99 protein-coding genes and 1 riboswitch are annotated in these 108,567 nt (G+C 71.9%); of the genes, 83 read left to right on the top strand and 16 right to left on the bottom strand.

Annotated features, from left to right (window positions below; translation table 11 throughout):
* Positions 1–291 precede the first annotated feature (291 nt).
* The 8 genes from ruvC to ACFYP0_RS17310 all read left to right on the top strand — a co-directional run bounded on the left by ruvC (position 292) and on the right by ACFYP0_RS17310 (position 9,738).
* Positions 292–819 carry a crossover junction endodeoxyribonuclease RuvC gene (gene ruvC, locus ACFYP0_RS17345; RefSeq protein ID WP_112584546.1) on the top strand — a complete coding sequence of 176 codons (528 nt, stop codon included), beginning with the start codon at positions 292–294 and terminating at the stop codon, positions 817–819.
* On the top strand, positions 816–1,418 hold the full coding sequence (ruvA, locus tag ACFYP0_RS17340; RefSeq protein WP_091401818.1) for a Holliday junction branch migration protein RuvA: 603 nt from the start codon (positions 816–818) through the stop codon (positions 1,416–1,418). Before ruvC ends, ruvA begins: the two co-directional genes overlap by 4 nt.
* A 16-nt stretch (positions 1,419–1,434) precedes the next feature.
* On the top strand, positions 1,435–2,502 hold the full coding sequence (gene ruvB, locus ACFYP0_RS17335; RefSeq protein WP_357010082.1) for a Holliday junction branch migration DNA helicase RuvB: 1,068 nt from the start codon (positions 1,435–1,437) through the stop codon (positions 2,500–2,502).
* A gap of 122 nt (positions 2,503–2,624) precedes the next feature.
* Entirely contained in the window at positions 2,625–2,981 is a 357-nt protein-coding gene (gene yajC, locus ACFYP0_RS17330; RefSeq protein WP_124861893.1) for a preprotein translocase subunit YajC, read from the top strand.
* Positions 2,982–3,259: 278 nt separating this feature from the next.
* Positions 3,260–5,173, top strand: coding sequence for a protein translocase subunit SecD (secD, locus tag ACFYP0_RS17325; protein WP_355500146.1), 1,914 nt, complete (start codon positions 3,260–3,262; stop codon positions 5,171–5,173).
* Position 5,174: 1 nt separating this feature from the next.
* Positions 5,175–6,374, top strand: coding sequence for a protein translocase subunit SecF (gene secF / locus ACFYP0_RS17320; protein WP_355500143.1), 1,200 nt, complete (start codon positions 5,175–5,177; stop codon positions 6,372–6,374).
* Positions 6,375–6,451: 77 nt separating this feature from the next.
* Complete coding sequence (locus tag ACFYP0_RS17315) at positions 6,452–7,018, top strand: adenine phosphoribosyltransferase (protein WP_355500142.1); 567 nt, start codon at positions 6,452–6,454, stop codon at positions 7,016–7,018.
* 197 nt (positions 7,019–7,215) lie between these two features.
* Positions 7,216–9,738, top strand: a complete 2,523-nt coding sequence (locus tag ACFYP0_RS17310; RefSeq protein WP_355500140.1) for a RelA/SpoT family protein — start codon at positions 7,216–7,218, stop codon at positions 9,736–9,738.
* A 71-nt stretch (positions 9,739–9,809) separates the two neighbouring features.
* On the opposite strand, the gene ACFYP0_RS17305 is transcribed toward ACFYP0_RS17310, so the two are convergent.
* Together ACFYP0_RS17305 and ACFYP0_RS17300 are read right to left on the bottom strand one after the other, a co-directional pair.
* A complete protein-coding gene (locus ACFYP0_RS17305; RefSeq protein WP_355500137.1) occupies positions 9,810–10,652 on the bottom strand; it encodes a peptidylprolyl isomerase in 843 nt (280 codons plus the stop codon).
* Between the two features lie 59 nt (positions 10,653–10,711).
* The gene (locus tag ACFYP0_RS17300) at positions 10,712–11,596 is read right to left on the bottom strand and encodes a peptidylprolyl isomerase (RefSeq protein WP_124861908.1); all 885 of its coding nucleotides are present in this window, start codon (positions 11,594–11,596) and stop codon (positions 10,712–10,714) included.
* Between the two features lie 270 nt (positions 11,597–11,866).
* Between ACFYP0_RS17300 and ACFYP0_RS17295 the strand changes: the two genes are divergently transcribed.
* The 3 genes from ACFYP0_RS17295 (at position 11,867) to ACFYP0_RS17285 (ending at position 14,992) form a co-directional block, all read left to right on the top strand.
* Positions 11,867–12,577, top strand: a complete 711-nt coding sequence (locus ACFYP0_RS17295; RefSeq protein ID WP_124861911.1) for an MBL fold metallo-hydrolase — start codon at positions 11,867–11,869, stop codon at positions 12,575–12,577.
* Positions 12,578–12,650: 73 nt separating this feature from the next.
* A complete protein-coding gene (gene hisS / locus ACFYP0_RS17290; RefSeq protein WP_355500134.1) occupies positions 12,651–13,979 on the top strand; it encodes a histidine--tRNA ligase in 1,329 nt (442 codons plus the stop codon).
* A gap of 71 nt (positions 13,980–14,050) precedes the next feature.
* Positions 14,051–14,992, top strand: a complete 942-nt coding sequence (locus ACFYP0_RS17285; protein ID WP_181518646.1) for an acyl-ACP desaturase — start codon at positions 14,051–14,053, stop codon at positions 14,990–14,992.
* Positions 14,993–15,113: 121 nt separating this feature from the next.
* Here ACFYP0_RS17285 and ACFYP0_RS17280 read toward each other — a convergent pair whose 3' ends face one another.
* Complete coding sequence (locus tag ACFYP0_RS17280; protein WP_386996709.1) at positions 15,114–15,623, bottom strand: PaaI family thioesterase; 510 nt, start codon at positions 15,621–15,623, stop codon at positions 15,114–15,116.
* A gap of 55 nt (positions 15,624–15,678) precedes the next feature.
* On the opposite strand from ACFYP0_RS17280, the gene ACFYP0_RS17275 reads away from it, so the two are divergent.
* Positions 15,679–16,155, top strand: coding sequence for a winged helix-turn-helix transcriptional regulator (locus ACFYP0_RS17275; RefSeq protein WP_124853359.1), 477 nt, complete (start codon positions 15,679–15,681; stop codon positions 16,153–16,155).
* Between the two features lie 406 nt (positions 16,156–16,561).
* Entirely contained in the window at positions 16,562–17,608 is a 1,047-nt protein-coding gene (locus ACFYP0_RS17270; RefSeq protein WP_124853358.1) for a S1 family peptidase, read from the top strand.
* A 96-nt stretch (positions 17,609–17,704) separates the two neighbouring features.
* Here the strand turns inward: ACFYP0_RS17270 and ACFYP0_RS17265 are convergent, their stop codons facing one another.
* The 3 genes from ACFYP0_RS17265 to ACFYP0_RS17255 all read right to left on the bottom strand — a co-directional run bounded on the left by ACFYP0_RS17265 (position 17,705) and on the right by ACFYP0_RS17255 (position 19,994).
* Positions 17,705–18,340 carry a DUF998 domain-containing protein gene (locus ACFYP0_RS17265; protein ID WP_158629532.1) on the bottom strand — a complete coding sequence of 212 codons (636 nt, stop codon included), beginning with the start codon at positions 18,338–18,340 and terminating at the stop codon, positions 17,705–17,707.
* Positions 18,341–18,534: 194 nt separating this feature from the next.
* On the bottom strand, positions 18,535–19,257 hold the full coding sequence (locus ACFYP0_RS17260; protein WP_124853356.1) for a DUF998 domain-containing protein: 723 nt from the start codon (positions 19,255–19,257) through the stop codon (positions 18,535–18,537).
* A 50-nt stretch (positions 19,258–19,307) separates the two neighbouring features.
* Entirely contained in the window at positions 19,308–19,994 is a 687-nt protein-coding gene (locus tag ACFYP0_RS17255; protein WP_124853355.1) for a hypothetical protein, read from the bottom strand.
* 175 nt (positions 19,995–20,169) lie between these two features.
* Between ACFYP0_RS17255 and ACFYP0_RS17250 the strand changes: the two genes are divergently transcribed.
* The 5 genes from ACFYP0_RS17250 (at position 20,170) to ACFYP0_RS17230 (ending at position 25,840) form a co-directional block, all read left to right on the top strand.
* Positions 20,170–21,033, top strand: a complete 864-nt coding sequence (locus tag ACFYP0_RS17250) for a hypothetical protein (RefSeq protein WP_386996704.1) — start codon at positions 20,170–20,172, stop codon at positions 21,031–21,033.
* A gap of 134 nt (positions 21,034–21,167) precedes the next feature.
* On the top strand, positions 21,168–22,973 hold the full coding sequence (gene aspS / locus ACFYP0_RS17245) for an aspartate--tRNA ligase (RefSeq protein WP_124855025.1): 1,806 nt from the start codon (positions 21,168–21,170) through the stop codon (positions 22,971–22,973).
* 103 nt (positions 22,974–23,076) lie between these two features.
* Positions 23,077–23,886: an SDR family oxidoreductase gene (locus tag ACFYP0_RS17240; RefSeq protein ID WP_124855023.1), complete on the top strand. Its 810-nt coding sequence runs from the start codon at positions 23,077–23,079 to the stop codon at positions 23,884–23,886.
* A 62-nt stretch (positions 23,887–23,948) separates the two neighbouring features.
* Positions 23,949–24,557: an ArsR/SmtB family transcription factor gene (locus tag ACFYP0_RS17235; protein ID WP_124855021.1), complete on the top strand. Its 609-nt coding sequence runs from the start codon at positions 23,949–23,951 to the stop codon at positions 24,555–24,557.
* Positions 24,554–25,840, top strand: a complete 1,287-nt coding sequence (locus tag ACFYP0_RS17230) for an MFS transporter (protein WP_124855019.1) — start codon at positions 24,554–24,556, stop codon at positions 25,838–25,840. The genes ACFYP0_RS17235 and ACFYP0_RS17230 overlap by 4 nt, the downstream gene beginning before the upstream one ends.
* Positions 25,841–25,875: 35 nt before the next feature.
* On the opposite strand, the gene ACFYP0_RS17225 is transcribed toward ACFYP0_RS17230, so the two are convergent.
* Positions 25,876–26,616: a GNAT family N-acetyltransferase gene (locus ACFYP0_RS17225; RefSeq protein WP_124855017.1), complete on the bottom strand. Its 741-nt coding sequence runs from the start codon at positions 26,614–26,616 to the stop codon at positions 25,876–25,878.
* A 147-nt stretch (positions 26,617–26,763) separates the two neighbouring features.
* Between ACFYP0_RS17225 and ACFYP0_RS17220 the strand changes: the two genes are divergently transcribed.
* From ACFYP0_RS17220 to ACFYP0_RS17115, 22 genes are all read left to right on the top strand, one after another.
* Complete coding sequence (locus ACFYP0_RS17220; protein WP_124855015.1) at positions 26,764–26,976, top strand: hypothetical protein; 213 nt, start codon at positions 26,764–26,766, stop codon at positions 26,974–26,976.
* 74 nt (positions 26,977–27,050) lie between these two features.
* Entirely contained in the window at positions 27,051–28,589 is a 1,539-nt protein-coding gene (locus ACFYP0_RS17215) for a replication-associated recombination protein A (RefSeq protein WP_386996697.1), read from the top strand.
* 2,471 nt (positions 28,590–31,060) lie between these two features.
* The gene (locus ACFYP0_RS17210; protein ID WP_124857588.1) at positions 31,061–31,756 is read left to right on the top strand and encodes a hypothetical protein; all 696 of its coding nucleotides are present in this window, start codon (positions 31,061–31,063) and stop codon (positions 31,754–31,756) included.
* A gap of 149 nt (positions 31,757–31,905) precedes the next feature.
* Positions 31,906–32,370 (top strand): DUF948 domain-containing protein, encoded by a 465-nt coding sequence (locus tag ACFYP0_RS17205; RefSeq protein WP_124857571.1) that lies wholly within the window; start codon positions 31,906–31,908, stop codon positions 32,368–32,370.
* Between the two features lie 30 nt (positions 32,371–32,400).
* On the top strand, positions 32,401–32,706 hold the full coding sequence (locus ACFYP0_RS17200; RefSeq protein ID WP_386996693.1) for a hypothetical protein: 306 nt from the start codon (positions 32,401–32,403) through the stop codon (positions 32,704–32,706).
* On the top strand, positions 32,703–35,381 hold the full coding sequence (gene alaS, locus ACFYP0_RS17195) for an alanine--tRNA ligase (protein WP_386996690.1): 2,679 nt from the start codon (positions 32,703–32,705) through the stop codon (positions 35,379–35,381). Before ACFYP0_RS17200 ends, alaS begins: the two co-directional genes overlap by 4 nt.
* Positions 35,382–35,453: 72 nt before the next feature.
* Positions 35,454–35,912, top strand: coding sequence for a Holliday junction resolvase RuvX (gene ruvX, locus ACFYP0_RS17190; protein ID WP_386996688.1), 459 nt, complete (start codon positions 35,454–35,456; stop codon positions 35,910–35,912).
* A complete protein-coding gene (gene mltG, locus ACFYP0_RS17185; RefSeq protein ID WP_124857578.1) occupies positions 35,912–37,108 on the top strand; it encodes an endolytic transglycosylase MltG in 1,197 nt (398 codons plus the stop codon). Before ruvX ends, mltG begins: the two co-directional genes overlap by 1 nt.
* A 278-nt stretch (positions 37,109–37,386) precedes the next feature.
* Positions 37,387–38,217, top strand: a complete 831-nt coding sequence (locus ACFYP0_RS17180; protein WP_386996686.1) for a shikimate dehydrogenase — start codon at positions 37,387–37,389, stop codon at positions 38,215–38,217.
* A 269-nt stretch (positions 38,218–38,486) separates the two neighbouring features.
* Positions 38,487–40,193 (top strand): glycosyl hydrolase, encoded by a 1,707-nt coding sequence (locus ACFYP0_RS17175; RefSeq protein WP_386996683.1) that lies wholly within the window; start codon positions 38,487–38,489, stop codon positions 40,191–40,193.
* 221 nt (positions 40,194–40,414) lie between these two features.
* On the top strand, positions 40,415–42,352 hold the full coding sequence (locus tag ACFYP0_RS17170; RefSeq protein ID WP_386996681.1) for a hypothetical protein: 1,938 nt from the start codon (positions 40,415–40,417) through the stop codon (positions 42,350–42,352).
* Between the two features lie 95 nt (positions 42,353–42,447).
* Positions 42,448–42,999: an acyltransferase gene (locus ACFYP0_RS17165; RefSeq protein WP_124857590.1), complete on the top strand. Its 552-nt coding sequence runs from the start codon at positions 42,448–42,450 to the stop codon at positions 42,997–42,999.
* Positions 42,992–44,590, top strand: coding sequence for a lipopolysaccharide biosynthesis protein (locus ACFYP0_RS17160; RefSeq protein WP_386996678.1), 1,599 nt, complete (start codon positions 42,992–42,994; stop codon positions 44,588–44,590). The genes ACFYP0_RS17165 and ACFYP0_RS17160 overlap by 8 nt, the downstream gene beginning before the upstream one ends.
* A 68-nt stretch (positions 44,591–44,658) precedes the next feature.
* Positions 44,659–45,948, top strand: coding sequence for an O-antigen ligase family protein (locus ACFYP0_RS17155; protein WP_386996675.1), 1,290 nt, complete (start codon positions 44,659–44,661; stop codon positions 45,946–45,948).
* A complete protein-coding gene (locus tag ACFYP0_RS17150; protein ID WP_386996672.1) occupies positions 45,945–47,582 on the top strand; it encodes a lipopolysaccharide biosynthesis protein in 1,638 nt (545 codons plus the stop codon). The genes ACFYP0_RS17155 and ACFYP0_RS17150 overlap by 4 nt, the downstream gene beginning before the upstream one ends.
* Positions 47,583–47,590: 8 nt before the next feature.
* Entirely contained in the window at positions 47,591–48,493 is a 903-nt protein-coding gene (locus ACFYP0_RS17145) for a sulfotransferase domain-containing protein (RefSeq protein ID WP_112668645.1), read from the top strand.
* On the top strand, positions 48,490–49,752 hold the full coding sequence (locus ACFYP0_RS17140) for a hypothetical protein (protein ID WP_386996670.1): 1,263 nt from the start codon (positions 48,490–48,492) through the stop codon (positions 49,750–49,752). The genes ACFYP0_RS17145 and ACFYP0_RS17140 overlap by 4 nt, the downstream gene beginning before the upstream one ends.
* A gap of 214 nt (positions 49,753–49,966) precedes the next feature.
* Positions 49,967–50,446, top strand: a complete 480-nt coding sequence (locus ACFYP0_RS17135) for a UDP-N-acetylglucosamine--LPS N-acetylglucosamine transferase (protein ID WP_091401878.1) — start codon at positions 49,967–49,969, stop codon at positions 50,444–50,446.
* Entirely contained in the window at positions 50,443–51,117 is a 675-nt protein-coding gene (locus ACFYP0_RS17130; RefSeq protein ID WP_124859581.1) for a glycosyltransferase, read from the top strand. Before ACFYP0_RS17135 ends, ACFYP0_RS17130 begins: the two co-directional genes overlap by 4 nt.
* Complete coding sequence (locus ACFYP0_RS17125; RefSeq protein WP_386996667.1) at positions 51,114–52,037, top strand: glycosyltransferase family 2 protein; 924 nt, start codon at positions 51,114–51,116, stop codon at positions 52,035–52,037. Before ACFYP0_RS17130 ends, ACFYP0_RS17125 begins: the two co-directional genes overlap by 4 nt.
* A 94-nt stretch (positions 52,038–52,131) precedes the next feature.
* Complete coding sequence (aroC, locus tag ACFYP0_RS17120) at positions 52,132–53,310, top strand: chorismate synthase (RefSeq protein WP_091401884.1); 1,179 nt, start codon at positions 52,132–52,134, stop codon at positions 53,308–53,310.
* A complete protein-coding gene (locus ACFYP0_RS17115) occupies positions 53,310–53,813 on the top strand; it encodes a shikimate kinase (protein ID WP_210787518.1) in 504 nt (167 codons plus the stop codon). The genes aroC and ACFYP0_RS17115 overlap by 1 nt, the downstream gene beginning before the upstream one ends.
* 164 nt (positions 53,814–53,977) lie before the next feature.
* Here the strand turns inward: ACFYP0_RS17115 and ACFYP0_RS17110 are convergent, their stop codons facing one another.
* Positions 53,978–54,706 (bottom strand): alpha/beta fold hydrolase, encoded by a 729-nt coding sequence (locus ACFYP0_RS17110; protein WP_124853881.1) that lies wholly within the window; start codon positions 54,704–54,706, stop codon positions 53,978–53,980.
* Between the two features lie 79 nt (positions 54,707–54,785).
* Here ACFYP0_RS17110 and ACFYP0_RS17105 point away from each other — a divergent pair, with 79 nt between their 5' ends.
* From ACFYP0_RS17105 to nusB, 5 genes are all read left to right on the top strand, one after another.
* Positions 54,786–55,784 carry a helix-turn-helix transcriptional regulator gene (locus ACFYP0_RS17105; protein WP_124853880.1) on the top strand — a complete coding sequence of 333 codons (999 nt, stop codon included), beginning with the start codon at positions 54,786–54,788 and terminating at the stop codon, positions 55,782–55,784.
* A gap of 10 nt (positions 55,785–55,794) precedes the next feature.
* A complete protein-coding gene (gene aroB / locus ACFYP0_RS17100) occupies positions 55,795–56,874 on the top strand; it encodes a 3-dehydroquinate synthase (RefSeq protein WP_386996661.1) in 1,080 nt (359 codons plus the stop codon).
* A gap of 58 nt (positions 56,875–56,932) precedes the next feature.
* On the top strand, positions 56,933–57,358 hold the full coding sequence (gene aroQ, locus ACFYP0_RS17095) for a type II 3-dehydroquinate dehydratase (RefSeq protein ID WP_091401894.1): 426 nt from the start codon (positions 56,933–56,935) through the stop codon (positions 57,356–57,358).
* An 86-nt stretch (positions 57,359–57,444) separates the two neighbouring features.
* Positions 57,445–58,002 (top strand): elongation factor P, encoded by a 558-nt coding sequence (gene efp, locus ACFYP0_RS17090; RefSeq protein WP_007458344.1) that lies wholly within the window; start codon positions 57,445–57,447, stop codon positions 58,000–58,002.
* Positions 58,003–58,025: 23 nt separating this feature from the next.
* On the top strand, positions 58,026–58,436 hold the full coding sequence (gene nusB / locus ACFYP0_RS17085) for a transcription antitermination factor NusB (RefSeq protein WP_184188983.1): 411 nt from the start codon (positions 58,026–58,028) through the stop codon (positions 58,434–58,436).
* A 176-nt stretch (positions 58,437–58,612) separates the two neighbouring features.
* On the opposite strand, the gene bldD is transcribed toward nusB, so the two are convergent.
* Positions 58,613–59,101, bottom strand: coding sequence for a transcriptional regulator BldD (bldD, locus tag ACFYP0_RS17080; RefSeq protein WP_007458348.1), 489 nt, complete (start codon positions 59,099–59,101; stop codon positions 58,613–58,615).
* 288 nt (positions 59,102–59,389) lie between these two features.
* On the opposite strand from bldD, the gene pyrR reads away from it, so the two are divergent.
* From pyrR to ACFYP0_RS17005, 15 genes are all read left to right on the top strand, one after another.
* Positions 59,390–59,974 carry a bifunctional pyr operon transcriptional regulator/uracil phosphoribosyltransferase PyrR gene (gene pyrR, locus ACFYP0_RS17075; RefSeq protein WP_091401898.1) on the top strand — a complete coding sequence of 195 codons (585 nt, stop codon included), beginning with the start codon at positions 59,390–59,392 and terminating at the stop codon, positions 59,972–59,974.
* Positions 59,971–60,897 (top strand): aspartate carbamoyltransferase catalytic subunit, encoded by a 927-nt coding sequence (locus tag ACFYP0_RS17070; protein ID WP_124853878.1) that lies wholly within the window; start codon positions 59,971–59,973, stop codon positions 60,895–60,897. Before pyrR ends, ACFYP0_RS17070 begins: the two co-directional genes overlap by 4 nt.
* Complete coding sequence (locus ACFYP0_RS17065; protein WP_386996656.1) at positions 60,894–62,171, top strand: dihydroorotase; 1,278 nt, start codon at positions 60,894–60,896, stop codon at positions 62,169–62,171. The genes ACFYP0_RS17070 and ACFYP0_RS17065 overlap by 4 nt, the downstream gene beginning before the upstream one ends.
* A gap of 58 nt (positions 62,172–62,229) precedes the next feature.
* Positions 62,230–63,423, top strand: a complete 1,194-nt coding sequence (gene carA, locus ACFYP0_RS17060; protein ID WP_386996653.1) for a glutamine-hydrolyzing carbamoyl-phosphate synthase small subunit — start codon at positions 62,230–62,232, stop codon at positions 63,421–63,423.
* Complete coding sequence (gene carB / locus ACFYP0_RS17055) at positions 63,416–66,763, top strand: carbamoyl-phosphate synthase large subunit (protein ID WP_124853875.1); 3,348 nt, start codon at positions 63,416–63,418, stop codon at positions 66,761–66,763. Before carA ends, carB begins: the two co-directional genes overlap by 8 nt.
* A complete protein-coding gene (locus ACFYP0_RS17050) occupies positions 66,760–67,806 on the top strand; it encodes a quinone-dependent dihydroorotate dehydrogenase (RefSeq protein ID WP_124853874.1) in 1,047 nt (348 codons plus the stop codon). Before carB ends, ACFYP0_RS17050 begins: the two co-directional genes overlap by 4 nt.
* A gap of 271 nt (positions 67,807–68,077) precedes the next feature.
* Positions 68,078–69,352 (top strand): adenosylmethionine--8-amino-7-oxononanoate transaminase, encoded by a 1,275-nt coding sequence (locus ACFYP0_RS17045; RefSeq protein ID WP_124853873.1) that lies wholly within the window; start codon positions 68,078–68,080, stop codon positions 69,350–69,352.
* Positions 69,353–69,425: 73 nt separating this feature from the next.
* Positions 69,426–70,262: an orotidine-5'-phosphate decarboxylase gene (gene pyrF / locus ACFYP0_RS17040; protein WP_124853872.1), complete on the top strand. Its 837-nt coding sequence runs from the start codon at positions 69,426–69,428 to the stop codon at positions 70,260–70,262.
* A 178-nt stretch (positions 70,263–70,440) separates the two neighbouring features.
* The gene (mihF, locus tag ACFYP0_RS17035) at positions 70,441–70,758 is read left to right on the top strand and encodes an integration host factor, actinobacterial type (protein WP_030335662.1); all 318 of its coding nucleotides are present in this window, start codon (positions 70,441–70,443) and stop codon (positions 70,756–70,758) included.
* A 25-nt stretch (positions 70,759–70,783) separates the two neighbouring features.
* The gene (locus ACFYP0_RS17030; RefSeq protein ID WP_124853871.1) at positions 70,784–71,317 is read left to right on the top strand and encodes a guanylate kinase; all 534 of its coding nucleotides are present in this window, start codon (positions 70,784–70,786) and stop codon (positions 71,315–71,317) included.
* A gap of 64 nt (positions 71,318–71,381) precedes the next feature.
* Positions 71,382–71,645 carry a DNA-directed RNA polymerase subunit omega gene (rpoZ, locus tag ACFYP0_RS17025; RefSeq protein ID WP_030335666.1) on the top strand — a complete coding sequence of 88 codons (264 nt, stop codon included), beginning with the start codon at positions 71,382–71,384 and terminating at the stop codon, positions 71,643–71,645.
* Positions 71,646–71,659: 14 nt separating this feature from the next.
* The gene (coaBC, locus tag ACFYP0_RS17020) at positions 71,660–72,868 is read left to right on the top strand and encodes a bifunctional phosphopantothenoylcysteine decarboxylase/phosphopantothenate--cysteine ligase CoaBC (protein WP_124853870.1); all 1,209 of its coding nucleotides are present in this window, start codon (positions 71,660–71,662) and stop codon (positions 72,866–72,868) included.
* An 87-nt stretch (positions 72,869–72,955) separates the two neighbouring features.
* Positions 72,956–74,149, top strand: coding sequence for a methionine adenosyltransferase (metK, locus tag ACFYP0_RS17015; protein ID WP_091401916.1), 1,194 nt, complete (start codon positions 72,956–72,958; stop codon positions 74,147–74,149).
* Positions 74,146–76,119 (top strand): primosomal protein N', encoded by a 1,974-nt coding sequence (locus ACFYP0_RS17010; protein WP_425795020.1) that lies wholly within the window; start codon positions 74,146–74,148, stop codon positions 76,117–76,119. Before metK ends, ACFYP0_RS17010 begins: the two co-directional genes overlap by 4 nt.
* 257 nt (positions 76,120–76,376) lie before the next feature.
* Positions 76,377–77,360 (top strand): AAA family ATPase, encoded by a 984-nt coding sequence (locus ACFYP0_RS17005; protein ID WP_124856504.1) that lies wholly within the window; start codon positions 76,377–76,379, stop codon positions 77,358–77,360.
* Between the two features lie 74 nt (positions 77,361–77,434).
* Here ACFYP0_RS17005 and ACFYP0_RS17000 read toward each other — a convergent pair whose 3' ends face one another.
* Complete coding sequence (locus ACFYP0_RS17000) at positions 77,435–78,715, bottom strand: hypothetical protein (RefSeq protein ID WP_124856506.1); 1,281 nt, start codon at positions 78,713–78,715, stop codon at positions 77,435–77,437.
* A gap of 238 nt (positions 78,716–78,953) precedes the next feature.
* On the opposite strand from ACFYP0_RS17000, the gene ACFYP0_RS16995 reads away from it, so the two are divergent.
* The 5 genes from ACFYP0_RS16995 (at position 78,954) to ACFYP0_RS16975 (ending at position 85,816) form a co-directional block, all read left to right on the top strand.
* Positions 78,954–81,437, top strand: a complete 2,484-nt coding sequence (locus ACFYP0_RS16995) for an ATP-binding protein (RefSeq protein ID WP_124856508.1) — start codon at positions 78,954–78,956, stop codon at positions 81,435–81,437.
* Between the two features lie 142 nt (positions 81,438–81,579).
* Entirely contained in the window at positions 81,580–82,848 is a 1,269-nt protein-coding gene (locus ACFYP0_RS16990; RefSeq protein WP_124856510.1) for a cytochrome P450, read from the top strand.
* 45 nt (positions 82,849–82,893) lie between these two features.
* Positions 82,894–83,451: a peptide deformylase gene (def, locus tag ACFYP0_RS16985; protein ID WP_124856512.1), complete on the top strand. Its 558-nt coding sequence runs from the start codon at positions 82,894–82,896 to the stop codon at positions 83,449–83,451.
* Positions 83,452–83,456: 5 nt separating this feature from the next.
* Positions 83,457–84,383: a methionyl-tRNA formyltransferase gene (gene fmt, locus ACFYP0_RS16980; protein ID WP_112639917.1), complete on the top strand. Its 927-nt coding sequence runs from the start codon at positions 83,457–83,459 to the stop codon at positions 84,381–84,383.
* A complete protein-coding gene (locus ACFYP0_RS16975; RefSeq protein WP_112622036.1) occupies positions 84,338–85,816 on the top strand; it encodes an RsmB/NOP family class I SAM-dependent RNA methyltransferase in 1,479 nt (492 codons plus the stop codon). The genes fmt and ACFYP0_RS16975 overlap by 46 nt, the downstream gene beginning before the upstream one ends.
* Positions 85,817–85,867: 51 nt before the next feature.
* Here ACFYP0_RS16975 and ACFYP0_RS16970 read toward each other — a convergent pair whose 3' ends face one another.
* Both ACFYP0_RS16970 and ACFYP0_RS16965 read right to left on the bottom strand, forming a co-directional pair.
* Entirely contained in the window at positions 85,868–86,758 is an 891-nt protein-coding gene (locus ACFYP0_RS16970; protein ID WP_124856580.1) for a septum formation family protein, read from the bottom strand.
* A gap of 82 nt (positions 86,759–86,840) precedes the next feature.
* Positions 86,841–87,731: a septum formation family protein gene (locus ACFYP0_RS16965; protein WP_124856514.1), complete on the bottom strand. Its 891-nt coding sequence runs from the start codon at positions 87,729–87,731 to the stop codon at positions 86,841–86,843.
* Positions 87,732–87,985: 254 nt separating this feature from the next.
* On the opposite strand from ACFYP0_RS16965, the gene rpe reads away from it, so the two are divergent.
* The 7 genes from rpe to ribH all read left to right on the top strand — a co-directional run bounded on the left by rpe (position 87,986) and on the right by ribH (position 94,201).
* Positions 87,986–88,666: a ribulose-phosphate 3-epimerase gene (rpe, locus tag ACFYP0_RS16960; protein ID WP_124856516.1), complete on the top strand. Its 681-nt coding sequence runs from the start codon at positions 87,986–87,988 to the stop codon at positions 88,664–88,666.
* Between the two features lies 1 nt (position 88,667).
* Positions 88,668–89,624, top strand: coding sequence for a response regulator (locus ACFYP0_RS16955; protein WP_124856518.1), 957 nt, complete (start codon positions 88,668–88,670; stop codon positions 89,622–89,624).
* Between the two features lie 78 nt (positions 89,625–89,702).
* Positions 89,703–89,873: riboswitch (FMN riboswitch) on the top strand.
* A gap of 166 nt (positions 89,874–90,039) precedes the next feature.
* The gene (ribD, locus tag ACFYP0_RS16950; protein ID WP_124856520.1) at positions 90,040–91,101 is read left to right on the top strand and encodes a bifunctional diaminohydroxyphosphoribosylaminopyrimidine deaminase/5-amino-6-(5-phosphoribosylamino)uracil reductase RibD; all 1,062 of its coding nucleotides are present in this window, start codon (positions 90,040–90,042) and stop codon (positions 91,099–91,101) included.
* Between the two features lies 1 nt (position 91,102).
* A complete protein-coding gene (locus tag ACFYP0_RS16945) occupies positions 91,103–91,747 on the top strand; it encodes a riboflavin synthase (RefSeq protein ID WP_386996642.1) in 645 nt (214 codons plus the stop codon).
* A complete protein-coding gene (gene pnuC, locus ACFYP0_RS16940) occupies positions 91,747–92,436 on the top strand; it encodes a nicotinamide riboside transporter PnuC (protein WP_355581199.1) in 690 nt (229 codons plus the stop codon). The genes ACFYP0_RS16945 and pnuC overlap by 1 nt, the downstream gene beginning before the upstream one ends.
* Positions 92,433–93,698 carry a bifunctional 3,4-dihydroxy-2-butanone-4-phosphate synthase/GTP cyclohydrolase II gene (locus ACFYP0_RS16935; RefSeq protein WP_112584600.1) on the top strand — a complete coding sequence of 422 codons (1,266 nt, stop codon included), beginning with the start codon at positions 92,433–92,435 and terminating at the stop codon, positions 93,696–93,698. The genes pnuC and ACFYP0_RS16935 overlap by 4 nt, the downstream gene beginning before the upstream one ends.
* Positions 93,699–93,700: 2 nt before the next feature.
* Positions 93,701–94,201, top strand: coding sequence for a 6,7-dimethyl-8-ribityllumazine synthase (gene ribH / locus ACFYP0_RS16930; protein ID WP_386996888.1), 501 nt, complete (start codon positions 93,701–93,703; stop codon positions 94,199–94,201).
* A gap of 37 nt (positions 94,202–94,238) precedes the next feature.
* Here ribH and ACFYP0_RS16925 read toward each other — a convergent pair whose 3' ends face one another.
* From ACFYP0_RS16925 to ACFYP0_RS16915, 3 genes are read right to left on the bottom strand one after another with little or no spacing between them, the layout of a single operon-like run.
* Complete coding sequence (locus ACFYP0_RS16925) at positions 94,239–94,982, bottom strand: amino acid ABC transporter ATP-binding protein (protein WP_112584601.1); 744 nt, start codon at positions 94,980–94,982, stop codon at positions 94,239–94,241.
* Between the two features lie 3 nt (positions 94,983–94,985).
* Entirely contained in the window at positions 94,986–95,831 is an 846-nt protein-coding gene (locus tag ACFYP0_RS16920) for an amino acid ABC transporter permease (protein ID WP_386996639.1), read from the bottom strand.
* The gene (locus ACFYP0_RS16915) at positions 95,828–96,691 is read right to left on the bottom strand and encodes an ABC transporter substrate-binding protein (protein WP_356978631.1); all 864 of its coding nucleotides are present in this window, start codon (positions 96,689–96,691) and stop codon (positions 95,828–95,830) included. The genes ACFYP0_RS16920 and ACFYP0_RS16915 overlap by 4 nt, the downstream gene beginning before the upstream one ends.
* 133 nt (positions 96,692–96,824) lie before the next feature.
* Between ACFYP0_RS16915 and ACFYP0_RS16910 the strand changes: the two genes are divergently transcribed.
* From ACFYP0_RS16910 to pheT, 9 genes are all read left to right on the top strand, one after another.
* On the top strand, positions 96,825–97,088 hold the full coding sequence (locus ACFYP0_RS16910) for a phosphoribosyl-ATP diphosphatase (protein WP_030335709.1): 264 nt from the start codon (positions 96,825–96,827) through the stop codon (positions 97,086–97,088).
* 49 nt (positions 97,089–97,137) lie between these two features.
* Positions 97,138–97,983, top strand: a complete 846-nt coding sequence (gene hisG / locus ACFYP0_RS16905; protein WP_356978629.1) for an ATP phosphoribosyltransferase — start codon at positions 97,138–97,140, stop codon at positions 97,981–97,983.
* A 212-nt stretch (positions 97,984–98,195) separates the two neighbouring features.
* A complete protein-coding gene (locus ACFYP0_RS16900; RefSeq protein ID WP_366633446.1) occupies positions 98,196–98,669 on the top strand; it encodes a PH domain-containing protein in 474 nt (157 codons plus the stop codon).
* Between the two features lie 394 nt (positions 98,670–99,063).
* Positions 99,064–99,714 carry a translation initiation factor IF-3 gene (infC, locus tag ACFYP0_RS16895; protein WP_355500056.1) on the top strand — a complete coding sequence of 217 codons (651 nt, stop codon included), beginning with the start codon at positions 99,064–99,066 and terminating at the stop codon, positions 99,712–99,714.
* Positions 99,715–99,734: 20 nt separating this feature from the next.
* Positions 99,735–99,929: a 50S ribosomal protein L35 gene (rpmI, locus tag ACFYP0_RS16890; protein WP_007458415.1), complete on the top strand. Its 195-nt coding sequence runs from the start codon at positions 99,735–99,737 to the stop codon at positions 99,927–99,929.
* Positions 99,930–99,961: 32 nt separating this feature from the next.
* Entirely contained in the window at positions 99,962–100,354 is a 393-nt protein-coding gene (gene rplT, locus ACFYP0_RS16885; RefSeq protein ID WP_030488429.1) for a 50S ribosomal protein L20, read from the top strand.
* 83 nt (positions 100,355–100,437) lie between these two features.
* Positions 100,438–101,235 carry a TrmH family RNA methyltransferase gene (locus ACFYP0_RS16880; protein WP_124856529.1) on the top strand — a complete coding sequence of 266 codons (798 nt, stop codon included), beginning with the start codon at positions 100,438–100,440 and terminating at the stop codon, positions 101,233–101,235.
* 219 nt (positions 101,236–101,454) lie between these two features.
* Entirely contained in the window at positions 101,455–102,522 is a 1,068-nt protein-coding gene (gene pheS / locus ACFYP0_RS16875; RefSeq protein ID WP_355500052.1) for a phenylalanine--tRNA ligase subunit alpha, read from the top strand.
* Between the two features lie 40 nt (positions 102,523–102,562).
* On the top strand, positions 102,563–105,109 hold the full coding sequence (gene pheT / locus ACFYP0_RS16870) for a phenylalanine--tRNA ligase subunit beta (RefSeq protein ID WP_386996631.1): 2,547 nt from the start codon (positions 102,563–102,565) through the stop codon (positions 105,107–105,109).
* A gap of 43 nt (positions 105,110–105,152) precedes the next feature.
* Here the strand turns inward: pheT and ACFYP0_RS16865 are convergent, their stop codons facing one another.
* The gene (locus ACFYP0_RS16865; protein WP_386996628.1) at positions 105,153–106,040 is read right to left on the bottom strand and encodes a Crp/Fnr family transcriptional regulator; all 888 of its coding nucleotides are present in this window, start codon (positions 106,038–106,040) and stop codon (positions 105,153–105,155) included.
* 215 nt (positions 106,041–106,255) lie between these two features.
* On the opposite strand from ACFYP0_RS16865, the gene ACFYP0_RS16860 reads away from it, so the two are divergent.
* Together ACFYP0_RS16860 and ACFYP0_RS16855 are read left to right on the top strand one after the other, a co-directional pair.
* Complete coding sequence (locus tag ACFYP0_RS16860; protein ID WP_386996886.1) at positions 106,256–107,032, top strand: hypothetical protein; 777 nt, start codon at positions 106,256–106,258, stop codon at positions 107,030–107,032.
* The gene (locus ACFYP0_RS16855) at positions 107,029–108,507 is read left to right on the top strand and encodes a hypothetical protein (protein WP_386996625.1); all 1,479 of its coding nucleotides are present in this window, start codon (positions 107,029–107,031) and stop codon (positions 108,505–108,507) included. Before ACFYP0_RS16860 ends, ACFYP0_RS16855 begins: the two co-directional genes overlap by 4 nt.
* The last annotated feature ends 60 nt before the right edge of the window (positions 108,508–108,567 follow it).

Below are 108,567 nucleotides of genomic sequence, written 5' to 3'. Positions count from 1 at the left end.
GGGCCGCCCTCGCCCCGCGCCGCGCCGCGCCGCGCCTCGAAGATCGCGCAACATCCTGGATGTAGTGGCATCCCGGCTCGCCGTGGCCACTACATCCAGGATCGAGCGTGACCTTGACGGCCGAGGCGTGAGGCCGCGGCCCGCGGGCGTGAGGCATGGGCGTGAGTCCGCAGGGCGCGGGCGACGGCGGGGCGGGGTGGGGTACGGAGGGCGTGTCCCGTGGGGCTGGTGGGAAGGGCGCCGGTTAGGGTGTCGAACACACGTACTGCTGACGACTGGGGAGGGGGCGGCGTGCGCGTACTCGGTGTGGACCCGGGGTTGACCCGGTGTGGGGTGGGCGTGGTCGAGGGTGTGCCCGGCCGGCCCTGCACCCTGGTCGCCTACTACGTGGTCTACACCGACCCGGCCGACGATCTGGCGTTGCGCCTGTTGCACCTGGACCGGTCGCTGAACAAGCTGGTCGCCGAGCATCAGCCGGAGAGCGTTGCTGTCGAGCGGGTGTTCAGCCAGCACAACGTTCGTACCGTGATGGGCACCGCGCAGGCCAGTGGCATCGCCGTGTTGGCCGGGGCGCGGGCCGGGCTGCCGGTGCAGACGTACACCCCGAGCGAGGTGAAGGCCGCCGTGACCGGGTCCGGTCAGGCCGACAAGGCGCAGATGACCGCCATGGTGACCCGGCTGTTGCGGCTGGCCGAGCCGCCGAAGCCGGCGGACGCCGCCGACGCGCTGGCCCTGGCCATCTGCCACGTGTGGCGCGGCGGGACCCGCTCCAAGCTGGCCGCCGCGGCCGATCGGGCACGACGAGGAGGAGCACGATGATCGCCAGCGTGCGCGGCACGGTGACCGCGACGGGTCCGGACCAGGCCGTGATCGAGGTCGGCGGGGTCGGGCTCGCCGTGCACTGCGCCCCGGGGACCCTCGCGGAGCTGCGGGTCGGCCAGGTCGCACGGCTCGCCACCAGCTTGATCGTGCGGGAAGACTCGCTGACTCTCTACGGCTTCGCCGACGATGACGCCAAGTCCCTGTTCGAGCTGCTCCAGACCGCCAGTGGGGTCGGCCCGCGACTGGCTCAGGCGGTGCTGGCGGTGCACACCCCGGACGCGGTTCGCAAGGCGATCGCCAACGCCGACACGGCCGCCCTGACCCGCGTACCCGGGATTGGCAAGAAGGGCGCGGAACGTCTGGTGCTGGAGCTACGTGACCGGATCGGCCCGGTGCCGATCGGCGCCGACGGGGTGGCCGGGGTGACCCGCGGCAGCTGGCCCGACCAGGTCCGCCAGGCGTTGGTGGGGCTGGGTTGGACGGCCGGTCAGGCCGACCAGGCGGTGGCCGCGGTGGCGGAGTCGATCGAGGGTGAGACCCCGCCGGTGCCGGTCCTGCTCAAGCAGGCCATCCGACTGCTGGGCCGCACCCGATGACCGCGCGGGCGGCACGATGAGTGAGACCGAGGGGCTCGTCTCGGCGTACGTCAGCGACGCCGATCGGGACGCGGAGGCCACGGTACGGCCGAGGCGGCTGGCCGAGTTCATCGCACAGGACCGGGTACGCGACCAGCTCGACCTGTTGTTGCAGGGCGCCATGCGGCGGGGGTCGCCGCCGGATCACATCCTGCTCTCCGGCCCACCCGGGTTGGGTAAGACGAGTCTGGCCAACATCGTCGCCGCCGAGCTGGGCGCGGGTATCCGGGTGACCAGCGGCCCGGCGATCGAGCGTTCCGGTGATCTGGCGGCGATCCTGACCAGCCTCGCCGAGGGCGACGTGCTCTTCATCGACGAGATCCATCGGATCGCGCGTCCGGCCGAGGAGCTGCTCTACAGCGCGATGGAGGACTTCCGGGTCGACGTGGTGGTGGGCAAGGGGCCGGGGGCGACGGCGATCCCGTTGGACGTCGAGCCGTTCACCCTGGTTGGCGCGACGACCCGCTCGGGCTTGTTGACCGGGCCGATGCGGGACCGGTTCGGCTTCGTCGCGCACCTCGACTTCTACGCCCCGGCGGATCTGGAGACATTGCTGCACCGTTCGGCGCGGATTCTGGGGGTGCCGATCACGCCGGAGGGCGCGACCGAGATCGCCGGTCGGTCCCGGGGCACGCCGCGGATCGCCAACCGGCTGCTGCGCCGGGTCCGCGACTATGCCGAGGTCCGGGCGGACGGGGTGGTCGATCTCGACACCGCCCGTGCGGCCCTGATCGTGTACGACGTGGACGCGCTCGGCCTGGACCGGCTGGACCGTGCGGTGTTGACCGCGTTGGTCGACTCGTTCCGGGGCGGCCCGGTCGGGTTGTCCACCCTCGCCGTGGCGGTGGGGGAGCAGCCGGACACGGTCGAGGAGGTCTGCGAGCCGTTCCTGGTGCGGGCTGGGCTGTTGGCCCGTACGCCCAGGGGGCGGGTGGCGACCGAGGCCGCCTGGCGGCATCTGGGGCGCACACCGCCGAATGGTACATTTGGTGCGGATAGTCCACCTGTGCCCAACTTGTTCTCCTTGGATGTCGATCAGCCGTGATGTGAACGTGATCTGTGCCGCATTCGGCGTTCTCAGGTGCAGGGTTTAGACTTCGCCGCGGTCTGTACAGGACGTGAGAATCCGCCTCCGCTCCGGCACCCACGGTGCCGGGGAGGTGGCCAATGGGAAGGTCAGTAACCGTGCATTTGGCAGCACCGGGTGGCGGGGCCGGCAGTTTCACGCCGATCCTGATGATCGCCCTGCTCTTTGGCGTCATGTACTTCATGATGATCCGGCCCCAGCAGAAGCGCCGCAAAGAGGCGGAGGCGATGCAGTCCAACCTCGGCCCCGGCGACGAGGTCGTGACCATCGGTGGGCTTTACGGCACGGTCACCGGCATCGAGGACGACACTGTCCTGATCGAGGTCGCACCGGGCGTGCAGACCCGCTACGCCCGCCCGGCCATCGCGCGGGTGGTCACTCGCGCGGAGCTGCCGAGTGAGCCGGTCACCGAGGACGCGGACACCGTCAAGGACTGACCCCTCCCCTCGGGAGCGGCGATTGCGGCGTACGGCCGGTCGGCCGGCTTCCGGGTCGTCGCGCCCGAACGGGGCAGCGGGCGAGACGTGAAAACTGGATAGTTGGGTCGACGCCGGGCGTCGGCACGTTCCCGTGATCGTCGGCGTTCCGCGCCGGGGGTGCCCGGTCCTCGTGTCGGCACTCCGTCGGCTCAAGGCAGACCCGTCGGGCGGGACCCCCGGCCCGACACCGCCGCCGCTGCGACAGCGGCGCGACCGTACAGGGAGACAGGACAGCCGTGGCACCACCTCAGGGACAGATGCGCCCCGGGCGGCAGCTCGCCGTGCTCGGGTTCATCTTCGTGGTCCTCTATCTTTTGGTGTTCTTCGCTGGCGCCAGCGGCAGCTGGAAGGACCGGCTCGAGCCCAAGCTCGGCCTGGACCTCATCGGCGGCACGCGGGTGACACTGGAGGCGACCAACAGCGTCGACGGCAAGCCCCCGACGGCGGAGAACCTCGAGGAGGCCCGGGAAATCATCGAGAGCCGGGTCAACGCGTTCGGCGTGGCCGAGGCCGAGGTGGTCACCGAGGGCAATCGCAACATCGTCATCTCCCTGCCCGGTGAGAACCGGGACCTTACCGACGTGGGCAGCGCGGCCGAGCTGCGCTTCCGCAAGGTGCTCAAGGCCGCCTCCGGCAGCGGGGTGGCCGAGGCCCCACCCGCCGCCACGCCAGTTCCGTCCGGCAGCGCTGCTCCGACGGGCGCCGCGACCCCGACCGGCGCCGCGACCCCGACCGGCAGCGCCTCGCCGAAGGTGACCTCGTCGCCCAGCGGCGGTCAGGGCGGCATGGCCCCGGCGTCGCCCAGCGCCACGCCGACCCCCTCCGCGTCCGCCACAGCCTCGCCGAGCGCTGCCGCGCCCAGCGCCAGCGCCGAGCCGGTGCCGGCCAGCATCGAGGAGCAGCGCAAGGTCGTCGAGCAGAAGGTCGGCGCCGCCGCGTGGCAGGCCGCCAACGGGTTGCAGGCCCCGGCCGATCTGACCGCCGACCCGTCGCTGGCCGAGAAGCTCAAGCCGTTCGGCACGCTGTCTCCGCAGGAGGTCGCGGTGCTGCCGGCGCAGATGCAGTTCAACGTGCCGACTATCGGCTGCGTGCAGCTCGACCAGCGCCCTCCGGCGTCGATCTCCGATGCGAAGCAGCAGGTGGTCTCCTGCGAGGACGGCGCGTCGAAGTACCTGCTCGACCAGGCAAAGGTGCTGGGCACCGACGTGTCCGACGCCGACGCGGTGCTCGACCAGACCAACTCCTGGGTGGTCAGCCTGGACTTCACCAAGGACGGCCAGGGCAAGTGGACCTCGCTGACCCGTGAGGCGTTCCAGAACGAGGGTCAGGCCTGCGACGCGACCGCGCTGGGCCAGGACGGCAAGTGCCGGGTGGCAGTCGTGCTGGACAACGAGATCGTCTCCTCCCCGGAGATCCAGGGCGTGCTCACCGGCAACTCCCAGATCACCGGCACCTTCACCCAGAAGGACGCCAGCACCCTCGCCGGTCAGCTCCGCTACGGCGCGCTGCCGGTGACCTTCGAGCAGCAGGAGGCGCAGAACGTCACCGCCACGCTGGGCGCCAGCCACCTGCGCGCCGGTCTGCTCGCGGCCGGTATCGGCATGCTGCTGGTCATCGTCTACGCGTTCTTCTACTACCGGCTGCTCGGCTCGGTGATCTTCCTGAGCCTCATCCTCTCCGCGCTGCTGGTCTTCGGTGCGCTGGTGGTGCTCGGCCGGCAGATCGGCTTCACGCTCACCCTCGCCGGCATCGCCGGAATGATCGTCTCGCTCGGTGTGGCGGCGGACTCGTTCGTCATCTACTTCGAACGACTGAAAGACGAGATCCGGGAGGGTCGCAGCCCTCGTAGCGCCGTGCCCCGGGCCTGGATCCGGGCCCGCCGGACGATCATCTCGGCCAACGCGATCACCCTGCTCTCCGCTGTGGTGCTCTACGTGGTCTCGGTCGGCACGGTCAAGGGCTTCGCCTTCGCCCTCGGTCTGGCCACCGTGCTGGACCTGGTGGTGGTCTTCCTCTTCCGGCACCCGATCATGACGATGTTCGCCCGGACCCGGGCGTTCCTGTCCCCGCGGGTCAGCGGTCTGGGTCGGGCACTCCCGGCCCGCAACCAGCCGACTCAGCCCCGCAACCCGCGCGCCAAGGAGGCCTGAGATGGCTGAAAACGGTCTGGCGAGCCGCCTCTACAACGGCGAGGCCGGTCTCAACATCGTCGGCCGGCGCAAGCTCTGGTTCGGCGTCGCCGGGGTCCTGGTCCTGATCGCGATCCTCAGTTTCTCGATCCGTGGGTTCAGCCTGGGCATCGAGTTCGCCGGCGGTAACTCGTTCCAGGTGCCGGCCAGCGTCGGCACCCTGGACGACGCCGAGCGGGAGGTCAACTCGGCCCTCGCCGCCGAGAACACCGGCGTCACGGTGGCCACCACGCAGAAGGTGGGCGGCACGGGCGGCGACTCCTACGAGCTGCGCACGCCGCAGCTCACCGTGGAGCAGGCCAACTCGGTCAAGGCCCAGATCGCCGAGGACCTCGGCATCAGCGCCGACCAGATCAGCAGCAACCAGGTCAGTGAGGCCTGGGGCAGCCAGGTGACCGAGCGGGCCGTGCTCGGTCTGGTCATCTTCATCGCGCTGGTGATGGTCTACCTGATCCTGCGCTTCGAGTGGCGGATGGCCGTGGCCGCGGTCGCCTCGCTGATCACGAACCTGATCCTCACCGCCGGCATCTACTCGCTGGTCGGCTTCGAGGTCACCCCGTCGACGATCATCGGCTTCCTCACCATTCTGGGCTTCGCGCTCTACGACGTGGTGGTGGTCTTCGACAAGGTCCAGGAGAACACCCGGGGCATCACCGCCAACAACAACCAGACGTACGCTGAGGCGTCCAACCTGGCCGTCAACCAGAGCCTGATGCGGTCGTTGAACACCTCGGTGGTCGCCCTGCTGCCGGTCGGCGGTCTGCTCTTCATCGGTGCCGGCCTGCTCGGTGCCGGCACGCTGAAGGACCTCGGTCTGGTGCTGTTCGTCGGTATGGCGGTGGCGTTCCTGACCTCCATCCTGGTGGCCACCCCGCTGCTGGCGCTTTTGAAGAACTACGACCCGCGGATCCAGGCGCACAACAAGCGCGTCCTGACCCGGCGGGGCGCTATCGCCCGTGGCGAGGTCACCGGTAGGGGTGCTGCCGCGAGCCCGGCGGCCCAGGCCGACGCGACCGACGAGCCGGTCGACCAGGACGCCGCCGCGCTGGCCGGTGCCGCCCCCAAGGTGGGCGTTCGGCCGGCGGGCAAGCGGCCCACCGGTGCCCGGGGCGGTCGCCCGGGTGGTGGCGGCAACCGACCGGGTGGCGCCAAGCGGCGCTGACCCGACAGGAAACACCCGAACGGCGTCCGGCATGCTGTTGCCGGACGCCGTTCGTCGTCGAAGGAGAGCAAACAGCCGTGACGGAGACCCACAGCACCGCAGTGCGCGGGGACAGTGGCCCGGAGGTCGCCCGACTGGTCGCCAGTCGGGTGCTGGACGTGCCCGACTTCCCCAAGCCCGGCGTCATGTTCAAGGACCTGATGCCACTGTTCGCCGACGGCAAGGTCTTCCGTGAGGTGATCGACGGGATCGTCGCGTACCACGGGCGGGACTCCTTCGACGTGGTGGTCGGCATCGAGGCGCGCGGGTTCGTCGTCGCGGCGGCCATCGCGTACGCGACCGGGGTGGGCGTGGTGCCGGTGCGCAAGGCCGGCAAGCTGCCCCGCCCGGCGCACTCGGTCTCCTACGAGTTGGAGTACGGCGAGGCCACCCTCGAAGTGCACGAGGACGCCTTCACCGCCGGGCACCGGGTGCTGGTGGTCGACGACGTGCTGGCCACCGGTGGCACCGCCGAGGCGACGCTGGACCTGGTCGAGCGGGCCGGCGGCACCGTCACCGGCTTCACCGTGCTGCTGGAGCTCGGCTTCCTGGGTGGGCGTGAGCGACTGACGCCGCGTCCCGTCCACGCCCTGTTGACTGTTTGAACCGGTCGGTGCTCCGCTGACCGTTTGATCCCGGACCCGTCGGATGGACCTGGCGCCGACCGTCCGGCGGAGCGGCAGGGGACCGTCCGTGCGGGTAGCATTGCCCTTTGCTGACGCCGGCGGTATCCCGTCCGGCGAGCGAGACCAGGTCGGCCGATCTTCGGCCGGCGTGTTTCCGGCGAGCGGTGAGGAGGCCGGTGTCCCACGATGTCGTCCCTCCGGCGGAGGGCACGGTGCACCCGACAGGCGACGCTGACGGCTCGGTGACCGACCGGACGGGCGACGCGCCGGCCCGGGTGACGGGCACCGGCAACGGCTCCGGCCGGGCTCCCGGCGAGAGCGCGGTGCGTCCGACCAGCGGCCCGCCGAGCGTCGAGGCGTCCCCCGGCGCCGATGGCGTCGTGGTGCCGTTCCCGACCGACGCCGGCATCGACCCGTCGCCCAGCGGTGGCTTCGGGCTGTCCAACGCGCCCACCGGTCGGCGGGTCCGGGCCCGGTTGGCCCGGTTCAACGCGCCCTGGCAGACCTCCCAGGTCAGCGAGGTGCTGGAGCCGCTCATCGCCAGCCACCGGGACAACCACCCCAAGGCGGACGCCCGGCTGCTCCAGCGCGCCTTCGACACGGCCGCGCGGTGGCACTCCGGTCAGTACCGCAAGTCCGGTGATCCCTACATCACCCACCCGCTCGCGGTGGCGACGATCCTCGGCAACCTGGGGATGGACACCACCACGCTGGTCGCCGCGCTGCTGCACGACACCATCGAGGACACCGAGTACACCCTCGACCAGATGCGCGCCGACTTCGGTGGCGAGGTCGCCCTCCTGGTCGACGGCGTCACCAAGCTCGACAAGGTCAAGCTGGGCGACGCGGCCAAGGCCGAGACGATCCGCAAGATGGTCGTGGCCATGGCCAAGGACCCGCGGGTGCTCGTGATCAAGCTGGCCGACCGGCTGCACAACATGCGCACCCTGACCTTCCTGCCCCGCCCCAAGCAGGAGCAGAAGGCCAAGGAGACGCTGGAGATCCTGGCGCCGCTGGCGCACCGGCTCGGTATGAACACGATCAAGTGGGAGCTGGAGGATCTGTCCTTCGGCACGCTGTTCCCGAAGCGCTACGAGGAGATCAACCGGCTGATCGGGGAGCACCAGCCGCAGCGCGAGGCGCTGCTGCGGCAGGTGACGCAGAAGGTGCAGACCGACCTGAAGGCCGCCAAGATCAAGGCGGAGACCACCGGGCGGCCGAAGCACCTCTACTCGATCTACCAGAAGATGATCGTGCGGGGTCGCGACTTCAACGACATCTACGACCTGGTCGGTGTACGGATCCTGGTCGACACGGTTCGCGACTGCTACGCGGCGTTGGGTGTGATCCACGCCAACTGGCAGCCGGTGCCGGGTCGGTTCAAGGACTACATCGCGATGCCCAAGTTCAACATGTACCAGTCGTTGCACACGACGGTCATCGGGCCTACCGGCAAGCCGGTGGAGATGCAGATCCGCACGTACGCGATGCACCGCACCGCGGAGTTCGGCATCGCCGCGCACTGGAAGTACAAGGAGCACAAGGGCACTCAGATCGTCGGTCCGCCCGCGCACATCGACGAGATGACCTGGCTGCGGCAGCTGCTCGACTGGCAGCGTGAGGCGGCCGACCCGAGCGAGTTCCTGGACGCGCTGCGCTTCGACCTGTCCAGCCAGGAGGTGTACGTCTTCACCCCGAAGGGTGACGTCATCCCGCTGCCGACCGGGTCGACACCTGTGGACTTCGCGTACGCGGTGCACACCGAGGTGGGGCACAAGTGCATCGGGGCGCGGGTCAACGGCAAGCTGGTGCCCCTCGAGTCGACGCTGTCCAACGGCGACGTGATCGAGATCTTCACGTCGAAGTCCGAGACGGCCGGCCCGACGCAGGACTGGCTGGGCTTCGTCAAGAGCCCGCGCGCCCGGACGAAGATCCGGCAGTACTTCAACAAGGAGCGCCGCGAGGAGGCGATCGAGGCCGGCAAGGACGCGATCGTCAAGGCGATGCGCAAGCAGGGCATGCCCCTGCAGCGGATGCTCACCTCCGACGCGCTCATGTCGATCGCCCGGGACCTGCACCTGGCCGACGTGGCCTCGCTCTACGCGGCGGTCGGCGACAGCCAGGTCTCCGCGCAGTCGGTGGTGCAGAAGCTGATGGCCGCGTACGGCGGCGAGGAGGGCGCGGCGGAGGACATCGCCGAGACCGCCGTCGCCACCCGGCCGCCGCGCAGCCGGCAGAGCAGCAGCGACCCGGGCGTGGTGGTCCGGGGCGTCAGCGACGTCTGGATCAAGCTGGCCCGCTGCTGCACACCGGTCCCACCGGACTCGGTGTTCGGCTTCGTCACCCGCTCCGGCGGGGTGAGCGTGCACCGCGACGACTGCGCCAACGCCGAGGACCTGCGCGCGCAGAGCGAGCGGGTCGTCGAGGTGAGCTGGAAGCTCACCTCCGCGTCGACGTTCCTGGTCGCCATCCAGGTCGAGGCTCTGGACCGGCACAAGCTGCTGGCCGACGTCACCCGGGTGCTCTCCGAAGAGCGGGTCAACATCCTCTCCGCGACCGTCACCACCACCCGCGACCGGGTGGCGGTGAGCCGGTTCAGCTTCGAGATGGCCGACCCGAAGCACCTGGGCCACCTGCTGGCCACGGTCCGCAAGGTCGACGGCGTCTTCGACGCCTACCGGGTAACCTCCGGCGCCTGAACGCCCGTACCCCGAGAACACGACAGCGCCCACCGGCTCAGCCGGCGGGCGCTTCGTCGTGCGCGCGGGGGTCAGCCCTGCGGGTTGCTCATCGTGAGGTCCTTGATGATGACCTCCTTCTTCGGGTGGCCGCCGCCAGCCTGCTGGCCGAACGCACCGTCGTCGCCGGCCTTGGCCACGTCCTTGACCAGGTCCATGCCGCCGGTGATGGTGCCCAGCACGGTGTACGCCGGGTCCAGCGGAGAGTCGCCGAAGACGATGAAGAACTGGCTGCCGGTGCTCCCCGGATCCTGGGATTTGGCCATCGCGATGACGCCCTCCGGGTACGGCGGGCGCTTGTCGGTGGGCAGGTTCTCCTCGGCCATGCGGTAGCTCGGGCCGCCCTGGCCGTCGGTGTCCCGCCAGCCGTTGCCGGTGGCGCTGGGGTCACCGCACTGCAACACCTTGATGCCCTCGGTCACCAGGCGGTGGCACTTGGTGTTGTCGAAGAAGTTCTTCTCCGCGAGGTAGGTGAAGCTGCCCGCCGTGCACGGCACCAGCGACCGGTCGACCTTGGCGGTGATCGGGCCGAGGTTGGTGTCGATCGTCATGGTCTGGATGCCCTTGGCGGACTGCTCGTTGCTCGGCACCCCCACGTCCTTGATCTGCGGGGGGCGCTGCTCGGTGGGCAGCGCGGTGTACGCGCACTCGGCCGCGCCCGCCGCCGGCGCGGCGGTGTCGCTCTTGCTGTCGTCGTCGCCGCCGAGGCTCACCGCCAGCCAGACGGTGCCGGCGACCACGAGCACCAGCGCGGCAGCCGCGCTGACGATCGCCGTCGTCTGCCGGCGCTTGCGGGCCTTGGCCGCGCGCTCGGCCATCTCCTTCTCGAGCCGGGCGCGTGCCGCCGCGCGCTGCCGCTCTCTGGTGGACGTCACGCCTGGATCCTCCTGGCTGTCTGCTGCTGGGTGCCGCTTGGGTGGGTGGTGGCGCCCGGTCAGCCGGCGCTCGGGCTGCTGGCCGGGGTGCCGGAGGCCGAGGGAGCCGGTGCCGCACCGGTGACCGGCTCACCGACCGTGAGGCTCTGGATCGTCACATCGGTGCTGGGCTTGACCTTCGCCCCGGTCCCATTGTCCACGGTCGGGAGGGCGCCGATCTTCTCCACCACGTCCAGCCCGCCGGTCACCCGGCCGATGACCGGGTACTTCGGGTCGGCGGTGGTGAAGTCCTTGAAGAAGATCAGGAACTGACTGCCGTTGCTGCCCGGCGGGTTGGAGACCATGGTCACCGTGCCCTTCGGGTACGTCGGCGGCTGGCCGGGGGCCGGACTGGCCGACGGCGACGCCGACGGCACGGTCGGCAACTCCTCGTCGTAGAACGAGTAGGTCGGCCCACCAAGGCCCGTGCCGCTGGGGTCGCCGCAGCGCAGCGCGCCCTCGGAGGTGATCTCGTGGCACTTGGTGTTGTCGTAGAACGACCGGCTCGCCAGGTGGGCGATGCTCGCGGCCGCGCACGGGGAGTTGGTCAGGTTCAGTTCCGCGGTGATCGGCGCGCCCTGGTTGGTGGTCACGGTCATCGCCCGGGTGCCGTCGGTGGGCAGATCCTTGGTGGCCGGCGTGCCGACGTCCTTGAGGTTGGTGTTGGCCGTCGCGTCCTGCGGCGTCCAGAGGCAGGTCTCCTCGGCGGCCGTGTTCTGCTTCGGGTCGGAGTCGAACGCCCCGAGCGCCCAGGCTGAGCCGGCCACGACCAGCACGAGGATCAGAGCGGCGCCAACTCCGGCCTGGATCTGCCGTCGGCGCCGTGTCGAGGCGGCACGGCGAGCCAACTGCCGGTCGAGCTTGGCCCGCGCCAGTTTGCGCTGCCGGTCCCTGCTGGAAGCCACCCGTGCTCCCCTTTCCTCTACCTGGTCGCCGCCGGCGGCCGGTCGCCCCGGCCCGTCCGGGCGTCACGTGTGCCGCGCCACACGCCCGCCAGAGTGTACGGCTAGTGACTGGGAATGTGGTGTACGAGGTCCACCCCGTCCCGAGCAGCGCTTATCGGAGGTTGTCACTGTGCCCTACGGGGCCGGTGGGACGGACGCGGCAAACTCGCTCGGCCCGCCCGATAGGCTGCTGTGCAGGACGACAGCTGCTCGACGGAAAGGACAGCGCCCGTGCTCGTGGCCGGCTTTCCCGCGGACGCCTTCGGCACCAACTGTTACGTGGTTGCCACCGCGCCGGGGGAGCAGTGCGTGGTGGTCGACCCCGGCATCGGGGTGCTCGACCAGCTCGACGCGCTGCTCGCCGAGCACCGCCTGCATCCGGCCGCCGTGCTGCTCACCCACGGCCACCTCGACCACACCTTCTCGGTCGCGCCGGTCTGCGGCGCGCGCGGCATCACCGCGTACGTGCACCCCGGTGACCGGGAGATGCTGGCCGACCCGTCCAAGGGCCTCTCGGCCGACCTGACGTCGCTCTTCGGCGGCCGGCTGAGCTACACCGAGCCGGACGACGTGGCGGAGTTGACCGACGGCGCCACCCTCACGCTCGCCGGCCTGGAGATCGCCGTCGACCATGCCCCGGGCCATACCGGCGGGTCGGTGCTGTTCCGGCTGCCGGGCGCCGGGTCGAGCTGGGAGGCTGACGAGCTGTGCCTCTCCGGTGACGTCCTGTTCGCCGGGTCGATCGGCCGCACCGACCTGCCGGGCGGGAGCATGCCGGCCATGCTCACCAGCCTGCGCGACAAGATTCTTCCGCTGGCCGACGACACCGTCGTGCTGCCCGGCCACGGCCCCAGCACCACCATCGGCCGCGAGCGCGCCAGCAACCCGTACCTCATCGAGGTGGCTGGCACGTCGCCGGCCGCTCCCACCCGGGGCCTCTAGATCTTCTGTCCGCGCCGCGCGCGGACCCACGACACCACCGCGCCACCGGCGCGGAACCGCAAGGAGTACGCCGATGAGCAAGCCCACGCCCATCTCCGGCTTCCCGGAGTGGACTCCCGGCCAGCGGATGATCGAGCAGTTCGTGCTCGACAAGATCCGGGCCACCTTCGAGTTGTACGGCTTCGCGCCGCTGGAGACCCGCGCCGTGGAGCCGCTGGACCAGCTGCTGCGCAAGGGCGAGACCTCGAAGGAGGTCTACGTGATCCGGCGGCTGCACGCCGACGCCGAGGGTGCCGGTGGTGACGACCAGCTCGGCCTGCACTTCGACCTGACCGTGCCGTTCGCCCGCTACGTGTTGGAGAACGCCGGCAAGCTGAGCTTCCCGTTCCGCCGCTACCAGATCCAGAAGGTGTGGCGGGGCGAGCGGCCGCAGGAGGGCCGTTACCGGGAGTTCGTCCAGGCCGACATCGACATCGTCGACCGGGACACCCTGGCCGCGCACCACGAGGCGGAGATGCCGCTGGTCATCGGGGATGCGCTGCGTTCGTTGCCGATCCCACCGGTGACGATCCAGGTCAACAACCGCAAGATCTGCGAGGGTTTCTACCGGGGCATCGGGCTGACCGACCCGGAGGCGGCGCTGCGCGCCGTGGACAAGCTCGACAAGATCGGCCCGGCGAAGGTGGCCGACCTGCTGGCCCAGACCGCCGGTGCGAGCGAGGCGCAGGCCAAGGCGTGCCTGGCGCTGGCCGAGATCTCCGCTCCGGACGCCTCGTTCGCCGACGCCGTGCGCGCGCTCGGGGTGAGCGACCCGCTGCTCGACGAGGGCATCGAGGAGCTGGTCCGGGTGGTGGACACCGCCGCCGAGCACTCGCCCGGCCTCTGCGTGGCGGACCTGCGCATCGCCCGTGGTCTGGATTACTACACCGGCACTGTCTACGAGACCCAGCTGCGCGGCTACGAGCGGTTCGGCTCGATCTGCTCCGGCGGCCGGTACGACAACCTGGCCAGCGCCGGCACCGTCTCGTACCCCGGGGTGGGGATCTCGATCGGCGTGACCCGGCTGCTCGGTCTGCTCTTCGGCGCGGGGGAGCTGTCGGTCTCGCGGGAGGTGCCGACCGCCGTGCTCGTCGCGGTGACCAGCGAGGAGCGACGTACGGCCAGCAACCGGGTGGCCGAGGCGCTGCGGCGGCGCGGGGTGCCGACCGAGGTGTCGCCGAGCGCGGCGAAGTTCGGCAAGCAGATCCGCTACGCCGAGCGGCGGGGCATCCCGTACGTCTGGTTCCCGGGTGCCGAGGGAGCGCCGGACGAGGTGAAGGACATCCGCTCCGGTGAGCAGGTCACGGCCGGTGCGGGGGAGTGGATGCCACCCCTGGCGGACCTCAAGCCCACGGTCGGCTGAGTGTCTCCACTGGCGCTGACGGCCGCGGGGACCTACGGTAGCGTAAGTTACGCCACCGTAGGGAGTTTCTCGTGACCGTCAGTACCACAGTGAGCCAGACCGCGCTGCTCGTCGAGTTGGAGCCGGTTGTCGCACGCAACCTGGACCGCCACCTCTCGCTCGCCAAGGAGTGGTTCCCGCACGAGTACGTGCCGTGGAGCGAAGGGCGGACCTTCGACGGGCCGCTCGGCGGCGAGGCGTGGTCACCGACCGACTCCACCATCCCGGACGTGGCCCGCACGGCGCTGATCGTGAACCTGCTGACCGAGGACAACCTTCCCTCGTACCACCACGAGATCGCCACCCTGTTCGGTCGCGACGGCGCGTGGGGCACCTGGGTGCACCGGTGGACCGCCGAGGAGGGTCGGCACGGGGTCGCGATCCGCGACTACCTGACCGTCAGCCGGGCGGTCGACCCGGTGGCGTTGGAGCGGGCCCGGATGACGCACATGTCGGAGGGCTACACCAACGCCCACGGCGACGAGGTGCTGCACTCGCTGGCGTACGTCTCGTTCCAGGAGCTGGCCACCCGGATCTCGCACCGCAACACCGGCAAGGCCACCGGCGACCCCACCTGCGAGGCGCTGCTGGCCCGGGTGGCCGCCGACGAGAACCTGCACATGGTCTTCTACCGCAACCTGCTCGCGGCCGCGTTCGAGCTGGCTCCGAGCCAGGCCATGCGGGCCGTCGCCGACGTGGTGGCCGACTTCCAGATGCCGGGCAGCGGCATCGACGGGTTCGCCCGCAAGTCGGTGGCGATCGCCCTGGCCGGCATCTACGACCTGCGCCAGCACCGCGACGAGGTGCTGCAGCCGGTCCTGCGTCAGTGGGACGTCTTCAACGTGACCGGCCTCAACGCCGACGGCGAGGCCGCCCGCGAGCAACTCGCCGCCCAGCTGGAGAACCTGGACCGCGCCGCGAGCCGTTTCGAGGAGAAGCGCGACGCCCGAGCCGCCCGCCTGGCCCTCCGCTAAAACCCACCCCCACCCACCCACCCCACCCACCCCAGCCCTTGTTGATCATGAGGTTGGCGGGTCGATCGATCTTCGAATCGCCCGCTAACCCCATGATCAACGCAGTGGGTGGGGAGTGGGGTTAGGGGAGGGGGAGGAGGAGGAGGCAGGTGCTGGTGGCGTGGGCTATCAGGCGGTCGGTGGCGTCGGTGATGCGGGCCTCGGCCAGGGCCGTACGGCGGCCGCGTTGCAGCACCGTCCCCTCGCAGCGCAGGGTGCCGCTGTCGACGGTGACCGGGCGGAGGAACTTCACGTTGAGGTCCAGCGAGGTGTAGCCGACGCCGGCGGGCAGGGTGGTGTGCACGGCGCACCCCGCGGCGGTGTCCAGCAGGGTCGAGAGCACGCCACCGTGGACGCTGCCGAGCGGGTTGTAGTGGAACTCCTGTGGAGTCAGCTCGACGACGACCCTGCCCTCGTCGGCTTCCATCCGGGTCATGTCGAGAAGGTGCATCACCGGCGGCGCGGCCAATTCGCCGGCGATCATCGCCCGGAGCATGTCCAGACCGCTGCGTCGACCGACCTGGGCGGCGTTGGCCGACGGGTCTGCCCAGGTGAAGGTACGGCTGCGCACTGGTTCCTCCGTCTGCGTCATGGACGCAGCCTGGCAGGAGGTTGCTGAGTCTGTCAACGAGATCTAGCCTGGTCGGATGCGACCCGTGGCTCTGGACTGGTCAGTGGAGAACTGCACCATCGCCCGCGCGATGGAGGTCCTCGGTGAGCGGTGGACCCTGGTGGTGCTCCGCGAGGTGTTCACCGGCGTCCGCCGCTTCGACGACATGCGGGTCCGCACCGGCATTCCGCGTCAGGTGCTGACCAACCGGCTCGCCAGCCTGGTGGAACAGGGCGTGCTGAGTCGCGAGCCGTACCGGGAGCCCGGCAGTCGGCTGCGCCACGAGTACCGGCTCACGGAGAAGGGCCTGGATCTGTGGCCGGTGCTGGTTGCCGTCCTCGGTTGGGGCGACCGGTACCTCGCCGACGCTGAGGGCCCGCCGCTCAGTGTCACGCACCGCGACTGTGGTGCCGAGGTGCGCGTCGAACTGCGCTGCGCCGACGGGCACGACGTGGGCCGGCCCCGCGACGTGGTGCCCAGTCCGGGCCCCGGCGCCCGTCGCCGTACCCCCTGACCCGATCCCGCCGCGCCCCCGGACGTCCGTGGCCCGCCGCACCCTGTCGCCCGTCGCACGCCCGTCGCACGCCCATCGCCCATCGCTCGTCCCGTCGTCCGTCGCCGTGCCGTCCCGGTGCGCGGAGCACCCGACGTCTGGCGCGGAAAGGCATCGATGATCGTGCGCGCCAAATGTGGACCGGGTGTCGGTTGGGTGTGACGGTGGCTGTTCACCAGCGTGTCAGGGGTGTTGCGGCCATGTGGCCAACCGAGATCGGTGAATCCGGGCGAATCCAAGCCTTGTTAATGATCTTAAGTATGTGAATACTTCAGTCTCAGCTGGCCGATTTCCCCAGATCGGCCGCGTTGCCCCTCGGGTCAGTCGCCCCCGGCAGACCCGCTCCCCCGCCCAGGAGGTTTGTTACATGCGACCCACGAGGTCCTCATTCCGCGTTGCGGCCACAGTCGCCGTTTCCGGAACCCTGGTCGTCGGCTCGCTCATCGGCGCGCCCGCCCAGGCCGCTCCTGCCGCGTCCCCCGACGCCGCCGCCGCGATCTCCGCGGAACTCGGCGACCGCTCCGCCGGCTCGTACATCGACGCCAGCGGCAAATCCGTCGTCACCGTGACCGACGCGGCCGCCGCCAGCAAGGCGAGCAAGGCCGGCGCCGTCGTCCGCTACGTCACCCGCGGTGCCGCCGAGCTCAACCGGGCCACCGCCGAGCTGGAGCGCTCCGCCAAGATCCCGGGCACCGCCTGGTGGAGTGACCCGGTCACCAACCAGGTCGTCGTCTCCGTCGACAGCACCGTCACCGGGGCCAAGCTGGAGCGGGTCAAGGCCGCCGCCGCGCGGGCCAACGGCGCGGTCCGGGTCGAGGCCGAGGCGGGCGTGCTGAGCACCCGGATCTCGGGTGGCCAGGCCATCTACGCCGGCGGGGGCGGGCGTTGCTCGCTCGGCTTCAACGTGCGCAGTGGCAGCACCTACTACTTCGTGACGGCCGGGCACTGCACCAACATCTCGGCCAGCTGGTACTCGAACTCCGCCCAGACCTCGCTGCTCGGCACCCGTACCGGCACCAGCTTCCCGGGCAACGACTACGGCATCGTGCGGCACAACAACTCGGCCAACGCCGCCGGCAACGTCTCCCTCTACAACGGCAGCTTCCGCGACATCACCGGCTCGGGCAACGCGTCGGTCGGCCAGTCGGTGCAGCGCTCCGGCAGCACCACCGGCCTGCGTAGCGGCTCGGTGAACGCGACCAACGCCACGGTGAACTACGCCGAGGGCTCGGTCTCCGGTCTGATCCGCACCAACGTCTGCGCCGAGCCGGGCGACAGCGGCGGCTCGCTCTTCGCCGGCGGCACCGCCCTGGGCATGACCTCCGGTGGTAGCGGCAACTGCCGCACCGGTGGCACGACCTTCTTCCAGCCGGTCACCGAGGCGCTGAGCCGTTACGGCGTCAGCGTCTTCTGATCCACGCACCGCTCGCGGGCCGCCGGAACTCTCCGGCGGCCCGCGTCGCGTTTGCTGCCACCGAACTGCGCCGACACCATGAGAACGCGACGGCGGTCAGCCGGGACCGGACGGTCTCGGCCGCCGCCGGGAGACCAGCACGGCGGCCAGCGGTACGCCCGCCTCGGCGGCCGCCGCCAGCCGCTCGGTCAGCCCGATCCATGCCCCGTCGGTGAAGAACTCGACGGCGAACCAGCCGACCAGCCCGAGGAGGACCACCGCCGCCGCGAGCGCCACCCGGCGTACGGGAGCCGGCCCCTCGCCGGGCGGGTGGCGGTGCTCGCGGGCGAGGGACGGCGCTGCTCGACGGGGCACCGCCAGGGCCGGCCAGACGGCCAACGCGCCGAACGCCACGCCGGCGGCCACGACGTGCGTCGTCGAGCTGCCCGTCGCGTTCTGCGGGAACGCGACCAGGACCAGGGTCGCCAGCCCGCCCAGCGCGAGCAGCGCTCGGCCCGCCGGCGCGGCGCTGACCAGGCCGAGCGCGGTCGTCAGGTGACACAGGCCCAGGCCGGCCAGCCCGATCGTCATGATCCAGCGATCGTCCGCTCCGGTGGCGGCAAGCGCGCTGATGGTCTGCCGCACCGGGTCGAATCCGTCGTCCTGGGCGGCCTGCGCCAGGGTCCAGCCGCCGATGAGAAACAGCGGTGCGCCACCGGCCGACAGCAGGGCCCAACGGGGAACGGCAGACATCGGGCGATCGTAGCGGTGCGACCGGAGCATTTCCTGGGTCGCGCGCTCCGTGCGGACGGACGACGCCGAGGGCGCGGCTCGTCGGCGGGCGGACGCGGACGCCGGACCAGGCGGGGACGGCGACGCCGGACCAGGCGGGGTGCGGCGCCAGAATCAGGCGGGGCGGCGGCGCCAAGATCAGGCGGGGCGGCGCCTTACGGCAGTCGGTCGCGTCGCCCGGGTGCCGGCCCGTCGGGTGGTCCGAGCGGATCCGGCGGTACGACGCCGATGGTCGGCAGGTCAGGGCCGACGCGTACGGTGCCGCCGGTCGACCAGGCGAGGTGCGCCCGCCGGGCGGAGAGGACCGCCAGCAGTGGCCAGAGGGAGACCGCCACCGCCGTCACCCGCTCGGCCAGCCCGGTGCGGGACCCACTGGTCACCTCGAACGCGCACCAGCCGAAGAGCGCGAGCAGCACGAGCGTGGTGCTCAGCCCCACCGCCCGGCGGAACGCCCAGGGCGGCTCCGGTCGGGTGTGGTGGCCGCTCGGCAGCCGTAGTGCCGATCCGGCCGGCCAGAGCACCAGGGCGAGGACGGCCACCGTCGCCGCGACGCCGTGGCTGAGCGAGCCGCCGACCGGGGGCCGGGGAAAGGCGACCAGCGCGATGGTGGCCACCCCACCGATCGCGAGCAGGAAGCGGCTGGGCAGTCCGGCCGCGTGCAGTACGGCGGCGACCGACAGGTAACAGCAGCCGAGCAGCACCAGGGCCACCACCATGATCCAGGCGTCGGTGGCGTCCTGTCCTGCCAACTCGCTGATGGTGTCCCGGACCGGGTCGTACCCGACGGGCTGTCGGGCCTCCGCCACCGTCCAACCGGCCACCAGCAGCGCGGGTGCCGCCGCCGCCGTGGCGACGGCCCAGTTCGGTACGGGCCGCATTTCGCCACGTTAACCGGCGAGACGGTCGGTTGAATCGGATTCGCCCGGCTTCAGCCTGCGCTGACCATGGCGTCGGTGAGGATGACCGACCCGCCCGGATACTTGCACTGCACCCGCAGCGTCAGCTCGTCGGCCCCTTCGAGGTCGGCGACGAGCTTCTGCGGATTGTCCATCCGTGCGTCGAACTGCTGACCCCGCGTCACTCGGGTGATCGTTCCGTCCTTCTGCCGAATCGCAACTTGCGCATAGACGAGAACGATGCCATCGCGCTCGTCGTCAGAGGAAAAGAATGGTCGTACGGTCGAGGTGAGATCGAGATAACGGCGCTGGAGCCGATACGTGACGTCGCGTTGTTTGTCCGCACCGGCATTCGTCGGGCAGCCGATGACGACCGGACGGTCGTACTCGGGTTGGCCGGCCAGCTGGCGCGGCAGCTTCCCGAGATAGGCCGCCCCGGCCTCGACGGCCAGAGTGTCCAGCCGGACGGACCGGGCCGGGACCGGGGACGTCGACGTGTCCGGGCCCGGGTTGGCCCGCGACGGTGCCGCCGGCTCGGTTTCCGGGGTCGACGCGCTCGCGGCCGGCCTGCCCGGCCCAACCTTCCAGTCGAAGACGTCCCTGGCCAGGGCGGCCGCCGCGATGAGCACCCCGAGCACCGTGAGAGCGACGGCCACCTGCGCGCCGCGACGGGCCGGCATTGGCGTCGGTGCCTGGCTCGAATCCTGCATATCCGGCATCTACCTCTCCACCACGGACGTTGGGATCGGGCCGCTGATATCTGACGGCTCTCGGTCAGATCGCGTCGGCGAAGAATACTCTGTCCCGAGCAGTGGCGAGTTACTGATAACGTGCCGATCCCGAGCCCCAACCCCTATCCGACGTTGACTTCTGCCGATGCAGGAGGTTTTAGCGATGAACCAACCCGATCCGCGCGCAGAGCAGCCCGCTCCCACCCCCGTTCCCGCCGCGCCACCGCCGCACCCTCCGGGCGGCACCGCACCCCCTCCGGGCGGCACCGCACCGCCGCCGTTTCCGGGCGGCCCCGGGCCGGCCGACCCGCTACCGCCGGCGTCCGGCGCGCGGCGCGGCCGGCTGGGTTTCGTGGTGATCGCCGTGGCCGCCCTCGCGCTGCTGGTGTCCCTCGGCTCCGCCGTTGTGTCCTGGCGCGCGTTGGACCAGGCGCAGACCGCGCGGGACATCGCTTCCGCGCGGGCGCCGGTCGGCTCCACCGACACCGGTCCGGCGCCAGCGCCCTCCAGCTCTGCCGCCGGGACCGACTCCCGGCCGGCCTCCGCAACACCGGAGGAGCCGCCAAGCTCACCGGGGACGCCGCCGGAGCTCAGCGAGCAGACCGTCTACGAGCCCAAGTACGACAACCAGAGCCTGACCTTGAAGCCCACGGACTGCTTCAAGGAAATGGAGGTGGACCTCGACGAACCACGTGCCAACGTGGGATCGAACACCACCGATATGGCTCTCAATGCGGGCTGTCCGGGGGCTCCCTTCGTCAAACTGGCCAACGGCGTGGAGGGCAGTGAAGCGGCGACGGCGGGGATGAAGCCGGCCGAGTGCAACAACTCGATCCGATCCGCTCCGATCGCCGTGGACGCGGAGGTGCCCCTTCGGAAGGGCTCCTGGCTCTGCATCAGGACCAACTACGCCGCGGCGCGTGAACAGCGGGACAGATGGCGGATGGTGCTGCTGGAGGTCGTGACCATCAACAACGACCGGACGACCGTCATCCGGGTCACGGCCTGGAACATCCCGGAGAACTGACGCTCGCCCACTGACCGCGCCACCCGTCGGACCGCCCGGATTGGCCGGCCGGGTCGACGGGTGGCGCGGACCGTTTCCGGCACTCCTGACAGAATGCGGAGGCAGACCGCACCGCAGATGAGGAGACGCACGTCGTGATCCGTACCCATGATGCCGGCAGCTTGCGCGCGACGGACGCCGGCACGACGGTGACGCTCGCCGGGTGGGTGGCCCGCCGGCGCGACCACGGCGGGGTCATCTTCGTCGACCTGCGCGACGGTTCCGGTGTTGTCCAGGTGGTGTTCCGCGAGGAAGATGCGCACGCGCTGCGCAACGAGTTCTGCGTGAAGGTCGTCGGCGAGGTGACCCGTCGCCCGGCCGGCAACGAGAACCCGGAGCTGCCCACCGGCGAGGTCGAGGTGACCGTCGTCGAGCTGGAGGTGCTCTCCGAGGCGGCGCCCCTGCCGCTGCCGGTGGACGACCAGATCGAGGCCGGCGACGACATCCGACTCCGGTACCGCTACCTGGACCTGCGCCGCAGCGGCCCGGCGAACGCGCTGCGGCTGCGCTCGCGCGCCAGCCAGCTCGCCCGGGGTGTGCTGCACGAGCGGGACTTCCTGGAGATCGAGACGCCGACGCTGACCCGCTCGACGCCGGAGGGCGCCCGCGACTTCCTGGTGCCGGTGCGGCTCCAGCCCGGCAGCTGGTACGCGCTGCCGCAGTCGCCGCAGCTGTTCAAGCAGCTGCTGATGGTCGGTGGCATGGAGCGGTACTACCAGATCGCCCGCTGCTACCGCGACGAGGACTTCCGCGCCGACCGGCAGCCGGAGTTCACCCAGCTCGACATCGAGATGTCGTTCGTCACCGAGGACGACGTGATCGACCTCGGCGAGGCGATCGTCTCCACGCTGTGGAAGGACCTGGCCGGGCACGAGATCACCCGACCGATCCCGCGGATCACCTGGCACGACGCGATGGCCCGGTACGGCTCGGACAAGCCGGACCTGCGCTACGGCGTCGAGCTGACCGAGCTGACCGAGTACCTGCGCGGCACCGAGTTCCGGGTCTTCGCCGGGGCGATCGACGCGGGCGGCTACGTCGGCGCGGTGGTGATGCCGGGAGGCGCGGCGCAGAGCCGCAAGGAGCTGGACGGCTGGCAGGACTGGGCGAAGGCGCGTGGCGCCCGCGGCCTGGCGTACGTGGTGCTGGACGCCGAGACCGGCGAGGCGCGCGGCCCGGTGGCGAAGAACCTCTCCGCCGAGCACCTGGGCGGGCTCGCCGACGCGGTCGGCGCCAAGCCGGGCGACGCGGTCTTCTTCGCCGCGAGCGCCACCACCCGGGAGGCGCAGGAGCTGCTCGGTGCAGCCCGCGTCGAGATCGCCAAGCGGTCCGGCCTGATCGACGAGAGCGCCTGGGCGTTCTGCTGGGTGGTCGACGCGCCGATGTTCGAGCGCACGGACGAGGGCGGTTGGACGGCCGTGCACCACCCGTTCACCTCGCCGAACGCGGAGTGGGTCGACCGGTTCGAGGAGGCTCCGGACCGGGCCCTGGCGTATGCGTACGACATCGTCTGCAACGGCAACGAGATCGGCGGCGGGTCGATCCGTATCCACCGGGGTGACGTGCAGAAGCGGGTCTTCGACCTGCTCGGCATCACTCCCGAGGAGGCGCAGGACAAGTTCGGCTTCCTGCTGGAGGCGTTCAAGTACGGCGCCCCGCCGCACGGCGGTATCGCCTTCGGCTGGGACCGGGTCTGCATGCTGCTCGCCGGCGCCGACTCCATCCGTGAGGTCATCGCCTTCCCGAAGACCCGGGGTGGCTTCGACCCGCTGACCAGTGCACCCACCCCGATCACCGCCCAGCAGCGCACCGAGGCCGGCATCGACGCCAAGCCCAAGCCGCAGCCGGCGGCCCACACGGGAACGGCCGGCCCCGCAGCCCCGGTAGCAGACCCGGTCTGACCCCCTATCGCGCCGTCGATCATGAGGTTGACGGGCCCGCGCCACGGCGTGTCGCTCGTTAACCTCATGATCGACGTCGGCGGTAGTGGGGGAGTGGGCTGGGATGCGGGTGCTTGTTGTCGGGGGTAGTGGATTACTCGGGCGGTCGATTTGTCGGCGGGGCGTCAGCGCCGGGTGGTCGGTTGTCGGGACGTTCCACTCCGGTGAGATCGCGGTGCCGGGAGTCGCGGCACGACGGCTGGACGTGACCGACCGGTCCGCCGTGCGCGCACTGGTCGCCGAGGTGCGGCCGGACGCAGTGGTGGGGACCCCTTACCGGTACGGGGACTGGGCGGTCACCGCCGACGGGGCAGCGCACGTGGCCCTCGCCGCCGCCGAGGTGGGCGCCCGGCTGGTGCACGTGTCGAGTGACGCGCTGCACGCCGGCCGTCCCACGCCGTACGCCGACGACGACGTGCCCACCCCGCTGAACGCGTACGGTGCCGCGAAGGCGGCCGCCGAGACCGCCGTTCGCGCGATCGACCCGGGCGCGACACTGGTGCGGACCTCCCTGATCGTGGGGGAGGGCAGCAAGCAGATCCAGCTCTGCCGGGACGCGCTCGCCGGACGGGCGGTGCTGTTCAGCGACATGATCCGTTGCCCGATCGACGTCACCGACCTGGCCGACGCCGTGCTGGAACTGGTCGTCGGCAACCACGCCGGCCCGCTCAACGTGGCTGGCGCGGACGCGGTCAGCCGTGCCGAGCTGGGTCTGCTGGTGGCCCGACATTTCGGGTTGGACGCGGCCGGGCTGAAGACCACCACCAGCGCCGCCGCCGGGCAGGCCGGCCCCACCGAGGTACGCCTGGACTGCGCGCGCGCCGCAGGTCTGCTGCGGACGCGGTTGCGGGGGGTGCGGGAACTCCTCGCCTGACCCTGCACACTTCTTGTGCATAACTCTTGTGCATAAGAAGTGTGCAGAGATAGTGTGCAGTCATGGCGAACGACGAAGACGCTCAGCGGGCGGCGCTACGTGAGGTCCGCATCGACAAGCGGCAGGTCCGGGTCCTGGCGCATCCGCTACGGATGCGGCTGGTCGGCGCCCTGCGTGTGAAGGGGCCCGCCACCGCCACCACCCTCGCCGAACTGCTCGGCACAAACACCGGCGCGACCAGCTACCACCTGCGTCAACTCGCCGAGGTCGGGCTCGTCATCGAGGATCCCGACCGAGGCACCGGGCGGCAACGTTGGTGGCAGGCGGCGCACGACGTCACCAACTGGGAGCCGAGCGACTTCGATGACGACCCCGACGCCCGAGCCGCGATCGAGTGGATCCAGGGCGACCAGGTACGTCTCCTCGTCGAGACCGCCGACCGCTGGTTCGCCACCCAGCACGAGTGGTCACCCGCCTGGCGGGACGGCTTCGGCATGGGCGACATCTTCATGACCATCCCGCCCGCCAGACTGGAGGAGCTCAAGGCGGAGGTGTGGCAGGTGCTGGAGCGCTACCACCGCGAGGCCCAACCCGACGCCCCTACCGACCCGGAGGCCCGCCCGGTGCAGGTCTTCCTGGCCGCCTACCCGTTGCGCGAGGGCCTCCGGTGAGCGCGCTGACCGTACGCCAGGTTCGGCGTCGTTACCTCACGCTCTACGGTCTGCGCTGGCTGCCCACGGGGCTGATGATCCCGGTGATGATCCTGCTGATGCAGGAGCGCGGCCTGTCGCTGCCGCAGATCGGCCTGGTCGGCACGGCTCAGGGGCTGCTGGTGCTGGCGCTGGAGTTGCCCACCGGCGGGTTCGCCGACGCTCTCGGTCGTCGACCGGTGCTGCTCGCCGCCGGGGTGCTCAACCTTGTCTCCCTCGCGCTGTTCGCCGTGGCCGACTCGTTCGCGCTGTTCTTCGTGGTCTGGGCTCTGCAGGGCATCTACCGGGCGTTGGACAGCGGCCCGTTGGAGTCCTGGTACGTCGACGCCACCCTGGCCGCCGACCCGCAGGCCGAGTACGAGCGTGGCCTCGGCTACGCCGGCACCGTCGTCGGCGGCGCCATCGGCGGAGGCGCGCTGCTCAGCGGTGGTCTCATCGCGCTCGGCCCGATCGGGCCGGTCTCCGCGCTCACGGTGCCCGTGCTGGCCGCCATCGTGGCGCAGGCGGCGGCGCTCGTCGCGCTCGTGGTGCTGCTGGTCGAGGAGCGGCCGGCCACCGGGGTCGCGGCGATGCGGGCCTCGGTGGTCCAGGCGCCCCGGATGATCGGCCAGGCCGTCGGGCTGCTGCGGCGTTCCCGGGTGCTGCTGGCGTTGGTGGCCGTCGAGCTGTTCTGGGGCTTCGGCATGGTCACCTTCGAGTCGCTGCTGCCGGTCCGACTCGCCGAGGTGATCGGTGATCCGGAACGCGCCGCGGTGCTGCTCGGGCCGGCGAACTCGGCCGCCTGGCTCGCGTCGGCCGCCGGCGCGGCACTGACCCCACTGCTGCTGCGCTGGTTCGGCGCCGCTCCGGGTGCGGCCCTGCTCCGCGTCCTGCAGGGCGTGACTGTGGTCGGGATGGGGTTGTTCGCGGGGCCGGTCGGCGTGCTGGTGGCCTACCTCGCCTGCTACGCGGTGCACGGAGCGTCCAACCCGTTGCACAGTGGGCTGCTGCACCGGCAGGTCGACGGCCCGTACCGGACCAGCGTGCTCTCGCTGAACTCGATGATGGGGCAACCGGCCGGCGCGCTCGGCGGGGTGGTGCTGACCGCGCTCGCCGCCGCCACCAGCGTCAGCACCGCGATGGTGGTCGGCGCTGTGGTGTTGGCCGTCGCCGCCCCGCTCTACCTGCCCGCCTGGCTGGCCGGCCGTCGGGCCGCCCCGGCCGTCGAGCCGACCGCGGTCCCGGTGCCCGCCACCGACCGTTAGCGATAGCCCTCTCGCCTGGCCGGACGGCGGGCCGGTCAGGCGAGGCGGATCGAGCTGAGCGCAAGGGTGGAGGTATAGCCGAGCCGACGGTAGAGCCGCGCCGCACCGACGTTGTGCGTGTAGACGCCGAGCCCGACCAGGTCGTGACGTGCGAGTAGCGCCCGGGTCATCCCGGCGGTCAGGGACGCGCCCAGCCCTCGACCGCGTTGGTCGGGAGCGACGGTCAGGCCGGCCAGGAAGCCGATGTCATCCTGGCTACGGTCCGCGCCGCACGCCACCAACCGGTCGCCGGCCCAGATGCCGTACCAGTCGACCACCCGTGGGTCGCCCGGCTGGGAGGTGCTGGTGGGGAACGACTCTTCGACGAGTGCCGCCAGCGCCGGCTGGTCGGCGGCGGTGAGGCGGACCACCGCTTGTTCGTCCGGCTGCGCCGGCGGCGCCGTGTCGGTCCAGTGGAAGTCCCAGTCGCTGTGCTCGGCCACCGCCAGCCGATCGACCAGCCGACCGCGATCGTGTCGAGGCAGGTGCAGCCGCTGTCCGGGCTGGAGCATTCCATCGGCGGCGAGCGCTGCACAGATCTCCAGCGCCGGTTCGACCGGACCGATCGCGCAGCCAGCCGGTCCGTACTCCGGCGGCACCAACCACAGCACGGCGCCATCACGCTGGTACGCGCGCGCCGGCACGGCCCGCCCGAGCGCGTGCCGGGCGAACGGGTGATGGCCGACGGCGGCCAGGATGGCGCTCCGGTCCTGGAGCACCCGGTCGTCGATGATCATGCGGTCCAGCCTAAGGCCTAGGAGCCGGGGGTCGATTGCCTCCGCCGGGCCCTCGCGGCGTGGCCGTCTCCACCGTGGAGATTGACGAGTCGACCGATTGGGTACATCACGCGCCGACCTACTGGGAACCCCCACCGGAGGACCGACATGCTCGCCATTCTCGCGGCCATCGTTTTTGGCTTTGCCCTGCTGCTCGACCTGCTCGGCACCGACTTCGGCGCACCCGACCTGTTCAACTGGAACACCCTCGTGCTCATCGGACTGCTCCTGCTCTCGCTCTACCTGGCCGGCGTCGGCAGCGGCCCGCGCGGCGGCGGCGGCGGCCGTTGGTACCGGGGCCGTCGTCCCGGGCGTGGCTGACCGGAACCGATCACCGGTGGCGGGCCTGCGGCGCGATTCCGGCGCCGTGGGCCCGGCCCGGTACTGTCTTCGTGATGGAGTCCGACGCCCTCTTCTCCCTCGGTGAACCCGCCGGGTCGCGCAGCGCGCCCGACGGTCCCGCCGGTGTCGACGGCTTCACCGCGGTGGCCGACGATTCGCCCCTGCCCGTCCGGATGCGCCCGGTGACCCTCGACGAACTGGTCGGGCAGGAGCACCTGCTCGCTCCCGGCGCACCCCTGCGGCAACTGGTCTCCGGCGGGGCTCCGATGTCGGTGATCCTCTGGGGCCCGCCGGGCAGCGGCAAGACCACCATCGCGCACCTGGTGGCCGGGGCCACCGACCGCCGCTTCGTGGCCATGTCGGCGCTCTCCGCCGGCGTGAAGGACGTCCGGGCGGTGATCGAGGCGGCGCGCCGCCAGCGCCGTTCCGGCGGTCCGCAGACCGTGCTCTTCATCGACGAGGTGCACCGGTTCAGCAAGACCCAACAGGATTCGCTGCTCGCCGCCGTCGAGGACCGCACTGTCACCCTGCTGGCGGCCACCACCGAGAACCCGTACTTCTCGGTCATCTCCCCGCTGCTGTCGCGGTGCGTGCTGCTCACCCTGCAACCGTTGGACGACGAGGCGGTGCGGGGCCTGCTGCGCCGGGCGGTCGCCGACAAGCGTGGCCTGGACGGCACACTGACCCTGACCACCGAGGCCGAGGATCACCTGGTCCGGTTGGCCGCCGGTGACGTCCGTAAGGCACTCACCGCCCTGGAGGCGGCGGCGGCCTCCGCCACGGCCCTCGGCGGCGGGCGGATCGACCTCGCCACCGCCGAGCAGGCGGTCGATGTGGCGGCGGTGCGCTACGACCGCGACGGCGACGCCCACTACGACGTGGTCAGCGCCTTCATCAAGAGCATGCGCGGCTCGGACGTGGACGCGGCGGTGCACTGGCTGGCCCGCATGTTGGTCGCCGGTGAGGACGCCCGGTTCATCGCCCGTCGTCTGGTCATCTTCGCGAGCGAGGACGTGGGCATGGCCGATCCCAGTGCGCTGAGCGTGGCGACCGCCGCCGCGCACGCGGTCGAGTACGTCGGGTTGCCCGAAGCGCAGCTCAACCTCGCCCAGGCGGTGATCCACCTGGCCACTGCGCCCAAGTCGAACTCGGCCACCACCGCCATCGGCGCCGCCATCGCCGACGTCCGGGCCGGTCGCGGTGGCCCGGTGCCGCGAGGGCTGCGCGACGCGCACTACGCCGGCGCCCGAGGGTTGGGCCACGGGACCGGCTACCGCTACCCGCACGACGACCAGCGCGGCGTGGTCACCCAGCAGTACGTCCCGGACGACCTGGTGGGCACCGACTACTACCAGCCCAGCCCGCACGGCGCGGAGCGGTCGGTGGCCAGCCGGTTGCCGCTGCTGCGCCGGATCGTGCGTGGCCTGCCGGCCCCGGCCGCCCGCCCGCAGACGCCGACAGCCGAGCCGTCCGTAACGGCGCAGACCGCGCCAGCGCTATCCCCGGGGGCCGCCCGTCCGACGACGGGCACGGGTGCCTCCGGCACGATGCAGGACAGCGGCACCGACGCCGCAGGAGAGGGTCAACAGTGAGATCGCGTGGTGGGGACCGCCCGGACGAGGGCCCGGACGAGCGGCGCGATCCCCGCGCCAAGACCCGCCGTTGGGGTCGCGGCCGGCCAGCCGAGCCCGAGCCGGAGCAGCCGGTAGCCGGCGAGGAGTTCGGCTGGATCGACGACCTGCGCTCGGCCAAGCAGCAACGCACCGAGCTGGGCCCGGACGGCGCACCGGCGGAGCCGAACCGGCCCCGTGCTGGCATGCTGCCGGCAGACCCGGCCGGACCGCCGGCACAACCCACCCCGCGTACGCCGGGAGAGCCGGCCGGTGCGCGCGGCAGTGCGCCGGAGTCCTCGGCACCGCCGGCCCCGCGCCAGAGCGAACCTGGCGGTGCCGCCGCCCGTCGACCGGTCGACGGGCCCTGGCCCGGGGAGACGCCGCCAGCGAGTCGTCGCCCGGACAACCGGCCACCCGCCGCCGGCCCCGCACCGGGTCAGCCGCCGCGCCGCGGCGTGCAGCCGGTGCCCGGTGCCCGCGCTGCCGTACCACCGCCGCCACCCGCCGCTCGCCCGGGCGGGAGTGACCCGGCCGGTCCGCAGGGGCCTCGTCCGGCAGCCGACGCGCCCGGCGGCTCGGCCCGTTCACGCGGTGCGGCAGCCCCTCCCGGCCCACCCGTGGGCCCACCGACCTCAGGCCCCCCGGCCGGTCGTCGCCCGGACGCCCCCGCCTCGCCGGTCCGTCGTCCGGACGCCGCTGTTCCGCCGGGCCGTCATCAGGACCCCGCCGCACCCGGCGGCCATCCCGACGGCATGCCGCCGCTGCGCCGTCCGGATGCCGGTCCGCCGGTCCGCCGACCCGGCCCGGAGCAACCGGTCGAACCCGCCCGTGCCCGACCGCCCGCCGACGGCACGCCCGCCGGTCGCCGCGCCGCCGGCTCGGCACCCGACCCGGCGCGGGCCACCGGAGCATCCGCCGCCCCCGGGCCGGCCCGCTTCGACGGCGCGCCGGCCGGCGTCGTGCCGCCGGCCGGCGTCGTGCCGCCGGCCGGCGTCGTGCCGCCGACCGCGGAGGGCCTGCGGCCCGACCCCGCCAGCGACCGTGACCCCCGCACCGCCCGGCGTCGTCCGGGCCCCGCCGACCCCGGTGCGCCCGAGCCCGCCGGGCGCGCTTCCGAAGGTCCCCGTCCGACAGCCGGCGGGCGTCGCCGCGCCGCGGAACCCGACGAGCCGGTGGTGCCCCGCTCGGGGAACGCGCCACCCGTGCCCCGCTCGGGGAACGCGTCGTCGGTGCCCGAGGCGACCGGCGCGCACAGCGGCGCCCTGCCCACCACCGGCCCCGCCGACGGCACCGGTCGCCGCCGGGTCGTCTCCGGTGAACCGGAACGCCGAACGCCGCCCGGCGGCGAACCCCGCCTGGACCGCCCGGAGCGGCCCGCGGACTGGCTCCGCCAGGCCGGCCGCCTGCCACACACCGACCCCGGCCTGCCGGTGGTCAACCGCCGAGACGGCAGTCCACCGGCCGGGGGCCGCCGTCCGGCGCCGCCCACCGGGCCGGGAGACCTCACCGAGCAGGCGTCCGGTCGGCTCGCCGTGCCAGACCCGGCCGCGGAACGCACCGCCGCCCGCCGGCCCGTCGGCCCGCCGGTCGACCCCGGCGCGGACGCACCGACCGGTCGTCGCGCCGTCCGGCCCGACGCGTCGGGCTCCACCGGAGAGCAGGCCCTGACCTACCCCTCGCCGCCCGGCGACCGGCCCGCGCGTGGGCGGGGCGCTGCGGCGGTGCCCGCTCCGGACGCCACCGGTCAGCGCGGCCGTGCCGTGGCGGGGCCCGGCCCGGACGCACCGCCCGCCTTGGACCCGACCGGCCGGCGACGTCGTCCACCGGCCGCGCCCGGCCCCGACGGTACGGCTGTCCCCGGTCGACAGGGGCCCGCGAGCGACCACGGCGACGACCCGTACGCCGGTGGTCGACCCGGCGCCGGTCCCGCTGCTCGGGGAGCTGCCCGCTCCGTCCCACCCGGCCGGGCCCGCCCCATCCCGGGCGATGCGCCGGCACCCGGCACCGGACGCCGTGGCGCTGACGGCCCACTGCGTCCCGGTCCGGGTGGCGAGGCGGCACCCCGGGACGCAACCCGTCCGGATGGTCCGGCTCGCGCGGCGGTGCCGCCGGGTGTGGATGGTCCGCCGCGTTCCCGTCCGGATGGTCCGGCTCGTGCCGCCGTCCGCCCTCCCGGCGGGCAGCCGGCAACCGACGACCGGCCGGCCGGTGAGCCCGGGCCGGCCCGTGGTGCTGCGTCGGCCGGGCGACCCGCGTCGGCCGACCGTGCCGCCGGACGCGCCCTGCCTCCGAATCGGGAGCCCGGCCGTGCCGAGCCGAGCGGTGTCGTGCCCGTGCCACCGCCCGGGCGTGCCGGCGAGCCCGTCGGCGTGGCCCGTGCCGCCGCCGTGGTGCCCGCCGTGTCCGGCCCGGTGGACCGGCCGGCACCGGATCCCTCCGACGGGCCGGCGCTGCGCTCGGCCGGTCAGGACGCGCCGGACGACGACGCCGCACCGGGTGCCCGTTCCGAGGAACGTCGGCAGACCCGCGAACGACGTCGCCTGCGCGCGGCGGTGTTGGTGCTGGTCAGCGTCGTGCTGCTCGGCGCGGTGCCGCTCTTCTTCGGCATCCGCACGCTGAGCCGTGACCCGGTCTTCGACAACCTGGACCAGCTCGGCGTGCCCGCCTGGGCGGCCGCGAAGACGGTCGACGACGTCAGCGGCAGCCGCTGGTGCCTGCTCGACTGCCGGCTGCGTGAGCGCACCGTGACCTCGGAGAAGGCGCCCAAGGAGACGGCGCAGGTCTATGAGGACGCGCTGCGCCGGGAAGGGTGGCAGCCATGGAAGGTGAGCCGCTGCCCGGAGCAGCAGACGAAGGGCAGCTACACCTGCTGGCGTCGCGACGAGTTGACCCTCGACCTGTGGGTACGCGACCCGACCTGTGTGCCGCCGCCGGTGGACGGCGAGCCGGCGGTCGTGCCGTCCGGCGACCCGTCGGCCGCTGCGACCGAGTGCACCGGCTCGTTGGTGTCGGTGAAGGTGCGCAATGCGATCGACGACGAGCGGACCAGGCCGCAGCCGACCACCGACCCGTCACTGACCGGTGAGGATCCGTTCCCAACGGTCAGTGCGGATCCGCTGGGTGAGCTGACACCCTCACCGTCCTGAGCCGATCTCCATCACGGACGGTAGGGTCTGGGGCTGGCGGGCACGCCCGCTACCGGTGACTGCCGACGGCTCGGCGGCCGGTACGGGTGGCATGGTTGTGCGTTCCGGGGACGTCGGGTCCTGCGGAACTCTGCTTGAGGAGGACAGGCGTGGGCGACATTGGACCGATCGCGGCGCTGATCGCGGCATCCGCGTTCGCGGTGCTGGTGCTCATCCTGACGCTGCCCATCCTGCGGCTGCGGCACACGGTTGACGCCACCACCCGCATGATCAACGATCTGAACGATCGGACCGCGCCGCTGCTCGGTGACGTGAACACCACGGTGAAGAACGTCAACGTCGCGCTGGAGCAGGTGCAGACCTCGCTCGACGGTGTGAACCTCCAGCTGGCCAAGGTCGACACCATGACCAGCCACGCGCAGAACGTGACCGCCAACGTCGCCAACCTGGCCACCGTCGTGTCCGCCGCGGCCGCCAACCCCCTGGTCAAGGTGGCCGCGTTCGGCTACGGCGTGCGTAAGGCCGCTGCCGGCCGCCGGCACGCCGAGACCGAGCGCGAGGTACGCGACACCATCAAGCAGCAGCGACGGGCCGCGCGACGCGGCAACAGCTGACCGGCCCGGCGCACCAGGAGGTAGCGGGACATGAGGCGCTTGTTCTGGCTCGGCATCGGGGTGGCCGTCGGTGTGATCGTGGTCCGCAAGGCGACCCGTACCGCGCAGGCGTACACGCCGGCGGGCATCGCCAACTCGGTGACGGAATCCGCTGGCGGGCTCGTCGAGTCGCTGCGTAGTTTCGTGGAGGACGTCCGGGTCGGGATGGCCGAACGCGAGCAGGAGATCCACCAGGCGTTCGCCCAGGGCGAGGCGTTCGACGACAAGTTCGCCGACCTGCGGGAAGACCCGCGAATCGGCGATCGAGAAATCTTTCCGGAGGAACACCAGCGATGAAGACGGCGGAGATCAAGCGGCGGTACCTCGCGCATTTCGAGGCGAATGGCCACGCCGTGGTGCCGTCCGCTCCGCTGCCCGCCATCAGCGACCCGAACCTGCTGTTCGTCAACGCCGGCATGGTGCAGTTCGTCCCGTACTTTCTGGGTCAGCAGACGCCCGCGTACCAGCGGGCGGTCAGCGTGCAGAAGTGCATCCGTACCCCGGACATCGACGAGGTCGGTAAGACCAGCCGGCACGGCACGTTCTTCCAGATGAACGGCAACTTCTCCTTCGGTGACTACTTCAAGGCCGGCGCGATCCCGCTGGCCTGGGAGTTGTCCACGAAGCCGATCGCCGAGGGTGGTTACGGGCTGGATCCGGAGCGGATCTGGCCGACGATCTACCTCGACGACGACGAGGCGTACGAGATCTGGCGGTCGGTGGGCGTGCCGGCCGAGCGGATCGTCCGCCGGGGCAAGGCGGACAACTTCTGGTCGATGGGCATTCCCGGGCCGTGCGGTCCGTCGTCGGAGCTGTTCTACGACCGGGGCCCGGAGTACGGGCGTGAGGGTGGCCCGGCGGTCGACGAGGATCGGTACATGGAGTACTGGAACCTCGTCTTCATGCAGTTCGAGCGGGGTCCGGGCACCACCAAGGAGGACTACCCGATCCTGGGTGACCTGCCGGCGAAGAACATCGACACCGGCATGGGCCTGGAGCGGATGGCCTCGATCCTGCAGGGTGTCGACAACCTGTACGAGATCGACGAGGTGCGGCCGATCCTGGCCCGGGCGGCCGAGCTGACCGGTAAGCGGTACGGCGCGCACTCCGGGCATGTGGCCAGCGAGTCGCACCCGGACGACGTCCGGCTGCGGGTGATCGCGGATCACGTGCGGACCGCGCTGATGCTGATCGGCGACGGCGTGACCCCGTCGAACGAGGGTCGCGGGTACGTGCTGCGCCGGATCATGCGCCGCGCGATCCGGTCGATCCGGCTGCTGGGCTGGCAGGAGCGGGCGCTGCCCGAGCTGCTGCCGGTGGCCCGGGACTGCATGGCGCCGTCGTACCCGGAGCTGGCGACCGACTTCGCCCGGATCGCGGATTACGCGTACGCGGAGGAGGAGGCGTTCCTGTCCACCCTGCGGGCGGGCACCACGATCCTGGACACCGCGATCGCGGAGACCCGCACGGCGGGCGGCTCGGCGTTGTCCGGGGCGAAGGCGTTCCAGCTGCACGACACCTACGGCTTCCCGATCGATCTGACCCTGGAGATCGCCGCGGAGCAGGGCCTCACTGTCGACGACGAGGGGTTCCGGCGGCTGATGGCCGACCAGCGGACCCGGGCGAAGGCGGACGCGCAGGCCCGCAAGACGGGGCACGTCGACCTGTCGGCGTACCGGTCGGTGCTCGACGCGGGTGGTCCGGTGACGTTCACCGGGTACAGCGAGGTGTCCCGCGAGTCGACGGTGCGGGCGCTGCTCGGCGCCGACGGCCCGCGTCAGGCGGCGACCGAGGGCGACACCATCGAGCTGGTGCTGGACACCACCCCGTTCTACGCCGAGGGCGGTGGGCAGCAGCCCGACCAGGGCATGATCACGGTTGGTGGCGGGCAGGTCGAGGTGCTCGACGTGCAGCAGCCGGTGCCCGGTCTGATCGTGCACCGCGCCCGGGTGATCCGGGGCGAGGTACGCGCCGGTGAGGCCGGCTTCGCCGAGATCGACACGACCCGACGTCGGGCGATCTCCCGGTCGCACACCGCCACGCACCTGGTGCACCAGACCATGCGGAACTTCCTCGGAGAGTCCGCCACGCAGGCCGGGTCGCTGAACGCCCCCGGTCGGCTCCGGTTCGACTTCAACACCCCGACCGGGGTGTCGCCGAGCGTCCTGCGCGATGTGGAGCAGCAGGTCAACGAGGTGCTCCTGGCCGACCTGGAGGTGCACGCCTTCATCACCTCGTTGGAGGAGGCGCGGCGCATCGGCGCGATGGCGCTCTTCGGCGAGAAGTACGGCGAGGAGGTGCGGGTCGTCGAGGTGGGTGACTACGCCCGGGAGCTGTGCGGCGGCACGCACGTGGCGCGCTCGGCCCAGCTCGGCCTCGTGAAGATCCTCTCCGAGTCGTCGATCGGCTCCGGTGTCCGCCGGGTCGAGGCGTTGGTCGGCATGGACGCCTTCGGCTTCCTGGCCAAGGAACACCTGCTGGTCTCCCGGCTGGCCGAGCTGTACCGGGTGCCCAACGACCAGGTCGCCGACCGGGTGGAGCAGACGGTCACCCAGCTTCGGGACGCCGAGAAGGAGCTGGAGAAGCTGCGCGCCCAGCTGGTGCTGGGTGGCGCGGCAGCGCTCGCGGCGCAGGCCAAGGACGTGCGCGGGGTCGCGTACGTGGGCACCGAGGCGCCGGAGGGCGCGGCCGGCAACGACGTGCGCACCCTGGCCCAGGAGATCCGCGGCAAGATCGACCCGGCGCGGCCGGCGGTCGTCGCGGTGGCGGCGCGGTCGAACGGCAAGGCGTCCCTGGTGGTCGCGGTCAACGCGGCGGCGCGCAGCCGTGGCCTGGCCGCGTCGGATCTGGTGAAGGCGGCGTTCTCCGGGCGCGGAGGAGGCAGCCCCGACCTGGCCCAGGGCGGCGGTCTGCCGGCGGCCGAGGCGCCGAACCTGCTGCTCACCGTCGAGAAGGCGATCACTGAGGCGTGATGGATCATCACTGTGAGTCAGGGCGGGCCGATCGGTCCGCCCTGGTTCGTTTCCGGCTGGTGGTGACCGTCGGTGGCTGACCTGACGCGTGGTGTGCGGATCGGCGTGGATGTCGGTCAGGTGCGGGTGGGTGTCTCCCGCTCGGATCCGGACGGGATCTTGGCAACGCCGCTGGTCACCCTGGCCCGCGATCTCACGGCGGCGCCGGACGCGGTGCCGAGCGACCTCGCCGAGCTGGCCGCGTTGGTGGCCGAGCACGAGGCCGTCGGGGTTGTCGTCGGTCTTCCGGTCAATCTCGCCGGCAAGCATGGCCCTGCGGCCGTCCATGTGAAGGCGTACGCTGACCGACTGGTCGATGTGATAGCGCCTGTCCCGGTAACGCTCACTGACGAGAGGATGTCGACCGTGGTCGCTTCTCGTAGGCTTGCCGAGCGTGGCGTCCGAGGTAAACGTCAACGTGCGGTTGTCGATCAGGCGGCCGCGGTGGAGATCCTGCAGAGCTGGCTGGACGCGCAGCGGAGGCGGACGTAATGATCGACGATCTGGATCTTGGGTTCGACGAAGCGGAGCGGGGGGAGAAGGGTCGGCACCGGCGCGGCTTCCGCAAGCGCAAGGGCGGGTCCGGCGGCGGCGGCCGGGGCAAGACATTCCTGGCCCTGCTGATGGCACTGCTCCTGTTGGGCGGCATCGGCGGCGGCGCGTTCTACGGCTTCGACCGCATCCAGAACTACTTCGTCACCCCCGACTACGACGGCAGCGGGAGCGGTGAGATCACCGTCGAGATCAAGAACGGCGCGCTGCTCGCCGACATGGCCGACGCCCTCGTCGCGGCCGACGTGGTGAAGAGCCAGAAGGCTTTCATCGAGGCGGCCGAGGCCGAGTCGCGCAGTAAGAACATCCAGCCGGGCACGTACAAGCTGCGCAAGCAGATGAGCGGCGCGAGCGCCGTGACCGCGATGCTCGACCTGAAGAACAAGATCGTCAACGGGCTGACCATCCCCGAGGGCCGCACGAGCTTGAACATCTACAAGCTGCTCTCCGAGAAGACCAAGATCCCGGTCAAGGACTTCCAGGCCGCCGCGAAGGACCCGGAGGCGCTCGGTGTCCCGGAGTGGTGGTTCACGCGCGGCGACGGCAAGAAGAGCGTGAAGTCCATCGAGGGCTTCCTCTTCCCGGACACATACGAGATCCCGCCGAAGTCCACGGCCCAGAGCATCCTCAAGCTGATGGTGAACCGCTTCCTCTCGGTGACCGTGGAGATGAAGTTCGCCGACCGGGTGCAGGAGGAACGCAAGGTCAGCCCGTACGAGGCGCTGATCGTGGCGTCGCTGGCTCAGGCCGAGGCCGGCAACAAGGATGACCTGGGCAAGGTTGCCCGGGTGGCCTACAACCGGGTGTACGGCGAGTTCGACTGCAACTGCCTGGAGATGGACGTCACGGTCAACTACTACCTGGAGTCGATCGGTAAGCCGACCAAGTCGTCCAAGCAGATGACGGCGGCCGAGCTGGACGACCCGAAGAATCCGTACAACCGCAAGCTGCGGGGCATGATCCCCACCCCGATCAACAACCCCGGCAAGCAGGCCCTGGAAGGGGCGATGGACACGCCGCCCGGCAAGTGGCTCTACTTCGTGGCCATCGACAAGGAGGGCCACTCGGAGTTCGCCGAGACGTACGAGCAGCACAAGCGCAACGAGAACAAGGCCAAGGAGGCCGGCATCATCTGACCGGCCGGGTCACGCTGTAAAGGCTCCCTTTCCCATTGCGACCGCAATTATGGTCGCTGTCGGGAAGGGAGCCTTTCCCCTTTTCGATCAGCGCTTCCGTCTTCGGAATGCTTTCACCAACGTCGATGTGGGTCAAGCGATGACGCGGTCGCCCAGGGTGGTCGCCGAGCCGGTTCCCTGGTGCCCGGGCCGGGGTGCTGGGTAGGGTCGATCCCGACGTGCGCGGGAGAGCGGGGACGTGATGTCGACAGTGATCGGGCCACCGGCCGCGACCGGCGGTGACCGTGTCGACCCGTAGGGCCGCGGTGCTGGGCAAGCCGATCGCGCACTCCCTCTCCCCGGTGATCCACACCGCGGGTTACGTCGCCGCCGGGCTGACCGGGTGGTCGTACACCCGGATCGAGTGTGCGGCGGCGGAGCTGCCGGATCTGGTCGCCGGCCTGGGCCCGGAGTGGGCCGGGTTGTCGGTGACCATGCCGGGCAAGGAGGTGGCGCTCGCCGTGGCCGACGCCGCGTCGCCGGTCGCCGCCGCCGTCGGCGCGGCCAACACGTTGGTACGCCGTCGGGACGGCTCCTGGTATGCGGACAATACCGACGTCGCCGGCATGGTGCGGGTGCTCACCGACGCCGGCGTGACCGCCGGTGCCGCCGTGACGGTGCTCGGTGCCGGGGGTACGGCCCGCGCCGCGCTCGCCGCCGCCGCCCAGCTCGCGTGCTCGTCGGTGACGGTGGTGGCCCGCCGACCCGAGGCGGTCGACGAGCTGCGCCCGGTGGCCGGCGCGGTGGAGGTCGCGCTGACGCCCGCCCCATGGGCCGATGCGTCCCGGCAACTCTCCACCGCCGACGTGGTCGTCTCCACGGTGCCGAAGGGGGTCGCCGACCCGCTGGCCGGCGCGGTGGCCTGGCGGCCGGGCGCGGTGTTCTTCGACGCGCTCTACGACCCGTGGCCGACGCCGCTGGCGACGGCCGCCGATGCGGCCGGCTGCCGGGTCGTCTCCGGCCTGGACCTGCTGCTGGCCCAGGCCGTCGGGCAGTTCGAGCAGTTCACCGGCGTCACCGCGCCGAGGGCGGCGATGGCCGCCGCGCTGACTGCCGCTCGCGCCGGCTGACCGACCGAACAGAGGGGTCCGGGCGCGGTCGCCGATGGTCGCGAGACGTTCCGGAAGCGCTTCCAACGCGTCCCGTTGACTCCGCGCGTGCTCCCCAGGCAAGGTGGGTGGCGGGCTTCGGTCGCACCTGCGGCCAGAGTCCCTGATTTCCCTGCTGCGGTTTCTTAGCTGACGGTTAAGACGCGCTTACGGAAAACTGTCCTACCTGCCACATGTCCTGGTCATCGATACGCTGCTCACCGTTACGGACGCAGACACAGGGAGTTTCCTTGACCAGGCACGGACTGCACCGCATCACCCGGTTCCGCTCCGGACCCCGACGTAAGGCGATTGCCATCGGCGTGGTCGGCGGTTCGGTGGTGGCCGGCATCGTGGCGACCATGATGCCGCTGCTGGCCAGCGACGACCTGTCGATCCGGGCGGCGGCCGACACCACCGCCACCGCGGTGTCGCAGGACGGTGACAACGCGGCCAAGTCGACGCTGGCCACCTGCGCGACGCGCTGTGACGGCAACCCGCGCGGTGGCCGCGAGGCGGTCATCGAGTTCGCGGTGACCACGGTGCCGGCCAACGCGGTCAACATCCGGGCGACGCTGCGGGTGCACGCCTGGCAGCAGTTCGCCGCCACGGTGACGGCGCACGCCTCACCGCTGAGCGCCCGCGAGTCGCGGCCGCCGCTGACGCCGGCCGGTGCCGCACTGGACAGCGTGACCAGCGTGTCCAAGGGCTTCAACGAGTGGGACGTCTCCAAACTGGTCACCGGCAACGGCACCTGGACGGTCTCGTTGGCGCAGAGCGGCCTGGAGAGCCGGATCTACTGGGCGTCGGTCGAGAACCGCAACACGGACCTGCGACCCGGCCTGCTGATCAGCTACGACCTCGGGGCCCGGCCGTCGCCGGTGACGACCACCCGGCCGGCGCCGCCGCCGTCGCCGAGCGCGTCGCCGACCACCGCGGCGCCCAAGCCGTCGCCGACCATCGCTCCGACCCGGACGCCGACCCCGAGCGCCAGCGGCACCCTCCCGTCCGGCAACTGTGGTTCCGTCTCGGACAAGCTCGTCCCGTCCTGTGGCGCCTGGTGGGGCATGTACTCGCCCGCCGGGGCGGCCGGCGGCTGGGACCACGGCAAGGCCGTCACCGATGTGGAGACTCAGGTCGGGCGCAAGTTCGACATCGTGCACCGCTACCACGACTTCTCCAACGCCGGCAGCAACGGCGCCTTCCCCGACATGTACGAGCAGCAGCAGATGCGTGAAGGCCGGCTGATGTTCTTCGCCTGGGAGTCCCGTGACTTCTCCGCCGGCACCACCCTCAAGTGGTCGGACGTCTACGGCGGCAAGCAGGACGGCACCATCGACGCGGTCGCGGGCCGGATCAAGGCCGCCGGTGTGCCGGTCTTCATCGGTTTCGACCACGAGCCGGAGGACGAGCCGAACAAGGGCAGCGACGCCGACTTCGTCCGGGCCTGGCGCTACGTCCACGAGCGGTTCGCCAACGCCGGTGCGACCAACGCGGTCTGGGTCTGGACGATGATGGGCTGGTCCGGGCACTACTCCCGGTACGCCGGCCTGTACCCCGGCGACCGGTACGTCGACTGGGTGGCCTACGACCCGTACAACTTCCACGTCTGCAACGGCAGCACGGTGTGGAAGAGCCCGAGCACGACGGTCGGTGGCTTCTACCGGTGGCTGGACGACAACGGCATCGGCGCCGGCAAGCCCCGGATGCTCGCCGAGTTCGGCACCAACTTCAACTCCGCCGACCTGGGTGCCAAGCAGCGCTGGTTCCAGGAGTTCCCGGCGGCGCTGAAGGCGCACCCGAAGATCAAGGCGGCCATTTACTTCAACTCGGCCGGCATGACCAACCGCACGTCGACCTGTGACATGACGATGAACCACGACGCCTCGGCGGTGGCCGGCTTCGCGAAGGCCGGCCAGGATCCCTATCTGCGGCAACCCACCGGAGGTAACCGCTGACGTTCGAAACGGGCTGACCGGACGACGTTCGCCGGGGGTCGCGCAGCCGATCCTCCGGCGTTCTGTCGGCTTGCGGATTCATGCACCGCCCAATCGGCGGATTTTGTTTACCAGGCTGGACGAGGCACGCTACCTCGGGTTCTCATCCAATCTGGAGGCGCAGCGTGCCCAAACTCTCGCACTTGTGGCGTTTTGCAGGACGACGTCGTACTCGGGCGGGGATGGTCGCGTTGGCGATCATCGCCGCAGCTCTGGGCGTGCCCACGACCGCGTCGGCCGCGGTGGTACCGGTCCCGGCCACGGCGACCCTGGTGTCGGCGAACCCCGCCGACACGACTCCGCACGCCCGAGACGGTGAGACCCGTGCCTTCGCGCAGGTGGGCAACACGGTCTTCGTCGGCGGCAGCTTCACCCAGCTCCGGCAGACCGCCAGTTCCGCGTGGGTCACGCAGCGCTACCTCTTCTCGTACGACCGGACCACCGGGACCATGTCGACCACCTTCCTGCCGGTGCTCGACGGCGCGGTCAACACGCTGCTCGCCGGCCCCGGCGGCACGCTGATCGTCGGCGGCACCTTCAAGAACGTCAACGGCGTCTCCCGGAAGAACCTGGTGGCGCTCAACCCGGCGACCGGCGCGATCATCGACAGCTGGGTCGGGCGTTCCGACGGCGGCACGGTCCGTGACCTGGCGCTGGACGGCAACTGGCTGTACGTGGCCGGTGCGTTCAACTGGCTCAACGGCACCGCGCACGCCGGTCTGGGACGGCTCAACGCGACCACCGGCGCGATCGACCCGAGCTTCAGCATCGACGCCACAGTGGGACGGCACGGCACCACGTCGTACGTCTGGACCATCGACGTCGCGCCGGACGGCGACACCCTGGTCGTCGGCGGCAACTTCACGCTCGTCAACGGCCTGTCGCGCAACCAGATGGCGTTGGTGGATGTCTCCGGGACTCCCACGCTGCTCGACTGGAGCACCGACAAGTTCGTTCCGCCGTGCGCCGCGCCGACGACCTTCGTGCACTACGTGCAGGACGTGAAGTTCGGTGGCGACGGCAGCTGGTTCGTGGTCGGCACCAACGGCGGCGGCGGCTGGCCGGCCGCGTACTGCGACGCCCTGGTCCGCTTCGAGACCGCCGCGCGGGGCTCTGGCCTGCTCGCCACCTGGGTCGACTACACCGGTAACGACACCATCACCTCGGTCGAGGTGGCGGACAACGTCATCTACCTGGGCGGGCACTTCCGCTGGCTCAACAACCCGAACGCCAGCGACAACGCCGGCTCGGGCGCTGTCGACCGGCTCGGCATCGCCGCCGTCACTCCGGCGACCGGCATGCCGGTGAACTGGAACCCGCGCCGTAGTGGCAGCGCCTCGATGCCGTCGGGCACCAGCAACTGGGGTTCGTCGGTGCCGGTGCTCTGGCGTGGCTCGGACGGCCTCTACTTCGGGCACAACTCCGATGGCATGGGCGAGGAGTACCACGGCCGGCTCGGCATGTTCCCGCTCGCCGGCGGACGCACCTTCACCCCGAAGAACCCGCCGTCGGCCACCACCGGCAACCTCTACCTCGGCACCGCCTCGGGCACCGTGGCGAAGGTGCCGTTCAACGGCACCGAGCTGGGCACCGCGACCAGCGTCAGCCAGCCCGCGTACACGGCGGCCGGCGCGACGTGGCGGGTGGACGACCGGATCTACTGGTCGCACACGGTGGCCGGCACGCCCACCGGCAGTCGGATCGACATCTCGCTCTTCAACGGGGGCGCGATCGGCTCACCGTGGGAGGCGTCCGGCTACAACGACTGGTACAACCCGGCGTTGCTGACCGGTGCCTTCTTCCTCGACGGCCGGCTCTACTACACCCGTACCGGGGCGAACAACCTCTACTACCGCTACTTCGAGATCGACGGCAACTACCTGGGTGCCACCGAGTTCGCCCTGCCGACCACCGGTGTGACCTGGTCCACGGTGCGGGGCATGGCCTGGGTCGGCGGTCGGATCGTCTACGGCTCCACCGACGGTGCGCTGCGGAGCATGGCGTTCGACCCGACGGCAGCGCCGAGCGCGGTGGTCAACGGCACCACGGCGACGGTCATCAGCAGCGCGACGCCCGAGTTGTCCTGGTCTACCCCATCGACATTCTTCTCCGTACAGTAAGGGTCAACCGTTCGTAACGGAGCATCGGTAGATTGTTCACGTTGGGCCGGTGGCGGTACCCACCGCCGCCGGCCCGCAACGGTGGGGGAGGGTCGTTGCTCGGCGCCGCTGGCATCCGAACGGGACGCGTGGTGCGTCTGGTCTTCGCGGTCAAACGCGGCTGGTATCAGCTCCGTTACCGACGGTTGACGCTCGGTCGGGACGTGGAGATCCGTGGCCGGATCCGGTTGCGGCGCGGTGTGCGGGTGACCATCGGTGACCGCACCCGGTTGAACAAACTCGTCCGCTTCGCCGGTCCCGGTGAGGTACGCGTCGGTGCGGACTGTCTGCTCAACGCCACCTGGATCGGCACCTGGACGTCGGTCACGGTGGGGGACCGGTGCCTCCTGTCGGACTGCGAGTTGCTCGACAACGACTTCCACAACCTGCCCCCCGAGCAGCGGCACGCACCGCCCGGCCCGCTCACCCGTGCCCCGATCGTTCTCGAGGACAACGTCTGGGTCGGCGCGCACGCCCTGGTCCTGAAGGGCGTGCGGGTCGGTCGGGACAGCGTCGTCGGCGCGGCGACGGTCGTCCGCACCGACGTGCCACCCGGCGTCGTGGTCGTCGGTAATCCTCAACAGACGGTGAAGAAGTTCCATGACTGATGCAGCGCCCGCCCCCTGGCCCACGGACGGCCCGTCCTCCGGCACCTCGCGTGCCGTGACACTGACCGACCTGCTGCGGGTGCCGATGCACCGGTTGCGGTTGGTGGCGGCCGTCGCCATGGTCGGTCTGCTCGCCGCGCTCGGCTACGTGCTGCTGGTGCCGGCGGCGCTGTCCGCGAGCGCCGTGGTCGCGGTCCGGCCGGTGGTGACCGACGCCTTCACCCCCAGCGGCGCGGGCGCCGACCGCGCGGTCAACATGAACGTGGAGAGCGGCATCGCCACCGGCACCGAGGTGGTGCAGCGGCTCGCCGACTCGGCCGGCGGCGACCCGCGGGACATCCGCGACGCGCTCGAGGTCGAGGTGCCCACCGGTGGGCAGATCCTGCGCTTCACCTACCAGGCGCGCGAGGCGCACCAGGCCGTGCAGAGCGCCAACATGGCCGCCGAGGCCTACCTGAGCGTGCGCCGGACCATGTACGAGCAGCAGCGCGCCGAGATGCTGCGCTCCTACGACGCCAGCATCACCAAGGTCGCCGCCCAGCAGACCGCGTTGCAGAAGCGGGCGAACACCGCCAAGGACACCGCCGCCGGTGACGCGCTGGTGGCCGAGCTGGCCGGGATCAACAACCAGCTCACCCAGCTCAACGCCGCCCGTACCGAGATCGCGGCGGTCGACGTCAACCCCGGCTGGGTCACCCAGACCGCCGAGAAGGCGCTGGTCACCTCCGCCGGGCACCGGCCGCTCTACATGGTCGCCGGCCTGCTCGGTGGCGCGCTGATCGGCATCGTGCTGGCGTACCTCTGGGAGTCGACCGACCGGCGGGTCCGCTCGGTCGCCGACGGCCGGGAGGCCTCCGGCCTTCCCCTGCTCGGCACCGTACGCCGGCCGGCGTTCCGGGGCAGCCCCCGGGCGGTCGACGCCGACGTCCGGTACGTGGCGATGGCGGTCGCCGAGCGGGTCCGGCAGCCGGCCCGGGTGGCGCTGGTCACCGCCCGGGAGGACGCCACCGTGCTCACCGCCGGGCTCGCCGTGGCGCTCGCCGTGGACGGCCGGGAGGTCTTCGTCGCCGATGACAGCGGACGGATCGAGCGGCTACGGGCGACCGTTCTCGCCGACCGCGGGCGACTGCCCATCGACCCGTCCCGGCCGCTGGTGCCCAAGCCCCGGCCGGCCGGCAGCACACCGGCCGTCGGTACCGCCACGGAGAGCACGCCCGCCCGTCGGCCCTCCCCGCACCCGCCCGGTGCCCGCCCGTCCACCGACCCCGATGCCACCCTGACGCTGCCGAGGGTGTCGTCCGCCCGCCCGGACAACAGTCGCGTCGTCACCCCCGACGAGGTTGTCGTGGGTGTGGGCAGTGTCCGGTTCGGCACCTGGCGGCAGGGCGCGGACCACGGCCTGGTCCTGTTCAACGCCCCGCCGGCCGAGTCCGACGAGCGTGGCGTGGCCGTGGCCCGGCAGGGCAGCGCGGTGGTCGTCGTGGAGCGGGACCGCACCCGGCAGAGTGACCTGCGACGTCTGGTGGAGCGGCTGCGCGCCGCCGGGGTCACCCCGCTGGGCTTCGTGCTCACCCGAAACGGCCGGGCCTGAGCGTGTCGGTGACCCGCGCCCCGGCGACCGAACCACCACCCGGAGGCGCTCCGCAGGAGCCCGCGCCGGTGCCGCCGTCCGCGCCGCCGCAACTGCCGCTCTGGCCGCTGTCGATGATGTTCGGTCTGGTGCCGCTCTGGTGGCTGTTCGGTGCGTTCTACCTTGGCTGGCCGCTGCTGGGTGCATTGCTGTTTGCGTTGCTGCTCACCCGGGGGCGCGTGCCGCTGCCGCCGGCGGCCGGCATCTGGCTGCTCTTCCTCGCCATCGTGGTGGTCAGCGCCACCCAGTTGTCGTCGCCAGCCTCGCTGCTCACGTTCGCCCTGCGGCTTGCCTTCTACCTGACCGCGCTGGTGGTCGGCGTCTACGTCTACGCGGCCGCCCGGGAACGCGCCAGCCTGGTGGCGGTGCTCACCCCGCTCTGCGCGTTCTGGTTCGGGCTGGTGGCGCTGGGCTGGCTCGGGGTGCTGGTGCCCCGGCTGGCCATGACGACCCCGATGGAGGTGCTGCTGCCCGGCGGGGTGGCCGGCACCCCGTTCATCCAGGACATGGTGCACCTCACCACCGCTGAATACAGTGCCCGTTCGCTCAACCCGATCTATCGGCCGGCCGCGCCGTTCGCGTACACCAACAACTACGGCAGCGCGTACGCGATGACCCTGCCCTGCGTGGTGGCCTTCGCGATGCTGCGCCGGCACGGGCTGCTGCGCTGGGCGCTGCTGGCGTCGCTGCCGCTGTCGCTGGCGCCGGCGTTCCTCACCCTCAACCGGGCGATGTTCCTCAGCCTCGGTGCCGGGCTGGCCGTGCTGGGGGTGCGGGCCAGCCTGCGCGGCAACGTCCGGGTGGCCGCGTCCATCGTCGGGGTCGTGGTGATTGGCGGGTTGGCCACGTTGTTCATCCCGATCACCGAGCTGATCAGCAGGCGGGTCGACTCCAGCGACACCAACACCGATCGGCTCTCGCTCTACAGCGAGGTGATCCGCCGGGTGCAGGAGTCTCCCTGGTTGGGCTACGGCGCACCGGTGAACGTCGACACCGTGTCGGCGGCTGCGCCGATCGGCACCCAGGGGCAGCTGTGGATGGTGCTGTTCAGCCACGGCGTACCCGCGCTCATCTGTTTCCTGGCGTGGTTCGTCGCCGCAGCGGTGATCTGCGCGCGGGCGACGTCGGCGGCCGGGCAGTGGCTGGCGGTGGTGCCGGTGGTCTGCCTCGTGCAGGTCCCGTTCTACGGCATGGCGAACCAGAACCTGGCGGTCGCGTTCTTCGCGGTGGCCTTCGCGATGGCGCTTACCGAACGCGAACGGCTGACCCGGCTGGCCGGGTCGTCGCCGCCCGCGCGGACCGCTCCGGTGCCCGCGTGACCGCCGCGACCCGACCGTCGGCCGGTGCCGACGAGGGCCGGCCGACGCCCGCCCTCGCCGAGGATCAGGCCGCGCCGTCGGCGGCCGGGGACGGCGGCTCGGCCGAGACCCGCCGCAGCGCGCGTAGCGGCGTGGCCGGACTGCTCGGCGCGGCCACCAGTGGCTTGTTCGGGTTCGTGCTGGCGGTCGTGATCACCCGGGGTTACGGCCCGGCCGGGGCGGGCGCGTTCTTCGCCGCGATCGGGGTCGTCACCGTGGCCACAGCGATCTGCACGCTCGGCGCGGAGACCGGTCTGATGTGGGCCCTGCCCCGCCGCAGCGCCGGCGTGCGCGGTGACGCCGCCCGGGTGCTCCCGGTGGCGCTGATCCCGCCGCTGCTGACCGGGCTGCTGGTCGCCGGCGCGGGCGTGTTGGCCGCCGACGCCCTCGCGCCCCGGCTGCTGCGCGGCTCCGGCGCGAGCGGCGACGCGCTGCTCACCGTCACGTTCGCCGCGGTGCCGGTGGTGGTCGCGATGACCCTGCTGCTGGCCACGCTGCGCTGCGTGCGGCCCATCCGGGCGTACGTCGGGGTGCAGTTCCTGCTTCTGCCGGTCGCCCGCCCGGTGCTGGTCGGCGGGGCCGCCTTGGCGGGTGGTGGCCTGCTCGCCGGCATGACCGGCTGGTTGGTGCCGGCGGCGTTGGCGCTGCTGGCCTGTCTCACCCTCGTCGCCGGCCCGCTCGGGCTGGGCCGGGGCGCGGCGCTGCGTCCGCACCGCGCCGACTGGTCCACGTTCTGGCGCTTCGCGCTGCCCCGGGCCGCCTCGGCGGCCATCGACGCCGGCAGCATGTGGGTGGGTGTACTTCTCACCTCGGTGCTGGCCGGGCCGGCGGACGCCGGTGTGTTCGGCGCCGTCGGGCGGTACGTGCTGGCCGGTCAACTGGCCATGCAGGGGCTGCGGGTGGCGGTGTCGCCGCAGCTGTCCCGGCTGCTCGGGCGGGGCGAGCGGGCCGCGGCGGCGGCCGTGCACCGGCAGTTGACCACCTGGGGGCTGGTGCTCTCCTGGCCGGTGTATCTGCTGCTGGCGGTCTTCGCGCTGGCCTTCCTCCAGCTGTTCGGGCCGGAGTTCACCGCCGGTGTGCCGGCGATGACGGTGCTCGCGCTGGCGATGCTGGTCAACACCGGAGTGGGCAACGTGCAGAGCCTGCTCCTGATGGGCGGGCGCAGCGGGCTGCACCTGGTCGCCACCGTGGCCGGGTTGACGATGACCGTCTCGCTGGGTCTCTGGCTGATCCCCCACCACGGCGCGACGGGCGCGGCGGTGGCCTGGGCGGCCGGCATCGCCACCGAGAACCTCACCGCTGCCGGATTCGCCCGGTCGGTGGTTCGGGAGCCACTGTTCGACGCCGCGATGGTGCGTGCCGCGGCGGCCACGATCGCCGGTGTGGGCCTGGCCGCCGGGGCCGGCGTGCTGGTGGGCGGTCGCGGCCTGCCCGGCCTGGCGGTGGCCTTGGCGGTGCTGCTGACCGGCTGCGTCGGCATGTTGACGTTGCCCCGGGTGCGCGCCGGCATCCGGGGGACCATGAGGCAGATCCGTGGAGGGGACAACGCGGCCACGGTCGCCGAGTCCACCTCGGCATCGACGAGAGGCAGGTGAGGTTCGTCGTGGTGTCCATCCGTGACCGGGTCAAGCAGTTGGTTCCGACCCAGGTGACCACCCGGGTGAAGGAGTCGCTTGTCGACTACGGCGTTCGCACCAGCGACCGCCGGCCGCTGCCGGACTTCCTGATCATCGGGACCAAACGGGGTGGCACCACCTCCCTGTGGAACTACCTGATCCAGCACCCGTTGGTGCCCCGGCTCTTTCCCGCGTGGAACACGAAGTCGGCGCACTACTTCGAGGAGCACTGGGGTCGCGGCGAAGCCTGGTACCGCTCGCACTTCCCGACCGAGCGGCAGCGCGAGGCCCTGGCCAAGCGGCACGGCGGCCCGGTCCGGGTCGGTGAGGCGGCCCCGCTGTACATGTTCCACCCGCTCGCCGCGCAGCGGGTCGCCGCGCTGATGCCGACGGTGAAGCTCATCGTGCTGCTGCGGGACCCGGTGGAGCGGGCGTACTCGCACTGGAAGGAACGCCGCACCCACGGCATCGAACCACTGGACTTCGCCGCCGCCCTCGCTGCCGAGCCGGAACGCACGGCGGGGGAGCGGGAGCGGTTGATCGCCGAGCCGGAGTCGTTCAGTGAGCCGTACGACTGGTACACGTACCGGGCCCGGGGGCGTTACCTGGAGCACCTGGAGCCGTGGCTGGAGCGCTTCGCCCGGGAGCAGATCCTCTTCCTGCCCAGCGAGGACCTGTACCGCGACTCGCGGGCGACCTACCGACGCACCCTGGACTTCCTCGGTCTGCCGGCGTACGACCTCCCCAACTTCAAGGTCTACAACGATCGGCGCTCGGCACCGCTGGAGCCGAGCGTGCGCGCTGAGCTGACCGACTACTACCGGCCGTACAACGACGCGTTGCGTCAACGGCTCGGGCTGGACCTCGACTGGGCGGACCGGGCGGCGTGACGACAGGGGTGGGCCCGGCCCCCGACCCGCGTTCGCGGGTGGACGGCCTGGGTTGGGTGAGCCGCGCGGTCTTCCCGGACGACCGGGTCGGCCTGACCGTGGCCGGCGCCCCGCCGGCCGGTCACCAGGCGGTGGCCCGGTACGCGGTCGTGCCGTCGATCGCCCGGGCCCGGTTCCTGGTGCCGTTGGGCGCGCCCCGGGCCGGGGCGGCGTCCCTGTTGGCGTACAACGCCCTGCGGCCACCGAAGGTGCGCGCGCTGCGGGCGGTGCTCGGTGGGATGGCCCGGTTCGGTCGGGTGGGGCTCGCGCCCTTTCCCACGTTGACCGTCTCGGTGCCGGCCGGGGTGCCGGCCGCGGAGTTGCTGCTGAGCGAGCGGCTCTCCGCCGACCTGGGTGACACGCCGCTGCTGGCCGCGTTCGGGGTCCGCCCACCCGACCCGAACGGCAAGCCCACGCTGCAACTCTTCAGTGCCGACGGGCGTCCGCGGGGCTACGCGAAGATCGGCTGGAACGACGCGACCCGCGCGCTGGTCGGCGCGGAGGCGGCGGCGCTGCGGGCGTTGCGCGAGGTGGTGGGCGTCGCCGACCATCCGACGCCGCCGCGGCTGCTCACCGAGACGTCGTGGGCGGGTCAGGTGGTCGCGGTGATCGAGCCGTTGCCCCCGGCGGTACGCGGTGTGCCGGTGGATGACCCGCCCCGGATCGCGGCGCTGCTCGCGGTCGCCCGGCGGGGCGGCCCGGCGGGCACACCTCGACCGCTGGCCGACTCGACCTTCCTGCGCCGGCTGGCCGATCAGGCCGGCCGGGCCGCCGCGACCGAGCCGGCCGGTGCGCGGGCGGTCGCCGCGGTCTCGGCGTTGGCCCGCCGGCATGGCGACACCAGCGTCGAGTTCGGTCACTGGCATGGTGACTGGGTGCCGTGGAACCTGGGCTGGCACGCCGGCCGGTTGGTCGCCTGGGACTGGGAGCACAGCGGTCCGGACGTGCCGGTCGGCTTCGACCTGGCGCACGACGCGTTCCAGCGGGCCCTCGTGCTGCGCGGGGAGCCGGCCGCCGCCGCCGCGGTGGCCGTGGACGGATATCTGAGCCGGCACGGCGAGCGGCTCGGCCTCGACGCCGCGCAGCGCCGGCTCGTCGCCGACGCGTACCTGGTGGAGATGTGGTTGCGGACGTGGCGGTTGGCCGACGCGGGCGCGGGCTGGAACCCCGCCCTGCATCCCGCACTCCTGGACGTCATCGAGAAAAGACATAGCGGCTGATCTGGAGGAATCGCGGCGGCGGCGGTGCGCCGCAGAGTGACGACATAATCGCAGGTGGTGACGACTATCGATGGACCTCGGACGTTCGGTGCGCCGCACCGCCCGCTGTGGAGATCGTCATCTCGGCCGGTCGCGCTATTCAACGACCGGGAATCGTGTGATCTGCTTCTGCCTGGCGTGAACTGAAATTCCAAGCGAACTTGTGGGGAGTCGCGTGGACACGAACAACGACGACAGTGGGGCGCCGGTGCTGCTGCTGGTCGGCTCCAGCGGCGGCCATCTGGCCCAACTACTGGCCCTGCGGCCCTGGTACGAACAGTGGCGGCGCTGCTGGGTCACCTTCGACACCCCGGAGGCGGTGTCGCTGCTGGCCGGCGAGGACCTGGTGCCGGCGCACCACCCGACCACGCGCAACGTGCCGAACCTGCTGCGCAACGCGCTGCTGGCCTGGCAGGTGCTGCGGGCCCGGCGGGTCGCCGCCGTGGTCACCACCGGAGCCGGGGTCGCGGTGCCGTTCGTGGTGCTGGCCCGGCTGCGGCGCATCCCGACCGTCTACATCGAGGTGTACGACCGGATCGACACCCCGACGTTGACCGCTCGGCTCTGCCGGCCGTTCCTGTCCGCGATGCTCGTGCAGTGGGATGAGCAGCGCCGGCAGTACCCCGAGGCGACCGTCGTCGGGACGCTGCTGTGACCGGGGAGACGGGCACCGCCCGGCGTCCGCAACCCCGGCCGGCCACCGAGGCGGCACGCCTGCCGCGCCAGCGCGACAGCTCGGCGGTCGCCCAGCTCCGACTGCTGGTCGCGGTGGGCACCGACAAGCACCCCTTCGACCGGCTCGTCGACTGGTTGGCGCAGTGGCACGCGCAGGCCGCCGGCCCGATCGGGCTGACCGTGCAGCACGGGCACACCACCGCGCCCCAGCTGAGCGGCGCGGTGCCGTTCCTCGGCCACGACGCGTTGCAGCAGGCGATGATCGATGCCGACCTGGTGGTCTGCCACGGTGGCCCGGCGACCATTCTGGAGGCCCGCCGGCACGGCCACCTGCCGATCGTGGTGCCCCGCGATCCGGCTCGCGGTGAGCACGTCGACAACCACCAGCTCCTCTTCGCCCGCCGGCTCGGCGCCGCCGGGCTGGTGGCGCTGTGCGAGACCCGGGAGGCCCTGCACGACGCGTTGGCCGCCGGGGTGGCCGACCCGTCCCGGTACGCGGTGGCCGCCGACCCGGAGGCACACGAGGCACGACGGGCGGCGGTGGCCCGGGTCGGGCAGATCGTCGACGACCTGGTGGCCCGTTCGATCCCGCGCCCACCCCGGCGGCGGGCCTGGTCCCGGCCGCGCCCGGGTACGAAGGAGATTCGATGACCCAGCAGCCGACCGTCAGCGTCGTGGTGCCCACCCGGGACCGCCCCGAGCTGCTGCGGGCCGCGGTGCGCGCGATCCTGGCACAGGACTACCCGGGCCTGATCGAGGTCGTCGTGGTGTTCGACCAGTCCGCGCCGGACGAGTCGCTGACCGAGCTGGGGAGCGGCCCGGCCCGCGTGGTGCGGGTGATCCGCAACGCCCGTACCCCCGGGTTGGCCGGTGCGCGCAACAGCGGCACCCTCGCGGCCGGGGGCGAGCTGGTCGCGTTCTGCGACGACGACGACGAGTGGCTGCCCGCCAAGCTGGCCGCCCAGGTCGACGCGCTGGCCGGCGATCCGGCCGCTGAATTCGTCTGCTGCGGCATCCGGGTCAACTACGACGGGCACACCGTCGACCGGGTGCTCGACAAGGACCGGATCACCCTGGACGACCTGCTGCGCGACCGGATGACGGAGCTGCACCCGTCGACCTTCCTCATCCGCGCCACCGCGCTGCGCAACGGGTTCGGGCTGGTCGACGAGGAGATCCCGGGCAGCTACGCGGAGGACTACGAGTTCCTGCTGCGGGCCGCGCGCAGCGCGCCGCTGATCAACCTGCGGACGCCGTCGGTGCTGGTCCGCTGGCACAAGCGCTCGTACTTCGCGCAGCGGTGGGACACCATCTCCGAGGCGTTGCAGTGGTTGCTCCAGCGTTACCCGGAGTTCGCCAGTCAACCGGCCGGCGAGGCCCGTGTCGCCGGGCAGATCGCCTTCGCCCAGGCCGCCTCCGGCGACCGCCGGGGCGCGCTGCGCTGGGCCCGGCGCACCCTGCGGAGCAACCCCCGCGAGCCACGCGCCTACCTGGCCCTCGCCGTCGCCGGTCGGGTGGTCCGGGCCGACGCGGTGCTGCGCACCCTGCACAAGCGCGGTCGAGGGATCTGAGCCGCCGCCCGCGTGAGCGGGCGGCGGCGTCCGCTGGGCGGGACGCGACGGGGAGCGCGCCGCGCCGGTGGCCCCCCGTGACAGACTGACCGCTGTGTTGCGCTGGTTGACTGCAGGTGAATCGCACGGTCCCGCCCTCGTCGCGATGTTGGAGGGGGTGCCGGCCGGCATTGAGGTGACCACCACCGAGATCGCCGACGAGCTGGCCCGTCGACGGCTGGGCTACGGGCGGGGTGCCCGGATGTCGTTCGAGCGGGACGAGGTCGAGCTGCTCGGCGGCCTGCGGCACGGCGTGACCCTGGGCAGCCCGGTGGCGATCCGGGTCGGCAACTCCGAGTGGCCGAAGTGGCAGACCGTGATGGCCGCCGACCCGGTCGACCCCGACGAGCTGGCCCGGCAGGCCCGTAACGCCCCGCTGACCCGTCCCCGGCCGGGCCACGCGGACCTGGCCGGCATGCAGAAGTACGGCCACACCGACGCCCGGCCGATCCTGGAACGCGCCAGCGCCCGGGAGACCGCCGCCCGGGTGGCCGTCGGCACGGTCGCCAAGGCGCTCATCCGTCAGGCGCTCGGCATCGAGATCGTCTCGCACGTCGTCGAGCTGGGCCCGGTGGCCGCGAAGCCCGGGCTGCGTCCCACGCCGTCCGACACGGCCCGGATCGACGCCGACCCGCTGCGCTGCCTCGACCCGGAGGCCAGCGCCCTGATGGTCGCCGAGGTCGATGCCGCGAAGAAGGCCGCCGACACCCTCGGCGGCGTGGTCGAGGTGCTGGCGTACGGGGTGCCACCGGGGCTGGGCAGCCACGTGCAGTGGGACCGCAAGCTCGACGCCCGGCTGGCCACCGCGCTGATGTCCATTCAGGCGATCAAGGGCGTGGAGATCGGCGATGGCTGGCAGCAGGCCCGTTCCCGCGGCTCCGAGGCGCACGACGAGATCATTCCGTCGGCCACCGGCGTCCGTCGGGTCACCGACCGGGCCGGCGGGCTGGAGGGTGGCATCACCACCGGCGAGCCGCTGCGGGTCCGCGCCGCGATGAAGCCGATCTCCTCGCTGAACCGGGCGCTGGCCACCGTGGACGTCACCACCGGCGAGCCGGCCACCGCGATCAACCAGCGCTCCGACGTCTGCGCGGTGCCCGCCGCGGCGGTGGTCGCCGAGGCGATGGTGGCGCTGGTGCTGGCCGAGGCGGCCACCGAGAAGTTCGGCGGCGACTCGATCGCCGAGATCCGCCGCAACCTGGCCGGGTACCTCGACGCGCTGGTCATCCGCTGATGGCACCGGTCGTCGTGCTGGTCGGCGCGCCCGGCTGCGGCAAGACCACCGTCGGGCGGGCGCTCGCCGCCACCCTCGGTGTGGAGTTCCGCGACACCGACACCGACATCGAGCAGATGGCCGGGAAGCCGATCCCGGAGATCTTCATCGACGAGGGTGAGGCGCACTTCCGTACCCTGGAACGGGCCGCCGTGGCCGCGGCGCTGGCCGGCGGCACGGGTGTGCTCGCCCTTGGCGGCGGCGCGGTGCTGGCCGAGGAGACCCGGGCGGCCCTGATCGGGCACCGGGTGGTGCACCTCTCGGTCGAGTTGCCCGACGCGGTGCGGCGGGTCGGGCTCGGCGCCGGCCGGCCGCTGCTGGCGATCAACCCACGGGCCACCCTCAAACACCTGCTGGACCAGCGCCGGCCGCTCTACGCCGAGGTCGCCACCGAGACGGTGGTCACCGACGGCCGAGCCCCGGCGCAGGTCGTCGCGGACGTCGCGGCCCTGCTCCCGCGCTGACGTCAGCCCCCCGCGCCCCCGCGCCCCCGCGCCCCCACCCCCCTTGCGCCGATCTTGCACTTGCTGCTCCGGCTTAAGGGGCATTCACCGCATTTCGACAACAGGAAGTGCAAGATCGGCGCAGGAGGGGTGGGGCCGGGGCGCGGGGGCAGGGGGGCAGGGGGTCAGGTTTGGGCGATCAGGTCCAGGACGTCGGACAGGGCCTTCGGCTCGCTGAGCATCGGCCAGTGCCCGGTGGGCAGCTCGTGCAGCTGGCCGTCGGCCAGGCCGGTGAAGAACGGATGCTCCTGTTGGATCATCTGCCGCACCACGCTGAGCGGGAAGGTGCTGGCGACCAGCGCGGTCGGCACCGGGCGCCCGCCGGTGCGTCGGACCGGGTCGGTGGCGGCCCGCAGAGGTTGCGGGGTGGCCCGGGTGCGCAGCAGCGCGAGCGTCGGCTCGTCCAGGCCGGCCAGGTTGGTCGGGTCGGCGGCCGGGTCCCAGGCCGGCGGCGGCAGCAGGTGCCCGGTGCCGATCGCGGCGCGTAACCGCTGCTGCTCCTCCGGCGGCAGCGTGTCGAACTGCGCCGTGTCGTCCGGCAACGGCCCACTCTCCACGTAGACGATCCGGGCGATCCGGTCCGGGATGCGGTCCACCGCCTGGGCGGCCGGCATCCCCCCGCCGGAGTGCCCGACCAGCAGTACGTCGCGCAGGTCCTCGACCTCGATCAGTCGGACGATGTCGGTGGTGTGCGTGTCCAGGCTGACCTCCGGCCCGGCGAGGTGGTCGCGTTCGGCCACCCCGGTCAGCGTCATCGGATGGACCTCGTGCCCCTGCGACCGCAGCGCGACGGTCACGTCCCGCCACGCCCAGGCACCCAGCCAGAATCCCGGCACCAGCACGAATGTCGCCATCTGTGGCTCCTTCTCTCGGCTACCGACAGACCGTACGATCTATTCCGGACAGGATCCGCCCGGTTTGAAGGAGTGGCCCGTGTCACATCCCGCGGGGCGGGTGCTGGCTCTGCTCGAACTGCTGCAGACCCGGCACCGGTCGACGGCCGCCGAACTCGCCGGCCACCTCGGGGTGGACGAGCGGACCGTGCGCCGGTACGCGACCACACTTGTGGAGCTGGGCATTCCCGTCACCGCCGACCGGGGCCGCCACGGCGGCTACCGGCTGCACTCCGGTTACAAGCTGCCGCCGCTGATGCTCACCGACGACGAGGCGGTGGCGGTGCTGCTCGGCCTCGTCGTCGCCGAACGGGTCGGGCTCGCCACCGAGCAGCCCGCCACCGCCAGCGCGCTGGCGAAGATCCGCCGGGTGCTGCCGGCGGCGCTCGCCGACCGGCTCGCCGCCGTCCAGGAGCACCTGGGTTTCACCCTGCGTCGTCCGGAGCCGGAGCGCGGACCGGCGTCCGGCACCCTGCTCGCACTGGCGTCGGCCACCCGGCACCGGCAGCGCGTGGCGCTGGACTACCGCTCCTGGCGGGGCGAGCAGTCGCACCGCGAACTCGACCCGTACGGGCTGGTCTTCCACGCCGGCCGTTGGTACGTCACCGGCCACGACCACCGGCGCGGGGAGATCCGCACCTTCCGACTGGACCGGATCGGCGCGGTGACGCCCGGCGTGGCGACGTTCACCGTGCCGGACGGCTTCGAGGCGGTGGCCTGGGTGACCCGGTCGCTGGCCGGCGTGCCGTACACGCACGAGGTGGAGGTCGTGCTGGAGACCGACCTGGTCGCCGCCCGCCGCCGCATCCCGCCCAGCGTGGCCGAGTTGACCGCCACCACCGACGGGGTGCTGCTGCGGGCCCGAGCGGAGAGCCTGCCCGGGATGGCGGCGATGCTCGCCGGGATGGGGTGTCCGTTCACCGTGCGGCATCCGGACGCGCTGCGTGCCGCAGTGGCCGAACACGCCAGCCGGTTGGCGGACTGGGCCGCTCGGCCAGCAGGTGGACAGCCGCCCTCCCCGCGCCGCCCGCTGGACTAGGCTGCCGGCGATGGACGAGGTGACCCGAATTCCGGTCGGCGGCGAGCGGCCGTACGACGTCTTGGTGGGACGTGACCTGCTGGGTGCGCTGCCTGGCCTGCTGCCCGGCGCGACCCGGGTGGCGGTGCTGCACGCGCCTCCGCTCAAGGCCCTCGCGGACGCGCTCGGCGAACGCCTGCGCGCGGCCGGCGTCGAGCCACTGCCGATCGAGGTGCCCGACGCCGAGTCGGGGAAGCACATCGAGGTGGCCGCCTCCTGTTGGGACCGGCTCGGAGCGGCCGGCTTCACCCGTACCGACGCGGTGGTCGGGGTGGGCGGCGGCGCGGTGACCGACCTGGCCGGCTTCGTCGCGGCCTGCTGGTTGCGGGGTGTGCGTTGGGTGCCGGTGGCGACCTCGCTGCTGGGCATGGTGGATGCCGCGGTGGGTGGCAAGACGGGCATCAACACGGCCGCCGGCAAGAACCTGGTGGGTGCGTTCCACCCGCCGGTCGGGGTGCTGGCCGACCTGGCCACTCTGGACAGCCTGCCCGCGGTCGACCTGGCGGCCGGGTTGGCCGAGGTCGTCAAGTGCGGGTTCATCGCCGACCCGACGATCCTGGATCTCATCGAGAACGACCCGGAGGCCGCCACCGACCCCCGTGGGCCGGTGAGCCGGGAGCTGATCGAGCGGGCCATCCGGGTCAAGGCCGACGTGGTCGCCGGCGACCTGCGCGAGTCGGGCCTGCGGGAGGTGCTCAACTACGGTCACACCCTGGCCCACGCCATCGAGCAGAACGAGGGCTACCGCTGGCGGCACGGTCACGCCGTCGCCGTCGGTCTGGTGTACGCGGCCACGCTGGCCCGGCTCGCCGGGCGGCTGGACGCGGCGACCGCCGACCGACACCGGGTCACGCTGAGCGCTCTGGGCCTGCCGGTGAGCTACCCGGCCGACGCCTGGCCGCAGCTGTTGGCCGCGATGCGGGTGGACAAGAAGACCCGGGGCAGTCGGCTGCGCCTTGTGGTGCTCGACGGGCTGGCCCGCCCGGCGATGCTGGAGGGCCCCGACGACGCGTTGCTGGAGGCCGCCTACCGCGAGGTGGCCACCCCGTGAGCGCGAGGAGTGAGTTGGGTTTGCGAGCCCCGCAGTCGCGAACGAAAGAAAGCGCCGCGTGAAGGTCTACGTGTTGAACGGGCCGAACCTGGGCCGGCTGGGCACCCGTGAGCCCGACGTGTACGGCGCGACCAGCTACGCGGACCTGGTGGCGCTCTGTGAGAGCACCGGTCGGGAGCTGGGGCTGGCGGTGACGGTCCGGCAGACCGACGCGGAGCACGAGCTGCTCGGCTGGCTGCACACGGCGGCCGACGAGGGCGCCGCGGTCGTGCTCAACCCGGCCGCCTGGTCGCACTACTCCTACGCGGTGCGGGACGCCTGCGCCATGCTGCGGGGGCCGCTGGTGGAGGTGCACATCTCCAACATCCACACCCGTGAGGAGTTCCGGCACCACTCGGTGGTGTCGGCGGTGGCGACCGGGGTGATCTGCGGTCTGGGCATTGACGGTTATCGTCTCGCACTGCACCATCTGGCTACCCGCTGAGCGCCCGCCCCGAGCGGGGACCGGGCGATTCGACGCAGCTAGTAGACTCGCAGGGTCTGTCCGCCAATTGATGATCAAGGCAGGAAATGGCCTCCACCAACGACCTCAAAAACGGCCTGGTACTCAACCTGGACGGCGAGCTCTGGGCCGTCGTCGAGTTCCAGCACGTCAAGCCCGGTAAGGGTGGTGCCTTCGTGCGCACCACGCTGAAGAACGTGCTGTCCGGGAAGGTGGTCGACAAGACCTTCAACGCGGGCACCAAGGTCGAAACCGCGACCGTTGACAAGCGCACGATGCAGTACCTGTACGCCGACGGTGAGGACTTCGTCTTCATGGATCTGGAGACCTTCGACCAGATCACCGTGCCCGGTGGCACCGTCGGTGAGGCAGCCAACTACCTGCTGCCCGAGGCGGAGGCGACCGTCGCCCAGCACGAGGGTGTGCCGCTCTACATCGAGCTGCCCACCAGCGTCGTGCTGGAGGTCACCTACACCGAGCCGGGCCTGCAGGGCGACCGTTCGACCGGCGGCACCAAGCCGGCGACCGTGGAGACCGGCGCCACCGTGCCGGTTCCGCTGTTCATCACCACCGGCGAGAAGATCAAGGTCGACACCCGCGACGGCCGTTACCTCGGCCGCGCCTGATGGCTGAGGGTTCCAAGCAGCAGATGCCGGCGCGCCGCAAGGCGCGCAAGCGGGCGCTGGATGTCCTTTACGAGGCCGACCTGCGGGACAAGCCTCCGGTGGAGGTGCTCGCCGGCTACGTGCAGCGGATCGAGCAGCCCCGACCGGAGCACCTGGGCTACGCGGTGGGCCTGGTCGAGGGGGTTGCCGAGCACCTCAACCGGATCGACGAGCTGATCGCCAGTTACGCCGAGGGTTGGACGCTGGAGCGGATGCCGGTCGTCGACCGTAATCTGGCCCGGATCGCCGTCTACGAGTTGCTCTACGTCGACGAGATCGACGACGCGGTGGCGATCAGCGAGGCCGTGGAGCTGGCTCGGCAGATGTCGACCGACGACTCGCCGCGCTTCCTCAACGGGGTGCTCGGCCGGATCGCCGAGTACGCCACCCGCTGAGCGTCCGCACCGAACGCCGCAAATCCGAAAGGGCCCGTGCCAGTCGGCACGGGCCCTTTCGGTGAAGCGGCAGATCAGGTGAAGCGGCAGATCAGGTGAAGCGGCAGATCAGGTGAAGCGGCAGATCAGGTGAAGCGGCAGATCAGGTGAAGCGGCAGATCAGGTGGAGCGGCAGATCAGGAGGCGAAGAACGCCCGGGGGTCGGCCACCAGCACGCCGTGCTCGGTGAGCCGCTCGATCAGGCCCGACGGTGAGGCGTCGTAGACGATCGCGAGCGCCCGCAGGTCGTCGGCGCGGATGGAGAGCACCCGGCCGTTGTAGTCGCCGCGCTGCTGCTGGATGGCGCGGGCGTAGCGGGCGACGTAGGCCAGGTCCTCGGAGGCCTCGTCGTAGAGCCGCTCCAGGTCCAGGACAATCTTGCTGGTGGGCTCGTGACGGACGCCACTGCCGTCAGGCAGCAGTTCCGAGACGGGTACGCGGTAGAACTCGGCCAACTCGGCCAGACGGGACACCGTCACGGCCCGGTCGCCACGCTCGTACGAGCCGACCACCACGGCCTTCCACCGCCCGTTCGACTTCTCCTCCACACCCTGCAGGGAGAGACCCTGCTGCTGGCGGATGGAGCGCAGGCGGGCGCCCAGAGACTTGGCGTATTCAGAGGGCATTCGGACACTCCCAGTGCTGCTCGGGGTTCTCCCGTCGATCGCTACGGAGCGTGACGGTACGGGGAATGCGACACGTGGTCAAGTGGTCGTGCCCCTCCCGTTGCGGAGCGTCCGGGGAGTTTTCTCCTTTTCCGGTGCCTGACCCGGTGGTCAGCGGCCGCCGTCCATCACCCCGGTGACCACTGGTAACGTGGCACAAGCCCCGGCCCAGGTCCGCTGAGCGGTCCGGCCGGAGGTGCCCGACATCCTTTAACGACCCGTCCCGTGAGGCGGGGAAGGAGGTCCGCCGTGGCATACCCACCGGCTGCCCGCTCGTCACCACCGCAACAACCCTCGGTGAAGGTGATCCTCGCCAGCGCCGACGTGCAACGCGTGGTCGACCGCATCGCCCACCAGATCCTGGAGAAGACCCAGGGTGCCGCCAACACGGTGCTGCTGGGGATTCCCACCCGGGGCACCCCGCTCGCCCGGCGGCTCGCCGACCGGATCAGCACCTTCGAGGACGTCGCCGTTCCGGTCGGTGTGCTCGACATCACCCTGTACCGCGACGACCTCCGTCGGCACGCCACCCGCGCGGTGGGTCCGACCGAGCTGCCTCCCGGCGGGATCGACGGCAAACGGGTCATCCTGGTCGACGACGTGCTCTTCTCCGGCCGCACCGTCCGGGCCGCGCTCGACGCGCTCAACGACGTGGGCCGCCCGGCCTCGGTGCAGCTCGCCGTCCTGGTCGACCGGGGCCACCGGGAGTTGCCCATCCGCGCCGACTACGTCGGCAAGAACATCCCGACCTCGCTCGCCGAGAGCGTCAAGGTGACGCTCGCCGAGATCGACGGGACGGACGAGGTCAAGCTCTACGGGGGACCTGCCTCATGATCAAACATCTGCTCTCCGGCGGGGACCTGGACGTCGACACCGCCACCGAGATCCTGGACACCGCCGCCGAGATGGCCACCGTCGCCGGCCGGGAGATCAAGAAGCTTCCGGCGCTGCGCGGACGGACCGTGGTGAACCTCTTCTACGAGGACTCCACGCGTACCCGGATCTCCTTCGAGGCGGCGGCGAAGCGGCTCAGCGCCGACGTGATCAACTTTTCCGCGAAGGGGTCCAGCGTCACCAAGGGTGAGAGCCTGAAGGACACGGCGTTGACCCTGCAGGCCATGGGCGCGGACGCCGTGGTCATCCGACACCCCGCCTCCGGCGCGCCGCACCGCCTGGCCAACTGGGTGGACGGGTCGGTGGTCAACGCCGGCGACGGCACCCACGAGCACCCCACCCAGGCGCTGCTGGACGCGTACACGATGCGGGCCCGGCTGGGCCGGCTCGCCGGCCTGTCGGTCGCGGTGGTCGGGGACGTGCTGCACTCCCGGGTGGCCCGCTCCAACGTGCTGCTGCTCTCCACCCTCGGCGCCAAGGTCACCCTGGTCGGCCCGCCGACCCTCATCCCGGTCGACATCGCGGGCGCCCTCGCGCCCGGCACCGACGTCTCCTACGACCTCGACTCCGTCCTGCCGAACGTGGACGTGGTGATGATGCTGCGCGTGCAGCGGGAGCGGATGAACGACTCCTACTTCCCCTCCGCGCGCGAGTACGCCCGCCGCTACGGGCTGGACGGGCCGCGGATGCGCCGGCTGCCCGAGCACGCGATCGTCATGCACCCCGGCCCGATGAACCGGGGGATGGAGATCACCCCCGAGGTCGCCGACTCACCCCGCTCCACCATCGTCGAACAGGTCACCAACGGGGTCTCCGTGCGGATGGCTGTCCTTTACCTGCTGCTCGGAGGGAACAACCGGTGACCGCGTACCTGATCACCAGCGTGAGTGTCGTCGGCGCCGCGCCGACCGACCTGCTGATCCGCGACGGCGTGATCGCCGAGGTCGGTCCCGGCCTGACCGCGCCGGACGCCACAGTCGTCGACGGCACCGGCCTGGTCGCCCTGCCCGGCCTCGTCGATCTGCACACCCACCTGCGCGAGCCCGGTCGGGAGGACGCCGAGACGGTCGAGTCCGGTTCCCGGGCGGCAGCGCTGGGCGGCTACACGGCGGTCTGCGCGATGGCCAACACCTCCCCGGTGGCGGACACCGCCGGCGTGGTCGAGCAGGTCTGGCGGCTCGGCCGCGAGGCAGCCCTGGTCGACGTGCAGCCGATCGGCGCGGTCACCGTCGGGCTGGCCGGCGAGCGGCTGGCCGAGTTGGGCGCGATGGCCGACTCGGCGGCCCGGGTTCGGATCTTCTCCGACGACGGGCACTGCGTCGCCGACCCGAAGTTGATGCGCCGAGCCCTGGAGTACGTCAAGGCGTTCGACGGGATCATCGCCCAGCACGCCGAGGAGCCCCGGCTCACCGAGGGCGCCCAGATGCACGAGGGCGAGGTCTCCACCCGGCTCGGCCTGATCGGCTGGCCGGCGGTCGCCGAGGAGGCGATCATCGCCCGGGACGTGCTGCTCGCCGAGCACGTGGGCAGCCGGCTGCACGTCTGCCACGTCTCCACCGCCGGCAGCGTCGAGGTGCTGCGCCAGGCAAAGGCGCGCGGGGTACGCGTGACCGCCGAGGTGACCCCGCACCACCTGCTGCTCACCGACGAACGGGCGGAAACCTACGACCCGGTCTACAAGGTGAACCCGCCGCTGCGCACCGCCGCGGACATCGCCGCGCTGCGTGCCGCCCTCGCAGACGGGGTGATCGACGTGATCGCCACCGATCACGCCCCGCACGCCGTGGAGGACAAGGAGTGCGAGTGGGCGTACGCCCGACCGGGGATGCTCGGTCTGGAGACGGCCCTCTCCATCGCGCTGGACGTGTTGGGCCCCGAGTGGGACCTGATCGCCGAGCGGATGTCGCGCACCCCTGCACGGATCGCCGGCCTCACCGGGCACGGCGTCGACCCCACGCCGGGTGTGCCGGCCAACCTGACCCTGATCGACCCGGCCGCCCGCCGCACCATCGAGCCGGCGGAGCTGGCCAGTCGCAGTCGCAACACCCCGTACGCCCGCATGACGCTGCCAGGTCGCATCGTGGCGACCTTCCTGCGCGGCGAGCCGACGGTCCTGGACGGAAAGGCTGTCAAGTGAGCGCGAGGAATGCAGCGCAGCGGAGTCCCGCAGTCGCGAACGAAAGGCGGGTCCGGTAATGGTCAAGCGCAGACCCGCAATCCTGGTGCTGGAGGATGGGCGCACGTTCCCCGGCGAGGCGTACGGCAGCGTCGGAGAGACCTTCGGCGAGGCGGTCTTCAACACCGGCATGACCGGTTACCAGGAGACCCTGACCGACCCGTCCTACCACCGCCAGGTGGTGGTGCAGACCGCGCCGCACATCGGCAACACCGGCGTCAACGGCGAGGACGACGAGTCCGGTCGGATCTGGGTGGCCGGCTATGTCGTGCGCGACCCGGCCCGGATCGGCTCGAACTGGCGGGCCACCGGTGGTCTCGAGGACCGCCTCGCCACCGAGGGCGTGGTGGGCATCAGCGGGGTGGACACCCGGGCGCTGACCCGGCACCTGCGCGAGCGGGGCGCCATGCGGGTGGGCATCTCCAGCATCGACAACGACCCGCAGAGCCTGCTGACCCGGGTCCGCCAGGCGCCGCAGATGGTCGGCGCGGACCTGTCCGCCGAGGTGAGCACCGCCGAGCCGTACGTCGTCGAGGCCCTGGGCGAGCACCGGTTCACAGTGGCCGCGCTGGACCTGGGCATCAAGCGCAACGTGCCGCGTCGGCTGGCCACCCGTGGGGTGACCACCCACGTGCTGCCGGCGTCGTCGAGCATCGACCAGATGCTCGCCACCGGCGCCGACGCGATCTTCCTGTCGCCCGGCCCGGGCGACCCGGCCACCGCCGACGCCCCGGTGGAGCTGGCCCGGGAGGCGCTGCGGCGGGAGGTGCCGCTGTTCGGCATCTGCTTCGGAAGCCAGATCCTCGGTCGGGCGCTCGGCTTCGGCACCTACAAGCTGGGCTACGGCCACCGGGGAATCAACCAGCCGGTGCTCGACCGGGTCACCGGCAAGGTCGAGGTGACCAGCCACAATCACGGCTTCGCGGTGCAGGTCCCCGGCTCGGGCAACGGCGCGGTCGTCCCCGACCAGGTGATCGACACCGACTTCGGTGGGGTACGGGTGTCGCACGTCTGCCTCAATGACAACGTGGTCGAGGGGTTGCGGGCCGTGGACCTGCCCGCGTTCACCGTCCAGTACCACCCGGAGGCGGCGGCCGGCCCGCACGACGCGGACTACCTCTTCGACCGATTCGCCGAGCTGATCGAGGGCCGTGCCCTCGACCGGCGGCCCAGTGAGGGCCGGACCCACAGCAAGGGGCGCAGCAATGCCTAAGCGGACCGATCTCAAGCACATCCTCGTGATCGGCTCCGGGCCGATCGTCATCGGGCAGGCCTGCGAGTTCGACTACTCCGGCACCCAGGCGTGCCGGGTGCTGCGCAGCGAGGGGATCCGGGTCAGCCTGGTCAACTCCAACCCGGCGACGATCATGACGGACCCGGAGTTCGCCGACGCGACCTACGTCGAGCCGATCACCCCGGAGTTCGTGGAGCTGGTCATCGCCAAGGAGCGCCCGGACGCGATCCTCGCGACCCTCGGCGGGCAGACCGCGCTGAACACGGCCGTCGCCCTGCACGAGGCCGGCGTCCTGGAAAAGTACGGCGTGGAGCTGATCGGCGCGAACATCGACGCCATCAACCGGGGCGAGGACCGGCAGCTGTTCAAGGAGATCGTGGCGAAGGCCGGCGTACGGCTGGGCGTCGACGACCCGACCGCGCTGGTGCCCCGCTCGCGGGTCTGCCACTCGATGGACGAGGTCGAGGCGACCGTCGCCGAGCTGGGCCTGCCGGTGGTGATCCGGCCGTCGTTCACCATGGGTGGCCTGGGCTCCGGCATGGCGCACACCCCGGAGGACCTGGCCCGTATCGCCGGCGACGGCCTGTCCGCCAGCCCGGTGCACGAGGTGCTCATCGAGGAGAGCGTGCTCGGCTGGAAGGAGTACGAACTCGAGCTGATGCGCGACCGGCACGACAACGTGGTGGTGGTCTGCTCGATCGAGAACATCGACCCGATGGGTGTGCACACCGGCGACAGCGTCACAGTGGCCCCGGCCATGACGCTCACCGACCGGGAGTACCAGCGCCTGCGTGACCTGGGCATCGCCGTGCTGCGCGAGGTCGGGGTGGACACCGGCGGCTGCAACATCCAGTTCGCGGTCAACCCGGTCGACGGCCGGATCGTCGTGATCGAGATGAACCCCCGGGTGTCGCGGTCCTCGGCGTTGGCCTCCAAGGCGACCGGCTTCCCGATCGCGAAGATCGCCGCGAAGCTGGCCATCGGCTACACCCTCGACGAGATCCCCAACGACATCACCCTGAAGACCCCGGCGGCGTTCGAGCCGACCCTGGACTACGTGGTGGTGAAGATCCCCCGGTTCGCGTTCGAGAAGTTCCCCGGCGCGGACCCGGAGCTGACCACCACGATGAAGTCGGTGGGCGAGGCGATGAGCCTCGGGCGCAACTTCACCGAGGCGCTGAACAAGGCGATGCGCTCGATGGAAACCAAGTCGGCCGGTTTCTGGAGCGTGCCGGACCCGGCGGGCGTCACCCTGGCGGAAACCCTCGCCGCGCTGCGGATCCCGCACGACGGCCGGTTGTACACGGTGGAGCGGGCGCTGCGGCTCGGGGCGTCTATCGCCGAGGTGGCCGAGGCGTCCGGCGGGATCGACCCGTGGTTCCTGGACCAGATCGCCGCGCTGATCGAGCTGCGCGCCGAGATCGTCGACGCGCCGGTGCTCGACGCCGACCTGCTGCGCCGCGCCAAGCGGGCCGGTCTGTCCGACCGGCAGCTCGCCGCGCTGCGCCCGGAGTTGGCTGCCGAGGACGGCGTACGGACCCTGCGCCACCGCCTCGACGTGCGCCCGGTCTACAAGACCGTGGACACCTGCGCGGCCGAGTTCGAGGCGACCACGCCGTACCACTACTCGACGTACGACCTGGAGACCGAGGTCGTGCCGTCGGACCGGCCGAAGGTGCTGATCCTGGGCTCCGGCCCGAACCGGATCGGGCAGGGCATCGAGTTCGACTACTCGTGCGTGCACGCCGTCCAGGCGTTGCGGTCGGCCGGCTACGAGACCGTCATGGTCAACTGCAACCCGGAGACGGTCTCCACCGACTACGACACCGCCGACCGGCTCTACTTCGAGCCGTTGACCTTCGAGGACGTCCTGGAGGTCTGGCACGCCGAGGACTCGTCCGGTCGCGCGGCCGGCGGGCCGGGTGTTGTCGGGGTGGTCGTCCAGCTCGGCGGGCAGACCCCGCTGGGGCTGGCGCAGCGGCTCAAGAACGCCGGTGTGCCGATCGTCGGCACCTCGCCGGAGTCGATCCACCTGGCCGAGGAGCGCGGCGCGTTCGGCGCGGTGCTGGCCCGCGCCGGACTGCGCGCGCCGGCGCACGGCATGGCCACCTCGTACGACGAGGCCAAGACGATCGCCGACGAGATCGGCTACCCGGTGCTGGTCCGGCCGTCGTACGTGCTGGGCGGGCGGGGCATGGAGATCGTCTACGACGACCCGACGCTGCGCGACTACATCGGCCGGGCCACCGACATCTCCCCGGACCACCCGGTGCTGGTGGACCGGTTCCTCGACGACGCCATCGAGATCGACGTGGACGCGCTGTGCGACGCCGACGGCGAGGTCTACATCGGCGGCGTGATGGAGCACATCGAGGAGGCGGGTATCCACTCCGGCGACTCGTCCTGCGCGCTCCCGCCGATCACCCTCGCGGGCTCGCACCTGGTCGAGGTCCGGCGCTACACCGAGGCCATCGCGCGTGGCGTCGGGGTCCGTGGCCTGCTCAACGTGCAGTACGCCCTCAAGGACGACGTGCTCTACGTGCTGGAGGCCAACCCGCGCGCGTCGCGGACCGTCCCGTTCGTCTCCAAGGCCACGGCGGTGCCGCTGGCCAAGGCGGCGGCCCGGATCGCGCTCGGGGCGAGCATCGCCGAGTTGCGCGCCGAGGGCCTGCTGCCGGCGACGGGGGACGGGGGGACGATGCCCGCCGACGCGCCGGTCGCGGTCAAGGAGGCGGTGCTGCCGTTCAAGCGTTTCCGGACCCGCGCGGGCAAGGGGATCGACTCGCTGCTCGGGCCGGAGATGAAGTCGACCGGCGAGGTGATGGGCATCGACACCAACTTCGGGCATGCCTTCGCCAAGAGTCAGTCGGCCGCGTACGGGTCGCTGCCGACCGCGGGGAAGATCTTCGTCTCGGTGGCCAACCGGGACAAGCGTGGCATGATCTTCCCGATCAAGCGGCTGGCCGATCTGGGCTTCGAGATCGTCGCCACCGCCGGCACGGCCGAGGTGCTGCGCCGGCACGGCATCGCCTGTGAGCAGATCCGTAAGCACTACCAGGCCGGTGCGGGCGACGACGCGGTGTCGTTGATCGGCGGCGGCCACGTGGCGCTGGTGATCAACACACCGCAGGGCTCGGGTGCCAGCGCCCGCTCCGACGGCTACGAGATCCGCAGCGCGGCCGTCACCGCGGACATCCCCTGCATCACCACGGTCCCCGGCGCCGCCGCGGCGGTGATGGGCATCGAGGCGCGGATCCGCGGCGACATGCAGGTCCGCCCCTTGCAGGACCTGCACGCAACCCTGCGGGCGGCCCAGTGACCCTGTTCGAGCAGGCGGTACGGCCGTGGTTGTTCCGGCTCGGGGGCGGGGACGCCGAGGCGGCGCACGAGTGGACGCTGCGGCGGTTGGCGGTCCTGTCGCGGCGGCCGGCCGCGCTCGCCGCGCTGCGGGCCCGCTACGCGATCGACGCGCCGCGCACCGTGTTCGGGGTGCGGTTCCCCAACCCGGTCGGGTTGGCCGCCGGCATGGACAAGGACGGCGCGGCGCTGCCGGCCTGGCCGGCGCTCGGCTTCGGTTTCGTTGAGGTCGGCACGGTCACCGCGCACGCCCAGCCGGGCAACCCCCGGCCGCGGCTGTTCCGGCTGCCGGCCAGCGAGGCGGTGGTCAACCGGATGGGCTTCAACAACGCCGGGGCCGCCGCGCTGGCCGCCCGGCTGGCGGCGCTGCCGCGCCCGCTCGGGGTGCCGCTGGGCATCTCGCTGGGCAAGTCCAAGGTGACCCCGCTGGACGAGGCGGTCGAGGACTATCTCGCCTCGTACCGGGCGCTGCGCGGGCACGGCGACTACTTCGCGGTGAACGTGTCCTCACCGAACACCCCGGGTCTGCGGTCGTTGCAGGACCGTGGCCACCTGGACGCGCTGCTCGGCGCGTTGGTGGGGGAGAAGCCGGTTCTGGTCAAGATCGCACCAGATCTGACCGAGGCGGCGATCGCCGAGCTGCTGGAGGTCTGCCTGGCCCGGGGTGCCGCCGGGGTGATCGCCACCAACACCACGCTGTCGCGGGACGGCCTCGCCGGCGTCGACGTCGAGCGTGGCGCGCAGGCCGGTGGCCTCTCCGGTCGGCCGCTCACCGGGCGGGCCCGCGACGTGGTCGCCTTCGTCCACTCCGAGACCGGCGGCCGGCTGCCGATCGTCGGCGTCGGCGGGGTGCTGGACCCGGACGACGCGGCGCGGATGTTCGATGCCGGCGCAGCCCTGGTGCAGCTCTACACCGGCTTCATCTACCGAGGACCGGCCCTGGTCCGCGCCGCCGCCCGCGCGGCGGCCGCAACGGCGGCACCGGACGCGGTCGCCGGCCGGTGACCGCCCCCGGTCCGGTGCTGGCCCGGCGCAACCGGGTGCCGAGCCCGCGCCGCGCCGACGACGCAACGCCCGTTGTTGCCCCTTTGCTCTGCACCCGTGGGTGCACCACTCGGAGCGTGACACCCGGCCACCGGGTGTCGCGTCCGCGGGTGCAGAGCAAAGGTGGCGGAAATGGAAGCGGCGGCCACGGCGGGGGAGGCGGCGGCGGAGAGGTTCGACCCGGCCGCAGGACGTCCGCCGTCCGGACCGCTTGAGGCGCAGAGGAGTACGCGTGACACCCGAGGAGATCCTGGCCGCTGACCGGGCGCACGTCTGGCACCCGTACGCCGCGCTGCCGCCGGCCAACCCGCCCTACGTGGTGCGCGGCGCCGAGGGGGTACGGCTCACCCTGGCCGACGGCCGGGAGCTGGTGGACGGGATGTCGTCCTGGTGGGCGGCGATCCACGGGTACCGGCACCCGGTGCTGGACGCGGCGGTGACCGACCAGCTCGGCCGGATGAGCCACGTGATGTTCGGCGGGCTCACCCACGAGCCGGCGGTGCAGCTGGCCCGGACCCTGGTCGAGCTGACCCCGGACGGCCTGGAGCACGTGTTCCTGGCCGACTCCGGCTCGGTCAGCGTCGAGGTGGCGGTGAAGATGTGCCTGCAGTACCAGCGGGCCGTCGGGCGGCCGCAGCGGCGCCGGCTGGCGACCTGGCGGGGTGGCTACCACGGCGACACCTTCCATCCGATGAGCGTCTGCGACCCGGAGGGCGGGATGCACCACCTGTGGGGTGACGTGCTGCCCCGGCAGGTGTTCGCCCCGGTGCCGCCGGGGGGCTTCACCGACCCGCCCGACGACGCGTACGTGGCGGCGCTGGTGGAGACGGTCGAGCGGTACGCCGACGAGTTGGCCGCTGTGATCGTCGAGCCCGTCGTCCAGGGCGCCGGTGGGATGCGCTTCCACCACCCGGGTTACCTGCGGGTGCTGCGCGAGGTGACCCGCGCGCACGGGATTCTGCTGATCTTCGACGAGATCGCCACCGGGTTCGGCCGTACCGGCGAGATGTTCGCCGCCGAGCACGCCGGTGTGACGCCGGACGTGCTCTGCGTGGGCAAGGCGCTGACCGGCGGATACCTGACCCTCGCGGCGACCCTGTGCACCGCGGAGGTCGCCCGGGGCATCTCGGCGACCGGCGTGCTGGCGCACGGGCCCACGTTCATGGGCAACCCGCTGGCCTGCGCGGTGGCGAACGCCTCCATCGGGCTGCTGCGGGCCGGAGACTGGGCCGGCCAGGTCGCCAGGGTCGGCGCCGGCCTGCGCGCCGGTCTGGAGCCCCTGCGCGGCACGCCGGGCGTGACCGACGTACGGGTCCTCGGCGCGATCGGCGTGGTCCAGCTCGATCACGAGGTCGACCTCGGCGCGGCGACCGCCGCCGCGGTCGCCCAGGGGGTGTGGCTGCGTCCGTTCCGCGACCTGATCTACACGATGCCGCCGTACGTCACCGACGACGCCGACCTGGCCCGGATCGCGACCGGGGTGGCGGCGGCGGTGGCGGCTGGCTGAGTCGGCCCGGCCACCGGGTCGACGGGTTACCCGGGCGGGTCGGCCGCCCGGACGAGAAGAGGGGAACACTCCGATGGAGAGCTTCGGTACCCGGCTGCACCGGGCGATCACCGAGCGGGGCCCACTCTGTGTGGGCATCGACCCGCATCCCGGTCTGCTGGCCCAGTGGGGTCTCCCGGACGACGTTCAGGGGCTCGACCGGTTCAGCCGGACCGTGGTGGAAGCACTCGGTGACCGGGTTGCGGTAGTCAAGCCTCAGTCGGCCTTTTTCGAGCGGTTCGGGTCCCGAGGTGTGGCGATTCTTGAGTCAACTATCCGACAGTTACGAGATGCCGGCTCGCTCGTTCTGCTCGACGTCAAGCGCGGCGACATCGGCTCGACGGTGAGCGCGTACGCCGCCGCGTACCTTGATCCATCCAGCCCTGTGTATGTCGACGCGGTCACCGCGAGCCCCTACCTCGGGGTCGGTTCGCTGGCGCCGATGTTCGAACTGGCCGCCGAGCACGGCGGCGGCGTGTTCGTGTTGGCCCTCACCTCCAACCCCGAGGGCGCGGCCGTGCAGCGGGCCGTCACGGCCGACGGCCGCACCGTGGCGCAGACCGTGATCGACGAGATTTCCCAGCTCAACAGGGGTGCAGCCCCGCTCGGGAGCTTCGGTCTGGTGGTCGGCGCGACCATCGGTGACACCGGTCACGACCTCTCCGGTGTGGGCGGCCCACTGCTCGCTCCGGGGCTCGGCGCGCAGGGTGCCGGCGCGGCCGATCTGCGTACCGTCTTCGGTTCAAGCCTCGCCTCGGTGCTCCCGTCGTACTCCCGGGAAGTGCTCTCGGCAGGCCCTGACGTGGCCGCGCTACGGGCCGCCGCGGAGCGCGTGTTGGTCGACTGCCGGGCCGTCCTGCCTGCCCGGTGACTGACTGACGGGTCGGTCACTCTACGGTGATCATGCGGCCCCCACGTTGCCGAAAGCTCCGTTGGCCGCTAGTTTTCCCCGCGCTGGGAACCATGGACCCCTTGGTTCACAGCGACACCACGTTTCACAGATGCGGCGGTGCGCCCCGCCCGCCGCGATAGGGACCTGAGGAGAACTGGTGCCGCTCCCGTCACTGACCCCCGAACAACGCGCTGCCGCGCTCGAGAAGGCCGCGGAGATCCGCAAGGCCCGTGCTCAGCTGAAGGAGCAGCTCAAGCAGGGCAAGACCACCCTCGGTGCCGTCCTCGAGCGGGCCGAGAGCGACGACGTCGTTGGCAAGCTCAAGGTGTCGGCCGTCCTGCAGGCCATGCCGGGCATCGGCAAGATCCGGGCTACCCAGATCATGGAGAAGCTCAAGATCGCCGACAGCCGTCGCCTGCGTGGCCTCGGCGAGCAGCAGCGCAAGGCATTGCTTGGAGAGTTCGCCGCCAACTGAACCTGGCAGCGTGTAGAAACAAGCAGTGAGCACGGATGACGAGGCGCGCCCGGCGGCTCGGCTCACTGTCCTGGCTGGACCTTCGGGTTCCGGCAGGGAGAGTGTCGTCGAGCTCGTCCGGGCGCGTTCTCCGTCCGTGTGGATCCCGGTCGCGGCAACCACCAGGCCGCGCCGGGAGTCGGAGATCGACGGGGTGGACCGCGTCTTCCTCGCCCCCGCCGAGTTCGATCGACGGATCGTCGACGGCGAGCTGCTGGAGTGGTCCCGGATCGGTTCGCACCGCCGGGGCACCCCGTACCCCCCGCTGCGCGCCCGGCTCGACGCCGGGCAGCCGGTGCTGCTCCCGCTCGACCTGCGCGGCGTCCCACTGGTCCGGGCGCGCCTGCCCGATGCCCGGCTGGTGTTGCTGAGCCCACCCGGGTACGCGCCCGACGCCACGGTGGCCGCCACCGTCGAGCACGCGCTGACCCACGACCACACCGAACGGGTGGTTGAGGAGCTGGTAGGCTTACTCGGTTCTTCTTATCCGGATCCGGCCTGGTCACGCGTGCGTGGCTGACGGTCGGCCACCGTTGAGACTCAGCACCGCGTCCGCGCGGCTCGAAAGACGCAGAGGTTAATTCGTGGGATCCATCGCCAACCCCGAAGGCATCACCAACCCGCCGATCGACGAGCTCCTCGAGAAGACGACGTCGAAGTACGCGCTGGTCATCTTCGCCGCCAAGCGCGCGCGCCAGGTCAACGCCTACTACAGCCAGCTCGGTGAGGGTCTGCTGGAGTACGTCGGCCCGCTCGTCGAGACCACCCCGCAGGAGAAGCCCCTCTCCATCGCCATGCGCGAGATCAACTCGGGCCTGCTCACCGCCGAGCCGACCGACCAGCCGTAAGCCCCCGCTGGCCGATGTCCGCCTCGATCGTCCTCGGGGTCGGTGGCGGCATCGCCGCCTACAAGGCGTGCGAGCTGCTGCGACTCTTCACCGAATCCGGTCACCGGGTTCGGGTCGTGCCAACCGCGTCGGCGCTCCGCTTCGTTGGAGCGCCGACCTGGGCCGCGCTCTCCGGTCAACCGGTCGCCGACGACGTCTGGACCGACGTCCACGAGGTGCCGCACGTCCGGCTCGGTAAGCAGGCCGACCTGGTGGTGGTCGCGCCGACCACCACCGACCTGCTCGCCAAGGCCGCCCATGGCCTCGCCGACGACCTGCTGACCAACACCCTGCTGACCGCCCGCTGCCCGGTCCTGCTGGCCCCGGCCATGCACACCGAGATGTGGGAGCACCCCGCCACCGTGGCCAACGTGGCCACGTTGCGCTCCCGGGGGGTCCGGGTCATCGAGCCCGCCGTCGGCCGGCTCACCGGCGCCGACACCGGCAAGGGTCGGCTGCCCGACCCCGCGGAGATCTTCGCCGTCGCCGGTCGGCTCCTGGCCCGAGGCGACTCCGCCCCCGCCGACCTGGCCGGTCGCCGGGTGGTCGTCACCGCCGGTGGCACCCGCGAGCCCCTCGACCCGGTGCGTTTTCTGGGCAACCGCTCGTCCGGCAAGCAGGGGTACGCGTTCGCCCGCGCGGCGGTCGCCCGGGGTGCCCGGGTCACAGTGATCTCGGCCAACGTCGGCCTTGCCGACCCGGCCGGGGTCGACATGATCCGGGTGGGCACCACCGCCGAGTTGCGGGAGGCGACCGTCAAGGCCGCCGTCGAGGCCGACGCGGTGGTGATGGCGGCGGCTCCGGCCGATTTCCGGCCCGCGACGTACGCGACTGGCAAAATCAAGAAGTCGGACGACGGTGTCGCACCCACCATCGAGCTCGTGACGAACCCGGACATCGCGGCGGAGCTCGGCCAGCGCAAACGACCGGGGCAGGTGCTGGTGGTGTTCGCCGCCGAGACCGGCGATGCCGAGGCCAACGGCCGGGCGAAGCTCGCCCGGAAGCGGGCCGACCTGATCGTGGTCAACGAGGTCGGTCCGGACCTGGTCTTCGGCGCCGACACCAACACGGTGACGGTCATCGGCGCGGACGGTTCGGTCAGCCGGCTGCCCGAGCAGGCCAAGGAAGCTGTGGCCGACGCCGTCTGGGATCTCGTCGTGGCGCGGCTGCCCGGCCGCTCCTGACGGGTGGAACAGGGCTCGACCGATCCCGACACCGGCCGCAGTGGTGATTAGACTGCCGCGGAACGACCTCATACGCTTAGGAGTGCCGTGACACGCCGTCTCTTCACGTCCGAATCGGTCACGGAAGGCCACCCGGACAAGATCGCTGACCAGATCAGCGATGGCATCCTCGACGCGCTGCTGACCGAGGATCCCCACAGCCGCGTGGCCGTGGAGACCATGATCACCACCGGTCAGGTGCACATCGCCGGTGAGGTGACCACCAAGGCGTACGCCGACATCCCGACGATCGTCCGCCGGACCATCCTCGACATCGGCTACGACTCGTCGAAGAAGGGTTTCGACGGCGCCTCCTGCGGGGTCAGCGTCTCCATCGGCGCGCAGTCCGAGGACATCGCCCAGGGTGTGGACAACGCCTTCGAGCTGCGCACCGGGGCGTCGGAGAGCGCGCTGGACGCGCAGGGCGCCGGTGACCAGGGCATGATGTTCGGCTTCGCCTGCTCGGAGACGCCCGAGCTGATGCCGCTGCCGATCGCGCTCGCGCACCGGCTGGCCCGCCGCCTCTCGGCGGTGCGCAAGGACGGCACGATCCCGTACCTGCGGCCGGACGGCAAGACCCAGGTCACCATCGAGTACGAGGGGCTGCGCCCGGTCCGGCTGAACACCGTTGTCGTGTCCAGCCAGCACGCCGCCGACATCTCGCTGGACTCGCTGCTCACCCCGGACGTGCGCGACCACGTGATCGCCCCGGAGCTGGAGAGCCTCGGCCTGGACACCGACGGTTACCGGCTGCTGGTCAACCCGACCGGCCGGTTCGAGATCGGCGGCCCGATGGGTGACGCCGGCCTGACCGGCCGGAAGATCATCGTCGACACCTACGGCGGGTACGCCCGCCACGGCGGTGGTGCGTTCTCCGGCAAGGACCCGTCCAAGGTGGACCGCTCGGCCGCGTACGCGATGCGCTGGGTGGCCAAGAACGTGGTCGCCGCCGGTCTGGCCGAGCGGTGCGAGGCGCAGGTCGCCTACGCCATCGGCAAGGCGCACCCGGTGAGCCTGTTCATCGAGACGTTCGGCACCGAGACCGTGCCCGTCTCCTCGATCGAGAAGGCCGTCACCGAGGTGTTCGACCTGCGTCCGGCCGCGATCATCCGGGACCTCAACCTGCTCCGCCCGATCTACCAGCAGACCGCCGCGTACGGCCACTTCGGCCGGGAGCTGCCGGACCTGACCTGGGAGAGCACCGACCGGGCCGCCGACCTCAAGTCGGCCGCGGGAGCCTGACCGCCACCAGGCGCAGCGACCGGCGACCCGCGGACGGGTCGCCGGTCGCGCGCGTCTGCGTGGATGTCGGACTGGCGCACCTGGATCGGCCGTTCGACTACCTGGTGCCGGCGGAGCTGGACGAGGTGGCGGTGCCGGGTACCCGGGTGAAGGTGCGCTTCGCCGGGCAACTCGTCGACGGGTGGTTGCTGTCCCGCGCGGACGACTCCGGGCACACCGGCCGTCTCGCGTACCTGGAGAAGGTGGTCTCCCCGGAGCCGGTGCTGGCCCCCGAGATCGCCCGGCTGGCCCGGGCGGTCGCCGACCGGTACGCGGGCAGCCTCGCCGACGTGCTCCGGCTCGCCGTGCCACCCCGGCACGCCCGGGTGGAGAAGGAGCCCCACGACGAGCAGCCCACTCCGACGGCCCCCACCGAGGCGGTCGACCCGCGCGGGTGGCGCGACTACCCGACCGGCCCGGCCCTGCTGCGGGCGCTCGCCGACGGCCGGGCGCCCCGCGCGGTCTGGTCGGCGTTGCCCGGTGAGGACTGGGCGGCCCGTTACGCCGACGCGGTGGCGGCCACCGTCGCCGGTGGGCGCGGCGCGGTGGTCGTGGTGCCCGACGCGCGTGACCTCGACCGCCTCGACGCCGCGCTCACCGGCGTGCTCGGTCCGGGACGGCACGTCAGCCTCTCCGCCGCGCTCGGCCCGGCCCGGCGGTACCGGGCGTTCCTCGCCGCTCGCCGTGGTCGGGTGCCGGTGGTGATCGGGACCCGGGCGGCGATGTTCGCCCCGGTGGCCCGGCTCGGCCTCGTCGCCGTCTGGGACGACGGTGACGACCTGCACTCCGAGCCCCGGGCGCCCTACCCGCACGCCCGCGACGTGCTGCTCACCCGGGCCCACCTCGCCGAGGCCGGCGCGCTGGTCGGCGGGTACGCCCGGACGGCCGAGGCGCAGCTGCTGGTGGAGACCGGCTGGGCTCCGGAGGTGGTCGCCGACCGGGCCACCGTGCGGGCGCGGATCCCGGCCATCGCGCCGACCGGGGACGACCCGCAGCTGGCCCGCGATCCCGGGGCCGCCACCGCCCGGCTGCCCAGCCTGGCCTGGACGGCTGCCCGCGACGCGCTCCGCCAGGACCTGCCGGTGCTGGTGCAGGTGCCCCGCCGCGGCTACCTCCCGTCGATCTCCTGCGCCGAGTGCCGCACCCCGGCCCGCTGCGCGCACTGCGCCGGCCCGCTCGCGCTGCCCTCGGCCGGTGGCACCCCGGCCTGCCGGTGGTGCGCCCGGGTGGCTGCCGCGTACGCCTGCCCGGAGTGCGGTGGGCGGCGGCTGCGGGCCGCGGTGACCGGCGCACGGCGGACCGCCGAGGAGCTGGGCCGGGCGTTCCCCGACGTGCCGGTGCGTACCTCGGGGCGCGAGGAGGTGCTGACCGACGTGCCCGGCGGCGCGGCCCTGGTGGTGGCCACCCCGGGCGCCGAGCCGGTCGCCGAGGGCGGCTACGGCGCGGTGCTGCTGCTCGACTCGTGGGCCCTGCTGACCCGGGCCGACCTGCGCGCCGGCGAGGAGGCGCTGCGCCGCTGGCTGGCGGCGGCGGCGCTGGCCCGCCCGGCGCCGGCCGGTCGGGTGGTGGTGGTCGCCGACGGCGCGCTCGCCCCCGTGCAGGCGCTGCTGCGCTGGGACGCCGGCTGGTTCGCCGGCCGGGAGCTGGCCGAACGCCGTGAGCTGGGCTTCCCGCCGGCCGTGCGGATGGCGAGCGTCACCGGAGCGGCCGAGGCGGTGGCGGACCTGCTGGCCGCGGCCCGGCTGCCGGACGACGCCGAGGTGCTCGGGCCGGTGCCGGCCGAGGAGGGCCGGGAGCGGATGTTGGTCCGGGTGCCCCGGGCCCGGGCCGCCGCGCTCGCCGAGGCGTTGCACTCGGCCGCCGGCGTCCGGGCCGCTCGCAAGGCCGCCGATCCGGTTCGTCTCCAGGTCGATCCGCTGAGCCTGTTCTGAGGCGTTTCGGCCGGTGCGGAGGGTCGCGGACCTCGCCCGGGGCCGGGGCGCCTCGCACACCGCGTCCGGCAAAGCGGTGGCGCCCGAGTGGTAGCATCGCCCGTCATGCCAAGGCGTACGACGGGCTCCAGGTCGCGAGGGGGCGTCAGCCGCGCCGAGCTGGAGCCGTCGCGGGATGGCGCGACGATGGCGGGAACGCGTCGGTCGGGCGCGAGGTCGATGATGTCAATGAGCCGGTGATCAGGGGTGGACCAGTCGTGACCGTTGGACAATCGATCGTCTTCAACGGCGACCTCGGCAGCGGCAAGAGCACCGTGTCGGTCGAGATCGCCAAGCGGCTCGGCATGCGCCGGGTCAGCGTGGGGGACCTCTACCGGGAGATGGCGCAGCAGCGGCAGATGACCGCGCTGCAGCTCAACCTGCACGCCGAGCTCGACCAGGCCGTCGACGGCTACGTCGACCAGCTCCAACGGGACATCGCCGCCTCCGGTGAGCGCCTCGTCATGGACTCCCGGCTGGCCTGGCACTTCTTCACCGACGCGCTCAAGGTGCATATGATCACCGAGCCGGGCGAGGCGGCCCGTCGGGTGCTCGCCCGCCCCTCCGGGCCGGCGGAGAGCTACGCCTCCCTGGAGGAGGCCAAGGCCAAGCTGCGGGAGCGCAGCGTGAGCGAGCGCAGCCGGTTCATCATCCGTTACGGGGTGGACAAGGCCCGGCTGCGCAACTATGACCTGATCTGTGACACCACCCGGGCGTCCGCCGCCGAGGTGATCGAGCACATCGTGGCCGCGTACGAGGGCACGCTCGGCGCCGAGGTGCTGCGCGACGCGCCGCCGCTGCTGCTGCTGGACCCGGCCCGGGTCTACCCGACCGAGGACATCGCCACCCTGCGCGGTCTGTGGGACACCGACTTCGTCGGTGGGGTGGCCGAGGCCGGCGACGAGGCCCTCGAACCGCTGAAGATCGGGTTCACCGGCGAGTACTTCTTCGTCGTCGACGGCCACCGCCGCCTCAGCGCCGCCCTGCAGAACGGCTTCTCCCTGGTCCCCGCCCAGTTGGTCGCCGAGGTCGACGAGCCGGTCGTGGGTGGGATGACCGCGATCGAATACTTCGCCAACCAGGTGCGCCCCGGCCTGATCTACGACTGGGAGGCGGCTCACAAGATCCAGCTGCCGCTGCCCGAGCCCGCGCTGCTCCGCGGCGACGCGGTGCTCGCGGGGGACCCGGGCGCCAGCGTCTGAGCGAGGCCGAGCCGACGCGCGGGGTACGCGCGCCGGCCCGGCCACCGAGTCGTACGGCGGATCGCTGGTACGGCTCAGCCGAGGACGACGCCCGAGGCGCCGACGCCGGCCATGCCGGAGAAGATGTCCTCGTAGTAGAACCGCCAGGCGCAGACCCGGCCGGTGGGGCGGTAGCCGGTACAGGCCGTCGACGTGTTGGTGTCGTCGATGGCGGTGTTGGTGCCGGTGGCCCAGACCTGGAGGGTGTTCGCCGCGTTCACGATCTCCACCGGGCCGCCGCTGTCACCCTGGCCGACGGCGTTGGTGTGGAGGGTGTTCTCCGCCTGGACCTGGCCGCAGACCTGGCCGAAGTCGCGCACGTTGATGCAGAGGTTGCGGGCCTTCACCTGGATCGAGCAGCGGGTGCCGGAGTACGCGCCGGAGGTGCACACCCAGTTGCCGACCTGGCTGGCCGACGCGCCGATCACCTGGTTGCTGAACTCACTGACCACGTTGCCGTTCGCGTCGGTGCTGTTGTTGAAGACCCGGCCGCCCGAGGCGCCGGAGAGCAGCAGGGTGTCGGTGCCGGCGTTGCGGGTGCCGACGATGCCCATCGACTGCCCGGTCGGGTCGGTCGCGGCGTTGTTGATGTTGCCGCAGTGCGCGGCGGAGAGGATCCGCGCGGACCCGCCCTGGAAGACCCCGAAGCCGGTCGAGCAGCCGCCGCCGGTGGTGGCGTTGCGCCAGGCGGCACCGCCCCACCACGGCGCCGTGTCGTCCCATCGGGTCGCCGGCGCGGCGGCGACCCTGGTCTGCACGGTCACCGGCACACCGGCCAGCGCGGTGGCACCGAGCAGCCCGTCCTGCGTGCCGACGAGCAGGCCGGCGCCGTCGGCGCGCGGCCCGACCGTGGTGATCTTGTTGCCGGCGGCGGCCCGTAGCCGGTCGGCCGCGACCATGAGTTCCCGCTGCGAGTACGCGGCGGGCAGCACCTGGGTGGCGACGGTGGCCCGGGCGGTGGCCACCAGGTTGGCGGGCGGCTCACCCTTCCAGTAGACCTGGAGGTGGCGGGTGGTGGGGTCGGCGACGATGCCGGCGAAGCCGGAGTTGGCGCTGCGCTGCGCCGCGTTCGTGATCTGGGCGGCGGCGTTGTTCATGCGCTGCTGCAACCGGAGCAGTTCCGACCAGGAGGCGAAGCCGCCGGGCACCGGCGTGCTGTCGACGAACGATCCGGTGGTGGGGGCCTTGCCCCCGGGTGCGGCGGTGGCCGGTGTGGCGGTCAGGCCTGCGGCGAGCAGCGCGAGACTGATCGCGGTGACGGCGACGCGACGCAGCATCGCGACCGGGCGCCGGGTGGTCGGGTGTGGACGGATCATCGGGTACCTCTTCCCCCAGGGGTCGTGGAGCGGGCCGTGCCCGCACCAGGACGGTGGCAGGGGCGTTGACGCCAGGGGGCGGATCCTGGACGGGACTGGACACCGCTGGACACCGCTGGACGGGGAACGGTCCGCAGTGGAACTGTCAAACATTGGCGGCCGTCTATCGACCGGCGTGGGGCCGGAATTACCCTGCCCGTGCGCGTCCGGGGGGCCGGATGACCGGGGTGGGGGTCGCATGTCTGAGCAGTGGGTACCGTCCGGAACTCATCAGACGTCACACGGGTCAGCCGAGCTGGTCCGCGTCGGCACTGAGGCGCAGACACTGCCCGAGTTGGCCGGGTTGCTGCGCCAGCTGCGCCGCCGCGAAGCCCGACAGCAGGGCGAGACCCTGCTGACGTACCGGCAGTTGGCCGCGAAGACCGGCTGGTCGCGCGGGATCATCGGGGAGTACTTCGCCGGCAACATCCTGCCGCCGCCGGAGCGGTTCGACGCTCTCATCCGACTGCTCGGGGCCAGCCCTGCCGAACAGGGGGTGCTGGCCACCGCGCGGGACCGGGTCGAGGAGCGACGCCGACGCCCGAACCGGGGGCACGCCACCACCGGGCGGGCGGTCGCGCGGGCCGGGGTCGGCGGCCCACGCGCCGGCACCACGTCCCCCCGGTTCCCGATACCCCGCCAGCTGCCCCCGGCGCTGCCCGGGTTCGTCGGGCGTGCGACCCAACTCGCCCAGCTCGATGCCGAATGCGCTCGCGCCGTGGCGCCCGAGAACGACGGCGTGGCGTCGGTCACCGTCATGACGTTGTCCGGTACGGCCGGGGTCGGCAAGACGACCCTCGCTGTCAACTTCGCGCACCGGGTCGCCCACCGCTTCCCGGACGGCCAGCTCTACGTCGACCTGCGCGGGTTCGACGCCACCGGAACGGTGGTGACGGCCGTCGAGGCGGTCCGAGGTTTCCTGGAGGCCCTCGAGGTACCACCCGAACGCATCCCCACCCACCTGCCCGCGCAGGTGGGCCTCTACCGCAGCCTGCTCGCCGGCCGCCGGATGCTGGTGCTGCTGGACAACGCCCGCGACGCCGACCAGATCCGACCCCTGCTGGTCGGCAGCCCGAACTGCCTGGTCCTGGTAACAAGCCGCAACCGGCTCGCTGGCCTGATCGCCGCCGAGGGCGCCCGGCCGATCGGCGTCGACCTGCTCAGCACCGCCGAAGCATGGCAACTGTTGGCCCGGCGGCTCGGCACGGACCGGTTGGCGGCCGAGCCGCAGGCGGTGGACGAGATCATCGAGCGGTGTGCGCGGCTGCCGCTGGCGCTGGCCGTGCTCGCCGCGAGAGGTGCGGAGAAGCCGACGTTCCCGCTGGCCGCCCTCGCGGCCGAACTGCGGGCGGCGCCGCGACCACTCGACTCGTTCGACGGAGGGGACGCCGGCACCGACGTGCAGGCCGTCTTCTCATGGTCGTACCGGAGCCTGACCTCGGCGGCGGCCCGCCTGTTCCGGCTCTTCGGCTGCCACCCCGGACCGGACATCGGGGTCGCCGCGGCGGCCAGTCTGGCCGGGCTGCCCCGGGCCCAGGTGCCCCGACTGCTGGCCGAACTGGCCCACGCGCACCTCGTCACCGAGCACGCCCCCGGTCGGTTCGGCGCGCACGACCTGCTCCGGGCGTACGCGGCCGAGCAGGTCGAACGTCTCGAACCGGAGCAGGCTCGGCGGGCCGCGATCCGGCGCGGGCTGGACCACTACCTGCACACCGCCCACGCGGCGGCACTGCTGTTGCAACCGGGACGGGACCCGGTCACCCTCACCGCCGCCGCGCCGGGTGTGCTGCCCGAGGAGATCACCGACCTCGGTCAGGCGCTCGCCTGGTTCAGCGTCGAGTATCCGGTGCTGCTCGCGGCGGTCGCCCACGCGAGGCGGGCCGGGTTCGACGGTCACGCGTGGCAGCTGGCCTGGACACTGGTGGACTTCCTGCAACGCCGGGGGCGGTGGCCGGACCTGGCCGTGGCGCAGCGCAACGCCCTGGCCGGGGCGCAGCGGGTCGGCGACCGACCCGGGCAGGCGAACGCCCACCGTGACCTCGCCCGGGTGCTGTCCCGGCTGGGCCGGGTGAACGAGGCGGCGAGGAACTACCGGCAAGCCCTGGTGATCTTCGCGGAGCTGAATGACCCCACCGGGCAGGCGCGCACCCACCGGGCGTTCGGCGCGATGCTCGACGGGCTCGGCCGGCACGCCGAGTCCCTGGAGCAGAGCGAGCGGGCCCTGGCGCTGTACCGGGCCGCCCGGCACGTCGCCGGGGAGGCCAGCGCCCGTAACGCGGTGGGGTGGGCGTACGCCCAGCTCGGCCGGTACGAGCCGGCGCTCGGGCACTGCCGGGAGGCGTTGGCGCTGCTGCGGACGACAGGCGACCGGCACGGCGAGGCGAACACCTGGGACAGCCTCGGCTTCATCCACGCCCGACTGGCCGACCACCCGGCGGCGATCCGCTGTTTCCAGCGGGCCCTCGGGCTGTACCGGCGGGTCAGCGACCGCTACGACGAGGCGGACACCCTGTCCCGGCTCGGCGAGAGCCGGCAGGCGGTGGGGGACGCGGCCGGCGCCGCGCGTACCTGGCGGCGGGCCCTGGTCATCCTCGACGATCTCGGCCACCCGGACGCCGAGCGGGTGCGGGAGCTGTTGGCCGGGGAGCCCGCCGGTGACGCTGGGCACACCGGCGGTGGTTGAGCGAGGTGCGCCGCCCGGCGGATCGAGCACATCGTGGCCCCGCGCCGAGCCCAGCCGTGCCCGCGCCGCCACGACGGGGACTGCCGGGAGCGGCCACCACCGGGATGATGGGGTCTCCGACGCATCGACGGGGAGGCCGACCATGGACGCTGCCGAGGCGCTCACACTGCTCATGTCGCCGCAGGGGCGCGTCGATCCGTACCCGACCTACGAGCGGCTGCGCGCGCACGGGCCGGTGGTGCAGGCCATGCCGGGCCTCTACGTGGTGACCGGCTATCCGGAGGTCGACGAGCTGCTCCGCGATCCCCGCCTCGGGGTGCTGGACGACGCGCTGCGTGACCAGATGTGGCCGAACTGGCGGGAGAGCCCCGCGGTGTCGTCGATCGCCCGGTCGATGCTGCGGACCAACCCGCCCGACCACAGTCGGATGCGTCGGCTCGCCTCCGGCGCGTTCAGCCCGCGCCGGGTCGCCGGGATGCGCGACGTGGTGCGTGTCCAGGCCGAGGAACTGCTCGACTCGATGGTGGCAAAGGCCGAGAGCCACGCCCCGGTCGACGTGCTGGCCGACTTCGCGTACCCCCTGCCAGTGGGCGTGATCTGCGCGCTGCTCGGCGTGCCGGCGGCGGATCGGCCGCTGTTCCGCCGCTGGGCCGGTGACCTGACCGGGGTGCTGGAGCCGGAGATCACCCCCGAGGAGCTGGCCGTCGCCGACGCCGGCGCCACCGAGCTGCGCGACTACTTCGTCGAGTTGGTCGTCGCGCGGCGTCGTGCGCCAGCCGACGACCTGACCACCGCGCTGGTCCAGGTGCACGACGCTGGTGGCGACCGGCTCACCGGTCCCGAGTTGCTGGCCAACCTGGTGGTGCTGTTGGTCGCCGGCTTCGAGACCACCACCAACCTGCTCGGCAACGGTCTTGTCGTGCTGCTGGGTCACCCCGAGGCCGCTGCCGCGCTGCGCGCCGATCCGGACCTTGCCCCGGCGTACGTGGAGGAGCTGCTGCGCTACGACTCCCCGGTGCAGCTGACCACCCGGACCAGCACCGCGCCGGTGCGCTGCGGCGGGCTCGACCTGCCGTCCGGCAGTACGACCCTGTTGCTGCTGGGTGCCGCCAACCGCGACCCGCGCCGGTTTTCCGACGCGCAGCGCTTCGACCCGACCCGTGCGCAGGCGCACCCGCTGTCCTTCGGCGCCGGCCCGCACTACTGTCTCGGCGCGGGCCTGGCCCGGCTGGAGGCGCAGTTGGCCTTCCCGATGCTGCTGCGCCGCCTGCCCGAGCTGGCCCTGGCCGAGGTTCCCCGGCACCGCACCCGGCTCACTCTGCGAGGCTACGAGAGCGTCCCGGTGACGCTGGGCACACCGGCGGTGGTTGAGCGAGGTGCGCCGCCCGGCGCCCGGCCGGGCACTCCGTAGACTGGTACGGCACCGCTCGTCCGTCCGAAGAAGGAGCCGTCCCGCGTGACCGTCCAGCCCATCCGTCTGTTTGGGGATCCGGTGCTGCGCACGCCGGCCGATCCGGTGGTCGACTTCGACGCCGAGCTACGTCGGCTCGTCGCCGACCTCACCGACACGATGCGTGAGCAGAACGGCGCCGGCCTGGCCGCGCCACAGCTCGGTGTGAGCCTGCGGGTGTTCACCTTCGACGTCGACGATGTCCTCGGGCACCTGATCAACCCGGTGCTGGAGTTCCCCGACGAGGAGGAGCAGGACGGCCCGGAGGGCTGCCTGTCGATCCCCGGGCTCTACTTCGACACCAAGCGTCGGCAGAACGTCGTCGCCAAGGGCTTCAGCTCGTTCGGCGACCCGATGCAGATCGTCGGCACCGGCCTGATGGCGCGCTGCGTGCAGCACGAGACCGACCACCTCGACGGGGTGCTCTTCCTGGACCGACTGGACCCGGAGGGGCGCAAGGATGCCATGAAGGCGATCCGCCAGGCCGAGTGGTACGACGCCGCGGCCCCGCCCACGGTCAAGCTCAGCCCGCACATCAGCGACCCCTTCGGTCTGGGGCGCTGACCCGGATGCGCGTGATCTTCGCCGGTACGCCGGCCGTCGCCGTTCCCGCCCTGGCCGCCGTCGCCGCCTCCCGCCACGAGCTGGTGGCCGTGGTCACCCGGCCCGACGCGCCCGCCGGGCGTGGGCGGGGCCTGTCCCGCTCGCCGGTCGGCGCGTGGGCCGACGAGCACGGCGTCGAGGTGCTCACGCCGGCCCGACCCCGCGACCCGGAGTTCCTCGACCGGCTGCGCGAGCTGGAGCCGGCCTGCGTGCCGGTGGTCGCTTACGGCGCGCTGGTGCCGCCGGCGGCCCTGGAGATCCCCCGGCACGGCTGGATCAACCTGCACTTCTCCCTGCTGCCCGCGTGGCGTGGCGCCGCGCCCGTGCAGCACGCCGTGCTGCACGGCGACGAGCTGACCGGGGCCAGCGTCTTCCAGCTGGAGGAGGGTCTGGACACCGGCCCGGTCTACGGCACGCTGACCGACGAGATCCGCGCCACCGACACCTCCGGCGACCTGCTGGGGCGGCTCGCTGATTCCGGCGCCGGGCTGCTGGTGGCGGTGCTCGACGCGATCGCCGACGGCACTGCCCGCGCCGAGCCGCAGCCGGCCGACGGGGTGTCGCTGGCGCCGAAGCTGACAGTGGACGACGCGCGGGTGCGCTGGGGCGACCCGGCCTTCGCCGTGGACCGGCGAATCCGGGCCTGCACGCCCGCGCCGGGCGGCTGGACCACGTTCCGCGACGAGCGGGTGAAGCTCGGCCCGGTCGTCCCGGTGCCCGACGGCCCCGAGCTGAAGCCGGGGGAGTTGCTGGTGGAGAAGTCCCGGGTGCTGGCCGGCACGGCGACGGTGCCGGTACGCCTCGGTGAGGTCCGCGCCGCGGGCAAGCGGGCGATGGACGCGACCGACTGGGCGCGCGGCGTCCGGGTCGGCACAGGAGAGGACTTCGCGTGACGGCACCGGAGGGAACCCGACCGACGCGCTCCGGCCCGTCGACCGGCCGTGGCGGGGATCGCCGCCCGGTCCGACCACCGCTGGACCGACCGCGCCGCGCCGCGTACGAGGCGGTGGCGGCGGTGCACCGGGACGACGCGTTCGCCAACCTGGTGCTGCCCATCATCCTGCGGGAGGAGGGGCTGTTCGGTCGGGACGCGGCCTTCGCCACCGAGCTGACCTACGGCACCCTGCGCCACCTGGGCACGTTGGATGCGATCCTGACCGACGCGGCCGGCCGGGACGTGGCCCGGATCGACCCGCCGGTACGCGACGCGCTGCGGCTCGGGGCGTACCAACTGCTGCACACCCGGGTGCCGGCGCACGCCGCGGTCTCGTCGACGGTGGACCTGGTCCGTTCGGTCGCACCGGGGGCTACCGGTTTCGCCAACGCGGTACTGCGCGAGGTGTCCAGCCGTGACGCGGACGCCTGGGTGGCGAAGCTCGCTCCACCGATGGAGACCGACCCGGTCGGGCACCTCGCGTTGGCGTACAGCCACCCGCAGTGGATCGTGCGGGCCTTCTCCGAGGCGCTCGGCGGCGATCTGGGTGAGACGGAGCGCCTCCTGATCGAGGATAATGAGCGCCCGCCGGTGCACCTGTGCGCCCGGCCCGGCCTGATCGACCCGGTCGAGCTCGCCGACCAGGTCGGCGGTGCCCCCGGTGCCTTCTCGCCGTACGCCGTCTATCTTCCCGGCGGATCGCCGGGCGACATCCCGGCGGTGGTCGACGGCCGGGCCCACGTCCAGGACGAGGGCTCCCAACTGGTGGCCACCGCGCTCGCCGACGCGCCGCTGGACGGCCCGGACGGACGTTGGCTGGACCTGTGCGCCGGCCCGGGTGGCAAGGCCGGGTTGCTCGGCGCGCTGGCCGCGCAGCGCGGTGCCCGGGTGACCGCGGTGGAGGTGGCCGAGCACCGCGCCCGGCTGGTCTCCCTGGCGACCCGGGACCTGCCGGTGGCCGTGCTGACCATGGACGGCCGTGAGGTCGGCGGCGACCCGAAACTGCCGGAGCAGCACTTCGACCGGGTGCTGGTCGACGCACCGTGCACCGGGCTGGGGTCGCTGCGTCGTCGGCCGGAGTCGCGCTGGCGTCGCCAACCGTCCGACCTGCCGCCGCTGACCCGGCTGCAACGGGAACTGCTCGGCGCGGCACTGCGGGCGGTCCGCCCGGGTGGCCTGGTCGCCTATGTCACCTGTTCGCCGCACACCGTCGAGACGCACGTGACGGTGACCGAGGCGGCCCGCCGCAGCGGGGTTGCGGTGGACTTCGTGGACGCCCGCCCGCTGCTGCCGGCCGGCATGCCCGGTCTCGGTGACGGGCCGACCGTGCAGCTCTGGCCACACCGCCACGGCACCGACGCGATGTTCCTCGCCGTCCTGCGCCGAGGCTGATCCGACCCACGCGTCCGGCCGGTCACCCGACCGGCCGGACGCGGTGCGCGCTCAGGTGACCGGGAGGCCCTTGGTGCCGGCGTTCTTCATCGAGCGGGTCAGGTTCCGGTCGGAGATCCAGAGGAAGCACTGCACGCCCCGGTTCCCGTTGCGCCACTCCTCCTCGTACGGCTGGTAGTAGATCGTGCCGGCGCGGAAGTCGAGCTGGGAGTTGTCCGGAACCTTGGCGTACTTGGCGATCATCGTCTGACAGGCCCGGTGGGTCCGCTTGGTGCTGCGGGTGAACTCGGCGTAGCTGGTGTCCGGCGCCTGCCAGACGCCGACGAACTCGGCGTGGTGCTTGGCGGTGCAGGAGACCGGGACCATCTCGTCGATGTCGTCCTTGACCAGCTTCGGGTTGAAGCAGCGGTACGCCAGCGGGGCCGCTCCGGACAGCGCGCCCCGGAGGCTGCCGGTGCGCAGGTCGACCGCGGTGTCGTCGATGCTGGCGATCTCGGTGACGTCGCAGCGGTACCAGCGGGCCCCACCCGACCAGGCCTGCGGTGACGGCAGCACGACGGTCAGGCCGAGCCGCCCGGAACGCCAGTCGGCCCCCACCGCCTTGTTGACCGCCGTGTCGCACCCCGTCTGCGCGGCCCGCATGCCGGCCGAGCCGGGCTGCGGGGGAGTGCCGCCGTCGGCGCCCGGGCCGGTGAGGGTGCCGACGTGCATGGTCTCCACCCGGTGCGCCTCGGTGCACGCCGTCGGGTTGTAACCGGTCAGGAAGCCGACCTGCTGGGAACTCTGGTGGCAGACGTCGGCAGCGGGGACGAACTGCTGCGCCGCGACGGGCGCCGGCCAGTCGTCGATGAGGTCAGTGTCGATTCCGGCGGGTGCGCCGCACCCGGCCAGTGCCAGGGCCAGCGCCCCACCCCCGGCGAACGCCGCCAGCCACCGTCGCATTCCGACCTCCCGCCGCTGCTGGCCCCCGACCGGACCCAGCCGGTCGATGGCGCCACGGCGCAGCAGCATACGGCAACGACGCTCAGATCGCGGGCAGTCCCTCGGGACCGGCGCCGCGCATCGAGCGGGTGAGTTTGCGGTCGTCGCTCCACAGGAAACAGCGCACCCCACGGTCGCCCTCCTCCCACTCCCGCTGTGACGGTGGGTAGTAGATGGACCCGGCCCGGTACGGCAGCTCGCTGTTGTTGGGTACCGCCGCGTACTCGGCGATCAGGGCCATGCAGCGCTGGTGCGCCTGCTCGGCGGACTTGGTGAACTCCGCCCAGCTCATGTCCCGCTCCTCGTAGACGCCCACGAACTCGGCGCGGTGCGGCTCGGTGCAGAGCACCGGCGCCATGTAGTTGAGGTTGTCGCCGATCAGTTTGGGGTCGAAGCAGCGGTGCGTCAGTGGCGTGTCGCCGATCAACGCGCCGCGCAGGCTGCCGGTGCGGTTCACCGGGCGGGTGTTGTCGATGCTGCCGGTCTCGCTGAGGTCGCAGCGGAACCAGCGGGCGCCGCCGGCCCAGGCGGGCGCGGACGGCAAGGCGAGGGACAACGCGAGTCGGGCGGTGTGCCAGTCGCCGCCGAGCACCTCCCGGGCCCGCTGGTCGCATTCGGCGCGAGCCGTGCTCAGCGCCGACGATCCGGGTTCCGGTCGGGCCTCGGTCAGCGCGTCGGGCCCGACGAAGGTGCCGACGTGGATGGTCTCGGCCAGGTGGTTGCGCGCGCAGTCCACCGTCTCGTACGTGCTGGCCTGCACGACTGTGGCGATCCGTGGCAGGCAGGTGTCGGTGGCGGGGGCGAACGGCTTCGGAACCCGCAGCGTCGGCCAGTCGTCGGTGAGATCACCGTCCGCGCCCCGCGCCGGCGTGCAGCCGGCCAGCAGCATCGTCGTGACGCTGGCCAGCACCAGCGCTGGAAGCCACCGTCGCATCGTCCGCCCTCCCGGGAGCTGGCGGCCGGTCGCCGCGCCCCGCGGCGAGACCCCGGCGGGCGTGCAGCCTACGGCACCGTCCCGGTTGGAGTGTCGTCGCGTTTCCGTCGATCGGCCAGTGGCTGATGTCTGTTCGTCCGGATTCGGGGGTCCGGAGCGTCCAATTCTGCACCAGTGGTCACTGCTGGATCACAGCGCGTCCCCGATGGTGCCGCGATGCGGGTGGCGGGTCGCCACGTTCGTACACTGGCCCCGTGACCGTACCGCCGCCGATCGTCGCGCCGAGCATCCTGGCCGCCGATTTCGCCCGCCTCGCCGAAGAAGTCCGCGCCATCGAGGACGCCGCGGACTGGTTGCACGTCGACGTGATGGACAACCACTTCGTGCCGAACCTGACCATTGGGCTGCCCGTGGTGCAGAGCCTGCGGGCTGTCACGGCGATGCCCTTCGACGTGCACCTGATGATCGAGGACCCGCGCCGGTGGGCCCCCGGGTACGCCGACGCCGGGGCGTACAACGTCACCTTCCACGCGGAGGCGTCCGACGACCCGGTGGCGCTCGCCAAGGACCTGCGTTCGGCCGGTGCGAAGGCGGGCCTGGCCATCGACCGGGACACCCCGATCGAGCCCTACCTGGACCTGCTGCCCAGCTTCGACACCCTGCTGATCATGACGATCAAGGCGGGCTTCGGTGGGCAGCGGTTCATTCCGCAGCTGCTCGAGAAGGTGCGGACGGCCCGGCAGCACGTGTCGGCCGGGCACCTGGAGCTGCGCATCGAGGTGGACGGCGGGATCGCCGCCGACACCATCGAGCAGGCGGCCGCGGCGGGCGCCGACGCGTTCGTGGCCGGCACCGCCGTGTACGGGGCCGCCGACCCGGCGGAGGCGGTACGGCACCTGCGGGCACTGGCGGAACGCGCGGCGCCCGGGGCCTGAGGTGGAGCCCGAGGCCGACCGCAAGGACATCATTCTCGTCGTGGACGACGACGAGGACATCGCCCGGTTCGTCGAGTTCAACCTGCGGCTGCACGGCTTCGAGGTGATCCACGCCAGCGACGGCCAGGAGGCCCTGGAGATCATCGAGCGCCAGCGGCCGGACCTGGCGGTGGTCGACCTCATGATGCCCCGGATCGACGGGCTGGAGCTGACCCGCCGGTTGCGCGCCGACCCGATGACGTCCGCCCTTCCGGTGATCATGCTGACGGCCAAGGGGATGACCGTCGACAAGGTGCACGGGCTCAGCGCCGGCGCGGACGACTACCTGGTCAAGCCGTTCGACACCGCCGAGCTGGTGGCCCGGGTCTCGTCCACGCTGCGCCGCAACAAGGAGTTCCGGGAGGTCTCCCCGCTGACCGGGCTGCCCGGCAACAGCCGGATCCGTCGGGAGATCAGCGATCGGGTCCGAAACGGCGTGGACTACGCCGTCGGCTACGTCGACATCGACCGGTTCAAGAGCGTCAACGACCGGTACGGCTTCGTGCGCGGCGACGACTTCATCTCCGCGCTCGCCCGCAGCCTGCACCGGGCGGTGGTGGGCGTCGGGCTGCCTCCGGCCTTCCTCGGTCACGTCGGCGGTGACGACTTCGTCATCGTCTGCGCCCCGGACCAGGTGCGCCCACTGACGTCCCGGGCGGTCGTCGACTTCGAGACCGCCGCCGACACGCTCTACGACCCGACCGACCGGGAGCGCGGCTTCGTCGAGTTGAAGGATCGACGCGGCAACATCCGGCGGGCGGCCCTGGTCACGCTGTCCATCGGGGTGTCCCTCTCCGACGCCGGCAAGCGCTTCACCGACCCGCTCGAAGCGATCGCGGTGGCCTCGGAGATGAAGACGGTGGCCAAGAGCCAACCGGGCTCGTACGTGGCGGTGGACCGGCGTCGCGGCGTCACCTGAGCGTGATACCGCTGTGAAGTAGCTCGCCTAGGTGGCGGCGGAGCCGGATCGGCGTGTAAGACTTCCCGTGTACCCACCACGCGCTGGCGGGACTCGGTGAAATTCCGAACCGGCGGTGATCCACGGTCCAACCGTGGTCAGCCCGCGACCCGGACGGCTCTGCCGTCCGGTGGACCTGGTGAAAATCCGGGGCCGACGGTTGGGGGCGGTTCGTCCGCGCCCAGACAGTCCGGATGGGAGACAGCGCGCGGGACGGACGGGTCCGAGCCGGCCGCTGGCTTCAGCGTGCCGTGCCGACCCCCCGGGGCGGCTGTGCCGTTCCCGGAATCCGCCACCGCCTGCCCGTGGCCCCATGGCCACCGCCTCCCTGACCGCCCGCGCGCGGACCGGCGAGTGAGAGGGCAGGGGCAGCGCAATGGCCAGCGTCTCCGTTGATGAGGCGATGCGGCGTGCGATCGAGTTGGCAGCGCGCGGGCTCGGCACCACCAGCCCCAACCCGGTGGTCGGGTGCGTGCTCCTCGACGAGGGCGGCGAGGTCGTGGGCGAGGGCTTCCACGCGTACGCCGGGGGGCCGCACGCCGAGATCGTCGCCCTGGCGCAGGCCGGGCTGCGGGCCAAGGGCGGCACTGCTGTCGTCACTCTGGAACCCTGCGATCACACCGGCCGCACCGGCCCCTGTAGTTCCGCGCTCGTCCAGGCCGGGGTGGGTCGGGTGGTCATCGCCGTCCCCGACCCGAACCCGGTCGCTTCCGGGGGTGCCGCCACCTTGCGCGCCGCCGGGGTCCGGGTCGATCTGGGGGTACGCGGTGAGGAGGCCGAGGCCGGCAACGTCGCGTGGTTGACCTCGATGCGCCGGGGCTGGCCGTACGTGATCTGGAAGTACGCCGCCACTCTCGACGGGCGCTCCGCCGCGGCCGACGGCACCAGTATGTGGATCACCTCGGAGGCGGCCCGGATCGACGTGCACGCGCTGCGCGGCACTGTCGACGCGGTCATCGCCGGGGTGGGCACCGTGCTCGCCGACGACCCCCGGTTGACAGCCCGCAACCTGCGCGACGGCAGCCTGGCCATCCGGCAGCCGCTGCGGGTGGTGGTGGACAGCTCGGGGCGTACCCCGGCTGACGCCCGGGTCCGCGACGGCGCCGCACGGACGTGGATCGCGACCGCCGACGAGGTCGGCGCCGACCCGGACGGCCGGGTCGACCTGTCGGCGCTGCTCGCGGCGCTGCACCAGCGGGGGGTCCGCGCGGTGCTCCTGGAGGGCGGCCCCCGGCTGGCCGGCGCGTTCCTGGAGGCCGGCCTGGTCGACAAGATCGTCGGGTACGTCGCGCCGCGGTTGCTCGGCGCCGGCCCGACCGCTCTGGTCGACGCGGGAGTGACCACCATCGCCGAGGCCATCGATCTGGAGTTTGTCGACGTTACGCAGATCGGTCCGGATCTCCGGATCACCGCTTTGCCCCGGAAAAGGGAGGGCTGAGATGTTCACCGGCATCATCGAGGAATTGGGCGAGATCGTCCGGGTCGCGCCGACGGCAGGCGATTCGGCGCTGCTGGGCGTACGCGGCCCACTGGTCACGTCCGACGCCCGGCACGGCGACTCGATCGCCGTCAACGGTGTCTGCCTGACCGTCGTGGAGGTGGCCGACGGTGTCTTCACGGCCGACGTGATGGGGGAGACGCTGCGCCGCTCCGCGCTGGGCGCGCTGCGCCCCGGGGACCCGGTCAACCTGGAGCGGGCCGCCGCGCTCGGTAGCCGGCTCGGCGGGCACCTGGTGCAGGGCCACGTCGACGGCGTCGGTGAACTGATCTCCCGGGAGCCGGCCGAGCAGTGGGAGACCGTCCGGTTCCGACTGCCCGCCGCCCTGTCCCGGTACGTGGTGGAGAAGGGCTCGATCACCATCGACGGCGTCTCGTTGACCGTCGCCTCCGTCGGCGCGGACGAGTTCGCCGTCGGGCTGATCCCGACCACGCTCAAGCTGACCACGCTCGGCGCGAAGGGCGTCGGCGACCCGGTCAACCTGGAGGTCGACGTGCTGGCCAAGTACGTGGAGCGGCTGCTCGGCGACCGGCTCACCGACGCCGACGCTCGCAAGCTGGCCTCCAATCCGGGCGGGGTGGCCTGATGGGCCCGCTCAGCTGGCTGCTGGACGCGCAGGTGCACGTCGCCGGCTCGCCGGTGCTGGCCAGGGAGATCGTCGGCAACGCCTTCGGGTTGGTCTCGGCGCTGCTCGGGTTGCGCCGGCTGGTCTGGGCGTGGCCGGTCGGCATGATCGGTAACGCGCTGCTCCTCACCGTGTTCCTCGGCGGAGTGTTCGCCACCCCGCAGGAGCACGACCTGTACGGGCAGGCCGGCCGGCAGGTGTTCTTCTTCGCGGTCAGCGTCTACGGCTGGTGGCGCTGGCAGCGCAACCGTCGCGCCGACGCCGGGCAGGCGGCGGTCGTGCCGCGCTGGGCCACCGGACGGGAGCGACTGATGCTGCTGGTGGCCGCCGTGATCGGCACCGCCGCGGCGTACCCGCTGCTCAAGGCCCTGGGCTCCTGGGGCCCGCTGCCCGACGCCTGGATCCTCACCGGCAGCCTGCTGGCCACGTACGGCATGGCCCGCGGCTGGGTGGAGTTCTGGCTGCTCTGGATCGCTGTGGACGCGGTCGGCGTGCCGCTGCTGCTACGCGGCGGGTTCTACCCGTCGGCCGTCATGTACCTGATCTACGGCGCCCTCTGCGTCTGGGGCTTCGCCGCCTGGTGGCGCACCTCCCGCGCCGTCCGACCGGCGACCGTCGGTACGCCCATCTACACGGAGGCTGTCGCATGACCAGCTTTGGGGATATCGAGCAGGCGATCGCGGACATCGCGGCCGGCCGGCCGGTCGTCGTGGTCGACGACGCGGACCGGGAGAACGAGGGCGACCTGATCTTCGCGGCCGAGCTGGCCACGCCGGAGTTGATGGCGTTCATGGTCCGCTACACCTCCGGCTACGTCTGCGTGGCGCTGACCGAGAGCGAAGCCGACCGGCTCGACCTGCCGCCGATGCACCACACCAACCAGGACCGGCGGGGCACCGCGTACACGGTGACAGTGGACGCCCGCGAGGGGGTCAGCACCGGCATCTCGGCCGCCGACCGCGCGCACACCAGCCGGCTGCTCGCCGGCGCGGCGACCGACCCGACCGACCTGGCCCGCCCCGGGCACGTGGTGCCGCTGCGCGCTCGCGAGGGCGGGGTGCTGCGCCGACCGGGGCACACCGAGGCGGGGATCGACCTGACCCGGCTGGCCGGGCTGCGTCCGGCCGGCGTGCTCTGCGAGCTGGTCAACGACGACGGCACCATGATGCGCCTGCCGGACCTGGAGAAGTTCTCCGCCGAGCACGGCCTCACGCTCGTCACCATCGCCGACCTGATCGCCTACCGGCGGCGTACCGAGAAGCAGGTCGAGCTGGTCGCCGACGCCCGGATGCCGACGAAGCACGGGGTGTTCCGGGCGCTCGGCTACCGCGCCGAGCACGACCCGGCCGAACATGTCGCGATGGTCCTGGGTGACATCGGTGACGGCCAGGACGTGCTGGTCCGGGTGCACTCCGAGTGCCTGACCGGGGACGTGTTCGGCTCGCTGCGCTGCGACTGTGGGCCGCAGCTGGACGCCGCACTGGCTCGGGTCGGGCAGGAAGGCCGGGGCGTGGTGCTCTACGTCCGTGGGCACGAGGGGCGCGGCATCGGCCTGCTGCACAAGCTGCAGGCGTACCAGTTGCAGGACCTGGGCCGCGACACCGTCGACGCCAACCTCGACCTGGGCCTGCCGGCCGACGCCCGCGACTACGGCACCGGCGCGCAGATCCTCTACGACCTGGGCGTGCGGTCGATGCGGCTGCTGACCAACAACCCGGCCAAGCGGGCCGGGCTGGAGGGGTACGGGTTGACCATCACCGGCCGCGAGGGGCTGCCGGTCGGCGCGCACCCGGAGAACATGCGCTACCTGCGCACCAAGCGGGACCGGATGGGTCACCTGCTGGACGAGTTGGACGAGGTGTCCGAGGCGCCGCTGGGGCGTCCGGTCGCCAACGACGAGATCGGAGCATGACGATGGCGGGTTTCGGTGAGCCGGGAGTCGAGGCGGTCGACGCCGCGGGGCTGACCGTCGGGGTCGTTGCCGCCCGCTGGCACGGCGAGCTGACCGATCACATGCTGGAGCGTGCGGTGGCCGCCGCCGAGGCGTGCGGCGCGCGTTCCGTGGTCTCCCGGGTCGCCGGCTCGGTCGAGCTGCCGGTGGTCGCGCAGGCCCTCGCCCGCCGCTGCGACGTGGTGGTCGCCCTCGGTGTGGTGGTCCGTGGGTCCACCGCCCACTTCGACTACGTGTGCCGTTCGGTCACCGACGGGCTGACCCGGGTGGCGCTGGACGAGGGCAAGCCGGTGGCGCACGGAGTGTTGACCGTGGAGACCATCGAGCAGGCCCGCGACCGCGCCGGTCTGCCCGGCTCGGCGGAGGACAAGGGCTGGGCCGCCACAGTGGCGGCGCTCGACGCGGCGCTGGCCGTGCGGACGGTGGCGGCGGGCAACGCCCAGCGGGTCGGCTTCGGCGGCTGACGCCTCGGCCGCTTCGGCCGTCTCTGAAGGCGGGCCCTCAGAGACGGCCGGCCTCGATGATCCGGCGCAGGAACTGCCGGGTACGAGGCTGGGTCGGCTCGCCCAGCACCTGCTCGGGCGGGCCGCTCTCGATGACCCGCCCGGCGTCGAGGAAGCACACCTCGTCGGCGACCTCCCGGGCGAAGCCCATCTCGTGGGTGGCCAGCACCATGGTCATGCCGTCGGCCTTCAGGTCGCGGATCATCGCCAGCACCTCGCCGACCAGCTCTGGGTCGAGCGCGGAGGTGACCTCGTCGAGCAGCATCAGTCGAGGTGAGTTGGCCAGCGCCCGGACGATCGCCACCCGCTGCTGCTGCCCGCCGGAGAGCCGGTCCGGGTAGGCGTCCGCCTTGGCGCCGAGCCCCACCCGGTCGAGCAGCTCCCGGGCCTGCGCCTCGGCCTCCGCCCGGCCCCGCCGGTGTACGCGGCGCGGCGCGAGGGTGATGTTGTCCAACACGCTCAGGTGCGGAAAGAGGTTGTACGCCTGGAACACCATGCCGATCCGCCGCCGGACCCGATCGGGGTCCACCCGGGGATCGGAGATGTCCTCCCCGTCCAGCTCGATGGTGCCGTCGTCCAGCTCCTCCAGCAGGTTCACGCACCGCAGCAGTGTCGACTTGCCCGACCCGGACGCGCCGATCAGCGCCACCACCTGATGCTCGGCGACGGTCAGGTCGAGGTGGTCGAGCACGGCGTGCCCGCCGAACTCCTTGCGCAGGCCCCGACAGCGCAACAACGCCATGGGTCAGCCTCCCGACTGTCGGCGGGCCGCGCGCAGCGTCACCCAGTCGGTGACCGCGATCAGCGGGATCGCGAGCAGGACGAAGAGGACTCCCGCCACGACGTACGGCGTGTAGTTGAAGGTCTGGGCGGTGGCGATCTGCGCGGCGCGGACCGCGTCGATGGGCCCGGCGAGCGAGACCAGCCCGACGTCCTTCTGTAACGCCACCACGTCGTTGAGCAGGGGTGGCGCCACCCGGCGGACGGCCTGCGGCAGGACCACGTGCCGCATCGTCTGCCGGTAGGTCAGGCCCAACGAGCGGGCCGCGGCGAGTTGGCTGGGGTGCACCGACTCGATGCCGGCCCGGAACACCTCGGCGAGGTAGCCACCGTAGGTGAGGACCAACGCGATCCCACCCAGCACCAGCACCGGCGGCATGCCCTGCAACCGCAGCCCCGGCACGCCGAGGGTGAGCAGGTACAGCACGATGATCAGCGGCAGGCCGCGGAAGGTGTAGGTGTAGCCGGCGGCCAGCGCGCGGACCGGGAAGAAGACCGGCCCGCGCAGCGTCCGCAGCACGGCGATCACCAGCCCGAGCAGCAGCGCGCCGACCGCACAGCAGGCCAGCAGCCGTACGTTGAGCCAGAGCCCGCTCAGCACCGTCGGCAGCGCGTCGCGGGCGATCTCCGGATCCAGGAACGACCGCCGGACCCGGTCCCAGCCCGGCGCCCCGGTCACCGCGATCACCAGCAGCGTGCCGAGCGCCGCCGTCGAGGACGCCGCGACGAGCACGCTGTAGACGGTCTGCCGACGCCGGTACGCCGACCGCCGCAGCTGCGCCTCCGAGGGCACGTGATCCAGAAGCGTCACCGCAGCTCGGCCGCCCCCGCCACCTGCGCGAGCCACTTCTGTTCGAGCTCCTTCAGCGTGCCCGCCGCGGCGAGCTGACCGACCGCCCCGCTCACGCAGGAGGTCAGTGGGGAGTTCTTGTCCAGCAGCAACCCGAACGCCTCGGGCGTACCGACCTGCGGCACCTGCCCGACGATCGTCGCGTCGGTGATCTCCGCGCCGGTGATGTAGAAGGCGGTCGGAAGATCCACCACGAGACCGTCCAACTGCCCGTTCTGAAGGGCCTTCTTGGCATCGTCGTTGCTGTTGTAGACCTGCGGCTTGGCGGTGGGCTTGATCACGTCGGTGATCGCCTGGTAGCTGGTGGTGCCGACCTGCGCGCCGAGCCGAGCGTCCCGCAGTTCGGCCAGCGACTTCCGGCCGGCGATCTTCGAGGACTTCAACGCGATGACGGTCTGCCGCACCAGGTAGTACGGCGCGGAGAAGTCGACCGCCTGCTTGCGCTCGTCGGTGATGGAGAACTGGTTGATGTCGAAGTCGAAGTCCTTCGGCCCCGGCGCGATGGCGGTGTCGAACTTGACCCGGGTCCACGTGACGTCGCCGCGGGCGTAGCCGAGCTTCTCGGCCACCGCGTACGCGACAGCGGATTCGAAGCCCTCGCCGCTGTCCGGCTTGTCCTTGGCGAACCACGGTTCGTACGCGGGCTGGTCGGTGGCGATGGTCAGCTTGCCCGGCGTACGCGTGGGCAGGCTGTCCTTGGCGCAGGACGGCGCGGCGGTGACATTGGGGCTGGGTTTCTCGTCCTGTGGCGCGCATCCGGCGGTGGCTACGACGACGGCACCGGCGAAGGTGAGCGCGAGGAGACGTGAGCGGCTGGCCATGGCGGACAGCGTAGAGCTCCATGGGCGTCGATCGACAATTGTCCCACCATGTTGGTAGGGAATTGTCCGCTTGCTGGATTTTGGCGGACCCGGACGTGGGGGGTCATCCGGGTGGCTGGAAGAATCGTTCCCCGTGAAGACGTTCGAGGAGTTGTTCGCCGAGCTGCAGGCCAAGGCCGCCGCCGGCACCCCGGGCTCGGGCACCGTCGCCGCGCTGGACAAGGGCGTGCACTTCATCGGCAAGAAGGTCGTCGAGGAGGCGGCCGAGTCGTGGATGGCCGCCGAGCACGAGGGTCCGGAGCGCACCGCCGAGGAGATCTCCCAGCTGCTCTACCAGGTCCAGGTGCTGATGCTCGCCAGCGGTCTCGAGCTCAAGGACGTCTACCGACATCTGTGAGTGCCCCCACCCCTGTTGATCACCAACCGGATCCAAGGAGCACTCCGTCATGCTGCGTGTCGCCATTCCCAACAAGGGCACCCTGGCCGAACCGGCCGCCCAGATGCTGCGCGAGGCGGGCTACCGCCAGCGCACCGACCCCAAGGACCTCGTCTGCCGGGACGAGGCAAACGACGTCGAATTCTTCTACCTGCGCCCGAAGGACATCGCCACCTACGTCGGCTCCGGTGACCTCGACCTCGGGATCACCGGCCGGGACCTGCTGATCGACTCGGCCGCGCCGGCCGAGGAGGTCGTCGACCTTGCCTTCGGCCAGGCCACCTTCCGCTTCGCCGCCCGCCCCGACGACATCGCCTCCGTGCAGGAGTTGGGCGGTCACCGCATCGCCACCGCGTACCCGGGGCTGGTCGAACGGCACCTCGGCGAGGTGGGCGTCAAGGCCGACGTGATCCGCCTCGACGGCGCGGTGGAGAACGCCGTACGCCTCGGTGTCGCCGACGTGATCGCGGACGTGGTGGAAACCGGCGCGACCCTGCGTCAGGCGGGCCTGGTGGTCTTCGGCGAGCCGCTGCTGCGCTCGTCGGCGGTGCTGGTCCGGCGCGCCGGCGCGCCCGCCCAATCGCAGGCCGAGCAGTTGCTGCGTCGCCTGCACGGTGTGCTGGTGGCCCGCCGTTACGTGATGCTCGCCTACGACGTGCCGGCCGGTCTGCTGGACCGGGCCAGCGGGCTCACCCCGGGCATCGAGTCGCCCACAGTGTCGCCGCTGCACCGTGAGGGCTGGGTGGCGGTGCAGGCGATGGTGCTCCGCGACGACGTGCACCGCATCATGGACGAGCTGTACGAACTGGGCGCCCGCGCCATCCTCGTCACCAACATCCACGCCTGCCGCCTCTGACCGTCGGGGCCTCGGCGCCCGGGCCCTCCCCACGGACCCGCCCCCACCGGCAAGATCGCGCTCGATCATTGAAGTAGTGGTCTCGATCTCGACGGAGGCCACTGGATCCTGGATCGAGCGCGATCTTGAGGTGGTTGGTGGCTGGTGGGGCAGGGGTGGTGGATCGGCGGGTGGTGCGTTCGATGACCGAGTGCGGATGGCAGACTGGTGGGGTGAGTGAAACCGAGCTGGTCCGCCTGAAGCCCCGCCGCATCCGCGTGGTCTGCTGGTCGGCGGCGGTTGCCCTGGTGGTGGTGTTCGGCCTGGTCGCCACGTCGCTGAGCGGCCCGACCGGCGATGGTTACGGCAGCTTCCAGCGCGGTGACCAGATCGCCATGATCGGCCTGGGCGTCTTCGGGGCGCTGGGCTTCCTGCTGTTCACCCGTCCCCGGGTGGAGGCGGACGCACGGAGCATCCGGGTCCGTAACGTCATCAGCTCCTACGAATTGCCCTGGGAGGTTGTCCGGGGTGTCCGCTTCGACCGGGGCGCGCCGTGGGCCAGCCTGGAGCTGCACGACGACGACCTGCTGCCGATGGTCGCGTTGCAGGCCGCCGACAAGGAGTTGGCCGTCGACGGGGTCCGCGCGCTGCGCCGGCTGCACGAGGCCCACCAGGCCCGCCTCGCCGAGCGCGCCGTCGGCCGCTGACCCGGCCGAACCGCAGATCCTGGCGCGCGCCGCGACGTGGTGACGGCGCGACGGCGACGCGACGCGGCCGCAGGTGGTGCCCGGTTTGAGGGTCGCCGGGGCGCCGGTGTAGTGTTATCGAGTCGACCAGGCTGTCTCCGCGTGCGAGCAGACAGCCTTGAAAGCGGAGCGCCTGCTCCCACCCGAGTCGCCGCTACGGTGGCCGGGTCCGGTCACCGGTTCCGGGCATGTCCCGGTGCCGGATGCGCGATCCTTGTGATCGTGCTGACCGGTCGAGCGGGCCCTGGCATGCGCCGGGGCCTTCTGCTTTTCAGGTCGGTTCCCTCCCGGGAGCCGCAGGGGTCGGCGAAGAGCAGAAACGACTCGAGGAGGCCCCATCAGCGTCGAACCACGCGTGAACGAGCAGATCCGGGCACGTGAGGTCCGACTGGTCGGCCCAGAGGGTGAGCAGGTGGGCATCGTCCCGCTGGAGCGCGCTCTTCAGCTGGCCGCGGACGTCGATCTGGACCTGGTCGAGGTTGCGCCGATGGCGCGCCCGCCGGTGTGCAAGCTCATGGACTTCGGCAAGTTCAAGTACGAGAGCGCACTCAAGGCGCGCGAAGCGCGGCGTAATCAGCAGCAGACCGTCATCAAGGAAATGAAGCTTCGGCCGAAGATCGACCCGCACGACTACGAGACCAAGAAGGGTCACGTGGTGCGGTTCCTCAAGGCGGGCGACAAGGTCAAGGTGACGATCATGTTCCGCGGTCGCGAGCAGAGCCGCCCGGAGCTGGGTTACCGGCTCCTGCGCCGGCTCGAATCCGAGATCACGGAACTGGGATACGTCGAGGCCGCTCCGAAGCAGGACGGCCGAAACATGATCATGGTTCTCGCCCCGCATCGGGCCGTCAAGGCCTCCGCGGTCGCCGCTACGGCGTCCCGCGGCGGACCTCGGGACCGGGCAGCGGACGAGTCCGCCACTCCGGAAGCCGATGGGACCGCGGCGGTCAGCGAGACCGCAGCAGCCGGTGACACCGGCCTCGCCGCCGACACCAGCGGCGAGTAACAGGGGAGAAGACGTTCCACATGCCGAAGATGAAGAGCCACACGGGTATGGGTAAGCGGGTCAAGGTGACCGGCAAGGGCAAGATCGTTGCCCAGCAGGCCGGCCTCCGCCACAACCTGGAGAAGAAGCCCTCCACCCAGACCCGCCGGCTGACCGGCACGGTCGTGCTGGCCAAGGCCGACGTCAAGCGCATCAAGAAGCTGCTCGGCCGCTGACGCGCGCCACCTTTACGTAATTAGGAGTTGAGATGGCACGCGTCAAGCGGGCTGTAAACGCCCAGAAGAAGCGTCGTACCCTGCTGGAGTCCGCGAGTGGTTACCGCGGTCAGCGCTCCCGCCTGTACCGCAAGGCCAAGGAGCAGGTGCTGCACTCGATGCAGTACGCCTACCGGGACCGTCGCGACCGCAAGGGCGACTTCCGGCAGCTGTGGATTCAGCGGATCAACGCGGGTGCCCGGGCCAACGGGATGACCTACAACCGTCTGATCCAGGGCCTGCGTCTGGCCGGCATCGAGGTCGACCGCAAGATCCTGGCCGACATGGCTGTCAACGACGCCGCCTCTTTCGCGGCGATCGTCGAGCTGGCCCGGGCCGCGGTCACGGCCGAGGGCACCGGTGGCGCGGCGGCTCAGGCCGCCTGATCCCCACGCACCAGAGCGAGGCGTCTCCCGTGTCGGCACCGCCGTCCGGGGGGCGCCTCAATCGTGCCGGAGGAGCGCACATCATGGCTTTCACCCCGCGTACCCCCAGGGTTGTCGCCGCCCGCCGCCTGCAACGCCGCCGGGACCGCGACGCCACCGGCCGTTTCCTGGCCGAGGGCCCGCAGGCGGTCCGCGAGGCCCTGGCGCGGCCGGGGGTGGTCACCGAACTGTTCGGTACGACCACCGCGCTCGACCGGTATCCGGAGTTGGCCGCCACGGCGGCCCGCGCCGACGTGCCGGTCTCCGAGGTGACCGACGACGCCATCGCAGCACTGGCCGAGACCGTCGCCCCGCAGGGGCTGGTGGCCGTCTGCCGGCACCTGGACGTCTCGCTGGAGCAGGCACTCGCGGGTGCGCCCCGGCTGGTGGCGGTGCTCGCCGAGATCCGCGACCCGGGCAACGCCGGCACGGTGCTGCGCACCGCCGACGCGGCCGGTGCGGGTGCGGTGATCTTCGCCGGAGACGCCGTCGACCCGTACAACGGTAAGTGTGTGCGGGCCTCGGCCGGCAGCCTCTTCCACGTCGACGTGGTGCGCGCCACCGACCCGGTCGCGGTGGTCGACGCACTGCGCGCCGCCGGGCTGTCGATCTTCGCCACCACCGGGTACGGCGACAGCGACCTGGACGACCTGACCGACTACGGCCGGCTCGTCGGGCCCACCGCCTGGTTGTTCGGTTCCGAGGCGCACGGCCTGCCCGAGGAGTTGACCGCCGCCGCCGACACCACGGTGCGGGTGCCGCTGTACGGGCGCGCGGAGAGCCTCAACCTGGCTGCCGCCGCCGCGGTCTGCCTGTACGCTTCAGCGAGAGCACAGCGCTGAGGGTGAACGCCTGCGGCGCGACTGACAGCAGGGGAGAACGTCCGTCCATGAACGCGACACGGCGTTCGTTTAGCCAGCCCGCCGGTGTCGGCGGGCGGCGGGCCTGACCTGCTCCCTGCGCAACTCCTACCGGCGGGCTGCGGCACAGCCGCGCGTCCGTAGACTCGCCTAGCCGCCCCGGTGAGGGCTGGCGCCGCCGTGAGGGAGTGCCCGTACGCCATGAGCTACCGCAACGATCCGTACGACCCGAAGCAGGTCGCCCTGCTCGACCCCGCCGCCCTGGCCGAGGCCGTCGCGGACGCCACGAAGGCGTTCGAGGCCGCCGCCGACCCGGACGCGCTGACCGCGCTGCGCTCGGTGCACCTTGGTGACCGGTCACCGGTCTCCCTCGCGCGCCGGGAGATCGGCGCGCTGCCGCCGGCCGCGAAGTCCGACGCCGGCAAGCGGGTCAACGAGGCCCGCCGGGCGATCGAGTCCGCGTACGCCGAGCGCGCCGAGGTGGTGGAGCGCGAGCAGGCCGAGCGGGTGCTGGTCGAGGAGCGGGTGGACGTCACCCTGCCCTACGACCGGCGTCCGCGTGGCGCCCGGCACCCGTTGAGCGTCCTGATGGAGTCGATCAGCGACCTCTTCGTCGGGATGGGCTACGAGGTGGCCGAGGGGCCCGAGGTCGACCTGGAGTGGGTCAACTTCGACGCGTTGAACATCCCCGCCGACCACCCGGCGCGCGGGTTGATGGACACCTTCCACATCGCACCGGAGGGGTCCGGCCTCGTTCTGCGCACCCACACCTCCACGGTGCAGACCCGCACCATGCTCAGCCGCAAGCCGCCGATCTACGTGATCGTGCCCGGCCGCGTCTACCGCACCGACGAGATCGACGCCACCCACAGCCCGGTGTTCCACCAGGCCGAGGGCCTCGTCGTCGACAAGGGCATCACGATGGCCCACCTGCGGGGCACACTGGACCACTTCGCCCGGGCGATGTTCGGCCCGGAGGCGAAGACCCGGTGGCGGCCGCACTACTTCCCGTTCACCGAGCCGTCGGCGGAGTTCGACGTGTGGTTCCCGGAGCACCGTGACGGCCCACAGTGGGTCGAGTGGGGTGGCTGCGGCATGGTCAACCCCCGGGTGCTGCGCGCCTGCGGCGTCGACCCGGAGGTCTACTCCGGATTCGCCTTCGGCATGGGCATCGACCGGACCCTGATGGTCCGGCACGGGGTCAGCGACATCCGCCATCTCTTCGAGGGCGACGTGCGGTTCAGCCGCGCGCTCGGGACCGGGGCGTAGGCGATGCGGGTACGAGACACGGGAACGGTGGTCTGAAGTCATGCGAGTTTCTGTCAGTTGGCTGCGGGAGTACGTCGACCTCCCCGCCGACCTGCCCACCGGTGACCTGGAGCAGGCCCTGGTCGACCTCGGCATCGAGGTCGAGTCCGTGGTGGACCTGGCCGAGAGCGTCACCGGCCAACTGGTCGTCGGTGAGGTCCGCGAGATCGAGGAGCTCACCGGCTTCAAGAAGCCGATCCGGTTCTGCCGGGTCGACGTGGGTGCCGCCAACGGCACCGGCGAGCCGCAGGAGATCGTCTGCGGTGCCCGTAACTTCGCCCCGGGCGACCGGGTCGTGGTGATCCTGCCCGGCGGCGTGCTGCCCGGCGGCTTCGCCATCGGCGCCCGCAAGACGTACGGGCACAACTCGGCGGGCATGATCTGCTCGGCCAAGGAACTGGGCCTGGGCGACGACCACTCCGGCATCATCGTGCTGGGGTCGGACGTGACGGCCAAGCCGGGCGACGACGCGCGTCCCGTGGTCGGCCTCGACGACGTCGTCCTCGATCTGGAGATCACCCCTGACCGGGGGTACGCGCTGAGCCTGCGCGGCCTGGCCCGGGAGCTGTCGCACGCGTTCGACGTGCCGCTGCGCGACCCGGCCCTGGCGCCGGCCCCGGTCGGCACCGAGACGCCGGCGTACCCGGTGGAGGTCCGCGACACGGTCGGCTGCGACCGGTTCACGGCCCGCCTGGTCCGCGGGGTCGACCCGACCGCGCCCACCCCGTCCTGGATGGCCCAGCGACTCGTCACCGCCGGCATCCGCAGCATCTCGCTGCCTGTCGACATCACCAACTACGTGATGTTGGAGCTGGGCCAGCCGATGCACGCCTTCGACGCCGACCGGATCGCCGGGCCGCTGGTGGTCCGCCGCGCCGAGGCGGGGGAGAAGCTGACCACCCTCGACGGGGTCAACCGGGTGCTCACCGCCGACGACATGGTGATCTGCGACGACAGTGGTCCGATCTCCCTCGCCGCGGTGATGGGCGGCGAGACCAGCGAGGTCGTCGCCGGCACCACCACGGTGCTCTTCGAGGCTGCCCACTGGGACCCGGCGATGGTCGGGCGCACCGCCCGCCGGCACAAGCTGTTCAGCGAGGCCGCGAAGCGCTGGGAGCGGGGCGTCGACCCGGCCGTGGCGCTGGTCGCGCTGGAGCGTGCCGTGCGGCTGCTCACCGAGCACGGTGGGGGCACGCCGGGCGCGGAGATCCTGGACATCGACCACGTCCGGCCGCGTACCCCGATCAGCCTTCCGGCCGACCTGCCGACCCGGCGGGTCGGCGTCGAGTACCCGCCGGCGCGGGTGGTCGCCCTGCTGGAGCGGGTCGGCTGCACGGTCGCGCAGGGCGCGGACCGGTTGTCCGAGGACCCGGGCGTGGTCGGCGTGGCCAGTGGCGTCGGGACGGTGCTGAGCGTCACCCCGCCGACCTGGCGGCCCGACCTGACCGACCCGGCCGACCTGGTCGAGGAGGTGGTCCGCCTCGACGGGTACGACAAGGTGCCGTCGGTGCTGCCGACCGCGCCCCCCGGTCGTGGTCTGACCCCCCGGCAGCGTCGCCGCCGGGCGGTCGCGAACTCGCTGGCCGAGCGGGGGTACGTGGAGGTGCTCGCGCACCCGTTCGTGTCGCCGGAGCTGGCCGACCAGCTCGGCCTGCCGGCCGACGACCCGCGTCGGCCCGCGGTGCGGCTGGCCAACCCGCTGTCCGAGGAGGAGCCGCTGCTGCGCACCACGCTGCTCGGCCCGCTGCTCGGCATCCTCAAGCGCAACCTCGGCCGGGGTCACCGCGACCTCGCCCTCTACGAGATCGGTGCGGTCTTCCACCCGCGCGTCGGCGCCGGCAGCCCGCCGGCGATGGGCGTGGACCGGCGGCCCACCGACGAGGAGTTCGCGGCCGCCGACGCGGTGGTGCCGGCGCAACCGGTGCACGTCGCTGTGGTGCTCACCGGGGACATCGACCCCGCCGGCTGGTGGGGGCCGGGCCGGCCGGCCGGCTGGGCGGACGCGATCGAGGCGGCCCGGGACGTGCTGGCCGCCGCCGGGATCCCCGACGAGCGGGTCGAGGTGCGCGCCGCAGAGTACGCCCCGTGGCACCCGGGCCGCTGCGCCGAACTGCGGGTCGACGGCTCGGTCGTCGGACACGCCGGGGAGCTGCACCCGCTGGTGGTCGCGGCGTTGGAGCTGCCCCGCCGTACCTGCGCGATGGAGCTGAACCTCGACGCGCTGCCGCCGACCCCGGTGAGGCCCGCGCCGACGGTCTCCGGCTTCCCGCCGGCGCTGATCGACGTGGCCCTGGTGCTGGACGACTCGGTTCCGGCGGAGCAGGTGCGCCGGGCGCTGGAGGCGGGCGCCGGTGAGCTGCTGGAGGACGTGCGGCTGTTCGACGTGTATTCCGGCGCGCAGCTCGGCGAGGGGCGCCGGTCGCTGGCGTACAAGCTGACCTTCCGGGCACCGGACCGGACGCTGACCGTCGAGGAGGCGGTCGCGGCACGGGACGCGGCGGTCGCCGTCGCGGCGGAACGCCTCGGCGCCACCCTGCGCGGCGCCTGACGGAGTCGACGGGCCTCCTCCTGCGGACGGCAGGAGGAGGCCCTCAGTCGTCGCTGGATTCCAGGTTGCCGAGCTTCCGCAGGCTTGGCAGATCGCGGACGGTGATCCGCCGGTAATCGGTGTCGACCAGTCCGTCTGTCCGTAGCTCCCGTAGCGCCTTCTGGATGGAGGTCTCGGAGGCGCCACAGATGGTCGCCAGGTCGGGCTGCGTGAGTCGGACGTCGATGATGATGCCGTCGGGCCCTTGTCGACCATGGGTCCGGCAAAGTTCCGCGATCACTCGGGCGACACGCAGTTTCACCGGGTACGACGTAAAGTCGATCCGTCGGCGATTGGACCAGCGCAGCCGGTCGGACACCATCGCGGCGAGTTCAAGGGCGGCGTCTGGATGGTCCTTCAGGAACCGCTTGAACCGGTCCGGCTGGATCACGCTGTACCTTGCGGGCCCGCAGGTCGTGACGGTTGCGGAGCGGGGTGCGTTGTTCAGTGCCGACATCTCGCCCACGAGATCACCGCCGACCCGGAGCGACAGCAGGGCGGAGCGGCCATCCGGCAGCGTGGCAGTGATCTTGGTCAGGCCCTCTTCGAGGAGCACCAGGTGAGACTCCCGTATGCCCTCGTGGATCACAATTTGCCCGGCGGGAACCTGACGGCGGACGCCCAGCGCCAAGAGCGTCATCCGAACTGGCGGCGCGAGCCGTTGCAGGAACGTGCCGTAGGGCCACTCGCCGCCGGACAGTTCGCGTGGTCGTCGCATCTGCGGCCTCAGCCTCCTCCACTGACAGCTGCCGAAGCGTAGCCGTTCCTGTGCGCAGCGCGATGCCCCTGTTGCGGCGACGATTTCGACAAGCAAGCGGACGGCAATCAACACCAGCACAGCCATCGGTGACCATTCGAGGGTCAGCAGCAGCTCAAACAGATTCGTCCTCATGCGACAAGGACACCGTCCGGGTGTGTAGCTGACTCCCGAACAGGACGGGATGACTGTTTTTCGACAGCCCCAGATGATGCCGTACTTCTACGGGATCCCGATCAGTCCCCGGCGGTTCGATGGCTCCTGCGGCGCTTGCCTGCGGGGCGAGCCGGGTGACGAAGGGCGGGAGCTTGATGCAACATCCCGAGCGGCGACTGTTGATCTCCGTGGACATGGAGCGGTACAGCCGGCGCAGCAACCTGCAACAGTATGAGGCACAGCGGCATTTTCGCGAGCTGCTGCACGAGGCCGCTGGCGCTGTCGGCCTGGACCGTGTGGCCTGGACTACTCAGCAGGCGGGCGACGGCGAGCTGGCAATCGTGCCCCGCGAGGTGTCCGAGTCTCGTGTCATCGGCAGGTTCGTGCCGGAGCTGAACCGGCGACTGCGCGAACACAACAGCAGTCGCCTCCCCGTTGCCCGAGTTCGACTCCGGGTGGCCGTGCACCAGGGTCTGGTGCACCTGGACGGTGCGAACGGCTTCCCCGGCAACGCCGTCGTCTTCGTCTGTCGCCTGTGCGAGGCCGATCCCGTGAAGAAGGCCCTGGCAGCCTTTCCCGAGGCCGGGGTGGCTCTCGTCGTGTCGACCGAGATCTTTCGGGACGTGGTCAGCGAGTATCCGGAAGAGATGCGGCCCGAGCGCTTCGTGCGGATCGAGGTGGCCCATCCGGACAAGGAATTCCGCGAGTACGCCTGGCTCTGTGTGGTGGACGAGGATCTCAGCGGCACCCCGATCCCGGGCGTCGTGCCGACCGTTGGGGACGGCCCTGCCCAGGCTGTGGAGAAGCCGGCGGACAACGGCGAGGCAGCGAACAGCGCGACAGGTCACGGTGGGATTCGTACCGGCGACATCCGCGTCAAAGGGCAGAACGCGATCGGTCAGGGAGCGACCGCGATCGGCTCGGTCGGTCGCGACGCGAACTTCGGCACGAGGCGAGGCAATCCCCGATGACTGCTCCGCACGTCACTGCCTCCGCTGGCACCGAGCGGGATCTGGAGAACCTTCTGCACGACGTGTCGGAGGTACCGGCCGTCGACGACCCCCCGAGTGGTGACGCCGACGATCGTGTGCGGGACGGATCAACGGCAACCGGTTCCGGCGATGGCGAGGAAAAGCCGGGCTCGGCAGAGGACCTGCCCGAGGAGCCGCCGGAGGAGGAGGCGGACGAACCTGAGGATCTCCTTGACCCTACCGACGTGCTGCGCGGGCTCGCCGGCCTACTGGGTGGGTCGAGCATCGGCGTCGGCGATGTTCGGGTTCAGGGGCAGAACGCTACCGGACATGGCGCCGTCGCGATTGGAACGGTCAACGTCACCGCTGCGCGATCCGACGGCGCTGGACGCGTCTGGTTCGAGACACTTGTCGAGGCAAACGTCCGCGAGACTGCCAGCAGGTACGCATCCACGCCCAGTGACCAGCGACTCGACCACCATCTCCAGCATCAGCACCTGGTGTGCCTCTCCGGGTTGGTCGGGAGCGGGCGGTTTACTTCGGCCACCCTGGCGGTGGCCCGCAGGCACGGGTTCGACCGGGTCTGTGTGCTCGGCGGCGTCGATCAGTTGTCCGATCTGCTCGGCGCAGGGGCGTCGTTGCCAGCGGGGCACGGCTACGTCGTGCGACTGAGCGAGGTGGTTATCCGCGCGGTCGACGGATTCACACTGGTGGCGCTGGCCGCCAGGGCCGCGACCTCGGGCACGACGGTGGTCCTGGTCGGTGACTTCTCCCAGCGGAAGCACGATTTCGTCGGCCACGTCGTTGATCATCGCCCGGCCCCGGCAGCCGAGGTGTTCCGGGCGCAACTTCGCCATCAGCTCAGAGGGCAGTGTGTCGGCTGGTGCACAGACACCTGCGACGGACGTTGCCTGAAGCGGTATGTGGATCTGGACTGCAGCGGACACCCACTGTTGTCGGCCTACCTGGTCGGACAGCCTCGACCCAGCGAGGTCCTGAAGGTCGTTGCGACGATCGCTCCCACCGTTCCCAAGGCTGGTGCCCTGACCGAGCGGCTAGAGCGGCTTCTGCCGCTTCAACTCCGGGAGCGGGCCGTCGAAATCCTCGACGTGCAACGCGTCGGCGAAGAGATCGACGGGTTCACCAACGACGAGGTGCGTGCGTTCCGCCTCTCCTGCGCGGTGCTGGCTGGGCAGCCCGTGGCCGAGATGCACGAGGCAGCTCGACGTCTGGCCCGATGGGGCTTCCACGAGGTGACGCCGACAGGCGCACCCCTCCGCGGGTCGGCGATCGACGCGCTGTTGGGGCCGACACTGAGTCAAGCCGTCGCACGGGTGCCCGACGCGCGTGTGCCGGGCGGGTGCCGGATCGACTTCCCGGCGGGTACCGAGTCGATCCGGTCCGCACTGCTGGAGGTCGCGTGGACTGACTGGTGGTCGCCTAGGGCCTGTGTCGAAGTCGGTGCCAGGGCTTGAGTTGTTGGGTGAGGATCTTCGCGTGTCGGTGTTCGAGATGTAGCGAGGTCTCCGGTATCT

The sequence above is a fragment of the Micromonospora arida genome (assembly GCF_042873195.1).
In the GTDB taxonomy this organism is placed as follows: domain Bacteria; phylum Actinomycetota; class Actinomycetes; order Mycobacteriales; family Micromonosporaceae; genus Micromonospora; species Micromonospora arida.
The sequence above is the reverse complement of the archived record's forward strand: the minus strand, read 5'-3'. Positions and strand labels throughout refer to the sequence as shown.

Excerpts from the sequence above, each read along its gene's own strand:
- ribH (WP_386996888.1), top strand. The coding sequence starts at position 93,701 with ATGGCGGGTTTCGGTGAGCCGGGAGTCGAGGCGGTCGACGCCGCGGGG.
- ACFYP0_RS17170 (WP_386996681.1), top strand. The coding sequence starts at position 40,415 with ATGGTCGCGTTGGCGATCATCGCCGCAGCTCTGGGCGTGCCCACGACC.
- ACFYP0_RS17215 (WP_386996697.1), top strand. The coding sequence starts at position 27,051 with ATGGAGTCCGACGCCCTCTTCTCCCTCGGTGAACCCGCCGGGTCGCGC.
- ACFYP0_RS17265 (WP_158629532.1), bottom strand. The coding sequence starts at position 18,340 with ATGTCTGCCGTTCCCCGTTGGGCCCTGCTGTCGGCCGGTGGCGCACCG.
- ACFYP0_RS17235 (WP_124855021.1), top strand. The coding sequence starts at position 23,949 with ATGGCGAACGACGAAGACGCTCAGCGGGCGGCGCTACGTGAGGTCCGC.
- mltG (WP_124857578.1), top strand. The coding sequence starts at position 35,912 with ATGATCGACGATCTGGATCTTGGGTTCGACGAAGCGGAGCGGGGGGAG.
- ACFYP0_RS17240 (WP_124855023.1), top strand. The coding sequence starts at position 23,077 with ATGCGGGTGCTTGTTGTCGGGGGTAGTGGATTACTCGGGCGGTCGATT.
- ACFYP0_RS17220 (WP_124855015.1), top strand. The coding sequence starts at position 26,764 with ATGCTCGCCATTCTCGCGGCCATCGTTTTTGGCTTTGCCCTGCTGCTC.
- ACFYP0_RS17270 (WP_124853358.1), top strand. The coding sequence starts at position 16,562 with ATGCGACCCACGAGGTCCTCATTCCGCGTTGCGGCCACAGTCGCCGTT.
- ACFYP0_RS17260 (WP_124853356.1), bottom strand. The coding sequence starts at position 19,257 with ATGCGGCCCGTACCGAACTGGGCCGTCGCCACGGCGGCGGCGGCACCC.
- ruvA (WP_091401818.1), top strand. The coding sequence starts at position 816 with ATGATCGCCAGCGTGCGCGGCACGGTGACCGCGACGGGTCCGGACCAG.
- ACFYP0_RS16880 (WP_124856529.1), top strand. The coding sequence starts at position 100,438 with ATGGCTTTCACCCCGCGTACCCCCAGGGTTGTCGCCGCCCGCCGCCTG.
- aroB (WP_386996661.1), top strand. The coding sequence starts at position 55,795 with ATGGACGAGGTGACCCGAATTCCGGTCGGCGGCGAGCGGCCGTACGAC.
- hisS (WP_355500134.1), top strand. The coding sequence starts at position 12,651 with ATGAGCAAGCCCACGCCCATCTCCGGCTTCCCGGAGTGGACTCCCGGC.
- coaBC (WP_124853870.1), top strand. The coding sequence starts at position 71,660 with ATGTCCGCCTCGATCGTCCTCGGGGTCGGTGGCGGCATCGCCGCCTAC.
- pyrF (WP_124853872.1), top strand. The coding sequence starts at position 69,426 with ATGGAGAGCTTCGGTACCCGGCTGCACCGGGCGATCACCGAGCGGGGC.
- ACFYP0_RS16990 (WP_124856510.1), top strand. The coding sequence starts at position 81,580 with ATGGACGCTGCCGAGGCGCTCACACTGCTCATGTCGCCGCAGGGGCGC.
- efp (WP_007458344.1), top strand. The coding sequence starts at position 57,445 with ATGGCCTCCACCAACGACCTCAAAAACGGCCTGGTACTCAACCTGGAC.
- pnuC (WP_355581199.1), top strand. The coding sequence starts at position 91,747 with ATGGGCCCGCTCAGCTGGCTGCTGGACGCGCAGGTGCACGTCGCCGGC.
- ACFYP0_RS16970 (WP_124856580.1), bottom strand. The coding sequence starts at position 86,758 with ATGCGACGGTGGCTGGCGGCGTTCGCCGGGGGTGGGGCGCTGGCCCTG.
- hisG (WP_356978629.1), top strand. The coding sequence starts at position 97,138 with ATGCTGCGTGTCGCCATTCCCAACAAGGGCACCCTGGCCGAACCGGCC.
- ACFYP0_RS16945 (WP_386996642.1), top strand. The coding sequence starts at position 91,103 with ATGTTCACCGGCATCATCGAGGAATTGGGCGAGATCGTCCGGGTCGCG.
- yajC (WP_124861893.1), top strand. The coding sequence starts at position 2,625 with ATGGGAAGGTCAGTAACCGTGCATTTGGCAGCACCGGGTGGCGGGGCC.
- ACFYP0_RS16860 (WP_386996886.1), top strand. The coding sequence starts at position 106,256 with ATGGAGCGGTACAGCCGGCGCAGCAACCTGCAACAGTATGAGGCACAG.
- bldD (WP_007458348.1), bottom strand. The coding sequence starts at position 59,101 with ATGCCCTCTGAATACGCCAAGTCTCTGGGCGCCCGCCTGCGCTCCATC.
- ACFYP0_RS16935 (WP_112584600.1), top strand. The coding sequence starts at position 92,433 with ATGACCAGCTTTGGGGATATCGAGCAGGCGATCGCGGACATCGCGGCC.
- pheS (WP_355500052.1), top strand. The coding sequence starts at position 101,455 with ATGAGCTACCGCAACGATCCGTACGACCCGAAGCAGGTCGCCCTGCTC.
- ACFYP0_RS17250 (WP_386996704.1), top strand. The coding sequence starts at position 20,170 with ATGAACCAACCCGATCCGCGCGCAGAGCAGCCCGCTCCCACCCCCGTT.
- ACFYP0_RS16915 (WP_356978631.1), bottom strand. The coding sequence starts at position 96,691 with ATGGCCAGCCGCTCACGTCTCCTCGCGCTCACCTTCGCCGGTGCCGTC.
- ACFYP0_RS17000 (WP_124856506.1), bottom strand. The coding sequence starts at position 78,715 with ATGATCCGTCCACACCCGACCACCCGGCGCCCGGTCGCGATGCTGCGT.
- ACFYP0_RS17280 (WP_386996709.1), bottom strand. The coding sequence starts at position 15,623 with ATGACGCAGACGGAGGAACCAGTGCGCAGCCGTACCTTCACCTGGGCA.
- ACFYP0_RS16995 (WP_124856508.1), top strand. The coding sequence starts at position 78,954 with ATGTCTGAGCAGTGGGTACCGTCCGGAACTCATCAGACGTCACACGGG.
- ACFYP0_RS17125 (WP_386996667.1), top strand. The coding sequence starts at position 51,114 with ATGACCCAGCAGCCGACCGTCAGCGTCGTGGTGCCCACCCGGGACCGC.
- secF (WP_355500143.1), top strand. The coding sequence starts at position 5,175 with ATGGCTGAAAACGGTCTGGCGAGCCGCCTCTACAACGGCGAGGCCGGT.
- ACFYP0_RS17070 (WP_124853878.1), top strand. The coding sequence starts at position 59,971 with ATGATCAAACATCTGCTCTCCGGCGGGGACCTGGACGTCGACACCGCC.
- fmt (WP_112639917.1), top strand. The coding sequence starts at position 83,457 with ATGCGCGTGATCTTCGCCGGTACGCCGGCCGTCGCCGTTCCCGCCCTG.
- ACFYP0_RS17255 (WP_124853355.1), bottom strand. The coding sequence starts at position 19,994 with ATGCCGGATATGCAGGATTCGAGCCAGGCACCGACGCCAATGCCGGCC.
- ruvB (WP_357010082.1), top strand. The coding sequence starts at position 1,435 with ATGAGTGAGACCGAGGGGCTCGTCTCGGCGTACGTCAGCGACGCCGAT.
- pheT (WP_386996631.1), top strand. The coding sequence starts at position 102,563 with ATGCGAGTTTCTGTCAGTTGGCTGCGGGAGTACGTCGACCTCCCCGCC.
- ACFYP0_RS16965 (WP_124856514.1), bottom strand. The coding sequence starts at position 87,731 with ATGCGACGGTGGCTTCCAGCGCTGGTGCTGGCCAGCGTCACGACGATG.
- ACFYP0_RS16925 (WP_112584601.1), bottom strand. The coding sequence starts at position 94,982 with ATGGCGTTGTTGCGCTGTCGGGGCCTGCGCAAGGAGTTCGGCGGGCAC.
- rpmI (WP_007458415.1), top strand. The coding sequence starts at position 99,735 with ATGCCGAAGATGAAGAGCCACACGGGTATGGGTAAGCGGGTCAAGGTG.
- ACFYP0_RS17160 (WP_386996678.1), top strand. The coding sequence starts at position 42,992 with ATGACTGATGCAGCGCCCGCCCCCTGGCCCACGGACGGCCCGTCCTCC.
- ACFYP0_RS17115 (WP_210787518.1), top strand. The coding sequence starts at position 53,310 with ATGGCACCGGTCGTCGTGCTGGTCGGCGCGCCCGGCTGCGGCAAGACC.
- ACFYP0_RS16865 (WP_386996628.1), bottom strand. The coding sequence starts at position 106,040 with ATGAGGACGAATCTGTTTGAGCTGCTGCTGACCCTCGAATGGTCACCG.
- carB (WP_124853875.1), top strand. The coding sequence starts at position 63,416 with ATGCCTAAGCGGACCGATCTCAAGCACATCCTCGTGATCGGCTCCGGG.
- ACFYP0_RS17225 (WP_124855017.1), bottom strand. The coding sequence starts at position 26,616 with ATGATCATCGACGACCGGGTGCTCCAGGACCGGAGCGCCATCCTGGCC.
- ACFYP0_RS17275 (WP_124853359.1), top strand. The coding sequence starts at position 15,679 with ATGCGACCCGTGGCTCTGGACTGGTCAGTGGAGAACTGCACCATCGCC.
- ribD (WP_124856520.1), top strand. The coding sequence starts at position 90,040 with ATGGCCAGCGTCTCCGTTGATGAGGCGATGCGGCGTGCGATCGAGTTG.
- ACFYP0_RS17110 (WP_124853881.1), bottom strand. The coding sequence starts at position 54,706 with ATGGCGACATTCGTGCTGGTGCCGGGATTCTGGCTGGGTGCCTGGGCG.
- alaS (WP_386996690.1), top strand. The coding sequence starts at position 32,703 with ATGAAGACGGCGGAGATCAAGCGGCGGTACCTCGCGCATTTCGAGGCG.
- ACFYP0_RS16855 (WP_386996625.1), top strand. The coding sequence starts at position 107,029 with ATGACTGCTCCGCACGTCACTGCCTCCGCTGGCACCGAGCGGGATCTG.
- carA (WP_386996653.1), top strand. The coding sequence starts at position 62,230 with ATGGTCAAGCGCAGACCCGCAATCCTGGTGCTGGAGGATGGGCGCACG.
- ACFYP0_RS17200 (WP_386996693.1), top strand. The coding sequence starts at position 32,401 with ATGAGGCGCTTGTTCTGGCTCGGCATCGGGGTGGCCGTCGGTGTGATC.
- nusB (WP_184188983.1), top strand. The coding sequence starts at position 58,026 with ATGCCGGCGCGCCGCAAGGCGCGCAAGCGGGCGCTGGATGTCCTTTAC.
- rplT (WP_030488429.1), top strand. The coding sequence starts at position 99,962 with ATGGCACGCGTCAAGCGGGCTGTAAACGCCCAGAAGAAGCGTCGTACC.